Consider the following 114,175-nt stretch of genomic DNA (forward strand, 5'->3'; position numbering starts at 1 on the left):
CGGGCTCGGGCTGCTCATCCTGATGTATGTAGCCGCGAGTTTCGAGATGGTGCGGCTGAGCTTCAACGCCTCGATCAACCAGATCACGCTCAAGCGGCAGTTCGAGCAGCTGTCGCGCTTGGACCCGATGACCGGCGTGTCCAATCGTTCGGTGCTGGCCACGGACCTGCCGCAGATGCTGGCGGCCGGGATGATTGCCGTCCATACGCTCGATCTCGACCGCTTCAAGGAGGCGAACGACCGGTTCGGCCATCCCGTCGGTGACGCACTGCTGAAGCAGGTCGCCGGGCGGCTCAAGGCGCTCGCCGCGCAGGATGACCTCGTGGTCCGGATGGGTGGCGACGAGTTCGTCCTGGTGCAGCGTGCGGCGGCTGATGCGGAAGCGATGGCGCAGCGCATCGTGCAGTCGATCAGCGCGGCCTATGACATCGACGGACAAATGATCGAGCTCGGCGTCAGCGTCGGCGTTGCCGTCGCGCCGGACGACGGGCGCACGGCGGAAGCGCTGCTGTCGCGCTCAGACAAGGCGCTCTATCGGGCCAAGCAGGAACGCGGCGGCTATGTGCTGGCGCTGGATTTGCGGAGGTTAGACAAGATCATCGCGTCAAGCCAGCCGATTGAAGGCGTGGCCGCATAGACGGTACACCCTCTCCCCTTGTGGGAGAGGGTGGCTTCGCGAAGCGAAGCCGGGTGAGGGGTCTCTATCCCCACGAACGATCGCGCGAGCGGAGAGAACCTCTCATCCGGCGCTTCGCGCCACCTTCTCCCACAAGGGGAGAAGGGAAGAAGCAGCAGCGCACGTATCGTCTCCCTTGCCCACGCCAGCGATAGCAATCACCCGCGAGATGCGGTTAGATGCCGCGGACACGGTCGGGAGGAAGCAAACATGACAGACGCATCCAGCAACGAGCCGAAGGACGCAACACCGTCCGTCATCGCGCAGCATGATGCGATGCTGAATGCGCTGCCGTTTTCCGACACGCGGGATTTCGACGATGCCGCGCGCGGCTTCCTCGGCACGCTCGAGAATGCAGAGATCACCAACCCGCAAGGGCGGACGGTCTGGAGCCTGAAGCCCTACGGCTTCCTGTCGTCCGAGCAGGCGCCGCCGACCGTCAATCCGAGCCTGTGGCGGCAGTCACGGCTCAACATGCAGCATGGGCTGTTCGAGGTGGTGCCCGGCGTCTACCAGGTGCGCGGGCTCGATATCGCCAACATGACGCTGATCGAGGGCGACAGCGGCGTCATTGTCGTCGACACGCTGACCTCGATCGAGGGCGCGCGTGCCGCGCTCGATCTTTACTTCAAGCACCGCGGCCAGCGGCCGGTCGCGGCGGTCATCTTCACGCATACCCACACCGACCACTGGGGCGGCGCACGCGGCGTGCTGGAGGAGGATGCGCTGGCGACCGGGCGCGTGCCGATCATCGCGCCGAACTTGTTCATGGAACACGCCGTCTCCGAGAACATCATCGCGGGACCGGCGATGCTGCGGCGGGCGCAATATCAGTTCGGCCCGTTCCTTGCGAAGGGCGTGCGCGGGCAGGTCGACAACGGGCTCGGCAAGTCGATGGCGGCGGGCGCCGTCGCGCTGCTGCGCCCGACCGATCTGATCATGGCGACCGGCGACAGGCGCGTGATCGACGGCGTCGAATTCGAATTCCAGATGGCGCCGAACAGCGAGGCGCCGGCGGAGATGCATTTCTTCCTCCCGCGCTACAAGCTGCTGAACCTCGCCGAGAACTGCACGCACAATTTCCACAATCTGCTGCCGTTCCGCGGCGCCGACGTGCGCGATGCGCTGGCGTGGTCGAAGTACCTCAACGAGGCCTTGCGGCTCTGGGACGGCAAGGCGGAGGCGATGTGCGGCCAGCATCACTGGCCGGTGTGGGGGCGCGAGCGGATCGGCACGATGATCCGGCAGCAGCGCGATCTCTACAAGTTCGCGCATGACCAGACCATCCGCCTGATGAACCACGGCCTCACCGCCGCCGAGATCGCCGAGACGATCCAGTTGCCGAAGAGCCTGGAGGGCGCCTGGCATGGCCGCGGCTATTACGGCCATATCCGGCATAACGTGAAGGCGATCTACCAGAAATATCTCGGCTGGTACGATGCCAATCCGGTCAATCTCGATCCGCTGCCGCCGGTGGAATCCGGCAAGAAGTATGTCGAGTACATGGGTGGCGCTGAGGCCATCCTCGCGCGCGCACGCAAGGACTTCGACAAAGGCGAATTCCGCTTTGTCGCGCAGGCGCTCGGCCATCTCGTCTTCTCGGAGCCGGAGAATGAAGCGGCGCGTGCGCTGCTCGCGGATACGCTCGAGCAGCTCGGTTATGCCACCGAGAGCTCGACCTGGCGCAACGCCTATCTGTTCGGCGCGCAGGAGCTGCGTCAGGGCATGCCGAAGACCCCGCCGCGGCCGCCGATGCCCCGCGAGACGCTGGCGGCGCTACGCACCGAGCAGCTCTGGGACGTGCTCGGTATTCGGCTCAATGGCCCCAAGGCCGAGGGCAAGCACATCGTGCTGAATTGGAGCTTTTCCGATACCGGCGAGATCTTCGCGCTCAATTTGGAAAACTCTGCGCTGACCTATACCGAAGGCGTGCAGGCGGAAAATGCGGACGCGAGCTTCACGCTCGCGCGGGCAACGCTCGATGAAGTCATTGCGAAACTGACGAGCTTTCCGGAAGCGGTCGCCGCCGGCAAGATCAAGCTCGCGGGCAACCCGATGAAGCTCGCCGAGCTGATGGGTCTGATGGACGAATTCCCGCGCATGTTCGAGATCGTCGAGCCGAAGCGGGCGGTGGTCAGTTAGGGCCACCGCTCGCCTCGTTCTCGCTGGCATCGCCCTCCGCACCCTCGCTGTCATCGCCCGGCTTGGCCGGGCGATCCAGTATTCCAGAGACCGCAGTGCTTGAGCCGAGAAGCCGCGGAGTACTGGATGCCCCGGTCAAGCCGGGGCATGACAGTGTGTCGTGAGGTGAAAGCGGCCCTTACTCCGCGCTGCTGACCAGCTTGATCCGCGGCGCCTGCGCTTCGGTCAGGCTGCGATAGGCCGCGAGATAATCCAGCGCCATCCGCCGCGCCGTGAAGCGCGTCTCGAACTGCTTGCGGATCGCCGCACGATCGAGTTGCGCGAGGCGTTTGACGACGCCGGCGGCGCTGATGATGTCCTCGACCACGAAGCCGGTGAGGCTCTCGTCGATGATCTCGGGCACCGAGCCGCGGTTGAAGGCGACGACCGGCGTGCCGCAGGCCATCGCTTCGATCATCACGAGGCCGAACGGCTCCGGCCAGTCGATCGGCAGCAGGAGGCCGAGCGCGCCGCTCAGGAAGTCCGATTTCTCGTGGTCACTGATCTCGCCGATGAACTCGACCAGCGGATTGTTATGGATCATCGGCTTGATCAGCTCGTCGTAATAGTCCTGGTCGGCGCGATCGACCTTGGCCGCGATCTTCAGCGGGATGCCGCAATGCATCGCGATCTTGATGGCGCGGTCGACGCCCTTCTCGGGCGCGATGCGGCCGAGCACGGCGAGATATTCCTGCTTCGCCGCCTTCGGTGTCAGCAAGTTCTCCGGCAGGCCGTGGTGGATCGTCGTCACCCAGTTCGCCTGCGGCACCGGCCTGCGCTGCGCGTTGGAGATCGAGATGACAGGCATCTCGGAGAAGGTGTTGAAGACAGGCTGATGCTCCGGCAGGTCGAGTCGGCCGTGCAGCGTGGTCACGAACGGAGTCGGCTGCCGGTGGAACAAGGACCACGGATAGTAGTCGAGATGGAAGTGGAGGAAGTCGAACTCCTCGTCGTCACATTTTTGCCGCACGCGCTCCAGGAGCACCATATGCAGCGCGTTGGGATCGCGCACGGAACCGTCGAGACGAAGCGCCCGCGGCCAAAGTGCGTCCAGCTTCGCCGACGTCTGCGAGTCGCCGCTGGCGAACAGGGTCACATCGTGTCCAAGGGCAACCAATTCCTCCGTCAACCAGTGTACCACCCGCTCGGTGCCGCCATACAGCTTGGGTGGAACAGCCTCCGTCAACGGAGCTACCTGCGCGATGCGCATCTCGCCATCTCCTCTGTGATCATGGAAGTTAAACCCCCGCCGTGTCTCGCCACCGGCATGCCAGACGAGGGAACGTTCTCGCAATTGCGAAGTTCCTTCAACGAACGTTACTTCTTCGACACACTTCAGTCGGCCGCGATGCTGCCATCTCCTCTTCTCACATCGTCCGCATCCGCATGTCGTGATGGCCTGGCCCGGAACCGAGGCGAAGCGGTCGATGTTCAATCGGCTAATAGAAAAATCGAAATCAATACGACGGGGTCGCAGTCACATGGATCATCTTTCTGGTTACGCGCGCAGGCCATTTGCCTTTGTTCTGCGCTATCTGCGACGACGGCCGGCATCGCATCTCGTGATCCTGACCGCTGTCGTTGCAGCCGTTGCCTGTTCCGTGGGCACGCAATACGGCGTCAAATCCCTCGTCGACAGCCTGTCCGCGGGAACATCACACGGTGGCAGCGTATGGCTGGCATTCATTTTACTCATGTCGCTGATCGCGGCCGACAATTTCCTGTGGCGGATCGCGAGCTGGACCGCGAGCTTCACCTTTGTTCGTGTCACGGGCGATTTACGCCGTGACATATTTCGTCATCTGACCGGACACGCGCCGAGCTACTTCTCGGATCGCATGCCGGGCATGCTGACAAGTCGTATCACTGCGACCTCGAACGCGGTGTTCACGGTCGAGAACATGTTCGTCTGGAATGTGTTGCCGCCGTGCATCGCCACAATTGCGGCCATCGGTCTGATTGGAACCGTCAGTCCCTATATGGCACTCGGCCTGATCGTGGTCGCGGGCGGTATGGTGATAGCGATGTTCCATCTGGCTGCAGCCGGCAAGCCGCTGCATGACGACTTTGCCGACAAGGCAGCCGTCGTCGACGGCGAGATGATCGACGTCATCAGCAACATGCCGCTGGTCCGCGCCTTCTGCGGCATCGGCCATGAGCACGAGCGGTTCGACGCGACGGTGAATCGGGAACTGACCGCGCGTGGCCGTAGCCTGCGTTATTTGGAAAAGCTGCGGCTCACGCATGCCGGCGTGACAGTCGTCCTGACGGTGGCGCTGATGGCCTGGGCGATCACGCTCTGGCAGCAGGGCGAGGCGACCACCGGCGATGTCGTGCTGGTCTGCACGCTCGGCCTCTCCATTCTCAATGCGACGCGCGACCTCGCGGTGGCGCTGGTCGATGTCACGCAGCACGTCGCGCGCCTGACCGAGGCGATCGCGACCTTGCTCGTGCCGCATGAGCTGCGCGATCATCCCGAGGCTGAGCCGCTGATGAAGAGCGGCGCCGCGATCGCGTACAACAACGTCACCTTCGGCTATCCCGGCGGCGAGAAGATCTTTGAACGGTTCAGCCTGCGGCTTCAGCCCGGCCAGCGCGTCGGCCTGGTCGGTCAGTCGGGCGGAGGGAAATCGACCCTGTTCACCTTGCTGCAGCGGTTCTACGATGTCGATGAAGGCAGCGTGACGATCGATGGCCAGGATATTTCCAAGGTGACCCAGCTGAGCCTGCGTGAGGCCATCTCGGTCGTGCCGCAGGATATCTCGCTGTTCCACCGCTCCATCCGCGAGAATATCCGCTACGGCCGTCCGAACGCGACCGACGACGAGGTGCTGCGCGCAGCGATCGCGGCGCGCTGCGATTTCATCGACAGCCTGCCGGAAGGTCTCGACACCATGGTCGGCGACCGCGGTGTCAAGATGTCCGGCGGCCAGCGCCAGCGCATCGCGATCGCGCGGGCCTTCCTGAAGGACGCGCCGATCCTGCTGCTGGACGAAGCCACCGCCGCGCTCGACAGCGAATCCGAGGAGGCGATCCGCGAGGCGCTGTCGCGGCTGATGCGCGGCCGCACCGTGATCGCGATCGCGCACCGACTGGCGACGCTGCGCAATTTCGATCGCGTCCTGGTGCTGAAGAATGGCAAGATCGTCGAGGACGGCGCGCCCGACCGCCTGATGCAGGGCCACGGCCCCTACCGCGAGCTGGTGACGCAGGAGATGAGCCGGCTGGCGAAGTTCGCCGCGTAAGTCCAACAGTTGCGTTTGCGTTGGTCGCGTTCGAAAAACTGGCCGCAGGGGAGCAGCTCATGGCAGCCGAAGCCGTAACCCAGATCATCTCGGTAGCGCAGACGGAGGAGGCCGTCGCGGAGCAGGCGTTCTATATTCCGATGACGGGGCCCGCCGCGCGGCCCCGTCGGTCGCTCAAGCACGACGACACCTTCATCGTGCTGGACAGCCATGGCGACATCGGCGCCTCCGCCGGCGGGCCGGACGGCCTGTTCAACTGCGATACGCGCTATCTGGCGCGGCTGGAGCTCGTGCTCGACGATCTCCAGCCGCTGCTGCTCGGCTCGAATCTGCGCGACGACAATTCGGCCCTGACCGTCGATCTCACCAATCCCGATATCTATCGGCAGGGCCGCATCGTGCTCCAGAAGGACCTGCTGCACATCGTGCGCACGATCTTCCTGTGGCGCGGCACGGCCTATCAGCGCATCGGCGTGCAGAACCATGGCGACCGTCGCGCCAGCCCGGAGCTGACGCTGCTGTTCGACAGCGATTTTGCTGATCTGTTCGAGGTGCGCGGCGAGCGGCGCGCGCACCGCGGGACCGGCACCAGCAAGTTGCTCGGGCCGACCGACGTGCTGTTCCACTATCGCGGCCTTGACGATGCCGAGCGTACCACCGGCCTGCATTTCGACCCGCGTCCGACGCGGCTGTCGGTGAATGCCGCGACCTGGCAGCTCGACCTGGACCCGCATCAGTCGAAATCGCTGTTCGTGGCGGTGTCCTGCAATCGGCCGATCGCGGAGAAGCCCGCGCGCTTTTTCAGGGGCCTGCTCGCCCATCGCCGCGAGATGCGCCAGTCGACGACGGGCATGGCCAGCATCGAGACGTCGAACAACATCTTCAACGAGGTGCTGTGCCAGGCCATGGCCGACCTCAACATGCTGATGACGGAGACGCCGCAGGGGCGTTATCCCTATGCCGGCATTCCCTGGTACTCGACCACGTTCGGCCGCGACGGCCTGATCACCGCGCTCCAGATGCTGTGGATCGATCCGCGGGTCGCGAAGGGCGTGCTGCGGCGGCTCGCGCATTTTCAGGCAGAGACGGTCGATCCGCTGAACGATGCGGCGCCCGGAAAAATTTTGCACGAGATGCGTGGCGGCGAGATGGCTGCGCTCCGCGAGGTGCCGTTCGCGCAATATTACGGCAGCGTGGATTCGACCGCTTTGTTCGTGCTGCTCGCGGGAAGCTATTTCGAGCGCACCGGCGACGAGAAGACCCTGACCGAGCTGTGGCCGGCGATCGAGGCGGGGCTGGCCTGGATCGACGGGCCCGGCGACCCCGACAGGGACGGCTTCGTCGAATACCAGCGCGCCACCGAAAAGGGCCTCGCCAACCAGGGCTGGAAGGACTCGTATGACGCGATCTTCCATGCCGATGGCCAGCTTGCGGAAGGCAATCTCGCCCTTGCCGAGGTGCAGGGTTACGTCTTTGCCGCCAAGCGGCTCGCCGCACGTTGCGCGTTGCGGCTCGGCAAGCCGGACCTCGCCAAAAAGCTCGAGACCGAGGCCAAGGCGCTGGCCGAGCGGTTCGAAAAGGCATTCTGGTGCGAGGAGCTCGGTACCTATGCGCTCGCGCTCGACGGTAGGAAACGGCCCTGTAAGGTACGGACGTCCAATGCCGGGCAGGTGCTGTTCAGCGGGATGATCCGCGAGGACCGCGCGCGTCTTGTCGCCGCCGATTTGATGCAGCCGCATTTCTTCTCGGGCTGGGGCATCCGCACGGTCGCTGTCGGCGAGGTGCGCTACAATCCGATGTCCTATCATGACGGCTCGATCTGGCCGCACGACAATGCGCTGATCGCGCTCGGGCTCGCACGCTACGGGCTCAAGCATTCGGTGGCGCATGTCTTCAAGGGCTTGTTCGACGCGGCGACCTACATGGACCTGCGGCGGCTGCCCGAATTGTTCTGCGGCTTCCGGCGCGAGAAGCGGCGTGGCCCGACGCTCTATCCGGTCGCCTGCGCGCCGCAGGCCTGGGCCAGCGCGACGCCATTCACGCTGCTGGAGGCCGCGCTCGGCATCGAGTTCGACGTCGCGCGCGGCGAGATTCGCCTGCGCAATCCGCATCTGCCGGCGTTCCTGAACGAGGTGATCCTGCGCGATCTGCGATTGGGCAATTCCAGCGTGGATCTGCGCGTCAGTCGTCACGGCGACGACGTCGCGCTGGAGGTCTTGCGCACGCGCGGCCAGATCCAGGTCTCGATCGTGCTGGCGCGCTAGCGGCGCGCCGGGAGGAGGGTTCATGCGTACCGCCGGATGGTTGGTTCTGAGCGTGGCGATCGTCGCGGGATTGACGGTCGCCGCATCGCGTGCCGCGGAGGAACCGCCCGCGGGCCCAACGACGCCCCCCAGCGAAGCGAACGCGCCGGCGACGGTGCAGCCGCCGGCCTCCACCGTGCCGGTCACGCCGAAGGACGCCGCGCCGCCGCCGTCGGTGACCATCATCGGTGCGAGCGACGCCCATGGCGTGCTCGGCCGTGACGTGCGCAGCGCAGCCGACGAGGACATGGGCCGAATTGTCGACATCATCGTCGACCGCACCGGCCATGTGCGCGCCGCCGTGATCGATTTCGGCGGCTTCCTCGGCGTCGGCAGCCGCAAGATCGTGGTGGACTGGAACGCGATGCGGTTCGGCAAGATTGCCAACAAGAAGGACAGCATCACGCTGGAATTGACCAAGGCGCAGGTCGCAGCCGCGCCGGAATACAAGGAAGACACGCCGATGGTGGTGCTCGGCGCGTCCGGCAGCCTGCAGCCGCTGCAAGCGATTCAGTGAGGCGCGGGGAGGGATGGCCGCCGGTGCTGTTGTCGAGGAAGCCGAACCACGCAGATCGCGATAACCGCGTTGAACGGTACAACGTTGCCGCGCCGCCGCCTGCGGGCCTTCCGGCGCCGTCGCGCCAGAGCCTGCGCGGCCTCGACTGGTTCATCTTCTTCCTCGCCGACGTGCAGACCGGGTTCGGCCCCTTCATCGCGGTCTACCTCACGACGCAGAAATGGACCCAGGTCGAGATCGGCCTCGTGCTGTCGATCGGCGGCATCGTCGCGCTGATCGGGCAGATGCCGGGTGGCGCGATCATCGATGCAGCGAAGTCAGAGCGGCTGGTCGCGGCCCTTGCGATCGCGACCATCGGCTTGTGCGCGCTCGCCTACGCGGCGATGCCGATCTTCCCCGTGGTGGTGGCCGCGGCTACGCTGCATGCGGCGGCGAGCTGCGTGCTGGGGCCGGCGATCGCGGCGATCAGCCTCGGTCTCGTCGGTCCGCTTGCGATCGGCGAGCGGCTCGGCCGCAATGCGCGCTTTGCGTCCCTCGGCAACGGCGTCGCCGCCGCCGTGATGGGCACGGCCGGCTATCTGCTGTCGAGCCGCTCGGTGTTCCTCGTCACCTTCCTGCTGGCGATTCCGACCCTGATCGCGCTGTCGCGCATCCGCGAGGAGGAAGTCGACATCGCGCGCTGTCACGGCGAGATGCCGCGCGAGGCGCCGGTTCCAGGCGACACCAATATCTGGCACCTGATCCGGCAACGCCCGCTCATCGTCTTCGCGCTAAGCGTGCTGCTGCTGCAATTGGCGAACGCCGCGATGATGCCGTTGATGGCGAGCGCGGTGACGGCGCGGTCGAGCCAGTGGGCGACGGTGCTCGTCGCCTTCTGCATCGTCGTGCCGCAGGCGATTGTCGCGCTGCTGTCGCCGACGGTCGGGCGCAAGGCGCAGCTCTGGGGCCGGCGACCGCTGCTGCTGATCGGGTTCGCCGCGCTGACGATCCGGGGCCTTCTGTTTGCGACCGTGCGCGATCCCTATCTGCTGGTCGCGGTGCAGGTGTTCGACGGCATCACGGCGGCGGTATTTGCGGTGATGATCCCGCTGATCGTGGCCGACGTCGCCTTCGGCAGCGGCCATTTCAATCTGGCGCAAGGCATTGTCGGGACCGCGACCGGCATCGGGGCGTCCTTGAGCACGGCGCTTGGCGGCTATGTCAGCGACAAGTTCGGCAATGCCACCGCCTTCATCGGGCTGTCCGGCGTCGCCGCGACCGGGCTTTTGCTGATCCTCTTCGTGATGCCGGAAACCCGGCGCACCGGCATGATCGCGCCAAAGAAAATGGCCGGCTGAACGAATTCAGCCGGCCAAGTGGGTGGGGAGGAAGACAGAAATCAGGCGTCGAGATTGTGCAGGCGCTGACGGTTGCGCAGCACGATCTGGCGGGCGCCGGAAAATCCCAAAATGCCCTCGGCGTGAAGCTGCGACAGCGCGCGCGACACGGTCTCCAGCGTCAGTCCGAGATAATCGCCGATGTCACGGCGGCACATCGGCAGTGCCATCATGCCGGCTACCGCGAGGCGGCGGTCCATCTCGAGCAGGAAGGTTGCGACGCGCTCCATCGCGGTCTTGCGGCCCAGCAGCAGCATGTGGTCTTCGGCGTGGCGTAGTTCGCCGGCGGTCATGGCCCAGAGCTTGCGGGCGACCTGCACGTCGGTGCCGGCGGCCTTCTCCAGGCTCGCGCGCTTCACCAGGCGCACGGTCGTATCGATGATGGCTTCAGCGGCGAGGCGGTGGCTGGGACCGGATTCAAGGCCGAACACGTCACCGGGAAGATGGAAGGAGCCGATCTGGCGGCGGCCGTCGGAGAGCAGCTTGTAGCTGCGCACCGCGCCGGTGATGACCTGGTAGACATACTCTGCCGGCTCGTCCTCGCCGTAGATTTCCTCGTCCTTGCGGTAGGAGAACTCGGTGGCGACGAGGCCGACATGGCCGGCGATCGCGCCGAACTGATCGGAGACGGGATGGGCAGGAGCGATCTTGCCACGAACTTGCGTGTTGATCGCCTGGGTGTTGAGCGTCTCGGTCAGCATCTGCGCCATCTCCGTTGTGATGACGCTTTGGTACGAGGTATCGGGCGCTTCGAAAATTTCGCGAGATATCTTAAGGGGGTTTACCTACGTAGAACCCCGTAGGTCAGTTGCCGCGGTCGCCCCGGATGGCGTGGCGGATGGACTTGACCAGGGTTTCGTCGAGAAGCGGTTTCAAAATAACGTCCTTGACGCCTGCGGCGGCCGCCCGGGCCGAGATATTCCCATCGGGATAGCCGGTGATCAGGATCACGGGCGTGCCCTCGTCGGACTGGCGCAACCGGCCGGCCAGCTCGATGCCGTTGATGTCGGGCATCTTGTAGTCGATCACGTAGCAGTCCGCCCCCTGCGCGCCGCCGGCATTGAGCAGGGCCGTGGCATTCCTGAAGGTCCGCACGGCAAAGCCGTCGGTTTCCAGCAGGAATTGCAGGGATCCCAGCACGGCGGCATCATCGTCGACCACGTAGACGGTGGGCTTTGCCGATGACGTCATTGGAAGCCGCTGATGGTGCGAGCCGATCTCGATCATCCCATTTGGCTAGCACGGCCCGGGAGAATGATCTTGACCTGCCTCAATCCTTCAACATCCCGGCGCGCATCGCCAGCCGGACCAGCTCCGAGAGGCTATTGGCCTGCATCTTGGTCATGACGTTGGCCCGGTAGACCTCGATGGTGCGGGGGCTGATGTCGTATTCACGGGCGATCAGCTTGTTGGAGAGGCCCGCGATCAGCCCTTCCATGACCTGGCGCTCGCGCGGGCTGAGGGAGGCGACGCGGGCGGCGATGTCCTGCGAGATCGCCTCGTTCTTCGCTGCCGGCTCGGCCTGTCGGATCGCCGTCTCGATCATGGTGGTGAGGCGGTCGTCCTCGAACGGCTTCTCGAGAAAGTCGACCGCCCCTAACTTCATCGCCTCGACCGCGAGCGGCACGTCGCCATGACCGGTCATGATCAGGATCGGGAACGGGCTTTGCTGCGCCTTCATCCGCTTCAACAGCTCGATCCCGTCGATTCCGGGCATGCGCACGTCGGAGACGACGCAGCCGAAGGCGAGGCCGGGCAGGACATCGAGGAAGGCTTGCGCATCGTCAAACAGGGTGACGCCGAATCCGGAGGAATCCAGCAGGAAGTTCAGCGAGTCCCGCATCGCCTCGTCGTCATCGATGACGTAGACATGTCCCTTGGTCGTCATGGATCAATTCTCATCGGCTGCCGGGAGAGTGAAGCGGAATGTCGCGCCGCCTGATGGGTTGCTCTCGGCCCACATGCGTCCGCCGTGAGCCTCGATGATCGAGCGGCTGATGGACAGTCCCACGCCCATGCCGGTTTCCTTGGTGGTGAAGAAGGTCTGGAACAGGTTGGGAATGACGTCGCCCTGGAAGCCGGAGCCGGTGTCGGACACCTCGACCTCGATCATGTCGTCGCCGACGCGGGTGTTGGCGACGACGAGCTCGCGCTGCGGCGACTGCGCCATCGCTTCCAGCGCGTTGCGGAACAGGTTGACCAGCACCTGCTGGATCTGCACGCGGTCGGCGAGCACGAGATCGGCGTCGGGATCGAGGCTGAAGCGGAGCTGCACGTTCTGCTCGCGCGCGCCGGCAAGCCCGAGCGCGCCGGCTTCCTCGATCAGCTTGGACAGGCTCTCGACCCGCTTCTCGGACTCGCCGCGGGAGACGAAGTCGCGCAGGCGGCGGATGATCTGGCCGGCGCGCAAGGCCTGCTCCGCGGCGCGATCCATCGCACTTTCGATCTTCGGCGTGTTGGGATCGGTGCTGCCGGCCAGCAGTCGCCGCGATCCCTTCATGTAATTGCTGATCGCCGCCAGCGGCTGGTTGATCTCGTGGGCAAGCGCCGAGGCCATCTCGCCCATCGCGGTCAGCCGCGAAACGTGGACGAGCTCGGACTGCAATTCCTGGAGCCGCGCCTGGGTCTGCTGGTGCTCGGTGAGGTCGCGGACGAAGCCGGTGAAATAGGGCTCGCCGCCGGACTGCATCTCGCCGATCGACAGGTGCATCGGAAAGGTCGTGCCGTCGCGGCGCTTGCCGGTCACGATGCGGCCGATGCCGATGATGTGCGGATCGTTCGTGCTGCGATAGCGCGCGATGTAGCTGTCGTGGCGGGTGCGGTCGGGCTCCGGCATCAGGATGCTGACGTTCTGGCCGATCGCCTCCTGCTCGGACCAGCCGAACAGGCGCTCGGCGGCGGTGCTGAACAGTTGCATGATGCCGCGGCCGTCGATGACGATCATGGCGTCGGGAATGGTGTGAAGGATCGAGCGGAGGTGGGTCTCACGCGTGCGCAGGGCTTCCTCGACCTGCTTCTCCTCGTCGATATCGAGGAAGATGCCGCTGAGATGGCGCGCGACGCCGGAATCGTCCCGGATCAAGCCGGCGCGGGCCCTGATCCATTTGCCTCGGCCGGAGTTGGCGGAAATCCTGAAGGAGACGTCGAAGCCGCCGCCATGCTCGGAGACCTGCTTGATCGCGTTCTCGACGCGCGCGCGGTCGCCGGGCTCGAGGCGCGACAGGAAGAGGTCGTAGCTGGCCGGCTGGCCCCGCTCGATACCGAGCAGCATCCTCGCGGTTTCAGACCACTCCAGCTCGCGCGTCGTCAGGTCAAGATCCCAGGTGCCGACGCCGAATCCCTCGATCCGGACCCGGAAATGCTCACCGCGACTGTCGTCTGGCGGATGCGTTACGCGGGTCGGCGACAATCGATGACTCCCATCTTCGCGCGGCGGGCGTGGTGCCGCGAACATGACCGCAATTTCGCCCAAGGACCGGCCCGAGGCAAGTTCGGATGTCTGATTCCATTGGCGGATTTCCCGCAAGGCCGCGTCCGGCGATTTGATCTACCTCATCCTGCCTTGTGGCGACGAGGCTAGATTTCGCGCCAGTTCATTGCCTGTGCGGAGAATCCCCATGACATACGCGACCGTGATGGTCAGCCTGGCGCTCGATCAGCCCAACGAGGCGCGCCTTCAGGTCGCGGGCGAGCTCGCCGAGCGATTCGAGGCTGACATCGTCGGGGTTGCCGCAGGGCAGTTCGCGCCGCCGCTCTATTTCACCGATGGCACCGAGGCCCAGAGCCTGATCGATCACGAGGAAGCCTCCATCAGGAAGCGCCTCGCCGATCTGGAGGCGCAATTCCGCGCCGCCACCAGGGCGCGTGGCGGCCGCGTGGAGTGGCGCGGCGCCATGGATTTTCCGGCGCGTTTCGTGCTGGCGCAGGCACGATGTGCCGACATCATCGTCAGCGGCGGCCAGAGCCCGGCCTTCTCCGATGCCTTCGCGCTCGCGAGTCCCAAGGACCTGGTGATGCAGGCCGGGCGCCCGCTTCTCGTCGTTCCCGATGAGGTCAACTGGCTCGATCTGCGCAGCGTGCTGATGGCCTGGAAGGACACGCCGGAGGCGCGGCGCGCGGTGGCCGACGCGCTGCCGCTGCTGCGCAAGGCGAGGGACGTCACCATCGTCGAAATCCCGGAGCGCGATGACGACCGTTCGGCGGTGATGGCCGGCGTCACCGACGTTGCCGCCTGGCTCGCCCGTCACGGCGTTACCGCGACCGCACGCGTCCCGGATGCGGTGCGGAACGCAACCGCTGCCGCGCAGTTGGAGCAGGTCGCCGGCGACGTCGGGGCCGGCCTGATCGTGGCGGGCGCCTATGGTCATTCGCGCTTTCGCGAGCTGATCCTCGGCGGCGTCACCCAGTATCTGGTCACGCAATCCGCCCGTAGCGTGCTGCTCTCGCACTGACGGCCGGCCAAAAAGAAAATCGGAGGACGCGCTGTGTACAAATTTCTCGAAGAGATCGTCGACAGCTACATGACGCGCAACGTCACGACGGTGCGGCGCGACCACGACCTGCTCGCGCTCAGCGAGATGTTCGAGCGTGACGATTTCAACTCCTATCCGGTCGAGGACGACGGGCAGGTGGTCGGCATCGTCACCAAGTTCGACATCCTGAAGTGTTTCGCGTTCTCGCCGAGCCAGATGCTGCCGCGCTATCACGACCTGATGAGCCGCAGGATCGGCGACGTCATGACGCCCGAGTTCATCTATGTCAGCCCCGACACGCGACTGACGCGCGTGCTCCAGATCATGGTCGAGCACCGCATCAGGAGCATCATCGTGCTCGACGGCGCCGAGAAGCTGGTCGGAATCATCGCCCGCGAGGACGTCATCAAGGCGCTCAAGGCGACGGCGCAAGAGTGACTTCTTCCTTGTAGGGTGGGCAAAGCGAAGCGTGCCCACCATTTCCGCCGCGGTGTTGGATGGTGGGCACGGCGCAAGTGCGCCTTTGCCCACCCTACGATTCTGGACTCGCGGAGCCAACCCCTCACCCAAGCGAGTGTGCCGCACCGTCCGCGCTGCCCTCTCCCGCATCCGCCTTCGCCAAGGCTTCGGCGGACATGAGGGGAGAGGGCACTCTAACTGGCGCCTCCGCAGAAATACGGGGCAGGCCTGAAATTGCCCGCCCGATACGTAGAGCCCAAACGCCTGTCTTGATTTCAATCAATTCGCCGCGAGGTCGAATGTGGTTTCTGGCGGCGTGTTCTTTCAGAGAGAATCCGCATGAGCCAGCCCTCCATCTCCAAATCCATGACCATCGGTGAAAGCGGCCTGGCCATCGTGTTCGCAGTCACCGCCTTCCTTTGCGTGATCGCCTCGGCCAAGGCGCTCGATGCGCCGTTCGCTTTCCACGCCGCACTCAGCGCGGTGGCGAGCCTCGCTGTGGTCTTTGGTATCATCAACCGCTACTTCGATCGTCCGGCGGCGCTGCCGCCGGCGGAGATCAACGGCCGCCCCAACTACAATATGGGTCCGATCAAGTTCACCGCCGTCATGGCGATGTTCTGGGGCATTGCCGGCTTCCTCGTCGGCCTCATCATCGCCTCGCAACTGGCGTGGCCCGCACTGAACTTCGATCTGCCCTGGACCAGCTTCGGCCGTCTGCGTCCGCTGCACACCTCCGCGGTGATCTTCGCCTTCGGCGGCAACGTGCTGATCGGCACGTCGCTCTATGTCGTGCAGAAGTCCTGCCGCGTGCGCCTCGCGGGCGACCTCGCGCCCTGGTTCGTCGTGATCGGCTACAATTTCTTCATCCTGATCGCCGGCACCGGCTATCTGCTCGGTGTCACCCAGTCGAAGGAATATGCCGAGCCGGAATGGTACGCCGACCTCTGGCTCACCATCGTCTGGGTCGCCTATCTGCTGGTCTTCCTTGCCACGATCATCAAGCGCAAGGAGCCGCACATCTTCGTCGCGAACTGGTTCTATCTCGCCTTCATCGTGACGATCGCGGTCCTGCATCTCGGCAACAATCCGGCCCTTCCGGTGTCGGTGTTCGGCTCGAAATCCTACGTCGCCTGGGGCGGCATCCAGGACGCGATGTTCCAGTGGTGGTACGGCCACAACGCGGTCGGCTTCTTCCTGACCGCCGGCTTCCTCGCCATCATGTACTACTTCATCCCGAAGCGCGCGGAGCGGCCGATCTATTCCTATCGGCTGTCGATCATCCACTTCTGGGCGCTGATCTTCCTCTACATCTGGGCCGGCCCGCACCATCTGCACTACACGGCGCTGCCCGACTGGACGCAGACGCTCGGCATGACCTTCTCGATCATGCTGTGGATGCCCTCCTGGGGCGGCATGATCAACGGCCTGATGACGCTGTCGGGCGCCTGGGACAAGCTGCGCACCGATCCCGTGCTGCGCATGCTCGTCGTCTCCGTCGCCTTCTACGGCATGTCGACCTTCGAAGGCCCGATGATGTCGATCAAGGTGGTGAACTCGCTCAGCCACTACACCGACTGGACCATCGGCCACGTGCATTCCGGCGCGCTCGGCTGGGTCGGCTTCGTCTCCTTCGGCGCGCTCTACTGCCTGGTGCCGTGGGTGTGGAATCGCAAGGGCCTCTACAGCCTGAAGCTCGTCAATTGGCACTTCTGGATCGCCACCCTCGGCATCGTTCTTTACATCTCGGCGATGTGGGTGTCCGGCATCCTGCAGGGCCTGATGTGGCGCGCCTACACCTCGCTCGGCTTCCTCGAATATTCCTTCATCGAGAGCGTCGAGGCGATGCATCCCTTCTACATCATCCGCGCCGCCGGCGGCGGGCTGTTCCTGATCGGCGCGCTGATCATGGCCTACAATCTCTGGATGACCGTTCGCGTCGGCGAACAGGAAGTCCAGATGCCCGTCGCGCTTCAGCCGGCGGAATGAGGAGCCTTCCATGTCGTTCTGGACACGCCACCAAATCTTCGAAAAGAACTCGATCGTCCTGATCGTCGGCATTTTGCTGGTGATCGCGATCGGCGGTCTCGTCGAGATCACGCCGCTGTTCTACCTCAAGAGCACGATCGAGGCGGTCGATGGCGTCAGGCCCTACACGCCGTTGGAGCTCGCAGGCCGCAACGTCTATGTCCGCGAAGGCTGCTATCTCTGCCATTCGCAGATGATCCGCCCGTTGCGCGACGAGGTCGAGCGCTACGGCCACTTCTCGCTCGCCGCCGAGAGCATGTACGACCACCCGTTCCAGTGGGGCTCGAAGCGCACCGGTCCGGATCTCGCCCGCGTCGGCGCCAAATATTCCGACGACTGGCACGTCACCCATCTGACCAACCCGCGCGCGATCGTGCCGCAGTCGGTGATGCCGGGCTATCAGTTCCTGAGCCAGACCGAGGTCGACCCCGATACGATCGCCGACCACATGAAGACGCTCAAGGCCATCGGCACGCCCTACACCGACGACCAGATCGCGAACGCCGGCGCCGATCTGAAGGCCCAGGCTGATCCCGACAATGCCGGCTCCGATGCCTTCGGCAAACGCTACGCCAAGGCCGTCGTGCGCAATTTCGACGGCAAGGCCGGCACGCCGACCGAGATGGACGCGCTGATCGCGTATCTGCAGATGCTCGGCACGCTGGTCGACTTCAAGCTCTACAACGAGAAAGCCAATCTTCGCTGAGAAGGCATCACCGATGAAAGCCATCCTGACACTCGACAATCTCGCATCCGGTCTGGTGACCACGATCTGGACGCCGGTGTTCGTCGCGATCTTTCTCGCGATCATCGCCTACGCATTATGGCCCCGCAACAAGGCCGCTTTCGACGAAGCAGCGCGCCTGCCGTTGCGGGAGGAGTAAGAGATCATGACCGATCATCATGGCGACATCGATTCCGTCACCGGCAAGTCCACGACCGGGCATGAGTGGGACGGCATCAAGGAGCTCAACACGCCGCTGCCGCGCTGGTGGGTGATCTCATTCTACCTCACCATCGTCTGGGCGATCGGCTACTGGATCGTCTATCCGGCCTGGCCGCTGATCTCCAGCAATACCTCGGGCCTGTTCGGCTATTCCTCGCGTGCCGACGTCGCGGTCGAGCTCGCCAACCTCGAGAAGATCCGGGGTGACAGGATGGCGGCGCTGGGCGCGGCCTCGCTCGCCGATATCGAGAAGGATCCGGCCTTGCTGGCGCTTGCGCGGGCCAAGGGCAAGACCGTGTTCGGCGACAATTGCGCGCCATGCCACGGCTCGGGCGGTGCCGGCGCAAAAGGCTTCCCGAATCTCAACGACGACGACTGGCTGTGGGGCGGTACGCTCGACCAGATCATGCAGACCATCCAGTTCGGCGCGCGTTCCGGCCATGCCAAGGCGCATGAGGGGCAGATGCTCGCGTTCGGCAAGGACGGCGTGCTGAAGTCGGACGAGATCGTCACGGTCGCCAATTACGTGCGTTCGCTGTCGGGCCTCTCGACCCGCAAGGGCTTTGATGCCGCCAAGGGCGAGAAGATTTTTGCGGAGAATTGCGTCGCCTGCCACGGTGACGGCGGCAAGGGTAACCCGGAGATGGGCGCCCCGAACCTGACCGATAAGATCTGGCTCTACGGCTCGGATGAAGCGAGCCTGATCGAGACCATCAGCCTCGGCCGCGCCGGTGTGATGCCGGCCTGGGAAGGTCGGCTCGATCCCGCCACCATCAAGGCGATGGCGGTCTACGTCCACTCGCTGGGCGGTGGAAAATAGCCTGCTTGCGACAAGCGGGGGCGAACAAAAGTGCCCCCGCTTGAGCTGGATCAACTGACGCGCTCGCGCCGGGTCTAGGTTTAATCGCACCTTTTCGAAAAGCTTCTTGGCGATGAACAAGACCGTGAACCCGAACGACCTCACATCGAACGATGACAACGGGCCGCTCTACGTAGCCCAGAAGAAGGTGTATCCCCAGAGCGTCTCCGGTACGTTCCGCCGGATCAAATGGGGCCTGATGGCGTTCTGCCTTGGCGTCTACTACTTCCTGCCGTTCGTGCGCTGGAATCGCGGCATCGGTGCTCCTAGCCAGGCGGTGCTGATCGATCTTCCCAACAGCCGCTTCTACTTCTTCTTCATCGAGCTGTGGCCGCAGGAGGTCTACTACTTCACCGGCCTTTTGATCGTCGCCGCGGTGGCGTTGTTCCTGATGAACTCGGTCGGCGGCCGGATCTGGTGCGGCTATCTGTGCCCGCAGACGGTGTGGACCGATCTGTTCTACGCGGTCGAGCGGCTGGTCGAGGGCGACCGGCGCGAGCGGATGAAGAAGGACAAGTCGTCCGATCCGATGAAGCTGGAGCGCATCTCCGAGATCGTGCTCAAGCATTCGATCTGGCTCCTGATCGCCTGGTGGACCGGCGGCGCCTGGGTGCTCTATTTCAACGATGCGCCGACGCTGGTGAAGGAGCTCGTCACCTTCCAGGCGCCGATGATCGCCTATATCTGGATCGGCATCCTGACGGCGACGACCTATGTGCTCGCCGGCTTCATGCGCGAGCAGGTCTGCACCTATATGTGCCCGTGGCCGCGCATCCAGGCGGCGCTCACCGACGAATGGGCGCTCAACGTCACCTACCGCTACGACCGCGGCGAGAAGCGCACCTCGGTGAAGAAGGCGATTGAGCTGCGCGCGCTCGGCGAGCATGTCGGCGACTGCGTCGACTGCTATCAATGCGTCGCGGTGTGCCCGACCGGCATCGACATCCGCAACGGACCGCAGCTGGAATGCATCCAGTGCGGCCTCTGCATCGATGCCTGCGACAACGTGATGACCAAGATCGGCCGGCCGAAGCGGCTGATCGGCTACGACAACGACATCAACATCCAGCGCCGCCAGGAAGGCAAGGCGCCGGTCTACCGCATCGTCCGGGCCCGCACCGTCGCCTACAGCGCGATCATCGCGGCGGTCAGCGGCATCATGATCTACACGCTCGCGACCCGCAGCCTGCTCGACGTCAACGTGCTGCACGACCGCAATCCGGTCGCGGTCAAGCTCAGCGACGGCTCGATCCGCAATGCCTATACGGTACGGCTGCTGAACAAGAGCGGCTATGACCGCGTCATCGCGATCGACGCCAACGGTCCGGCCAACCTGACCACGCATGTCGTCGGCATCGATTCCGTGACGCCGGACAGGCCGATGATCGTGATCCCGCGCGACTCCACCAGCGAGCTGCGCCTGCTGGTCACCGCGCCGGCGGAGAGCAATCCGGAAAAGTCGGTTCCCGTTCGCTTCCACGTCACCGACATCGGGCTCGGCGAGGTCGCCACCGCCACCGACAATTTCGTCTCGCCCTAGAATCAGGAGACTGCCATGGCCACCAAGCCGCTGACCGGAACAAAGGTGTTCCTGATGCTGGTCGCCTTTTTCGGGCTCGTGATCGGCGTCAACGTCACCATGATGAAGCTCGCGATCGCGACGCTGCCCGGCACCGACGTCGACAGCCCCTATGCCGCAGGCCTCACCTATGATCGCGAGATCTCGGCGGCACAGGACCAGGCCGCGCGAAATTGGCAGGTCAATGCCCATATCGAGCGCCGCGCCGATGGAGCAGCCACGCTTCAGGTCGATGCGCGCGACGCGAAGGGCCAGCCGATGAGCGGGTTGAAATTCGGCGGACGCCTGGAGCGGCCGACCGACAAGCGCGCCGATCTCGCAGTCGAGCTGTCGGAAGCCGGCATCGGCATCTATCGCGGCAATGCCGCGTCGGTTGCGCCGGGGCAGTGGGATCTCGTGATCGAAGGCGAGGCGCGGGGGACACGCGTGTTCATGTCGCGCAACCGCGTGATCCTGAACTGAGGGACATCGTCATGCAGGTCACGCGGGATTTTTCGCATTATGTCCGGGCCGCGGGCGAGGGTATCAAGCACATCGATCTCGCGGTCGAGGGCGTTCACTGCGCGGGCTGCATGGCCAAGATCGAGCGCGGACTGTCGGCCATCCCCGACGTCACGCTGGCGCGCGTGAATCTCACCGACCGCCGCGTCGCGCTGGAATGGAAGCAGGGCACGCTCGATCCCGCCCGCTTCATCGATCGGCTCGAGGAACTCGGCTACAAGGCCTATCCCTACGAGACCGAGAGCGCGGAAGCGACGGAAGTGGCGGAATCGCGCTTCCTGCTGCGCTGCCTCGGCGTCGCCGCGTTCGCCACCATGAACGTGATGATGCTGTCGATTCCGGTCTGGTCCGGCAACGTCTCGGACATGCTGCCGGAGCAGCGCGACTTCTTCCACTGGCTCTCGGCGCTGATCGCGCTGCCGGCGGCGGCTTATGCCGGCCAGCCGTTCTTCCGCTCGGCCTGGCGCGCCCTATCGGCCAAGACCACCAACATGGACGTGCCGATCTCGATCGGGGTGTGCCTTGCACTCGGCATGTCCGTGGTCGAGACCGTCCATCACGCCGAGCACGCCTATTTCGACGCGGCGATCATGCTGCTCACGTTTCTTTTGGTCGGCCGCTTCCTCGACCAGAACATGCGGCGGCGAACCCGCGCGGTCGCCGGCAATCTCGCTGCGCTGAAGGCAGAGACGGCGGCCAAGTTCGTCGGGCCCGACGAGATCTCGCAGGTGCCGGTCGCGGCGATCCATCCCGGCGACATCGTGCTGCTGCGGCCCGGCGAGCGTTGCGCCGTCGACGGCACGGTGATCGAGGGGTGTTCCGAGATCGACCAAAGCCTGATCACCGGCGAGACGCTTTATATCACGGCGGAGCAGGGCACGGCGGTCTATGCGGGCTCCATGAACATCTCCGGCACGCTGAGGGTGCGGGTCTCGGCGGCGTCGGAGGCGACGCTGCTCGCCGAGATCACGCGGCTGCTCGACAACGCGCTGCAGGCGCGCTCGTGCTACATGCGGCTCGCCGATCGGGCCTCGCGGCTCTACGCGCCGGTGGTGCATGCGACTGCGTTGATCACCATTTTGGGCTGGGTCATTGCGGGTGCCGGCTGGCACGATGCGATCGTGACGAGCGTTGCCGTGCTGATCATCACTTGTCCCTGCGCGCTCGGGCTCGCGATCCCGACCGTGCAGACGGTGGCCTCGGGCGCGATGTTCAAAGCGGGCGTGCTCCTCAATTCCGGCGACGCCATCGAGCGGCTGGCCGAAGCCGACCACGTCATCTTCGACAAGACCGGTACGCTGACGCTGCCCGATCTCGAGGTGATGAATGCGGCCGATATTCCCGCCGACATTTTTGAACTTGCCGGCCGGCTAGCGCTGTCGAGCCACCATCCCGTTGCCGCCGCAGTCGCGCAGGCCGCTGGCGCCAGATCGCCTGTTATCGGCGCGGTCGAAGAGGCCGGGCAGGGCGTGCGTGCTGTGGTGGATGGTGTCGAGATCCGTCTTGGCCGTCCGTCCTTCTGCGGCGCCGAAGCGCTGGTCGGCAGAGCGACGCTCGATCCCGAAGCCTCGATTGTGGTTATCAGCAAAGGGATGGAAAAATTCATCCTGTCGGTGCGGCAGGGCCTGCGGCCGGACGCGCAGGCCGTGATCGCGGCGCTGAAGGCGCGCAATATCGGCATCGAGATCCTCTCCGGCGATCGCGAGCCCGCGGTGATCGCGGCGGCCCATGCGCTGGGCATCGCCGAATGGCGCGCCGGCGTCACGCCGGCCGACAAGATCGCACGGATCGAGGAACTGAAGCAGCGCGGCGCCAAAGTGCTGATGGTCGGCGACGGCATGAACGACGCGCCCTCGCTGGCCGCTGCCCACGTCTCGATGTCGCCGATCTCGGCCGCGCATCTCAGCCAGGCGACCGCAGATCTCGTCTTCCTCGGCCGGCCGCTGGCACCTAGCGTGGCCGCCATCGATTCCGCGCGCAAGGCGCTGCACCTGATGCGGCAAAATCTCTGGCTGGCGATCGGCTATAACGTCCTCGCCGTGCCGGTCGCGATCAGCGGCGTGGTGACGCCCCTGATTGCGGCGGCCGCCATGAGCGGGTCGTCGATCCTGGTGATGCTGAATTCGTTGCGGGCGCACAATGCGTCACGGGAGATCGTGTGATGGAAATCCTGGTGATCCTGGTCCCGCTGGCGCTGATGCTCGGAGGTGCGGGTCTCGTGGCCTTCCTCTGGTCGCTGCGGAGCGGCCAATATGACGATCTCGACGGCGCGGCCTGGCGCGCCATCGCCGACGACGAGCTGCCGCAGGAAGCCCCGGTCAAGCGCTAGCGCTTCAAGCTGAAGGTGAGCAGAGCCGCCGCTGCAAGGGCAATGCCGACGCCGGCGACACAGGCGGGCCAGCCGAAGCTGTCGAACAGGCGCCCGAGCACGGCCGTTCCGACCAGCCCGCCGCAGAAGTAACAGGCGAGATAGGCCCCGCTGGCGACACCGCGGTTGTCGGTTGCCGCCTGTCCGACGAAGCCGGTCGCGGCAGCCTGCGCGAAGAAGGTGCCGACACCGACCAGGACCATTCCGGTGAGGATTTCGCCGAGATGCGGCGCCAGCATCAGCGGCAGGCCCAGCCCGGCGACAACGAGCGAGCCCCAGATCGTCGGCCGCGTGCCGAGGCGCGATGCCACCTTGCCGGCCAGCAAGGTCGTGACCGCCGACGGCAGGAAGACGAAATAGACGAGGCCAAGGTCCATCATGCCGAGCGACAACGGTGGCCGGACCAGCACGAAATTGACGAACGTGAAGGTGCCGATGAAGGCGAACAGGATGCAGAAGCCGATACCGAAGGCGGCGCGCAGCCGCGGATTGCGCCAATGCGCGATCGTGGCTTCGAGGGGCGATGCCGCGGGCATCATCGCATGCATCGGCTGCACGCGCCGGATGGTGAAATAGACCAGCACCGCGCCGGCCAGGTTGAGGGCGGCGAAGACATAGAAATTCCAGGCAAGGCCAAGGCTGTCGGCGACCGCCGCCGAGACCAGCCGGCCGACGAGGTTGCTCATGACATTGCCGGTGATGTAGGCGGCAAAGGCGCCGCCGGCGTCCATGGCGCTGCATTGCTCGCCGAGATAGGCCAGTGTGAGCGCGAAGGCGGACGCCATGCACAGCCCCTGCGCGACCCGCAAGGCGGTGAAGACGGCAAGGTTTGGCGCGGACGCCAGCAGGCCGGTGGGGATCGCCAGCAGCGTCAGGCTGAGCAGGATGCCGGTCCGCCGGTTGATGTGCGGGCTGAAGAAGCCGACGACGAGGCTAGCTATCGCCATGCCGAAGGTGCTGGCATTGACGGCAAAACCCATCGCTGCGGGCGTGACGCCGTAGTGGCGCGTCAGGGAGGGCAGGATCGCCTGGGTCGCGAACAGATCGACGACGGTCAGGAATGCGGTGAGCCCGATCACGAGCGAGCGAAGCGCGAGACCCGGGGAATGCGCATCCATGGTCATCGCGCCCGGTTTGATGGGAGCGGATAGATCAGTCATGGCGTGCTCGTCCTGTTGAGGATGTGGCGCCCGGCATGCGGGCAGCATGGGGATTCCCGGACGCCACATCCGGTCACGCGTGCGCCGGGGCCGAGCGCGCGCATTACATGTGGTGGTCGTTGGAATCCCTGCGGACATCACCGACATAGAGAATGACCGTCTCCTTGCCGAGGTTCTTCCACCAGTGCGAGGTGCCGAACACTTCGGGACGGATGTCGCCGGCCTTGTGCACGATCGGATCGACGCAGTTGGAGGCGTATTCGACGATCTCGCCTTGCTGCACGAAGATCAGGGCCGGGCGATCGTCATGGCTGTGCCAGGGAACGATGCCGCCGGGTTCGATCGTCAGCCTGCGGAAGCGCAGTTCGCGGCCTTCGATATGCGCCGGCTGCTTGCCGAGGTCGATCGCGCCGAGCGTGACGTCGGTGACGCCGACCGGCTTGGTGTCGACCATCTGATGCGCATTCGGCTTGATCTTGTCGGCCGGGCACTCACCGGCGAAGACCGGCGTTGCAAATGTCAGCGCCCCGAGAACGGCGACGCCTGTCCAAACCACGCGCGACAATGTGTAATGCCTAGACATCGAAGTCTCCTGTGTTGACCGCAACCTCGCTGGTCGCCGGCTATGGCAGGGAGCATCGTCGAGAGCACGCCTACCCTGAAATGCCGGTTCGCTCTCGATGTGATAGCTCCGAGCTATGTTGATGCGCGGCGGCTATCGAACCGATTGGGCATCGGCATTTCCGCTTTCGGGATATCCGGCGTCCGATGGCGGGGCGCCCGATTGGCGGGCGTTCACGTCAATCCGGAGCAGCATCTCATGACGAAAGTGTCCAGGACCCTGATTTTCACTGCCGCCTTCGCGGTCATCGCCACGTCGGCCTTCTCGGAAGCGGCCTGGGATCTCAAGGCCGGCATGGCCTATGTCTATGGCGGTCCCGGCAAGATGTCGGCGATGGCGATGGCCCCGGCCGAGAAGAACCACGACGCCATGATGAAGCACGCCAAGAAGGTGCCCGACAACACCGTCTTCTTCATGGACAACGGCACGCTGTACTCCGCGTCCGGCCGGCTGGACCCCACGGGCAATTTCTACGTGAACTGAAACGGCCTTCGCGCAACGGCCGCCCCTTGCGGGCGGCCGGACCTGGAACCTAGTATTCGCCCTCAGAACGCCGGGAGCGGAAGATGACGTCTCTCTCACCAGCCGACGCCGAGCTGCTCAGGTCTGCTTTCCAGCGCTGCCGCGACATGGAGGGAACGCTGAACGAGCAACTCCGCGCCTACGCCGACGCCAGCCGCGAGGTCTTCCCGGCCTATGGCGAGGCGGTCGATCGCCTGGTGACGCGATTGAACGGGAACGGCGGCGGCGAGACCGCGCCACGCCCGGGCGATGCGATGCCGCCGTTCGTGCTGCCTGACGAGACGGGGCGTCTCGTCGCGCTATCCTCGCTGCTGGAGCAGGGTCCGGTCGCAGTGATGTTTTTCCGCGGACATTGGTGTCCCTATTGCCGCCTCAACATGCGGGCGGTGGCCCAGGCCGGAGCGCGTATCAGGGCGATGGGTGCGCAGATCGTCGCGATTATGCCCGAGACCCAACAATTCACGGAGCAACTCAAGGATGATGCCGATGCCCGGTTTCCGATCCTGACTGATCTCGACAACGGCTATGCTTTGTCGCTCAATCTCGCGATCTGGCTCGGCACCGAGATCCAGCAATTGCTGTCCTATCAGGACATGGCGAAGTTTCACGGCAATAACGGATGGATGCTGCCGATTCCGGCGGTGTTCGTCGTCAGTCGCGACGGGATCGTGAAGGCGCGCTTCGTCGACCCCGATTTCCGCAAGCGCATGGAGATCGACGATCTGCTTGCGGCGCTCGAAGACGCGAGCCGCGAGAACTGAGGCGGGCACTTTTCTTCCCCTCTCCCCTTTGGGAGAAGGAAGGGCGGCGATTATTCTCGCAGCTACCCCGCAACCAACCTCCAGTCCGCGCCGCGCAGCAGGCGCATCACGGCGTTGGCGACCGCCGTGCGCTGGCGGCCTGCCACGCCGTAGAGGCTGACCGTGCGGCGCGCGTCGAGCCCCGCGACTGCGGTGCGCTTCAGGCTGTCCGGTACCGGCGAGGTGTGCGGCATCATGGCGACGCCGATATCGGCCTCGACCAGTTCGATCAGGTCGCGCTCGCTCGAAATCTCGTGGCTGTGATCGACGTCGATGCCGTGTTCGCGCAGGCTCGCGGAGATGCGCCCGGAATGTTCGCAATAATTGCGGCCGAGCAATTGCTCCGCGCGCAAATCATCTGGCTCGATCGTATCGTGGCCGGCGAGGCGGTGCTCCCGGCTGACGACGAGATCGAACGTCTCGGTGAACAGCGGCCAGACGTCGAGCCGCTCCCAGGCCTCGTCGATCTCGGCGGCGATACCGAGCTCGGCTTCGCCTTTCTTCAGGAATTCCGCAACCTCGCGGCTCGAGCCACGCAGGAAGCGGAATTCGAGCCGGTTGAACTGGCGCCTGATCTCGTTGAGATGCGGAATGAGCAGCGCGAGGTCGATCGAATGCGTCAGCGCGATGCGCAGCGCACCGATCTCTCCACTCTTGAACGAGGAAGCAAGCGAGCGTGCGCCGGCGGCGGCATCATAACACTGCTTCAACAGCGGATGCATGCGCTGGCCGAGCTCGGTCAATTGGGCCGCCGGGCGCTCGCGGCGAAACAGGTCGCCGCCGAGCTCGGCCTCGAGCTGCTTGATCGCGCGCGTCAGCGAGGGCTGCGTCACGTTGCATTCCTCGGCGGCGCGCGTGAAATTCAAGAGCTGCGCCACCGCGAGGAAATAGCGGACCTGGTGCATTTCCATGGATCGGCTCCCAGCGAGATCGACCGGAAATCTAACCGATCGGGGCAGGGAATGGTATCCTGGCGGCAATAGCGGGGGCCTATGGTTTCGGAAGCCAGCCGGCATTTCCAGAAGGACCGGCAATCGCCGAAAACGGCAGGACGTAACAATGGCCTCACACCTGACGAATGATAACGATAGGCTCGATAGGAGCGAGACATGAACGGCATGCAGGACAACGGGCAACGAAAGAGTATGGACCTGCCGGGTCAGGTCGTCCTGGTGCTTCAGGGCGGCGGCGCGCTGGGCTCGTACCAGGCCGGCGTTTACCAGGCGCTGCACGAGGCCGGCATCGAGCCGGACTGGATCATCGGCACCTCGATCGGCGCCATCAATGCGAGCCTCATTGCGGGCAACGCGCCGGAGCACCGGCTGGCGCGCCTGAGGGAGTTCTGGAAGCGGATGGAGCAAACGCCGGTTTGGGACTGGCGCGCCGCGTTTCCCGGCTTCAACGAGAAGCTGGCCTATTGGTCGACCGTGACCCACGGCATTCCAGGTTTCTTCCGCCCCAATGCGCTGGCGCATGCCGGGGATTCCTATCCGCTGGGCGCCGATCACGCCGGCTTCTATTCGACCGCGCCGCTGGAGAAGACCCTGAGCGAGCTGGTCGATTTCGATCTGGCCAATCGCTGCGCGCCGCGACTGACGGTCGGTGCGGCTCATGTCGGCACGAGCGAAATGCGCTATTTCGACAGCCGGGACGGCGAACTGACGGTGAAGCATGTGATGGCTTCGGGCGCGCTGCCGCCGGCCTTCCCGGCGGTGCGCATCAACGGCGAGCTGTATTGGGACGGCGGCATCCTGTCGAACACGCCGACGGAAGCCGTATTCGATGACAATCCACGCAGGGATTCGCTGATCTTCTCCGTGCATCTGTGGAATCCCGTCGGCGCCGAGCCGACCACGATGGCGGAGGTCTTGAACCGCCATAAGGACGTGCAGTACTCCAGCCGCATCGCGAGCCAGATCGTGCGGCAGCAGCAGGCCCATCGCCTGCGCCACGTCATCAACCAGCTTGCCGCGCGGTTGCCCGAGAGCGAGCGCAACGATCCCGCGGTGAGGGAGTTGATGGGCTACGGCTGTCCGACCCGCATGCATGTGGTGCGGCTGCTGGCGCCGCAGCTCGATCGCGAAACCCATACCAAGGATATCGACTTCAGTCCGTCAGGCATTACGCGGCGCTGGCACGCGGGCTACGCCCACACGAGGTCGGTGCTGGCGCGAAAGCCGTGGATCGGCGAATTCGATCCGCTCGCCGGCGTGGTGCTGCACGAGCATATGGACGAGATTCCGATAGCGGCGGAGTAGGGCCGCGTCCGCTTTCATCGAATTGCCACAGGCCCTGCGGATTGTCGATCGTCGTCCGCTTTTGAGAGGCCTTGCAGTTGGTATCCGGGAACGATCTGGAATTGGCCCTCGATCAGGTCCGCGCTGACGCGGCGGGATCGGTTGCCGGCGTGTTCGGCCCTGACACGGTGACCTGGCAGATTGACCGGGAGGCCGTCATCTTTCTCGGCGCCGGCCGTGCGCTGTTGTTGCAGCTGGCGCATCCCTGGGTCGCTGCCGCCATCGCGGAGCATTCGCGGACCCTTGCCGATCCGATCGGTCGCTTCCATCGTACCTTCGACATCGTCTTTGCGATGGTGTTCGGCTCGCTCGACCGGGCGCAGTTGTCGTCGCGGCAATTGCATCGGCGCCACAGCATGATCGTCGGCGCGATGCCCGAGGCCGTCGGTCCGTTCGCGGCAGGCTCGCGCTACTGCGCCAACGACATTCCGTCGCTGCGCTGGGTTCATGCGACGCTGGTCGAGACCGCGGTGATGGCGCATGACCTGGTCCTGCCGCCGCTCTCGGCGGAGGAGCGCGAGCGCTACTGGAGCGAGAGCCGGATGTTCGGCGCCTTGTTCGGATTGACGGCGGACGATTTGCCCGCTGACTGGTCCGGCTTTGCGGCCTACACCGCGGCGATGGCGCAATCGGACACGCTGACCGTCAGCCCGGCGGCGCGCGAGATCGCCGCGCAGATCCTTGGTGGCGCCCGTCCGTGGCTGCGGCCACCGCGATGGTATCGCGCGCTCACCGCGAGTTTGTTGCCGGAGCGCCTGCGAGCGGGCTTCGGGTTTGAATTCGACGAGCGCGACAAGAGGGCAGCCGACAATGCGCTGAAATGGATCAGGCGCGTCTATCCGAAACTGCCGGATCGGCTGCGCTATGTCGGTCCCTATCAGGAAGCGCAGGCGCGGCTGCGGGGCGAGCCGCAGCCCGACTGGATGACCCGGTGTCTCAATCGCGCCTGGATCGGGCGGCCGCAAATGGATGTGCGCGGGAAGGGGTGAGCGTCTACGCGCGCATTTGCTCCGTCATCCTGAGGTGCGAGCGGCGCGAGCCTCGAAGGATGCACGGCCCCCGCTGCTACAGCCGGGCTGCCGCCCTTCGAGGGCCGCTGAAGGCGCGGCCACCTCAGGGTGACGGGAGATAGAGTGACGCGCGGTGGCCACATCGTCATTGCGAGCGTAGCGAAGCAATCCAGAATTCCTCCGCGGAGACGGTCTGGATTGCTTCGTCGCTTCGCTCCTCGCAATGACGGAGAGGTCGCCTCACACCGACGCTAGCTTCCGATACAGCGCGCTGTAGCTGCCGGCCGAGATGCTCCAGGAGAACGAACGTCCCATCGCGCTGCGACGCATCGAGTCGAGCTGGTCATGCGCCACGAAGGCCGAGAAGGCGCGGCGGACCCCGCCGAGGAAGGACGCCCGCGAGGGCTGCGAGAACAGAAAGCCGGTCTCGCCGTCGGTGATGGTCTCTGCCAAGCCGCCGGTCTGGTGGCCGATCGGCAGCGAGCCGAAGCGCTGGGCGTACATCTGGCTGAGCCCGCACGGTTCGAAGCGCGACGGCATCAATGTGAAATCGCTGCCTGCGAAGATGCGCCGCGCCTGGGCGTCGTTGAAGCCGATCGTAACCCCGATCGCGTCGGGGCGGCGGCGATGCGCGTCGATCAGTGCCTGCTCGAGCGCGGGCTCGCCGGAGCCGGTGACCACGATCTGCCCGCCGGCATCGATGATCTCGTCGGCGGCCGACAGCACGAGGTCGATACCCTTCTGGTGCACGAGGCGTGCGACGATCGCGAACATCGGGCCGCGCGACACCGCGAGCCCGAACTGCTTGCGCACGTAATCCGCATTGGCCTTCTTGCCGACCCAGTCACCGGCGCCGAATTGCTGGGCGAGCTGGGCGCAGGAGCGTGGGTCCCAGCTCTCGTCGATGCCGTTGAGGATGCCGGTGAGCTCGGCCGCGTCGGAGCGGACACGAAGCAGGCCTTCGAGGCCGCAGCCGAATTCCTCCGTCGTGATCTCGCGTGCATAGGTGCCGCTGACGGTGGTGAGGTGCGAAGCATAGACCAGCCCGGCCTTGAGGAAGGAGAGCTGGTCGTAAAACTCGACGCCGTCGATATGGAAGGAGCTCTCGGGGACGCCGATCCGCCGCAGCGAGTCCTTCGGGAAGAGTCCCTGGTAGGCGAGGTTGTGGATGGTCAGGATCGACGGCAGCTTGGTGCCGCGCCAGGCGAGATAGGCCGGCACGAGCGAGGCCTGCCAGTCATTGGCATGGATCAGGTCTGCTGCCCAATTCTTGTCCAGCTTGCCCATGGCCAGCTCAGCGGCTGCCGAGGCAAAGCGCGCAAAGCGGATGTCGTTGTCCGGCCAGTCGTGTCCGGACTCGTCGCCATAGGGATTGCCGGGCCGGTCGTAGAGTTGTGAGCACAACAGCACATAGACCGGCAGCCCGTCCTTGGTCGCAGCCCGCCCGAGCGAGCAGGCCGGCATCTCCGCAAACGCCGGGCAGCGGCCAACGATCTGAATATGCGTGAGTTGTTCGATGATGTCGCGGTAGCCGGGCAACATGACCCGGATATCGGCGAGAGGGCGAAGCGCCCTGGGAAGTGCAGCGGAAACGGCGCCGAGTCCGCCAACGCGGACGAAATCGTCCATCTCGGTTGTGACGAACAAGACCCTCAAGAACAGCTGCCCTCTTCCGATCCCGTTTATTTCTATGCAAGAACGGGTCCAGTTGTCCTGGAATTCCCAAGCCCGCCCGCGAGACGCGTCCGTTCGGTAAAGACTTTCCTACTCACCCGCCGCCCTCTAGGGTCGGCGCATCAACAAGAAAGAACTTCGATAGTTCCTAAGAGGCCGAGGGGGCGTAAGCAGGCATGCCGTTAGCAGATAAGCATGAGGGGACGACGACAAAGGCCTTCGCGGGCCTCAGGGTCCTGGATTTTTCGACCACCATCGCCGGTCCCCACTGCGCGCGGATGCTTGCCGACATGGGCGCCGAGGTCATCAAGATCGAGACCGACGGCGGCGAGACGATGCGCACCCGGCCGCCGCTGCGCAAGGGGTGCAGCACCGTGTTCGGCCAGCTCAACGTCGGCAAGAAAAGCGTCGTGCTCGATCTCAAGTCCGAGGAGGGCAAGGAGGCGGTGCGCCGGCTCGCCGCGACCGCCGATATCCTGGTCGAGAACTTTCGCCCCGGCGTGATGCACCGGCTGCGGCTGGACTACGACAGCCTGCGTCCGGTCAATCCAAAGCTGATCTATTGCTCGATCTCGGGCTACGGCCAGACCGGTCCCTCGTCCGAGTTGCCGGCCTACGCGCCGGTGATCCATGCGGCCTCCGGCTACGACATGGCGCATCTCGCCTACCAACCCGGCCGCAGCCGGCCGGATTATTGCGGCATCTACCATGCCGACGTCGTCACCGGCACCTACGGTTTCGGCGCGATTGCGTCGGCGCTCTATCAGCGCACGGTGACCGGGCAGGGCCAGCACATCGACGTCTCGATGCTGGAATCGATGCTGACCTTGACGGTGATCGAGCTGCAGAGCTCGCAATTCGCGGTGAAGCCACCGCCGCGCCCGATGTTCGGGCCGACCGAGACGGCCAATGGTTATGTCATGATCACGGTCGCGAGCGAGAAGACGTTTCAGTGCCTGATGGGTGTGATCGGCCGCTCCGAATGGATTTCCGATCCGCGCTTCTCCGCTTATGCCGCGCGCCGCGAGAACTGGGCTGACATGATGGACGGTGTCGAAGCCTGGTCGCGGCCGCTCACGACCGACGCGTGTCTCGTCGCGCTTGGCGCGGCCGGCGTGCCGGCCTCGGCCTATCGCACCGTGTCCGAGGCGCTGGCCGATCCGCAACTCGCGCACCGGCAGGCGCTCTCGTCCGTGGCGGACGAGGGTGGCTCGTTCCAGGTGCTCAATCTGCCGTTCCGGATGTCGGGCGCCGACACCACGCCCGCCAAATCGATGGCCGTGCTCGGCGAGCACACGGATGAATTGCGCGAGGAGATCGGCCTCGCCGACGATGCTCCAATTCCGTCAGGCAAAACGGCTGCGACAAACTGAGCGCATCGCAGCACCACTACAGCGTTTGATCTCTCGCGTGTTCCTCTTGCCGTGGCGAGCATTTATCGCCAATCTCGCCCGAGTCATTCGACGATCCGAAACATCGGACGGGATCCCGGGAGGAACCATGACGTATCTTGCTGCCGCGGCGCGCAAACACGCGCCGATTTTCCTTGTTGCGGCATTTGCTCTCCTTCCGCCGGCTGAGCAGGCGCAGGCGCAGAAGGCGGGCGGCAGCATCACCGTCGGTCAGGAGCTGGAGATTACGGGCTTCGATCCGCTCAAGGTCGGGGTCTACGACACCTCGACTTTCACCGCCGCGGCCGCGATCTTCGACACGCTCACCACGCTCGATGACAAGGGCGAGGCCGCGCCAAAGCTGGCAGTGTCCTGGACCCATTCCGACGATTACAAGAGCTGGACCTTCAAGCTGCGCCAGGGCGTGAAATTCCACGACGGCACGCCGTTCAATGCGCAGGCCTTCAAGGAGAACTTCGACCGGCAGAAGGACCCCGCCAACAAGTGCCGCTGCGCCTTCTACATCACCAACGTCAAGGAGGTGCTGGCGCCCGACGAATATACTGTCGTCTACAATCTCACCGATCCAGCCGTGAACCTGCCGGCGACGAACACCATCCAGAGCCAGAACAACGTCGTGCATTCGCCGACGGCGTGGAAGACCAAGGGCGACGACTACAATCGCAATCCCGTCGGCACCGGTCCCTACATCCTGAAATCATGGACGGCCGGCGATCGCATGGTGCTGGAGAAGAACCCGGACTACTGGGACAAGGGCCGTCCGTATCTCGACCGCATCATCCTGAAGCCGCTGCCCGACGCGCAATCGCGCTTCGCCTCGCTGCAATCGGGCGAGGCCGACATCATCTGGGACGACGAGAACGACGCCGACAACATCATGAAGGCGCAGAAGGACCCCAAGCTCACCGTGCACACCTACAAGGGCTCGGGCGCGCAGGTCTATGCCTTCAACACCAAGGTCGCGCCGTTCGACGACGTCCGGGTGCGGCAGGCGCTGGTGATGGCGATCGATCGTCCAAAGATGTCGCAGGCAATCAGCAACGGCCTGAGCCGGCCCGCGAGCAACCCTTACGGCGACGGCTCCTGGGTAAAGTGCAAGGACGACGGCGCGCTGCCGTTCGACGTGGAGAAGGCCAAGGCGCTGATCAAGGACTATGGCAAGCCCGTTGAGTTCAAGACGCTGGTGACTGCGACGCCGCGCGGCCGCATGATCGGCCAAGTGCTCCAGCAATTCTGGAAGCGCGTCGGTGCCAATATGGAGATCGAGCAGGTCGACCAGGCCACCATCCCGCCGCGCGCCTTCATGCGTCAGTTCCAGCTTATACCATGGCGCATCGTCGACCTCGCCGATCCCGATCCGCAGATGTATGCGAATTTCCGCAGCGGCAGCCCACTGGCGCTGGCCAACTTCGCCGATCCGGAGCTCGACCGGCTGCTCGACCACTCCCGCGTCACCGCCGATCCCGCCGCGCGTATCGAGGACTATTGCGCGATCAGCCGCCTGATCAACAAGGAGGCAGTCTGGTTCTGGACCTTCCAGAACACCTATTACGCGCTGTCGAGCGCCAAGCTGAAGGGCTTTCCGAAAATGTACAACGGCGTGATCGACGTCTCGACCGCCTGGCTGGAATGACCACGCGATGCTGAACTTCGTCGCGCGGCGGCTCCTTGCCATCCTGCCGGTGCTGCTCGCCGTCTCGCTGCTCACCTACCTGATCGCCTCGTTGCTGCCGGGCGACCTTGCGTATGTCATCCTCGGCGATCAGGCGACGCCGGAGAATGTCGCCGCACTTCGCCGTGACATGGGGCTCGACCAGCCGCTGTGGTGGCGTTATCTGAGCTGGCTCGGCCACGTCCTGCAAGGCGATCTCGGCCGCTCCTTCCGCACCGGGCAGACGGTGTTGCAGGCGGTGGCCGAACGCATTCCGGTCTCGCTCGAATTGATGCTGATGGCCGAATTCATCGGGCTCCTGATCGGCGTCCCGCTCGCGATCGCCTGCGCCGCGCGCGCCGGTGGCGCCTTCGACCGCTTCATGACCGGCAGCGCCTTCGCCATGCTGTCGATGCCGTCCTTTCTGATGGCGATCCTGCTGATCTATCTGTTCGCGGTCGAGCTGCGCTGGCTGCCGGCGACCGGCTATGTGCCGTTTACGGAGGAGCCGCTCAGCAATTTGCGCTTCTTCGTGCTGCCGGCGCTGACGCTGGCGCTGGCGGAATGGCCGGGCATCATGCGGGTGCTGCGCTCCGACATGATCGCGACCCTGCAGGAGGACTACATTGCTCTCGCGAAAGCAAAAGGCCTCAAGCCCGCGCGCATCCTGTTCGTGCATGCGCTCAAGCCGTCGTCGCTGACCCTGGTGACGGTCACTGGCATCAATATCGGTCGCCTGCTGGGAGGCACGCTGATCGTGGAATCGATCTTCGCGCTGCCGGGCATCGGCCGCCTGCTGGTTGGCGCGATCTACACCCGCGACCTCGTCATCCTCCAGGGCGTGGTGCTCCTGGTCGCCTCGGGTTTCGTCATCGTGAATTTCATCGTCGACATGCTCTATGCCGTGCTCGATCCGAGGATCCGCCATGGCCACGCTTGAGCTCTCCATCCAGGACGAGGTGTCCGCACCCGTCCGCCGCGGCCGCAGGCTCGGCCTGTTGTTCTGGTTCGCGAGCGCCTGGCTAGCAATTGTCCTGACGCTCGCAATCCTCGCGCCGGTGCTGCCGCTGCAGAACCCTGTAGACATGGACATGCTGGAGCGCCGTGCCGCGTTCTCCGGGGAACACTGGCTCGGCACCGACGGGCTCGGCCGCGACGAATTCGCCCGCCTGATCTTTGGCGCGCGCGTCTCGCTGACGGTGGGACTGATCGCGCCGATGATCGGCCTTGCGCTCGGCGGCGCGCTTGGTCTCCTCGCCGGCTATTTCCGCGGCCGGTTCGAGACGCTGGTGGTCGGCAGCATGGACGTGCTGCTGGCGTTTCCGCCGCTGATCTTTGCGCTCGCGGTGACCGCCTATCTCGGCCAGTCCATTCCCAATCTCACCCTGATCCTCGGTGTGCTCGGCATTCCCGCCTTCATGCGGGTGGCGCGCGCGGCCACGCTGACGCTGGCGCGGCGCGAGTTCGTGATCGCGGCCGAGGCGCTCGGCGCCAGCCATGCGCGCATCCTGCTGCGCGAGCTGCTGCCGAACGTGATCCTACCGCTGCTGGCTTTCTTCCTGCTCGGCGTCGCCGTCACCATCGTGGTCGAGGGCGCGCTGTCCTTCCTCGGTCTCGGCGTGCCGCCGCCGATGGCGAGCTGGGGCAGCATGATCGGCGAGGGGCGCGACAGCCTCGACGTCGCGCCGCGGCTGGCCTTCCTGCCGGCAACAGCGCTGTTCTTGACCGTGCTGGCCTTCAACCTGGTCGGCGACACCTTGCGGGCGCTGACCGACCCGCGTCAGGGGGCGCTGTGAGCGCGCCGCTTCTGACCATCGAGGATGTGGCAGTCGAGCTGCCGACCCCGCGCGGCAATCTGCGCGCCGTGGATCATGTCGACCTGTCGCTGGAGGCGGGCCGCACGCTCGGCATCGTCGGCGAATCCGGCTGCGGCAAGACCATGCTGTCGCGCGCAGTGCTTCAGCTCTTGCCGAAGAAGGCGAAGCTGACCGGGCGCGTGATGTTCGACGGCCAGGATCTGGTGCGGCTCGACTCCGAGCGTCTGCGGCGCCTGCGGGGGCGTGACCTCGCGGTCGTGTTCCAGGACCCCATGACCTCGCTCAATCCGGTGCTCACCATCGGCACACAGCTGATGGAGACGATCCAGGAACATCTCGAGCTCGATGCGCCGGCGGCGCGGAAGCGCAGCATCGAGCTGCTCGCCGCCGTCGGTATTCCGGCGCCGGAGCAGCGGCTCGCGCAATATCCGCATCAATGTTCCGGCGGCATGCGCCAGCGCATCGCGATTGCGATCGCGTTGTCCTGCGAGCCGAAACTGTTGATCGCGGACGAGCCGACCACGGCGCTCGATGTCACCATCCAGGCGCAGATCCTCGACCTGCTGGCGCGCGAGCAGCGCCGCCGCCACATGGCGATGATCATCATCACCCACGATCTCGGCGTCGTCGCCGGCCGTGCCGACGAGGTCGCAGTGATGTATGCGGGCAGGGTGGTCGAGCGCGCGCCGACGCAGGCGTTGTTCAAGCGCATGCACATGCCCTACACCGAGGCGCTGCTGGCGGCGATCCCGAAGCTGGACACCGCGCCGCATACGCCGTTGCCGGCCATCTCCGGCCGTCCGCCCGATCCGACCCGGCCACTGAAGGGGTGCTCCTTCGCACCACGCTGCCGTTATGCCGCAGGAAGCTGCCATGAGGCCAAGCCCGAATTGAAGAGTGCGGAGATGCCGGGACATGTCTATGCTTGCTTCCATCCGATCCAGATGACGGAGGGAATTGGCGCATGATGCAGCTGGCCGTGCGCGACGAGCCGCTCCTGAACGTCGACAATCTCGTCGTCGAATATGGTCTCGGCAACAAGACGGTGCATGCCGTTTCCGGCGTCAGCCTCCAGGTCGCGCGCGGTGAGACGCTGGGGCTGGTCGGCGAATCCGGCTGCGGCAAGTCGACGCTGGGGCGCGCGGTGCTGCAATTGCGCCGCGCCAAGTCCGGCCGCGTGCTGTTCGACGGCGAGGACCTCACCGCGATGGAGGGCGAGGCGCTGCGCAAGATGCGCCGCCGCGTGCAACTGATCTTCCAGGACCCGATCGCCTCGCTCAATCCACGCCGCCGCATCGGCGACATCGTCGCCGAGCCGCTCATCATCGCCGGCGTCAAGGATGCCGCCGAGCGCAAGCGGCGCGTTCACGAGGTGCTGTCCGCGGTCGGGCTCGACCCTGACATCGTGGCGGACCGCCTGCCGCACGAATTCTCCGGCGGCCAGTGCCAGCGCATCTGCATCGCGCGATCGCTGGTGCTCAACCCCGAATTCATCGTCTGCGACGAGCCGGTCTCGGCGCTCGACGTCTCCATCCGCGCGCAGATCCTCAATCTGCTCGAGGAGATGAAAGCACGCTTCGGCCTGACGCTGCTGTTCATCGCGCATGACCTCGCGGTGGTGAAAGCGGTCAGCGACCGCGTCGCGGTGATGTATCTCGGCCGGCTCTGCGAGGTCGGGCCGTCGGAACAATTGTTTGCAAAGCCCGCGCATCCCTACACGGACCTGCTGTTGCAGGCGATCCCGGTGCCGGATCCGGACGTGCGTCCCGTCGAGAGTGTGGCGACCGGCGAGCCGCCATCGCCGATTGCACCGCCGTCCGGCTGCCGCTTCCGCACCCGCTGCCCGCGGGCCGACCAGCGATGCAGCGCGGAGATACCGGAGTTGCGCGAAGTCGCACCCGGCCAGTTCGCGGCTTGCCACCATCCTTTGGCCTAAACTAAAGACGGTAGCGGATTTGTTTCGCCCCGCCGGTCGTGGCATGGTGGCGCGACAACGAGAAGCATGCGGGAGGACGCCGATGAAGAGTTTCAAGGTCGCCGATTTCAAGGCGCCGCTGCAGGAGTTCGACGAGGCCACGCCGCAGCCGTCGGGCACGCAGGTGCTGATCAAGGTGAAGGCCGCCGGCGTCTGCCACAGCGACCTCCACATCTGGGAAGGCGGCTACGATCTCGGCCACGGCCGCAAGCCGCTGTCGCTGAAGGACCGCGGCATCAACCTGCCGCTGACCATGGGCCATGAGACGGTCGGCGAAATCGCAGCCTTCGGCCCCGACGTGAAGCCGACCGACCAGGGCGATCTCAGGCTCGGCGATGTCGGCCTGGTCTATCCCTGGATCGGCTGCGGCAAGTGCGCCACGTGCCTGGCCGGTGACGAGAACATGTGCCTGACGCCGCGCTCGCTCGGCGTCTATTGCGACGGCGGCTATTCCGACCACATGCTGGTGCCGCATCCGCGCTATCTGCTCAACCTGAAGGGCCTCGATCCCGCGACGACCGCGCCCTATGCCTGCTCGGGCGTCACCACCTACAGCGCGCTGAAGAAGGTCGAGCAGCATTTTGACACGCCGATCGTGATGTTCGGCGCCGGCGGTCTCGGCCTGATGGCGCTGTCGCTGCTGAAGGCAATGGGCGGCAAGGGCGCGATCATGGTCGACATCGACGCCAGGAAGCGCGAGGCCGCGGAAAAGGCCGGCGCGCTCGCGACCGTCGATCCCAAGGCGCCGGACGCGCTGGAGCAGCTTGCCAAAAAGGCGGGCGGGCCGATCCGCGCCGTGATCGATCTCGTCGGTAACGCCGCGACCACGCAACTCGGCTTCGATTGCCTGACCAAGGGCGGCAAGCTCGTCATCGTCGGCCTGTTCGGCGGCGGCGCGACCTGGGCGCTGCCGCTGATCCCGATCAAGGCGGTGACGATCCAGGGCAGCTATGTCGGCAATTTGCGCGAGACGCAGGAGCTGCTCGACCTCGTGCGCGCGAAGAACGTGCCGCCGATCCCGGTGACGCGCCAGCCGCTCAACAAGGCCAATGACGCGCTGGTGCAATTGCAGCAGGGCGCGGTGGTCGGTCGCACGGTGCTGACGCCGTAGTCTCACTCTCTCCGTCGTCATTGCGAGCGAAGCGAAGGAATCCAGAAATCCCTCCGCGGACACAGTCTGGATTGCTTCGTCGCTTCGCTCCTCGCAATGACGGGCCACACCTTTCTTCACGCAGAGAACCCCCATGTCCGCAAACAACGCCTTTCACATTGCCGTGCTCGCCGGTGACGGCATCGGTCCCGAAGTCATGGCACCCGCCATCGAAGTCCTGCGCAAGATCGAGGCGAAGTCCGGCCTGAGCTTCCGTTTTACCGAGGCGCCCGCGGGCGCCAACAATTATCTCGCGACCGGCAAGTCGATGCCCGATACCACCATCAAGCTGTGCGAGGAGGCGGACGCGATCCTGCTCGGCGCCTGCGGACTGCCGTCGGTCCGCTACCCTGACAACACGGAGATCGCGCCGCAGATCGAACTGCGGTTCATCTTCGATCTCTACGCTGGCGTGCGCCCCGCGCGCCTCATTCCGGGCGTGCCGAGCCCGATCGTCGGCGCCGACCAGCGCGGCATCGATCTCGTCGTGATCCGCGAATCCACCGAAGGCCTGTTCGCCTCGATGGGCAAGGGCGTCGTCACCCATGAGGACGCGCGCGAGACCATGGTGATCACGCGCAAGACCTCCGAACGCCTGTTCGAGTTCTCGTTTCGGCTCGCCGAGCGGCGCAAGGCGCGCGGCAAGCCGGGGATGCTGACCTGCGTCGACAAGGCGAACGTGTTCAAGGCCTTTGCGTTCTTCCGCGGTATCTTCGACGAGATCGAGAAGAAGCATCCGAACGTGAAGACCGATCGTCTCTATGTCGATGCCTGCTCGGCGATGCTGGTGAAGCGTCCTTGGGATTTCGACGTGATGGTGATGGAGAACATGTTCGGCGACATCGTCTCCGACATCACCGCGAGCCTGATCGGTGGCCTCGGCATGGCGCCGTCCGCCGACATCGGCGACAAATATGCCGTGTTCCAGCCCTGCCACGGCACCGCACCCGATATCATGGGGCAGGGCAAGGCCAATCCCACCGGCATGATCCTGTCGGCGGCGATGATGCTCGATTGGCTCGCCGACAAGCACGGCGTCGAGAGCGCGGCGGAAGCCGGCGAGCAGATCGAGCGTGCGGTGGATCAGATCTACGCCGGCGGCATCAAGCCGATGGAGTTCGGCGGCAGCAATGGCACGGCCGACATCACCAAGTCGGTGCTGGCGGCTCTGTAGTTACCGCAGGCGGTCGATATCGGAGGAGCGGAAGTCAATGAGCAATCCGGTTCCCGAGCACTATCGGCACCTCCGGACCTTCGCCTTCGGCGACAATCCCGCGCTCGCGGATGAATTGGTCGAACTCGTCGTCAAGGGCGTCAAGACCGCGACTTGCAGCACGGAAGACGAACCGAACACGTCCACGCCCGGTGAGCTCTGGGTCGTGCTTGACGGACGGGGAGAACCGCGCTGCGTCATCGAATCCGTCGAGATCACCTATCGGCGCTTCAGTGAAGTCGATGCTGTCTTTGCGCACGATGAGGGCGAAGGCGATCGAAGCCTCGCCTATTGGCGCAGCGCCCATCGGACCTATTTCGGCCGGCTCGGACGATTCAGCGAGGACATGATGCTGATGTGCGAGCGCTTTCGCCTGATCGACGTGTTCGGGGATCTCCCGCCTTCGGAACCGTAACTGATGGCCGCATAGCCCTCTTATTTGAGGGCAGGAGGTCCGGCCGCATCTCAAAGCGTCTGCTTTGGATCAGCAGACGACAAATCCACTGCGGTCTCCATAGGTTCGTTAGGGGCCAGATTCGCAAGAGCGCGTACTAAGCAAGCCTGCCGACTGGCGTCGTAAGACTGATCGTCCCTGGCGGCCGGCGGACTGGATCGCGTTAGAGGTCCACTATAGGTCAATCGCGGCATGCCGACGATGCCTCGAGCACGCCCGCTTTAGCGCCCTGAACGGAGATCATCAGCGCGACCATGACGGGAGCCGCGACATTGAACGCAGCGCCCGGTCATGGCTCGTTTGCGTCTATTCGGCCGCAATCGTGTGCATGGTTCCGCTTTGGCCAGTGCTTCTGAATACGAAGCCCTCGTAGCCCTTCTCTGCGACCTCGGCGCACTTTCTGCGGTATCCGCCCACGCCCTCCGGGCCGAGATAGGGCATGAATCGACGCGGCTTGCCTTCTATGTTGGCGCCCATGTACCAGGAATTGGTGCCGGGCATGAGGGTCGAGTTCACGATTTCGGTGACGTGGGCGCCCCATGCGTCCTGCGCTTCCGGGCTCGCCTCAATCGTTGAAAGTTTGCTTCTTCGCATGTGGGCGATGCATTCGGTGATCCATTCGACATGCTGCTCTATCGAGACCGGCATGTTCGACAGCACCGAAGGGCTTTGCGGACCGGTAATCGTGAACAGGTTGGGATAACCGGCGATCGCCAGGCCAAGATAGGTCTGTGGGCCATCCGCCCATTCTTGCGCCAGCGTCCGGCCGCCGCGACCCTTGATGCCAAGGTTCTTCAGCGGACCGGTCATCGCGTCGAAGCCGGTGGCGATGACGATGATGTCGAGCGGATACTCCTTGCCGCCCGCTCGAATGCCATTCGGCGTGATCTCCTCGATAGGACCGTCGGTGCTCGCATCCACCAGCGCTACGTTCTTCTTGTTGAAGGTCTCAAAATAGTTGGTGTCCAACGGTTGGCGCTTGGTGCCGTAGGGATAGGACTTGGGCGTCAACTTCTCGGCGATCGCCGGGTCGTTGACGACCGAGCGGATCTTTCGCTTGAGGTAGTCGGCGATGACGTCGTTCGCCTCCTTGGAAAAGAACATGTCCTGATAGTTCGCCAGCCAGAAGGCGAAGCCGCCCGCATCCCACATCTTGTCGAACTGCTTCTCGCGTTCCTCGGGCGTTGTCTCGAGCACCGACTGCGGTATGAAACTCAGCTCGAAGCCGAAGAAGGAATCCTTGATGCGCTGCCGGATTCCGTCGTAATCGGCCTTGCGCGCCCTGGTAACCTCGGGATCGACACGGCCGTTGCGGGCCGGCACGCAGAAGTTCGGCGTGCGCTGAAACACGGTCAAGTGCTTGGCTTGTTGCGCAATCTCCGGAATCGCCTGCACCGCGGTCGCCCCAGTGCCGATGACGCCTACACGCTTGGCGGTGAAGTCGACACCATCGTGCGGCCACTGGCTCGTGTGGTAGCACTTGCCGTTGAAGGAGCTCAGCCCCTCGATCGATGGTACGTTCGCGGTCGACAGGGCCCCGACGGCTGGGATGACGTAGCGCGTCGTCACGGCGTCGCCCTTGTCGGTGCGTACGGTCCATAGGTCAGTGTCCTCATCGAAGAGGACTTCGACGACGCACTTGCCGAACTGGATGTCGGGCTTCAGGTCGAAGCGCTCGGCGCAGTGCTCGAGGTAGCGCAGGATCTCGTCCTGCTCCGGGTAGCGCTCGGACCAGTTCCACTCCTGCAACAGGTTCTTGTCGAAAGTGTAACAGTAGATGTAGCTGTCGGAGTCGCAGCGCGCGCCGGGATAACGATTCCAGTACCAGGTGCCGCCGACACCGTCGCCGGCCTCGAACACCGTGACGTTCAAGTCGAGCTTGTCGCGCAGCGAATGCAGCATATACATGCCGGAGAACCCGGCGCCGATGATGATCGCATCGAAGTCGGCTTTCGCGCCAGCGCGTTGCGCGGATTCAATATTTGTCATGACCTACCTCGCGTTGTGAGAACTCTCCGTGCATTCGTGTTCAATGGTTCTCCGCCTTGTGAAGGCGCCCGCCTGCGGGTGCAGAACGGAAGCTCCGCGCCATCGGAAAGCCCGCGCTCACGGTGCCCTCGCTCCATCGAGTCTGGAAAGCGGAGGCGCCGTGGCGCAGGTAGGCCGCTCGCCCGGCACTACGCCGCGGCGCGCGCCTCGCCGGTGGCGTAGGCGGCAGTCTCGAATTCCATGTAGCCGCCGAAGGAGGTCGGGTCGCCGAACGGCAGGATTTGCGTCGCCCAATACCCGCCGAACCCATTCTTGCGATCGATCCAGTAGAACGTGTTGGCGAGTCCAGCCCAACCGATAGCTCCGGCCGGTCGGCCGGTCGGCGCGTCCTCGTCGTTCACCATGAAGGTTAAGCACCAGGACTTCTTCAGGCCGGGAAAGAACTCGGCATCGTTCGACAGGGTCGGAATGATGCCGGGTAGCATCGTGACGGTCTGATGTGCCTGTAGGCCGTTCCGCACGGCGGCCTCGACCGTTTCCTTCTTGAGCACACGACCCTGCGATCCGGCCCCGTCGTTCAGCCACATGCGAATGAATTTCATGTACTCGCCGATCGAGCCATAGAGACCGTGGCCGCCCATGTGGACCTCGGGCTCAGGCGGCAGTTGCATATCCGGGAGGGGAGTCAGCGATCCGTCGGCTTCGCGTTGGTGGATCGTGGCGAGGCGCGAACGCATCGGAGGGGTCAGCGAAAAGGCGATGTCCTCCATGCCGAGTGGCGCAAAGATCCGCTCCCTCATCACCTCGCCAAGGCGCTTGCCGCGGATGCTTTCGACGACTTGGCCGGCCCAGTCGATATTGCTGCCATATTCCCATTTGTCGCCAGGATCGAACAGTAGCGGCGTGTTCAGGGATGCCTTCGAGCAGGTCACCACGCTCGGCTGGCCGCGCTCCTGTGCCAAGCGAAGGTAATTGGCGTTGAAGAAATCGTAGCCAAGGCCGGCGGTGTGCAGCATTAGCATCCGGGTCGTGATGTCGCGCGTCGGAGCTCGCAGTTTCGGATTGCCCTTGGCATCGAACCCGGTGAGCACCTCGAGCTTGCCAATGTCAGGCACGTAGTTCTTGGCGGGGGCATCCAGGTCGAGTTTGCCGTCCTCGACGCATTGCAGGACCGCCGTGCCAGTGATGGCCTTCGTGGTCGAGAAGATCGCAAACACGGTATCGGTCGTCATTGCCTGGCGTCCGCCAAGGCTGCGCTCGCCGGCCGAGCCTTCATAGATGTTGGCCGAGCGATCCGTGATCATCGCTACCACGCCGGGAACGCGGTCCTTGCCAGTCACGACCTTTTGCAGAATCCCGTCACACGCGCTTTTTAGATTGATACCCATAGGCGTTTCTCCCGTTGCCGTGTTTGATTACGTGCTTCTCGGCAGTCCGTTGGCGGTTCGCGCCGAATGACATAGACGGTTGGGCTGTACTGAAGTTGGGTACGGAGCCGATTGCCCCGATGAGGGTGCGCGAACGAAATCCCGCCGCGGCTCTGGCAACAAAAACAACTGGAGTTTTGATCATGAGGTGGCTCCAGGTCCGCATCGCAATTCGACCGAGCGCTCGGAACGTAGACCGTTTTCCTCCGATCGACCACTCCGATAATTTTTCAGAGGCTGGTCAGCGATGCTGACACTGATCCACCCAAGCCGTATTGCTCGTCAATCGGCAGGGTCAGGTCATTGCATTAGCGCATTAGCGCTGCTTGGTTCGGCGCGGCCGGACGCCGAGGCTATTTCCCCTGGAACTGCGGCTTGCGCTTTTCCATGAAGGCCTGCCGGCCCTCGCGAAAATCCGCGCTGTCCATGCAGGCGTGACTGATCGCCTTGATCGCCTCCAGGTCGCGCTGGCTCTCGTCCTTCAACACCTGCGCGATGGTGATCTTGGCGGCCTTGATCGCGAGCGGGGCGTTCTCGGAGATGGTCTGCGCGATCGTCATCGTCTCTCCCCACAACTCGTCGATCGGAAACAAGCGCTCGACGAGGCCAATGCGCAGCGCTTCGGCGGAATCGATCCGCATGCCTGTGTACATCAGAAGCCGTGCCCAGGACGGACCGACCAGCGACACCAGATGCTTCAAGCCGTCATAGCCGTAGGCGATGCCGAGTTTTGCCGCGGGAATGCCGAACTGGCTGCCATGTGCGGCGAGGCGGATGTCGGCGAGCATCGCGACCTGCATGCCGCCGCCGAGGCAAAAGCCCTCGATGCAGGCGATGGTCGGCTTGGGATAGTCGGCGAGCAGCGCGCGCTGGGCGGCGCTGCGCTTGGCATATTCCTCGGACGCCGCCGCGTTGTGGCGGGTCTTCTCGAACTGGCTGATGTCGGCGCCGGAGACGAAGGCCTTGCCGCCGGCGCCGCGCAGGATCACGACGCGCACCGTCTCGTCATCGCGCAGGCTCGTCAGCGCCTCGCCAAATCCCTCCCACATCTCCAGCGACATCGCGTTGCGCTTGTCGGGATTGTTGAAGGTGATCACGCCGACGCCGTCGACGACCTGCTTGAGGATCCTGCCGTCGGCATGGGGTGTTTCGGTCGTGCTGGAAATGTCAGGCATCGCGCGCTCGCTTGTCGTAGGCCGGGCGCAATGTGCGGCCGGGGCGCGCCCCGGGTCAACCGCGACGAGGGACGCGGCTTTGCATCCGCCTGTGCCGCGATTGCATGGCGCGAGAAGCGGTTATTCCTTGAGCATGATCTTTTCGGAAAACCGCTGCACACTTTTCCGGATCATGCTCTACTGCGTTACGTGCATGTGCGAGGTCAGCGCGTGGCTGCCGGCATTGCTGAAGAACGCCGCCTCTTCGGCGGTGGCCTCCAGCAACTGCTCGTCCTGATTATAGACGTCGTTGCGGAACTGGACGGTCTGGTCCTTGGTCATCCATGCCGTGAGGTAGATCCAGGCCACCGGCACCTTCTTCGCCATGGCGACCTCGAGGTGCTGGCCGCTCGCAATCTCCGCATCGATCGCGGCGCGGCTCCATTTCGGCTGGTTGAGCAGCCAGGCGGCGAGATCGCGCACATTGTCGACGCGCGAGCAGCCGTGGGAATCGAAGCGGTAGTCGTCGCTGAACAGATTGCGCTGGTTGGTGTCGTGCATATAGACCGAATAGGCGTTCGGCATGTCGATCTTCACCGCGCCGAGCGCGTTGAAGGTGCCGTTGTGCTGGCGCACGGTGAAGTTCGGCGTGTGCGTGCCCGACCAGTCGACCGCGTGCGGATCGATCGGATTGTCGTGGACGTCGAGCACCTCCATGTGCATGCGCGACAGATAGGTCGGATCCTTGCGCATATGCGCCGAGATCTCGGTCTTGGCGATCGAGGACGGCACTGTCCAGGTCGGATTGAGCACGACGCTGGTGATCTGGGCCGTCAGGGTCGGCGAGGGCTTCTCGGTCTTGCCGACGATCACGCGATAGCGCCGGACCACCACATCGTTCTCGACCGCTTCGGCAAAGGCGGCGGGGATGTTGACCACGACATAGCGCTGGCCGAAGCCGAAATTCATGTTCTCGAGCCGTTGGAGCGAAGCCTCCAGCTGCCGGATGCGCTTCTGCACGGAAACGTTCATCGCCGCGAGCGTGCGCGGCGTCACCGTGCCGGTCGGCGCCAGTCCATGGCGGGCCTGGAAGCGTTTTACGGCGTCGGCGAGATCCTGGTCGAAGGCGCCGCTAGTCTTGTCGGCAGCGAGATCGCCGGAGAGGATTAGTCGCTTGCGCAAGAGATCGTCATTGGCGCCCTGGACGCCGGCCGCGAACTTGGCATCCGTCGGGATCGTCGGCCAGCCGCCGCGCACGGCGAGATCGGAATAACTCAGCGCTGCATCCCTGATCCTCTGGGCGCTACCCTCGTCATAGGTTGGCTCGTGCGTCAGTGCGAGCGCCGCGGCGGAGCGGCTCTCCGCCGTCGAAGCAGGCGCGGCAGCATGGGCCGGGTTCGCCGCTGCCGGCACCGTACCGGCTGCCGTTGCCGGCCTGGGGCCCGCCTGTCCCGTGGTTTCGGTTTGCGCCAGCGCGGAAGCGCTCGCGAGCACGCCGACGGCAACGATCATCGCATGGCGTTTCGACATGTGTCCCATCTTCCCCATGAGGACGAGGCCCGGACGGGCGCTCGCATTGCCAATTCTCGCGCGCCGCGCCGCGTGCGCCGATTCGCAAAAATCGGCGGGAAGCTAGAGCCCCGGAGTTGAGGTCCCACTAAGCACGGCAGTCGAAAGCCCGCGCGTTCGAGGCGGGGCGTCTCGATTGGGTCGCGGCAGGGGCGGGATGGGTTCGCGAAATCCGCGACGAATGGCGGGCAAATTGCCGGGAAACCCGCAGCAAGAAATCCGCAAGAAAAAAGGGCGGCTTGGCCGCCCCGGAAAGAGAGCCGCGCGCACGCGCGCGGACTGGGTCTCGTTCAATCCGGCCGCGCCCCCGTGACGCGGCGGATTGAACATCTGCCGTAAAGGTCAGAGCCCGGTCGGCTCAGGCCTCGTTCGCTGCGATCGATTCCATCAGCGAGACGAGCTGACGCTGCACCGTCTGGTCCTTGATCTTGCTGTAGGCGCGCAGCAGGCGGAGGCTGAAGGCCGAATCGAGGAACAGCAGGCTCTCGACTTCGCGCGCCTTGTTGTCGCCGTCATAGAAGAAGGTCACGGGCACATCGAGGGCGGTGGCGATCTGCTGAAGCCGAGCCGCGCCGACGCGATTGACGCCCTTCTCGTATTTCTGGACCTGCTGGAAACTCACGCCCAGCTTCTCGCCGAGCTCGGCCTGCGAGATCTTCATCTCGACGCGGCGCAGACGGATACGCTTGCCAAGCTCAATGTCCGGCTTGCCGGCACTGCGCTGCTTCATTCTTTTCGCCGCTGCTTTCATACTCTCACCTTTGTTCTTCGGTTGAAAATCCCCCGAAGAGCTGGGTCAGGGGTTCGCCCATATACACGTCCTTGAATTCATGCGGATGCACGAACTCTTCCTTAAACCACGGGAATCGCGCCGGATTGAAAGCTTCGATCAGCCAGTCAATCATGTGCCGAACGCGTGGAATTCGGCCGCTACCAGCGTGGTAGGACAACCAGATATCCAGCGGCCTGTTCAGCTCGACCTCCAGTGGAATCAACTTCCCGCCAAGCGCAATGGCGTAGCTCGGGAATACGCCGATGCCGGCGCCATTCGCGACCGCCCAATAATTGGCGCTTGAGACGTTGGTCTTCATGACCAGAAGGTCACGTTCCGGAACGCCTGGGAAGAAGCTCTCGAAGGTCTCCTTGGCGGCAAGCTGGTCGGCGAATTGCAGCACCAGGCGGTGCTTGATCAATTCGAGCGCCGAGCGCGGCGTGCCGTGTTTCTCAAGGTATTTTTCCGAAGCCCAGAACATCAGGTGCATGCGGCCGAGTCGCACCAGCTTGACGTCGAGCGCCGAGGGACGCGACAGATGAATGGCGACGTCGGCCTCGTGACGGGAGACGTCGGCCGAGCGCATCGCGCAATGCAGGTCGACCAGGATCTTCGGATAGGCCTGCTGGAATTCGACCAGTCGCGGGGCGAGCCAGAACGTCCCGAGACCCTCGGTGACGGCCACGCGAACTTCGCCGGACAGGGCGTTGGCCGTCGAATCGCTGGTGCGCAGCACGTCGAAGGCTGCCGCCTCCATGCGCTCGACAGCGGAGACCACCAGTGCACCTTCATCGGTCAGATGCGTGCCGTGGACGTCGCGGGTGAACAAGGTGGTGCCGGTCTGGCGCTCGAAATCATCAATCCGGCGGCGAACGGCGTTGATCGACAGCGACAGGCGTTCAGACGCCGAGCGAAAACTGCCGCATCGAACGACTTCCAGGAATATGCGGGCCGCATCCCAATCGGAGAGGCCGCTGATGTTGATCTTTGGGCGTTCCTCCAGTGGAACGCCCCTTTCCGCCAAGGAGTGCATACAAGTCCCTTCGGGTTGCTAAACTGGCAGAATTGGGCGCAAACCACAACCACTGCGGGTTGGGGAACGGCGACTTTTGAACGCCATCGTTACCGCCTCGCGGGTGGTATCCGAGTGCTACCAAGGCTGGGAATCGAATCGAACGGACCATCGTTCGAGTGAGGGGTGTGGCGTGAGTTCCGTTGCGAGCCCTAAAATGGCTGCAGGATTGTCGGTGCTTTCCGTCACGGAAGTTCTGGCGCGCGAGCTGTCGCCGTGCGGAATGGATCGATCCTACAGCGCCGCGCGTTCGACTCCCGGCCACCACGATAATGGCGTCCCGCGCAACGGGTCGATGTTCGGCGGAACCACGGTTTCCAGGCAAAATCATACTGAAATCATGTTCGGAGGCGTCGGCGCCTCGTGTTATTCTCGGTATCCCATGGGGGCCGAGGGGATTCCCACAAACACGTCTCGCAGGCCGAACTAACGGAAAGAACGCCCGTGTCGCATTCAGACGAACAGTTGCAGTCGGTGCTGGAAACGCTTGAGGAGTGCCGCAAGGTTCTCAACGAGAGCAATAACCGCGAGTCGGCCGAGCTGCTGTCTATCGTCATCCTCGACGTGCGGATGAAGCTCAAAGGAATTGACAGTGCCGATCTCAAGGCGCTGTGCGACGAAATGCTGCGGAGCGCTGGAAGCGAACCGCAGCCCCCCTCCAAGCAGACGCAGGACCAGCCCCGGCGTCCGCTGCTCCGCGTGGTGAAGTAGCCGCGCCGCCGAGTCTCGCTTTTTGGCGAGGTTTGTGCGCGTCCCGATGCCGCATCTGTGATCGCAGACGGCATCGGGAGGAGCCTGGTTTCGTGCGCCTCTGTTGTGCGCATTCCCCGGCATCGGCTACACCAGAGCCGGTTCGGCTCCCGCCAGCGCGCATTCCCGGTGCGCGGCCAAAGAGCCTGAGATGGCTCCGACTGCATCATGCAAAATGTCTCGATCCCGGCGGCACTGATTGCCGGCCTCGTCAGCTTCCTCTCTCCCTGCGTTCTGCCCCTGGTTCCGCCCTATCTGATCTATCTCACGGGCGCCACGATCGAGCATGTCGAGAACGAGGAGCCGGCCTCGGCGTCCAAGCGCGCCATCATGATGTCGGCGCTCCTGTTCGTGCTTGGCTTCTCCACGGTGTTCGTGGCGCTCGGCGCCAGCGCTTCGCTGATCGGCGGGCTGATCCGTGCCTGGTCGGCCGAGCTGTCGATCCTTGCCGGCATCGTCATCGTCATCATGGGCCTGCACTTCCTGGGACTGACGCGGATCGGCCTGTTGATGCGCGAGGGGCGCCTGACCGCGCCCAAGCCTGTCGGCCTGTGGGGCGCCTATGTGATGGGGCTCGCCTTCGCCTTCGGCTGGACGCCGTGCATCGGCCCGATCCTTGCCGCGATCCTCTCGATCGCCGCGGCGGAGGCGACGGTGACGAAGGGGGCGGGGCTCCTTGCTGTCTATTCCGCAGGACTCGGCATTCCCTTCCTGATCGCCGCCCTGATGATCGAGCAGTTCTCGAAACTGTTCGCGCGCATGAAGGGCCAGCTCGTCAATGTCGAGCGCGCCATGGGCGTCCTGATGGTGATCACCGGCATCGGCTTCCTCACCGGCGCGGTCTCGAATGTCAGCATCTGGCTGCTGGAGACGTTTCCGGCGCTGCAGACGATCGGGTAGCTCACAGCAGACGCTTGCCGATCACGAGTCGTTCCGGCTCAGGATTGCGCGATCTTCCTCGCGGTGTTCGACTTCCGTTCGGGGAACGGATCCTGATAGAGCCAGGCCAGGTTCTCGCAGAAGCGCTCCAGGCTGGTCTCGCGAATAAGCTGATTGCGCAGTAGCGCGTGGACGCCGGCCGGATGATAGACGTGAGTGCCGAGCTCCCGGGCCTGGAGCTGGACGCGCGCAGTGCGCAGCAGTCGCGCATTCCTGTATTGATCGAGCGCATGTGCGATGTCGCCTTTCCGCTCGTCGAGCTCTTCGGCGAGCCAAATGGCGTCTTCCAGCGCCATGCAGGCGCCTTGCGCGAAATATTGCAGCATCGGATGCGCGGCATCGCCGAGGAGGACGACGTGCCCGTCGACCCAGTGATCCGTCGGATCGCGGTCGCTGGTCACCCACGCCTTCCAGTCCCGTCCGTGATGAATGATTGCCTTTGCGCGCGGATGCACGTCGCGAAAACCTGCGAGGACCTCCTCGTGGGTCACGGGCCTGGCAGCGAAAGCCTCGGCGGGATCGTTGTGGCAGGTGATCGCGAGATTGAACACCTTCCAGCCCGAAAGCGGATAGTGCACGAGATGACACTTGGCACCGGCCCATAGCGTCGCCGCGTTCCAGCGCAGATCCTCCGGCATCTGTTCGGTCGGGATGACGGAGCGATAGGTGGTGTGGCCGGCAATCCGCGGCGCGCCGTCGCCGACCATCTGCTGGCGAATGCGGGAGCGCAGCCCGTCCGCGCCGATCAGCAGGCACCCGGTGACGCGCTCGCCGGACTTGAGCAGGGCCGAGGCTTGCGCACCGTTCTGCTCGTAGCCGACGACATCGCAATCGGTCCGAAGCGCGACATTGGCGTGCGCTTCGCAGGCGCGGACGAAGATGCCGTGCAGATCGCCGCGGTGAACCACGGCGTAAGGATTGCCGAAGCGCCGGCGAAAATAGCTGGTCAGATCGATATTGGTGATCTCCTCCGCCGAGATTGCGTCCATCAGGCGGAGCCGGTCGATGAAGACGGCCATCGAGCGTGCAGCATCGCCGAGCTCGAGGCGATCGAAGGCGTGAAACGCGTTGGGGCCGAGCTGGATGCCCGCGCCGATCTCCTGGTAGCGCGACGCGCGCTCGAGGACCGTGACCTGGAAGCCCTTCCGTGCCAGCGCGATCGCGGCTGCAAGCCCGCCGATGCCGCCGCCTGCAATGATGATGGGATCCTGTCGCATGATCTCTCCTTGGTTGTTTCCTATTTTCTTGCTGTCTTGCCGCGCGGCCGGTTCGTCCTGGCCTTCGCCTCGGGCCGCTCGTCACGGATTTCTTTCGGCCGCGCCGGCGGCGGGACCTTGATCGATCCGGCTTCGACTTCCTGCTCGAGCCGGTCGATGTTCTTGTAGAGCTCCACCAGCACGCGCTTGAGCTCCGCCGCTTCCTTGGCCGACATGCTGCCGGTTGCGACCTCTTCATAATAGGCGGCGAGCGGCATCAGCCGCGCCGCCAGCTCGGCACCGTCGGGCGTCAGCACGACCTGGAGGCTGCGCTGGTCGTTCTCGGGCCGGTCGCGTGTCAACAGGCCCGCGCGGCTCATCTCGGCGACGATGCGCGACAAGGTGGAGACATCGGCCGAGGTCAGCTCGGCGATCTCTCCGAGGCGGAGCGGGCGGCCTTGCTCCGACAGCGCGGCCAGCACGCGATACATCGGAAGCGTCAACTTCTCGTGGCGGATCACGCGCGCGAAGAGGTCGCCCATGCGTACGCCCAGCCGGGCGAGCAGATAGGGTAGCGAATTCGAAAATCGATACATGGAGTTGGATCCTGGCGGGAGAGCTCCGCCGGGAATAGACGTCAACCTTCGCAGGTGCAATATTTGCATATCAATCATTTGCAAATGCAACTTTCTCATTGACAAGTGTTTGCGCCCGATGCTTTGCTTTGTCAACGCCGAAAGCACAGCCGAAGGAACGACGCCATGCAGGGAAAGATTGCGCTCGAGGAGCACTTCGCGATGGACGATACCGTCCAGGACAGCGCGGGCTTCGCTCCCGTCGATGACTGGGTCGAGCTGAAGGCGCGGTTGCTCGACATCCATGACCGCCGGCTCGCCGAGATGGACGCCCACGGCATCGAGATGATGCTGCTGTCGCTGAATGCGCCGGCCGTGCAGGCTATTCCCGACCGTCATCGCGCGACGGAGCTGTCGCGGCGCGCCAACGACTTTCTCGCCGAGCAGGTTGCAAGGCGGCCCGACCGTTTCCAGGGGCTCGCCGCGCTGCCGATGCAGGATCCGGAGGCGGCGGCTCGCGAGCTCGATCGTTGTGTCGGCGCACTTCGCTTTCGCGGCGCGCTCGTCAACGGCTTCAGCGAGCTCGCCGGCATCGATCATGCCATCTATTACGATCGCAAGGAGTTCTGGCCGTTCTGGTCGGAGGTCGAACGTCTCGACATTCCCTTCTACCTGCACCCGCGCAATCCGCTTGCGAAGGACGCGGCGATCTACGAGGGGCATCGCTGGCTGTTGGGCCCGACCTGGGCGTTCGGGCAGGAAACCGCGGTGCATGCCTTGCGCCTGATGGGCTCGGGCCTGTTCGACGCCTATCCGCGGTTACAGATCATCCTCGGTCACATGGGAGAGGGGCTGCCTTACTCGATGTGGCGTGTCGACAATCACAACAAGTGGATGCGGGCGCAGAATGCCTATCCCGCGCGGCGCAAGATCGCCGATTATTTCCGGGAGAACTTCTACATCACCACGTCGGGCAATTTCCGTACCCAGACGTTGATCGACGCGATGCTAGAGATCGGCGCCGACCGCATCCTCTTTTCCGCCGACTGGCCATTCGAGAACATCGACCACGCCGCCGACTGGTTCGACACGGCCGCGATCTCCGAAGGCGACCGCATCAAGATCGGCCGCGACAACGCGCGCGGCCTGTTCGGGCTCGGCGAGACATCAATCCAATCTGCCGCAGAGCAGAACAATTCATCAATTTCAATGGAGGAACCCCGTGAACATCTCGTCCGAAATCGACGTGCATGAGGAACTGTCCGGCGCTTCGGTCGGCCCGTTCCACAAGCTATTCGGCATTCTGATTACGCTCATCACCCTGTTCGACGGCTATGACACCTTCAATCCGGCCTATGTCATCCACTACGTGGTGCAGCCCTGGGGGCTCGCACCAAGCCAGGCGGGATTCCTGGTGAGCTCGGGTCTCGTCGGATTCCTGTTCGGCGCGGTCGGTCACGGCAGTGTGGCGGATCGCTTCGGCCGGCGCGGTACGCTGCTTGCGGGTTTGTGGATCGTCAATGTCTTCACGTTGCTGACCGCCGTGCTGGCGAGCGATTTCTGGAGCTACTGCGCGCTTCGCTTCGTCACCGGGCTCGGCCTCGGCGTGCTGCTGCCGCTCGGCACGACCTTCATCAACGAGCTCGCGCCCAAGCGTGTCAGCAATACGTTCTCGCTCTGGGGCGTCACGCTGGGCTGGTCACTCGGCGGCGTCTGCGCCGGCCTCGTCGGCGTTTTCCTGACGCCGCAACATGGATGGCAGATCCTCTATTATATCGGGGCGCTGTCGATCCCGCTGACCTTCGTGGCCCATGCCATCCTGCCCGAGAGCCCGCAATTCCTGGCCACCCGGTCGCGGATCCCCGAGCTGCGCGCGCTGCTCGCACGATTGCGGCCGGAACGGGCACCCGTCTACCAGAATGCGACGTTCGCGTCGGTCGCCCGCGGCGCGCCGCAGAGCACGATCGGCGCCTTGCTCAGCCCACGCTATCGTCGCGTCTCGCTGACCATCTGGATCACGGCGTTCCTCAGCCTGTTCGCGATCTTCGGTCTCACCGGCTGGATTCCGACGGTGATGCTGAAGCGTGGTGAGACATTTGCCGCCTCGTTCGGCTTCGGAGCCCTGATGCAGGCGATGTCCTTCATCGGCGGTCTTACGCTGGCGATGCTGGCCGACCGCAATTTTACGCTGACGCCGCGCTATCTCGCGACGTGGTGGCTGAGCGGCGGGATCGCCGTGCTGGCGCTCGTCTTCGTCAGCGGCCATGGCGTTAATCTCGCCATTGTCGCCATTGCAGGGTTCTGCATCATCGGCGCGCAGCACGTCCTCAACAACTTCACCGCTGGCTCGTACGAAACCTGCTTCCGTGCCAGCGGCGTCGGGATGGAGCTGGGCATCGGCCGGGTCGGAGCGATCCTTGGGCCCTACGTCATCGGCCTCCTGCAGCAGCTCACCGGCGGTCCTGACGCTGTCTTCTGGGCAATCGGTGGTGCGTCGATTGTCGGCGCGCTGGCGATTGGATCGCTTGGGCTGGCCGCCGCAGAGCGCTTCCCGAGGGTCGATGTTGCAGCCGCGGAGTGACGGGGCACGTTGATCCATCCACGGGGGCGGTCGACGTCGATTGGCCGTCCGCTTTCACCGACGAAACTTCGCCAGAGGAGATCCGAAATGCCGACATCCACTCGTTCCGCCGAGACCGCAGGCCTGCCCGATGCCTGGGTGCTTCTGTTCGCGCGCGTCGCGATTGCGCCGCTGTTTCTCTACAGCGGCGTCGGAAAGGTGCTGGCATTTGCCGTAACCGCAGGCAGGCTTCCGGGAGGCGCGGACGGGCTGGGCGCCGTTCTCGCCGCAGGCGCGATCGCGGTTGAGCTCGGAGGCGGCATGGCCCTGCTGCTCGGCCTGTTCTCGCGTCAGGCGGCCGCGGTCCTGTTCCCGTTCACCATCGCCGCGACGCTGATGTTTCACAATTTCTGGGCCGTGCCGGAGGCGCAGGTCGTGATGCAGACCATCAACTTCCTGAAGAACCTCGGCCTGCTCGGCGCTCTTGCTCTCATCGCCTTGTATGGACCGGGCGCGTATGCCATCCAGACCGCGATAAAGGCTGGCCCCAAAGGTGCCCCCGGACTCTCGTGATCTTCCGCTACGCTGCCGAGGAGCTCACCGCGAAGCGCGCGAGCGCCTCGCGGTCGATCTCGATGCCGAGACCAGGACCGTCGGGAACACGCACGATACCCTTCGCGTGCTCGATCGGCTCCTTCAGGATCGCCTGTCGGATCGGATGTTCGGTGCGGTCGAATTCCAGCATCGGCTCGATCGGCGCAAGCGAGGTCGGGGTGTGTGACGGCAGCACGGCGAGAAGCTGCAGCGAAGCCGCGATCGCGATCCCGGTGCCCCAGACATGCGGATTGTAGCGGATGCCGAATGCCTCGCTCATGTCGGCGATCTTCTTGCATTCGGAGAGGCCTCCTGCCGCGCAGGTGTCGGGCTGGGCGATGTCCAGCGCATGCGATGCGAACAGGTCGCGGAAGCCGAAGCGCGTGAACTCGCACTCGCCGCCGGCGATGGGAATCGTCAGCGCGGATCGCACCGCGCGATAGCCCGCGACGTCCTCCGGCGGCACCGGCTCCTCGAACCAACCGATGTCGTAGCGTTCGATCATGCGGCCGAGCCGGATCGCCGCCACTGCGTCATAGGCGTGGTTCGCATCGACCATCAGCGCGACATCGGGGCCGATCGCCTCGCGCACCGCACGCGTGACCGCGGCATCCTCGGCGATGCCGAAGCCGACCTTCAGCTTCACGGCGCGAAAACCCTCCGCGGCATAACCGGCCGCTTCTTCCGGCAGGTATTTGAGCGGATCGCCTGATTTGCGCCGGTAGAGCCCGGTCGCATAGGCCGCTATCTCCTTGCGCGCCGCGCCGCCGAGAAGCTGATGCGCGGGCACGCCGAAATGCTTGCCCTTGATGTCCCACAACGCGATGTCGATGCCGCTCAGGCCCTGGATCACGACGCCCTTCTGGCCGTGATCACGCAAGCGGGCGTAGACCGTCTGCCACAGCACGTCGGTGCGCCGCGGGTCCTCGCCGATCAGCCACGGCGCGATGCTCTGCACCACCGCCGCCGTCATCCGCGCCTGCCCGTAGCATTCGCCCCAGCCGGTCAGGCCGTCATTCGTTTCGATCTCGACCAGCATCGCCGTGCGCGTGTCGTACCAGGCGCGCGAATAGGCGAAGGGCTGCGAGAGCTTTGTTTCGAGGATGTGCGTGCGCAACTTGATGATCTTCATCGCCGATGCTCCTTCAATCCGTTCACCGCGCCTCGTCCAGCACACACGTCACCGTGCAGACGACGCCGCGCGGCAGGAAGTCGACGGTCGCCTCGCCGCCAAGCTGGTCGCGCGCGCTGCGCTCGATCAGGCGCGAGCCGAAACCGCGCTGCACCGGCTCCGTCACCGGCGGTCCGCCGATCTCGCTCCAGATCAGCCGCAGCCGGGGCTTCGGCGTGTCGGCGATGACCTCCCAGTCCAGCGTGACCCGGCCGGTCTCGTTCGACAGCGCGCCGTATTTCGCGGCGTTGGTGGCGATCTCGTGCACGATCATCGACAGCACCACGGCGAGCCGCGGCGACAGCGGCACGGCGGGGCCGGCCATGCGGATGCGATCGGGATTGCTCAGCAGGAACGGCTGGAGTACGCGCGCGATCACATCCCTCAGCTCCGAGCCCACCCATTTCTCCTGGCTCAGGAGATTATGCGCCTCGGCGAGCGCACCGAGCCGTCCCTCGAACTTGGTCCGCTCGTCCCGGCTTGAACTTCGGAAGGTCTGCACCGCGATCGCCTGCATCAAGGCCAGCGTGTTCTTGACGCGATGGTTGAGCTCGTCGATCAGCAGATTGTGCAGCATCTCGCCGCGCGCGATCGTGGTCGCCATCCGCACCGCGAAGGTCAGGCCGGTCAGCAGCAGGATGCCGCCGATCAGGCTGGTGATCGCAATGTCGCGCCAGAGCGGGGCGATCAGCGAGCTCTCGGCGACACCGGCCACGACCGTCCAGCCGGTCAGCCGCGACCTCGTAAAGGCGGAGGACAGCGCGACGCCGTCGAGCGAAACGCTGGAGAGCGTCGCCTCCGGCGTCCGGGCCATCGCATCGTTCAGCGCGCCGGAGGCCTGCTTGCCGAACGTCTCGGCCGGATTGGGCGCGCGCGCGAACACGCGACCCTTGGTGTCCAGCAGCGACACCGTCCATTGATCGTTCGGCCGCTGCTGCTCGACCAGTTTCTGGAATGTCGCGATCGGCGGGCTGAAGGAGAGCGCGTAGACGACCTCATCGTTGCGCAGCACGGGAACTTCGACGGTCACGATCGGCCGTTTCTTGGTCGAGCCGGTGAACAGGTCGGAATATTGCGGCGACTTGCTCGCAAACACCCGCTCGACGATCTCGCGATTGTTGCGGGGCGGCAGGTTGGTCGTTTCACGCGTGACGGTCGAAAACAGCTGGTGCCCGCTCCCATCCGCCACCAGCAGGACGCTGTCCTCGCCATATTGGCTGATGAACCCGGTTGCCAGCCGGCGGAAGTCGTCGAAGTCGCCGCTTTGCAGGGCGTTGCTGAGCGCCAGCACCTGCAAGCCGCCGGTCATCCGCTGCACTTCGGAATCGAGCACGAGGCGCATGCTTCGCACCGTCTCCAGCACGCGTCTTGTCGCGTCGCTGCGGTCCTGGCGGTAGTTGGAATAGGCAATACCGACCGCAAAGACGATCAGCGGCAACATCGTTCCCGTGACCAGAAGAGCGAGCCGGACCGGCAGAGTGAGCTTTGACAAACGCGGGCGTCCCGGTTCCAGCGCAGCGGCGCCGGATTATGATTTTGGGGAGACCATACGGGCGAGACTTGCACCGCGCCACGATTTTCGCGGCCGGCGGGCACGTCAGAGCGGGATTTTGCAGCGCGGTCGCGGGCGTCGCGTCAGGTCATGCCGATCGCCGTCAGCAGGAGACACATCGCATAGACAGCTGCCAGACTGAGCCCGGCGATCCGGGCCTCTTGGTGAGATCTCATCGTGAGCTCCAGGGGGAAGCGACCACCCTGGAGGGCGGCCGCGCTGGTCCAATCCCGATCAATCGATTTCCTGAACAACCGTGCGCGAGCCGGGATCCACCAGCATCACGCGTTCGCCGGAGTAGACGTAGCGATACTTCGTCAGCGACGGACCCCAGTCCGCCGGAACGGCCTCGAGCTCGACATCGCTCGGCACCGTCGCGCCGACGATGATCTTTTCCCGCGTCGTGACCGGACGGACGCGGTGCTCGGTGACGTAGGATTTGATCCTGGTCCGGTATTGCGGCTCGATCTGAACCGTTGCCGCGTGACCGGTTCCGGTGGTGGTCACCACGGTGGATTGCGCGAAAGCGCCGGTCGAAATCAGGACGGCCGCGGCGGATAGCAGGAACAGCTTCTTCATCTTGTTCTCCTCACAGGAATAAGCGCTGCACCAACATCCCACCGCGGGCACCGTTCCCTCGAGGCTAGGAACAAATTGCGACTTATTCCCGTTGGAGGATCGACCGGACTGAAATGCCCGGCAACTGGAGGAGAGAGAAAATGAAGGTGAAGATTGCGACTGCAGCCTTGATGATTGCTGCATTTTCCCTGCCGGCGTTCGCGGCCGACGAGTTCTACGTCGTGCAGGACGTCAAGACGAAGAAGTGCACGGTCGTCGACAAGAAGCCGACCGAGACATCCATGACAGTCGTCAGCCCGTCGGGCACGATCTACAAGTCGCGCACCGAGGCCGAAAGCGGCATGAAGACCGTCAAGGTCTGCACGTCCAACTGAGGAGGATGACACCAATGCCAGTTCTGATTTTGTGGGCCGTGCCCGCCGTTCTGGTGATCGGCGGTGGCATTTATCTGATCGGCCATATGCACTAGGTCTACAGCGGAAGACGGGCGGACCTGTGCGTGCAGCGCGCAGGTCCGCAAGTCTTCCGTCCCAGCGAGAGCGGGAGGCCGCCCATACGGCCTGCCGCGCGCCAGTAGTTGCAGTGCAACAGGTCGCGCAGGAATGGCCCTGCGACGAAGAGTACCTTCAGGGCACGCGAATTGGCTTCCGTCCCGCCGTAGTTTTTCATACCCTTCCCGAACGCCGGCCGTATACCGGCTGCGCTCACGCCCCGGTTACAGGGGCGGAGCATCACAGGGAGGGGAGACGATGAAGCGAAGATCATTTCTCGCTGGTGTCGGTGCGACCACTGCGGCGGCCACGATTGGCATGCCGTCGATCCTCAGGGCGCAAGCACCGATCACGCTGAACGGCGCGGTCCAGTTCAACGACGACCACGCCTTCAACCGGGCACTGATCCGGTTCGAAGAGCTGGTGAAGAAGTACTATGGCAAGCCCGTCAACTTCACCCTGCACAAGAACTCCTCGCTCGGCCTCGAGAAGCAGTATTTCGAGTACATGTCGCAGGGCAAAGCGGTCGATTACGGTATCGTCTCGCCGGCCCACATGTCGACCTTCGCCAAGGCAGCTCCGTTCATCGATGCGCCCTTCGTGTTCAAGGGCATCGATCACATGAACAAGGTCGTCGAAGCCAATATCCTGGCGCCGATCGCCGACGAAGTCGCGGCGAAAGCCGAGGTCGTTCTGATCGGTTATTCCGGCGGTGGCATCCGCAACATCTTCGCCAATAAGCCGCTCAAGAATATCGCCGATCTCAAGGGCCTCAAGGTTCGCGTGCAGGGCGCGCCGATCTGGTCGAAGACCTTTGCGGCAGTCGGCATGAGCCCGACGGTGATCGCCTATAACGAAATCTACAACGCGATCCAGAACGGTGTGATATCGGCCGGCGAAAACGAAGCCGCCGGTGTTGAGGCGATGAAGTTCTACGAAGTAGCCCCGCATCTCAATTTGACCCAGCACGCCGTGTCGATCCGGCCGATCTGCTTCTCGGTGAAGACGCTGAAGACATTGCCCAAGGATTTGCAGGACGCGATCATGAAGGCCGGCAAGGAAGCCGGCGACTATGGCCGTCAACTGGAGTCGAGCGAAGAGGTGATCAAGCTCGACACGCTTGAGAAGGCCGGCAAGCTCAAGCGCGTTCCGTTCGAGGAGCGCGACGCCATGAAGAAGCTCGCCGACCCCGTGATGGCCACCTACGCCAAGGAAATCGGCGCCGAGGGCATCTTCGAGAAGATCAACGTCGCCTGACCTCTTCATGTCTACCGACAGAGTATCGGGGCAAGCCTGACGGCTTGCCCCTTTGGTGATGATTGTCGCCTGCGGAGCTCCAATGACCGAAATACCTGTTGCGGCGAACCCGTCGCTATGGCGTCGAGCGACGGCGGCCTATGCGAAATTGCTCGAATTCTTGCTGGCGGCCTGTGTCGGCATTCTCGTCGTCCCGGTGACGCTGCAGATCATATCGCGTTACACCCCGCTCATTCCCTCCTACATCTGGACGGAGGAGATGGCGCGCTTCCTGTTCGTCTGGACCATCATGATCGGCGCCATGGTCGGCATCCGGGAGGCCCAGCACTTCGAGGTTGACGTCTGGCCTGATCTGTCGCGGCGGTCGGAGGCTCTGGTACGAATCCTCGCCCGTCTCGGCGTGCTGGCGCTGGCATTCGTGTTTGCGTGGGCCGGTCTCGAATTCACGCGGTTCGCCTGGAACAGGACGTCGGAGTTGGCTGATCTGCCGCTCTGGCTGATCCATGTCGCCTGGCCGGTGGCTGGCGTGACGTGGATCGTGTTTGCGGGCGAGCAGATTCTCGACGAAGTGCGCATTCTGGTTGGGGTAAAGCCATGAGCGGGAATGTTCTGTCCGCCGGACAGGCGGCGATGATCTTGTTCGGGGTTTTCGTCGGCCTGCTGATCGTCCGCGTGCCGGTTGCCTTCGCACTTGGCCTTGCCTGCGTGCCGATTCTTTTGATCGAGCCTCACCTCTCGATGATGACGCTCGCGCAGGAAACCTTCAACGCCTACAATTCATTCATCCTGCTGGCAGTGCCGTTCTTCCTGCTCACCGCCAACCTGATGAGCATCGGCGGCATCACCGACCGGCTGGTCGCGCTGTCGCGCTCGATGGTCGGACACTGGCCGGGATCGCTGGCGCAGATCAACGTTGTGCTCTCGGTGTTCTTCGCGGGCATTTCCGGCTCCTCGACAGCGGACGCGGCGAGCCAGTCGAAAATCTTCGTCGACGCCCAGACCAAGGAGGGCTATGACCTCTCGTTCTCCATCGCCATCACCGCGGTGTCCGCGGTGCTCGCCGTCATCATTCCACCGTCGATCCTGATGATCGTGTGGGGCGGGCTGATCTCGACCTCGATCGCCGCGATGTATCTGGCCGGCATCGTCCCAGGCCTCCTGATTGCCGGCGCCCAGATGGCGACCGTGCACGTCTACGCCGTGCGACGAGGCTATCCGACGTATCCGAAGGACAGCTGGCGGGACATGCGCTGCGCGATCTGGCGGTCGATACCGGCGCTGATGACGCCGTTCATCATCGTCGGCGGCATCCTGCTTGGATGGTTCACCGCGACCGAATCCGCCTGCGTTGCGGTGCTCTATTCCGTGGCGTTGTCGGCGTTCTTCTATCGCGAGACCGGTGCGCGCGAACTGTACAGGGCATTGCTCGACACCGGGCGCCTCGCCGGCGTCGCGCTGTTCTGCGTGGGTACCGCGAGCGCGTTCGGCTGGTTGTTGGCCTACTACAAGATTCCGCAGGAGCTTTTGGCCAATGTCTCGACCTGGGGCATGGGCACGATCACCGCGGGTTTCTTCATTGCCTTCTGCTTTCTGGTCGTCGGCTGTTTTCTCGATGCCATCCCGGCGATCGTCATCGTTGGCACCGTGCTCGAGCCGCTGGCCAGGTCCGTCGATCTGCACCCGGTGCAGTTTGCGATCATTTCGATCGTCTCGCTGGCCTTCGGACTGGTGACGCCACCGTACGGTCTGTGCCTGATGATTGCCTGTTCGATCGCCGGTGTGCGGCTGCGATACGCCTTGAAGGATACGGTGATCATGCTGATACCGATGCTGCTCGTGCTGGCAGCCGTCATCATCTGGCCCGAAGTGTCGTTGTTCCTGCCGCGCCTGATCGTGCCGGAGATGTTGAAGTGAGCGGCCCCGCGGTCCGGTCGCCGCGGGGTCCCTTCATTGGCGTTACAGATTGCTCTCGGTGATCGCGGCGTAGACCATGCTGCGCAGTTCGCGCCGGAGCGGATAGGCGCTCGACGGCAGCACCTGCGTCATGAAGATGGTGATCAGCTCCTCGGCCGGGTCGATCCAGAACGAAGTCGTGGCCGCGCCGCCCCAATTATATTCGCCCGGGCTGCCGGCGATCAGCGTCTCCGCCGGGCGCATGGTCACGGCGAAGCCGAGGCCGAAGCCGATGCCGTTATAGGTGGCTTCCGAGAACAGCGAACGCGATACCTCCGGCAGCGCGCGTCCGCCCGGAATGTGGTTGCTCGTCATCAGCGCCAGCGTCTTCGGCCCGAGCAGGCGGACGCCGCCCAGCTCGCCGCCATTGAGCAGCGCGCGGCAGAAGGTGAGATAGTCGGCGACCGTCGAGCATAGTCCGCCGCCGCCCGAGATGAACGAGGGCGGCGACAGGAACGAGCTCTTGGTCGGATCGTCCTGGAGCGTCAGGCCCTCGCGGCGCTGGCCGGCATGGAAGGTCATCCCGCCACCGGGATCGGCGGAGTAGCAGGCCGCGAAGCGGTGCGCCTTGCCGGCCGGCACGTGAAAATCGGTGTCGGTCATGCCGAGCGGATCGAGAATGCGCGCTTTCAGAAACTGCTCGAACGGCATGCCGGAAATCTTGCCGACGAGGTAGCCCAGCACGTCGGTCGCGACCGAGTAGTTCCAGGCCTCGCCCGGCGAGAACTCCAGCGGAATTTTTGCCAGCGCCTCGATCATGCTCTGCAGCGTGCCGGCTTTCTCGACCTCGCCGATCTTCTCGGAGCGATAGGCGGCATCGACGTTGGAGCGCTGCTGGAAGCCGTAGGTGAGGCCGGCGGTGTGCCGCAGCAGGTCGACGATCAGCATCGGCCGAGACGGCGGCCGGGTCAGGAAGGCCGGCGCGGTGCCGGCGACGAACACGCCGAGATCCTTCCATTCCGGAATGTATTTGGCGACGGGCTCGTCGATCGCGACGAGGCCTTGCTCGACCAGCATCATGAAGGCGACGCTGGTGAGCGGCTTGGTCATGGAATAGATGCGGTAGATAGTGTCGTCCTTGACCGGCACCTTGCGCTCGACATCGGCAAAGCCCTGCACCGAGCTGTGGGCGACCTTGCCGCGGCGGTAGACCAGCAGGTGCGTGCCCGGAAAGCGGCCGGCATCGATGTAGCGGCTCTTCAAATGCGCATCGACGCGGTCGAGCGCAGCCTTGGACATGCCGATGGATTCGGGCGAGGCGGGGGTAGGGGCGAGCATCAGTTCCTCCGGGACGTTTTGTCGGAAAGTTGATAGCGAAATGCCGGCCCCATTCCAAGCCGGTTGCGCTTAACGGGGCCCTGCCGACTGGTGTAGGCTGCACTCTGGAATGCCTCCAAGGAGCCCATCCGGGCCAACGAGAAAACTCAGGGCAAACGCACCATGACCCAGTTCAACGAGACCGAACTCACCGAAGCCGTCGTCAAGAGCTTCGACAATACGCCTGATACGCGGGCTAAATTCCTGCTCCAGGAATTGGTGAAGTCGCTGCACGATTACGTGAGCAAGACCGGTCTCACCTTCGAGGAATGGGAATACGCCATCGATTTCCTGACCCGCACCGGCCACAAATGCACCGACACAAGGCAGGAGTTCATCCTGCTCTCCGACGTGCTCGGGGTCTCCATGCTGGTCGACGCGGTCAACCATAGGGATCGCGAGGGCGCCACCCAGACCACGGTGCTCGGCCCGTTCTATGTCGGCGAGCACAAGGTCACCGCGCACGGTACCGATATCTCGCCGAACAATCAGACCGGCGAACGGATGTTCGTGCAGAGCCGCGTCACCGACCTCAAGGGCAAGCCGCTCGCGGGCGTTCCCGTCGACGTCTGGCACGCCGACGATGACGGCTTCTACGATTCACAGAAACCGAACTACGACGAGGTCGGTGCCTCGGCGCGGGCGCGTTTCATCACCGACGCCGATGGCCGCTTCTTCTTCCGCACCATCCTGCCGTGCAGCTATCCGATCCCGACCGATGGCCCGGTCGGCGAGATGATCATGCAGACCAAGCGTCATCCGATGCGCCCCGCGCATGTGCATTTCCTGGTCAATGCGAAAGGCTATGAGCCGCTGATCACCCACGTCTTCATGGACGGCGACAAATATCTCGACTCCGACGTGGTGTTCGGCGTCAAGGACGACCTCGTCGCCAAGGTCGAGCCGCGCAACGATCCGGCAATGCCCGACGGCGCCAAGGCAAGCGGGCAATGGCACCTGATGACCTACGAATTTCACCTCAAGCCCGGTGGTGGATTGGCGCCAAAACCGCTCGGGATGAAGGCCGAGCAGCCGGCGTGACGGCGCCAGGCTGGGGCCAGTTCCAGACCCATGCGCCGCAGCATTACTTGATCGGCCCGCTGACCTGCACCAGCATTCGAGTCCACCGAATGTTGCCGAAGGATGCGACGAGTGCGTCGACCTCATGACCCTTGCACCGGGCGCTGGCGCGCGGACCTGTGGCATAACTGGTCCGAAGCACAACCCCGTGTGGGCGCAGCGCGTCATGAATCAGCATCTCCGTCGGAGATGCTACTGGTCTTCAACCAAAGGCCAAACGAAGGTCGTCAGACATAGCATGGCGGAGCCGATCGCGATGCCAACTAAACGCTCCAGCCCAGGGGTAATATCTGTGATCGGAGCTGGTCCCTGAACGAGGGTGATGAGAAGCCCGAGCGTGAACTGCGTTCCGAGATAGTTGATCTCCCGTCCTGTCTGGATTTGGTAGCCAATCCATACGCCGGCGGCGAGGGTGAGCACGGTTACCAGCAATCCTGTGCCGAACAGGCCAATAGAGACAAGAGCGACCGCGCTACCAAGCAGGCATCCGAGCGCCCTGTGGGCTATCCTCTCGTAGATCGTAGCGTATCGGCGGTTCCCCACCGCGGCCGATGGGACGATCATGATGACGTACGATGTGACCGCAGTTTGTGAGAACTCCTCAATGCTGAACCACCGCCAGATGAGGGGAAGCAAGGCGACGGCCAGCGCCGCGCGTGTACAGTGCTCGAGCAACAGCCAATTCTCTCGCAGCCAGCTCTCATTCAACACATCACGCAGGCGTCCGCACCAGGGCATGTCGTAAGCATGTTGTTCCTTGCAGCTCGGCGTATCCGGGAACAGGCTTGCAACCACAAGGCATACGCACGTTCCGACCGTAATCTCCGCCACCCGCGTGGCGGCGAAATGCACGACAGAGTCTGGCGAGGCGAGCGCCTCGGTGGTTACCATCCCGGCCGTAAGGCCAAAGAACAGCCATGCGTAACTGTAGTTGGTCGCCAGCGACTGAAAGGTACCGATCCATGACACAAGGAAGAGGAAAACCATCAACAGCAAAGGGTCATTCGCTGTTCTGGGCGCCAGCAGGAGTCCCAGCAGTGCTCCACCAACAGTGCCCACGATGCGCATGAGTCCCCGCCGGAATGTCTCGGCGAGGCTGCCACGTATCACCATGTAGCCGCTGAACGCTGCCCAGGAGAGATCATCGAGGTTGAGAATGGTTGCCGCCGCGACAGCGACCAGCACCGAGATCACAAGTTTTGCTGCGTCTCTGGCGCGCGGGCCGCTAAGTTCGAGCGATTTGAACTCACGCACCAGGGCTTGCGGTATGGGTCGCAGGGCCGATATCAGGAGCGGCATCGTCAAGATTCTCCCAATCAGTAGATGACCAGGACGCGGGCGTCGACGCCCATGAAGAGTTGGTCGCTCCCAGGAGATTCGAGCAGCGTGAATCGAACTGGAATCCGTCGTTGCAGGCGAATCCAGTTCACCGTTGGAGACACGTAAGGGACTAGTGTCTCGCTTCCTTGCTGGCGACTAATGCCGTGCGCCAGACCCTGGATGCGCGCGCGATAAAGATGCCAGGGATGGCTGTCGAGCCAGATCCAGGCGAGGCCGCCGGGATGGAGGTGTCGTAGATAATATTCTTTGTAATTGGCAACGACGCGCCAGGCGTTTCCATCGACGATCGCAACCGCTGCCTGGCTCGTGGAAACCATGTCGCCAGTTTGAATGGCAAGATGCGTCACGTAACCATCAACGGGCGCCACGACTTTGGTGCGGCCCAAGCGCCATTCGGCGAGAAGACGTGCAGCGTGGGCCGATGAGACGGCAGCCTTATCCAGGCTGAGAGTCTCGTTCTCCTTCTGCAAAGCTGCTTCGGCAGCATGTTGCTGGGCCGCGCTTTGCTCCTCGGTGGTACGAGTCGTGTCGAGGGCCTGCGCGGAGATCGTACCGGACTGGGCAAGCGGCGTGTCACGGCGCAGGTTTGCCGCGGCGAGCCTCTCGGCAGCACCCGCCGCTTCCTTCTGCGCCTGCAGAACCTGCAACTGCGCCCGGTCGACCGGCAGCTGAGCCTCAGTTCGCGCCTCCTCCGCGCGCGCTTGCTCTACGGCCAATCTGAACGGAACCGGATCGATGGTAAAGAGGAGCGTTCCCCGCTTCACCCATTCGTTGTCTTTCACAAGAACCGCTGCGACCGGACCCGTAACTTCCGGCGTGATCGACAGCACATCGGACGTGACGTATGCGTCGTCCGTATAGGCGAACAGATAGCCCGACATCCACCAAGATAGAAAAGTTGCTGCAACAGCGAGGAGGAACAGCAAGGCGCGCCGGCGGTGCGAAAAAACGCGCGATTGATCGAGTTCGGGAGTCGCGGAAAGCGAAAGTGCAGCAACCGGGAGACGGGGTTCCATGTTCCCGATCACCGGCTCGGGGATGGACTTGTCTTTCAGACTGACGTTCAGATTCTGGTCCAATTTCGATCGTCCAAGTCAATCGGCGCCCCCGAGATATTTGATTTCGATAATCGCGCAGTCAAATATATAGGAAGCACGATCTCGATAGCTTTTGGCACTGACATGGAACTGCGCCACATCCGCTATTTCCTCGCGGTTGCCGAGGAGAAAAACTTCACACGCGCCGCTGCGCGCGTTGGAATCGGGCAGCCGCCGCTGAGCCAACAGATCAAGGATCTTGAGGCCGAAGTTGGGGCTGCGCTCTTCCATCGCATTCCCCAGGGTGCTGAACTGACCGAGGCAGGGCGCGCTTTTCTGGAGAACGTGCGGGTCATTCCTATGCAGGCGGAGCGCTCCATTCGCGCCGCGCAGAGGGCTGCGCGGGGTCAAATCGGTTCGCTGCGGGTGGGCTTTACCAACTCGGCACCATTTAATCCCGTTGTTACCTCGACAATCCGATCGTTTCGCCGAGCTTATCCCGATGTGGATCTGACGCTGGAGGAAGCAAGCACATCCCGCCTCCTTGCGGGCCTTCGGGAAGGAGAGCTGGACGCGGTGTTCCTGCGCCCCGATGAGGGCGAGGACGATCTACAGTTTCGGCGTCTCTCCAACGAGCCGATGCTCGTCGTATTGCCCGCAAGCCATCCGGTGGCGAAGTCGACTGAAATCGATCTGATCAGGCTGAAGGGGGATCCGCTCATTCTGACGCCGCGCGGATCGGCCTGGGTTGACACAGTCATCGCGGCCTGTCGGCGGGCGGGCTTCGAGCCGACCCTCGGGCAGTCCGCGCCGCAGATCAGCTCTGTCGTCAGCCTGGTGGCAGCTGAGCTTGGCTTTTCGCTCGTGCCGGCGTCAATGCGCCAGCTTCATGTAACCGGCGTCACCTATCGTGAGGTCAAAGGGGACGCTCCGATCGTGCGCTTGGCTCTGGCGTTCCGGCGTGGCGAGACCTCGAAGATCGTCCGCAACTTCATTGCCCAGGCGGTGGCGTGAAGCAGGAGATGAGCGAAGCAATGCGTATGTCGGCTTAAGCGGCCTCGATGGTATCGGACTGATGTCGCCTTGTCACATGCGGGCGTCGCGACCATACTCGTCCTGGTCCGTTCGCACCCCGCAAGCCGACGTCAGGGCGTAGAAACAGAGAGATAGCTGGAGCGAGAGCTCCGCGCAGCTCTCTGTTGGCGATCCTGGAGAGCCGTCAGGATGAGATATCACCACGAATGCGCGGCCTGATTGCTGGCTTGTACGAAGACTGGATATCTCTCGATGAACGGGTCGCGTGCGTATTCCCATCAAGGCCGCGGCCCGCGAGCCGATCAAACAGGCCGAATACATATCAGCGACTTCCGCAACCCACGCACAATCTCTCTTGCGAAACGCAGCCGGTCCATACATGTGGGTCACCAGCCGCAATGCTCTGACGAATGATCATGTTTCCGCTTGGCCTCCAGAAGCCGACGTCTGCGCCTCATGCCCTACCGCGCGTGCAGCAGCGCCAGTAGCACGACAACCGCGCAGGCCAGCGCCGCCGTGGTCAGCTTCCAGAACATCAGCGGGCTGCGCTCCAGGAGCGGCGTGATCCGTGTGTCGAGATAGGCCGGATTGGGCGTGCGAAGCTCGAAGACGAATTCGGACAGATCCTCGTGCCGCTTGTAGGGATCGGGATGGAGCGCGCGCCTGAGCGCGCCGTCGACCCAGGCCGGCACGTTGCGGTCGCCGTCGGCCGGGCGATATTGCAGTCTCCGCACGTCCGCCTTGCGCCGGATCCTGGCGATCTGGGTGCCATAGGGAAGCTTTCCCGTCAGCATCTGGTAACAGATCACGGCCAGCGAAAACATGTCGGAGCGCGGCGAGCCACCTTGCCCAAGAAAATACTCCGGCGCCGTGTACTGGACCGTTCCCAGGATGTCGTCGGCCTCGTCTCGCGGCGCCGCCTCCGCGACGCCCGCGACCCTGACCGATCCGAAGTCGATGATCTTCGCGGTGCCGGTCTTGTCGATCAGGATGTTGTCGGGCCTGAGGTCCTGATGCAGCATTTCCATGCGGTGGAAGGCGCGCAGCCCCGCGGCGATCTGCTCGACCAGTCTGCGGACCGTTTCCAGATCGGGGCGCGGATTGTCGGTCATCCACTGCTTCAGCGTCTGCCCTTCGACGAATTCGGTCGCGACGTAGAGGTAGCTGCGCCGTCGCGACTGCGACAGCGGTTTGAGCACATGCGGGCTGTCGATCCGTCGCGCGATCCACTCCTCCATCAGGAAGCGCTTGAGATAGGCGGCATTGTCGCGCAAATCGATCGACGGCAGCTTGAGCGCGACCGGCGCCTCGGTCTCGGCGTCGACCGCGAGATAGATATGACTGCGGCTGCTGCCGTGGATTTCGCGGACGATCCTGTAGCCATCGAAGACCGCTCGCGGCTCCGGCAACGGAGGAAGCGGCAGTTGTGACGTCTGATTGAAGATGCCGGCCGGCTCGCGCTGCGGCACCGCGTCGATGCGCAGGATCTGGACGGTGATGTTGTCGTCGCTGCCGCGCCGGTAGGCTTCCTCGACGATCGCCTTTGCCGCCCCGTCGAGCTCGGCTGCGTGCTCGCCGAGTGCGCTGGTGATGAAACGCTGGTCGACGAATTCATAGGCACCGTCGGTCGCCAGGATAAAGGTGTCGCCGGCCTCGATCTCGAAAGTCTGGTAGTCGATCTCGAGCTGCGGATTGATGCCGAGCGCGCGGCCGAGATAGGTCTGCTCCGACGACACGATGATGCGGTGATCGTCGGTCAGCTGCTCGAGCGCCTTGCCGGCGACGCGGTAGACGCGACAGTCGCCGACGTGGAAGATGTGCGCCGTGGTCGCCTTGATGACCATGGCGGTCAGGGTGCAGACATAGCCCTTGTCGCGATCATAGGCATATTGGCTCTTGCGCGTCTGCGCGTGCAGCCAGGAATTGGTCGCGTCCAGCACGCGGCGGGCGGAGGTCTTCACCGTCCAGGATTCCGACGTGCAGTAATAGTCCATCAGGAAGCTCTTGACCGCCGACTCGCTGGCGATCTGGCTCACCGTGCTGCTGGAGATGCCGTCGGCGAGAACGGCCGCGATGCCCTTCAGGCTGAGGAGCGGCTCTTCCGGAATCAGGACGCCGTGAAAATCCTGATTGACGGGCTTGCGCCCCTTGTCGGAGTGCTGGCCGACAGAGATCAGGAGTCCGCGGGTCATCGTCATCACCAGGCGAAGGGAGCCTCACCCTGGTCGGGCGAGGCTCCTCTGTCGAGACGTATCAGGCCGCAACGCGGGTCGGTGCGGCCTTGCCGGCCTGACGCTTCGGCAGGGTCATGACGTGCGTGGTGTAGAGAGTCATGCCGGTGAAGGCGAGGCCGCCGACGAGGTTGCCGAGCACGGTCGGGATCTCGTTCCAGATCAGATAGTCCAAGATCGAGAACTTTGCGCCGAGCAGCAGCCCCGACGGGAACAGGAACATGTTCACGACGGAATGCTCGAACACCATGTAGAAGAAGACCAGGATCGGCATCCACATCGCGATGACCTTGCCGGGGACCGAGGTCGAGATCATGGCGCCGACGACGCCGGTCGAGACCATCCAGTTGCAGAGCATGCCGCGCAGGAACAGCGTCGCCATGCCCGCCGCGCCGTGCGCCGCGTAGCCGAGCGTCCGGCTTTCCCCGATGATCCCGATGGCGGTGCCGACCTTGTCGGGGGCCTGCGTGAAGCCGAACGTCGTGACGAAGGCCATCATGAAGGCGACGGTGAACGCGCCGGCGAAGTTACCGACGAACACCAGGCCCCAGTTGCGCAACACGCCACCGAGCGTGACGCCCGGACGCTTGTCGATCAGGGCGAGCGGCGAGAGCACGAACACGCCGGTCAGGAGATCGAAGCCCAGGAGGTACAGCATCACGAAGCCGACCGGAAACAAGAGGGCGCCGATCAGCGGCTGGCCGGTGTTGACGTTGATCGTGACGGCGAACCATGCGGCGAGTGTGAGGATGGCGCCGGCCATGTAGGCGCGGATGATGGTATCCCGGGTGGACATGAAGATCTTGGACTCGCCCGCATCCACCATCTTGGTGACGAATTCCGAAGGCGCGAGATACGACATCAATGGTTCCTTTTGCTTCGTAAGTGAGAGCGACACGCCCTCGGGAGAGCGCGGCTGAACGTCATGGGACGTGCGGGCTGGCCTGCCGCACGCGAGCTATGGAAAGTCTGGAAGCCTTGGGAATCGCGTCACGACGACTGAGCCGGGAAGGGCCGCGAAGCAGTTGAGCTTCCGGATTGCAGCCGCCAGAGGCTGCAACAATGCGGCAAGCCGCAGTCTTCGTTGACGTCGGTGAAGAAGCAAGTTGCGTGCCGCCTGGGCCTGTTTGAAAAGACCAGCGATATCAAATGGATGTCGCACGCGTTCAACTGACTTTTGCGAACGCACGGCCTTTTGCTTGGGCGGCTGCATAAGATTTGTGCGGCGCACAAGGAATGAGCAATCCGCAAATTCCGCGTGCGCAGCGAGCCTGCGACAGTCTGGCGCGGCATCTATAACCCATTCATTTTTCGATGTTTTTCGGAGTGGCAGGCTTGGCATGAAGCTTGAATCATTCAAGCCGACGCCATTGAAGCCGTCCCGCGAGACTTCTCATCCGATTTGCCGACGCCACCAGACGGGGGTCTCCCCCGCCATGCGTTCGCATGCGCCTCCTTCAGGCGTCACGGACGGACGGGCCGCTCGCGCGCACTGACGCCATCAATTCTGCAACGATGCAAAGGACGACACTGCCTATGACCAAGCGCACCCGCCAGCCCTCGGGCCTGAGCCGCCGTCAATTGTTGAAGGCCGCCGGCAGCACCGCCGCACTTCTCGCCGCCGCAAAACTCAATTTCCCCGCCGGCGCCTTCGCGCAGGACGCAGGCCCCGAGGTCAAGGGCGCCAAGCTCGGCTTCATCGCGCTCACCGACGCAACCCCGCTGTTCGTCGCCAAGGAGAAGGGCATCTTCGCCAAATACGGCATGCCCGACGTCGAGGTGCAGAAGCAGGCCTCCTGGGGCACCACGCGCGACAATCTCGTGCTCGGCTCCGAAGGCAACGGCATCGACGGCGCGCACATCCTGACTCCAATGCCGTACCTGATCTCCTCCGGCAAGGTGACGCAGAACAACCAGCCGACGCCGATGTACATTCTGGCGCGCCTGAACCTGAACGGTCAGTGCATCTCGGTCGCCAAGGAATATGCCGACCTCAAGGTCGGAATCGACACCGCGCCCTTCAAGGCGGCGCTGGAGAAGAAGAAGGCCGGCGGCAAGGCCGTGAAGGCCGCGATGACCTTCCCGGGCGGCACGCATGATCTCTGGATCCGCTACTGGCTCGCCGCCGGCGGCATCGATCCCGACAAGGACATCGAAACCATCGTGGTCCCGCCGCCGCAGATGGTCGCCAACATGAAGGTTGGCACCATGGACTGCTTCTGCGTCTGCGAGCCCTGGAACCTGCAGCTCATCCATCAGGAGATCGGCTACACCGCGATCACCACCGGCGAGCTCTGGGACAAGCATCCCGAAAAATCGTTCGGCATGCGCGCGGCCTGGGTCGACAAATATCCGAAGGCGGCGAAGGCGCTGCTGATGGCGGTGATGGAAGCCCAGCAATGGGCCGAGAAGGTGGAGAACCGCGAGGAGGCGGCGGTGATCTGCGCCAAGCGGCAATGGATCAACTGCCCGGTCGAAGACATCACCGACCGCATGAAGGGCAAGTTCGATTACGGCACCGGCCGCGTCGTCGACAACTCGCCGCAGCAGATGCGGTTCTGGAAGGACCAAGCGTCCTATCCGTTCCAAAGCCACGACCTCTGGTTCCTCACCGAGGACATCCGCTGGGGCAAATACGAGGCCGGCGTCGACACCAAGGCGCTGATTGCCAAGGTGAACCGCGAGGACCTCTGGAAGGATGCGGCCAAGACGCTGGGCGTCGCGGCCGCCGATATCCCGGCCTCGACCTCGCGCGGCAAGGAGACCTTCTTCGACGGCAAGGTGTTCGATCCCGAAAATCCGGCTGCCTATCTGAAGTCGCTCGCGATCAAGCGCGTCGAAGTCTGATGGAGCTCGCGGCCACCGTCAGGCGGCCGCGTCGTCCTTTGAAGCCGGAGAGGGATTTTCAATGAACATGCCTGCCACGAAGATTGAGGTTGAGACCGCAACGCCTGCGGGTGCTGCCGCGCCGGTCGTCGCGATGACGCTCAAGCGTCCGCCGCGCGCCGAGACTTACGCCCGCATCGCCAGGGAGACCGCCGTGCGCGTGATTCCGCCGCTGGTCGTGATCGCGCTGCTGACGCTGGTGTGGGAGCTGGTGTGCCGCCGCGCCGGCTCGGCACTGCCGCCGCCGTCAAAGGTGTTCAAGGACACCAAGGAATTGATCTTCGATCCGTTCTTCGATCATGGCGGCATCGACAAGGGCCTGTTCTGGCATCTCTCCGCAAGCCTTCAGCGCGTCGCGCTCGGCTATTCGCTCTCTGCCATCGCCGGCATCGCGCTCGGCGTGCTGGTCGGGCAGTCGGTCTGGGCGATGCGCGGGCTTGATCCGCTGTTCCAGGTGCTGCGCACCATCCCGCCGCTGGCCTGGCTGCCGCTGTCGCTCGCGGCATTCCGCGACGGCCAGCCGTCGGCGATCTTCGTCATCTTCATCACCTCGATCTGGCCGATCATCATCAACACCGCGGTCGGTATCCGCAACATCCCGCAGGACTACCGCAACGTCGCCGCGGTGGTGCAGCTCAACCCGCTCGAGTTCTTCGGCAAGATCATGATCCCGGCGGCGGCGCCCTATATCTTCACGGGCCTGCGCATCGGTATCGGCCTGTCCTGGCTCGCCATCATAGCAGCCGAAATGCTGATCGGCGGCGTCGGCATAGGCTTCTTCATCTGGGACGCCTGGAATTCCTCGCATATCAGCGAGATCATCCTGGCGCTGTTCTATGTCGGCATCGTCGGCTTCGTGCTCGACCGCCTGATCGCGGGCGTCGGCAAGATCGTCACCCGCGGCACGGCGCAGAACTGAGGGAGAAGGGCACATGACCGCCTATCTGAAGCTCGACCATATCGACAAGGTCTTTACCCGCGGCGCCGCCACCACGGAGGTGCTGAAGGACATCAACCTGACGATCGAGAAGGGTGAATACGTCTCGATCATCGGCCATTCCGGCTGCGGCAAGTCGACCCTGCTCAACATCATCGCAGGCCTGACCGGCGCCACCACCGGCGGCGTGCTGCTCGAGAACCGCGAGGTCAACTCGCCGGGTCCCGATCGCGCCGTGGTGTTCCAGAACCACAGCCTGCTGCCGTGGCTGACCGTCTACGAGAACGTCAAGCTCGGCGTCGACAAGGTCTTTGCCAGGACCAAGTCCCGCGCCGAACGCGACGCCTGGGTCATGCACAATCTCAACCTGGTGCAGATGGCCCACGCCAGGGACAAGCGTCCCTCGGAAATCTCCGGCGGCATGAAGCAGCGCGTCGGCATCGCCCGGGCGCTGGCGATGGAGCCGAAGGTGCTGCTGCTCGACGAGCCGTTCGGCGCGCTCGACGCGCTGACCCGCGCGCATCTGCAGGACTCGGTGATGGCGCTGCATCAGAAGCTCGGCAACACCATTCTGATGATCACCCACGACGTCGACGAGGCGGTGCTGCTATCCGATCGCATCGTCATGATGACGAACGGGCCGAGCGCGCGCATCGGCGAGGTGCTGGAGGTGCCGCTCGCACGTCCCCGCAAGCGGCTCGATCTCGCGACCAATTCCACTTATTTGAAGTGCCGCCACCGCGTGCTCGAATTCCTCTACGAGCGTCATCGCTTCGTCGAGGCCGCGTAAACGAAGGTTTAACGTGGAAGATCAGCGCGCCTAAATAATCGACACCTCGCTCAATCCTTGTGCGCCGCACAAGGATTGAGCGAATCGCAAGATTTGCGAGCGAAATACACATGCCGGAACTTCGGGCAATACGAATAAGCTCCTGAATTCCCTGTATTTCCCGAACGCGCGCAATTGGCACGGAAATTGAAATGTCAATTTGCGACGCCAACGACGACGTCCCTCAACATCATCAATCAGCATCGTGAACTCGCCACCGGGGCTTGGCCTCGGCGCGCGCCTCCATGCGGAGGCAGAGCCTGCAACGACGCAGCGGTGAGCCAAGAAGGGATTATCAATGACGACGAATCCGACTCGAAATCCGACGTGGATTTCTGATTGGCGCCCCGAAGACGAGGCGTTCTGGAATGCGGGCGGCAAAGTGATCGCCCGGCGCAACCTGATCTGGTCGATCGTGGCCGAGCATATCGGCTTCTCCGTCTGGCTGATCTGGAGCATCGTCACCACCAAGCTGCCGCAGGCGGGCTTCCACTACACCACCGACCAGCTGTTCCAGCTCGTGGCGGTGCCAGGGCTGATCGGCGCATTGATGCGCTTCCCCTATACGTTCGCGGTCACGACTTTCGGCGGCCGCAACTGGACCATTTTCAGCGCGGCTGTCCTGTTCATCCCGACGCTGTCGCTCGCCTATTTCGTCAGCCAGCCCGACACCCCGTTCTGGCTGATGCTGCTGATTGCATCGACCGCGGGTCTCGGTGGCGGCAATTTCGCCTCCAGCATGACGAACATCTCCTTCTTTTTCCCTGACCGGATGAAGGGATGGGCGCTGGGGCTGAACGCGGCGGGCGGCAATATCGGCGTCTCCAGCGTGCAGCTGCTGACCCCGATCCTGATGACGCTCGCGGTCATCAACCTGTTCCAGGCGTCCCCCGTCGACGGCATCTTCCTCCAGAATGCCGGCCTGATGTGGGTGCTGCCGATCGCGATCGCGGTGTTCGGCGCGGTGTTCTTCATGAACAACCTGACCACGGCCAAGTCGTCGATCAAGAACCAGCTTGCCGTCGTCAAGCGCAAGCACACCTGGATCATGGCGTATCTCTATATCGGCACGTTCGGATCCTTCATCGGCTACTCGGCGGCGTTCCCGCTGCTGATCAAGACGCAGTTTCCGGCGATCTCGATCTCCATCGCGTTCCTCGGGCCGCTGGTCGGTTCGCTGTCGCGACCGCTCGGCGGCTTGCTCGCCGACAAGATCGGCGGCTCCATCCTCACCTTCTGGAACTTCATCGCGATGGCGGGCGCCACCGTCGGCGTGCTCTACTTCGTCGGGCACAAGGACTTCACCGGCTTCCTTGCGATGTTCCTGATCCTGTTCGTGACGACGGGCATCGGCAACGGCTCGACCTACCGCATGATCCCCTCGATCTTCCGCGAGCAGAACCTGTTCAGGGTGCGCGGCAAGGGCGATGCGGCGCGCGCGGCGGCCTTGAAGACCGCGAGCATCGAGAGCGGTGCGGCGGTCGGCTTCATCGGCGCGATCGGCGCCGTCGGCGGCTATCTGATCCCGACCGGTTTCGGCAAGTCGATCGCCATGACCGGTGGTCCGTCGCTCGCGCTCGCGATCTATCTCGCTTTCTACGCCTCCTGCCTCGGACTGACCTGGTGGTTCTACCTGCGTCGCAGCCCGCAGGGTGAGGGCGCGTCAAGCCTCGCGGAAGCGCGAGTCTGAGTTTGGCACGAATGTCGCTTCTCCCCGTACGCGGGGAGAAGACTCTCTGATGACGTTTGACCCATGAACCTTGTTCGCAACGGCGCGGACAAAGGCAGACCGAAACAGACAGGAGAACATCATGACTTCAGAACAGATCACCCTCGTCCAGCAGAGCTTTTCCAAGGTCGCGCCGATTTCAGAGGCGGTCGCGGTGCTGTTCTACGATCGCCTGTTCGAGGTGGCGCCGTCCGTGCGCGCGATGTTTCCCGAGGACATGACCGAGCAGCGCAAGAAGCTGATGGGCATGCTCGCCGCTGTCGTCAGCGGCCTGTCGAAGCTCGAGACGATTCTTCCCGCGGCCTCGGCGCTCGCCAAGCGTCATGTCGCCTATGGCGCCAGGGCCGAGCACTATCCGGTGGTCGGCGCGACCTTGCTCTGGACCCTCGAGAAGGGCCTCGGCGAGGCCTGGACACCCGAACTCGCCACGGCCTGGACCGACGCTTACGGCGTGCTGTCCGGCTACATGATTTCCGAGGCCTACGGCGCGCAGGCGCAGGCAGCCGAATAGGAGATGGATTGTGAGTGAACCGCTGGTCATCGTCGGTAACGGTATGGCGGCCGCGCGTCTGGTCGACGAGCTCGCCAAGACCTCGCTTGGCCGCTACGCGGTTGCGGTGATCGGCGAAGAGCCGCGGCTCGCTTACAACCGCGTGCTGCTCTCCTCCGTGCTGGCCGGCGAGACCGGCTCGCACGAGATCGAGCTGAGGCCGGCAGACTGGTGGCGCCATCGCGGCGTCACCGTGCGCTACGGCTATCGCGTCACCGAGATCGACACCGGCCGCCGCGAGCTGAAGATCGAAGGTGAAGAGAGCGTCGAATATTCCAAGCTCGTGCTCGCCACCGGATCGATGCCGCTGCGGCTCAACGTGCCGGGCGCCGATCTCACCGGGGTGCACACCTTTCGCGATACGCGCGACGTCGATCTGCTGCTGACGCTCGCTGCGGCGAAGAAGCGCGTCGTCGTGGTCGGCGGCGGCCTGCTCGGGCTCGAAGCGGCCTATGGCCTTGCGAAAGCCGGCGCGCCGGTGACGCTGCTGCACCTGATGGACCGGCTGATGGAGCGCCAGCTCGATTTGCCGGCGGCCGACCTGCTGAAGACGCTGGTCGAGCGCAAGGGCGTCCGCATCCTGCTCAATGCATCCACCGCCCGCATTCACGGCGAGGGCCATGTCGAAGCCGTCGAGCTTGCCGACGGCACGCGCATCGAGGCGGATGCCGTGATCTTCGCCGCCGGCATCAGGCCGAATGTGGCGCTTGCCAAAGACGCCGGCATCGCGGTCAACCGCGGCATCGTCGTCAACGACGAGATGCAGACGGCCTCGCCCGACATCTACGCGCTCGGCGAATGTGCCGAGCATCGCGGCACCTGCTACGGCCTGGTCGAGCCCGCTTACGAGCAGGCGCGCGTGCTGGCGCGGCATCTCGCCGGCCGTCCCGCCGCCTATCAGGGCAGCGTGGTCTCGACCAATCTGAAGGTCTCGGGCGTCAGCGTCTTCTCCGCCGGCGACTTCATGAGCGGGGACGGCAGCGAGAGCCTGGTGCTGTCAGACCGCAGGCGCGGCGCCTACAAGAAGCTCGTGATCGCCGACGGCCGGCTCACCGGCGCGGTGCTGATCGGCGATACCGCCGATGCGCTCTGGTATCTCGAGCTGATCCGCAATCGCGACAAGGTGGCGGCGATCCGCACCGACATGATGTTCGGCCGCGCGCTGGCGCATCCCTCCAAGGCGGCTTGATAAGGCAGCTCGATATGACGGCGATCGATCCCACGCTCCGCGCCACCAAGACGACCTGTCCTTATTGCGGCGTCGGCTGCGGCGTGCTGGCGACGCCCGACGGCAACGGTGGCGCGGCGATCGCGGGCGACCCGGATCATCCCGCCAATTTCGGCCGGCTGTGCTCGAAGGGCTCGGCGCTCGGCGAGACCGTCGGGCTGGTGAGCCGGCTGCTCTATCCGATGATCCGCTGCAAGGGCGTGCTTGAGCGTGTCGCCTGGAGCGATGCGCTCGACCACGTCGCCCATCGCATGCAGCACATCGTGGCGCGCGACGGCGCCGATGCGGTCGCGTTCTACCTCTCGGGTCAGTTGCTGACAGAGGATTATTACGTCGCCAACAAGCTGATGAAGGGTTTTGTCGGCACCGCCAATGTCGACACCAATTCGCGGCTCTGCATGTCGTCCTCGGTCGCCGGCCACCGCCGCGCCTTCGGTGCGGACACCGTGCCGGGCTGCTACGAGGACCTCGACCAGGCTGACTTGCTCGTGTTCGTCGGCTCGAATGCGGCCTGGTGCCATCCCGTGCTGTTCCAGCGCATGCTGAAGAACCGGCAGGAGCGCGGCGCGCGCATGATCGTGATCGATCCGCGCCGTACCGACACGGCCAGCGACGTCGACCTGTTCCTCGGCCTCAAGCCCGGCACCGACACCGCCTTGTTCTCCGGCCTGTTCGTCCATCTCGCTGACAATGGCGCGCTCGACCAGGATTACATCGCGCAGAACACGTCGGGCTTCGATGACGCGCTGGCGCGCGCACGCAACATCGCCGGCAGTGTCACCGCGACCGCGCTGGCGACGGGCCTGTCCGAACAGGACGTCGCGGCCTTCTTCAAGATGTTCCGCGACACCGAGCGCGTCGTCACGCTCTATTCGCAGGGCGTCAACCAGTCGGCGCAGGGCACCGACAAGGTCAACGCGATCCTGAACTGCCATCTCGCCACGGGGCGTATCGGCAAGCCGGGCGCCTCGCCGTTCTCGCTCACCGGCCAGCCGAACGCGATGGGCGGCCGCGAGGTCGGCGGCCTCGCCAACCAGCTCGCCGCGCATATGAACTTCACCCCGCCGGATATCGATCGTGTCAGGCGCTTCTGGAAGGCGCCGCGCATCGCCACCCATGAAGGGTTGAAGGCGGTGCAGCTGTTCGAGGCGATCAACCGCGGCGAGGTCAAGGCGCTGTGGGTGATGGGCACCAACCCGGCGGTGTCATTGCCGGACGCGGACGTCGTGCGGGAAGCGCTGAAGAAGCTCGAGCTGTTCGTGGTCTCCGAGAACGTGCTCTCCAACGACACGGTCGAGGCCGGCCCGCATGTGCTGTTGCCGGCGCTTGCCTGGGGCGAGAAGTCGGGCACGGTGACCAACTCCGAACGCCGCATCTCGCGCCAGCGCTCGTTCCTGCCGGCGCCGGGCGAGGCGCGGCCGGACTGGTGGATTCTGAGCGAGACCGCAAAGCGGCTCGGCTTCGGCGACAGCTTCAATTACAAATCCGCTGCCGATATTTTCCGCGAGCATGCCGCGCTCTCTGCTTTCGAGAACGACGGCAGCCGCGATTTCGACATCGGCGCGCTGACGGCACTCTCGGACGAGGCCTTCGACGCCTTGAAGCCGGTGCAGTGGCCGGCGCGCGAAGGAGAGGTGTCAGGCGAGCGCTTCTTCGCGAACGGCGGCTTCTTCACCAATGACGGCAAGGGCCGCTTCGTCGCGCCGGACGTGCCGTCACTGCGCGGCGAGACCGGACCGTCGCGTCCCCTGCGGCTCAACACCGGACGTATCCGCGACCAGTGGCACACCATGACGCGCACGGGGCTCAGCCAGCGTCTCGGCGCGCATCTGCCGGAGCCGTTCGTCGAGATCCACCCGGATGATGCCAGCAAATTCGGCATCGTGCATGACGGCTACGCCCGCATCACCACCGATTACGGCCAGTGCATCCTGAAGGTCGTCGTCAGCGACCGTCAGCAGCGCGGCACGCTGTTCGCGCCGATCCACTGGAGCGCGACGAACGCCTCGCACGGCCGCGTCGGCGCGCTCGTGCAGTCCTTCACCGACCCGTTCTCGGGCCAGCCGGAGTCGAAAGCCACGCCGGCGGCGATCTCGCCTTATGAATACGTCTTCCGCGGCTTTGCGCTGTCGCGCAAACAGCTCGATCTGCCGCCGAACCTGATGTGGACCCGTGTCACGGTTACGGGCGGCTTCGGCTATCTCTTCGCCGACAATGCGGATCTGTCGCGCTGGCCATCCTGGCTCGACGGCGTCGCCGGCGAGGACGTCGCCGACTATCGCGACTTCGGCGGCGGCGTTTATCGCGCGGCCTCGTTCGCGGGCGACCGCATCGAGACCTGCCTGTTCGTCGGCCCCGCGCATGATGCCGGCGACTGGGAGGTGGTGAAGAGCCTGTTCGTGGCCGATCACGTCACCGACGAGCAGCGCCGCATGCTGCTGTCAGGCAAATCGACGGAGGGCGCAGCCTCGACCGGCCCCATCGTCTGCGCCTGCTTCGGCGTCGGCCGCGGCACCATCTGCGACACCATCGCCGGCGGCGCGCGCACGGCGGCCGAGATCGGCGTCAAGCTCAAGGCCGGCACCAATTGCGGGTCATGTATCCCCGAGCTGAAGCGGCTGATCGCGACGACGGAAGTCGTGGCGGTGAAAGAGGCCAGGCTCGCGGGAACTGTGGGCTAGGTCCGGCTCTCTCCATCGTCATTGCGCGCGCAGCGAAGCAATCCAGAGTCTTTCAGCGGAGGGATTCTGGATTGCTTCGCTGCGCTCGCAATGACGGCGTGGAGGCAGTTTTGCGCGACAGCCACTCCGGGGATCCCCGGCGCGCCCATCTTCCCAACGCAGCCATGCCCCCGCCCCAATCGACGCGCCTTCGATTGTGCCCTATGTTGCCGCGATCCCCCTCCACATGCACAAAAACAACAATGATGTACCTGGAAACGCCGCCGCGCCTGATCGAAACCAAGATCTTCTCCGCCATGCCCGACCAATTCCGCCGCAAGGGCGTGCGGAGCGATTGGGCCGATGCCAACCGGCCGGGTGTGCCGACCGACAGCTTCATCGAAGGGCCGTCGTTCGACAAGGACGGTCACCTCTACATCGTCGACATTCCCTTCGGCAGGATCTTCCGCATCGCGCCTGATGGCGAGTGGTCGCTCGTGATCGAGTACGACGGCTGGCCGAACGGATTGAAGATCGCCGCCGATGGCCGCATCCTCGTGGCCGACTACATGCACGGCATCATGGAGCTCGACGCCGGGGCAGGGCGCATCAGGCCCATCCTGACTGCGCGCAATTCGGAATCGTTCCGTGGCTGTAACGATCTGCATCTCGCCTCCAACGGCGACATCTTGTTCACCGATCAGGGCCAGACCGGCCTGCACGACCCAAGCGGCCGTGTTTATCGCCTGACGCCGGGCGGTCGGCTCGATTGCCTGCTCGATACCGGCATCAGCCCGAACGGCCTGGTGCTCGACCCCAGCGAAACCGTGCTGTTCGTCGCCATGACGCGCGACAATGCGGTGTGGCGGTTGCCGTTCATGAAGGACGGCAGCGTATCGAAGGTCGGCCGCTTCTGCTCGCTGTTCGGCACCAGCGGTCCTGATGGCATGACCATGGATGCGGCCGGTCGCCTGTTCGTCGGCCACGCCTCGCTCGGCCACGTCTTCGTGTTCGCGCCGAACGGAGAGCTGATCGCGCGGATCAAGTCGTGCGCGGGTCCGAGCTGCACCAATGTCGCCATTGGTGGCGTCAAGAAAGATCGGCTCTATATCACGGAGTCAGGGACCGGCAGCGTGCTGGTTGCGGATATCAGCGGATTGTGAGCTTTGACATGAACACAAAACCCTTCGGCAAGACCGGCGCGAACGTCTCCGTCATCGGGCAGGGCACCTGGTATCTCGATCATGGCGACCGCAAGCGCGCGATCGCGGCGCTTCAGCGCGGGCTCGATCTCGGCATGACCCACATCGACACCGCCGAGATGTATGGCGATGCCGAGCTCGTCATCGCGGATGCAATCGCAGGCCGCCGCGATGAGGTGTTCCTCGTCTCGAAGGTGCTGCCGAGCAACGCCTCGCGCGGCGGCACCATCACGGCGTGCGAACGCTCGCTGAGGCGGCTGAAGACCGATCGCCTCGACTGCTATCTGCTGCACTGGCGCGGTTCCTATCCGCTCGAGGACACCGTCGCCGCGTTCGAGGAGTTGGTGAAGGCCGGCAAGATCAAATCCTGGGGTGTCTCCAATTTCGACGCCGACGATCTCGACGAAATTCTCGACGTCTCCGGCGAAGGCCGCATCGCGTGCAATCAAGTGCTCTATCATCTCAAGGAGCGCGCGATCGAGCATGTGGTGATCCCGTGGTGCGAGACGCATGGCGTCGCTGTCGTCGCATACTCTCCGTTCGGCCACGACGATTTTCCCGCAAGCAACAGCAAGGGAGGCGCGGTGCTGGCACGCATCGCGGAGGGGCGTCGTGTGACGCCGCGTCAGGTCGCGCTGAGCTTTCTCACCCGTGCAACTACGGTGTTCGCGATCCCGAAGGCTTCGTCCGCGGAACATGCTGCTGAAAATGCGGCGGGCGGCGATCTCGTGCTGACGAAAGACGAGATTTCTGCGCTCGATGCGGCGTTTCCGCGCGGTCCGAAGCCGCGCAGTCTGCCCATGTTGTAGTGCACAAACGCCTATTATTAATGGAGTATTGACGCGCGGGGGCGTCAGCGCATATCGGCATCCTGTTTTCGGAAGTTGTGAAAGCGGCGCATTTGTCGTTTTTTACGATCGTTCCCGAATCGTAGTTTTCCCAGGTTCCAGCCGTGACACCGCCGCCCGCCGCAGCCGCAAGGCTCGACAGTATTCCCATGCCCGTGCCGGAGAAGAAGCAGGAAGCTCGCCGCGCGCCTGCGCGCGTCGATCATCCCTTCAAGGGCATCGCGCTGGTGCTGCTGTCGACGGTATTCCTCGGCTGCTCCGACGTCACCGCAAAGTATCTGTCGACGAGCCTGCCCTCGATCGAGATCACCTGGATCCGCTTCGTCACGTTCGCGCTGATGTTCACGCCGGTGATGCTGCCGGGCTCGCCGCTGCATGCGATGCGCACCGATCGCCTCGGCCTGCAGCTGATGCGGGGCGTAGCGCTGCTCGGCTCGTCGTTGTTCTTTATCACCGGTCTCCGTTTCCTCCCCATCGCGGAAGCCTCGGCCACCGGCTTCGTCTCGCCGCTGTTCGTCACCGCGCTGTCGATCATCTTCCTGAGCGAGAAGGTCGGCATGCGCCGCTGGATCGCGACCGCGATCGGTCTCATCGGCGTGATGATCATCCTGCGTCCGGGCTCCAATGCGTTTCACGCCGCCGCGTTCTTCCCGATCATCTCGGCATTCTGCTGGGCCGCTGCGCTGATCCTGACGCGCATGATGAGCGGGCGCGAAGCCGTCCTCACCACCATGGCCTATTCGGCGCTCACGGGCGTTGCGATCCTCAGCCTGATGGTGCCGTTCGTCTGGGTGACGCCGAGCTGGACCGCGATCGGGCTCGGCATCGTGATCGGCGTCGCGTCCACCGTGGGCCAGTGGATCATCGTGCTGGCCTATCGTTACGGCGATGCCTCGGTGCTGGCGCCGTTCTCGTACACGCAGTTGCTGTGGGTCAGCATTCTGGGCTTCTTCCTGTTCGGCGAAGTGCCTGATATCTGGACCGTCACTGGCGCTGCCTTCATCGTCGCCAGCGGTCTCTACATCGCCCATCGCGAGCGCATCCGCCGCGCCCAGCTGCTGGTGCTGGAAGAGCGCTCCCCGAACCCCTGACGCAAGTTCGCGCGTCCCGCTTCGTGCTATCAACGGTTCCAACAACTCGGGAGGAGCCGGATGCGCGCTGCGATTTTCAGGAACGGTGAGATTGTCGTCGACCGGATGGCCGAGCCGAAGCCGGGCCCCGGCCAGGTGCTGGTCAGGACGCTCGCCTGCGGCATCTGCGGCTCCGACCTTCATGCGCGCCAGCATGCCCCCCGCATGGCGGAGATGGCGAAGAAGACCGGCCGCAAGCCGATGGACCTCACCCGTGACGTCGTGTTCGGCCATGAGTTCTGCTGCGAGATCGTCGATTACGGTCCCGGAACTGCGCGCAAACTCAAGCCCGGCGCCCGTGTCTGCTCGCTCCCGGCGCTGGTGACGCCGCAGGGCATCGAGGGCATCGGCTATTCCAACGACAATATCGGCGGCTACGCCGAGGCGATGCTGCTCAGCGAGCCCCTGCTGCTGGAGGTGCCCAACGGTCTCGCGCCGGAACATGCGGCGCTGACCGAGCCGCTCGCCGTCGGCGTCCACGCCGTGGCGAAAGCCAACATCCGGGGCGGCGAGGTGCCGCTCGTGATCGGCTGCGGCCCGGTCGGCCTCGCGGTGATCGCCGCGCTGAGGATCAGGGGCCTGCATCCGATCGTCGCGGCCGACTATTCGCCGGCGCGGCGTGCGCTCGCGGCAAGGCTTGGCGCCGATATCGTCGTCGATCCCAGGGTGTCGCAACCCTACGCGACCTGGGCCGAGCACGCGCAGATGTCGGAGGCCGAGAAGGCGGCGCGGCCGCCGTTGCAGGCCATGCTCCCGGCACTGAAGCCCGCAATCATCTTCGAATGCGTCGGCGTGCCGGGCCTGTTGCAGCAGGTGTTCGAGGGCGCCCCGCGCGACGCGCGCATCGTGGTGGTCGGCGTCTGCATGGAGAGCGACAGGAGCGAACCGATGCTCGGCATCATGAAGGAGCTCAACGTCCAATATGTGCTCGGCTATACGCCCGATGAGTTCGCAGCGTCACTGCGCCTGATCGCCGACGGGCAGGTGGATGCGGCGGCGATGGTCACCGCCGAGGTCGGCCTCGACGGTGTCGCCAAAGCGTTCGCTGATCTCGCCAACCCCGAGGTGCACACCAAGATCATCGTGCAGCCGTGGCGATGACGGTGCCGTAGCGCCGTAGGGTGGGCAACGTGCCCACCATTCTCACCACGAACGCGGACGCATGGTGGGCACGGCGCTACGCGCCTTTGCCCACCCTACAAGACCTCATCAATATTTCGACGGCACATACATCTCCGGCGGAATCGGGCCGCGGTGATAGTCGGGGTTGCGCACGCGCGGCGGCAGCACCACGGGCACGCGGGCGACCTCCTGGTACGGCATCTGGCTGAGCAGATGCGCGATGCAGTTGAGGCGGGCGCGCTTCTTGTCGACGGCGTCGACGATCCACCACGGCGAGTCCGGCAGATGCGTGTGCTCCAGCATCGTCTCCTTGGCCTTGGTATACGCCTCCCAGCGGCTGCGCGCCTCGACGTCCATCGGGCTCAGCTTCCACTGCTTCAGCGGATCCCTGATGCGCATGCTGAAGCGGAACTGCTGCTCGTCGTCGGTGATCGAGAACCAGTATTTGACGAGAGTGATGCCGGAGCGGATCAGCATCCGTTCGAACTCCGGCACCGTCTTGAAGAATTCCTGGTACTGTTCGTCGGTGCAGAAGCCCATCACACGCTCGACTCCGGCGCGGTTGTACCAGCTGCGGTCGAACAGCACGATCTCGCCGCCGGCCGGCAAATGCGACACGTAGCGCTGGAAATACCATTGCGTGCGCTCGCGCTCGCTCGGGGCGGGGAGCGCCGCGACGCGGCAGATGCGGGGATTGAGCCGCTGGGTGATGCGCTTGATGACGCCGCCCTTGCCGGCGGAATCGCGGCCTTCGAACAGCACCACGACCTTCTTCTTCTCGCTCTGTACCCAGTCCTGGAGCTTGACCAGTTCGCCCTGGAGGCGGAGCAATTCCCGGAAATAAAGCCTGCGATCCACCGTCGGGCGGAGCGCGTCCGTCTCGTCCAGCAGCTCGTCGAGCCTGCTGTCATCGAGCTCCATCTCCAGCTCTTCGTCGAGATCGTCGGTCATTTCCCGGATGATGCGCTCGCGTTTGGCCATTTCAGGGGTGCGGTCGGATGCGGTCATGGCTGAGGCTCTCGGGTGGGGACGGTTGTCAAATGACCATCGGTGCCCTTTGTTTCATCCATGTGACAACGTCGCCTTTTGCGACCTCGGAATGAACTGCCCGGAACCGCTCCGTCCGCCGTCATTGCGAGCGGAGCGAAGCAATCCAGTACTCCTCCGCGGAGGCAGTCTGGATTGCTTCGTCGCGAGGGCTCCTCGCAATGACAGGCTGTCACACCGGCAGCGCGATCGAATACTTCACCTGGCTGAGCGCAAAGCTCGACTCGATCGAGGCGATGCCGTCGAGCCGGGTCAGCTTGGTCTTCAGGAAGGTCTCGTAGGAGGCGAGGTCGGCCGCGACGACGCGCAGGAGATAGTCGCGGTTGCCGGTCATCAGATAGCACTCCAGCACCTCGTCCCATTTCGAGATCGCGCGGGCGAAACGATTGAGATCCTCCTCCTTCTGCCGCGCCAGCTTGATCGAGATGAAGACGCTGACATGCAGCCCCAGCGCCTTCTGGTCGACGGTCGCAATGTAGCGGCTGATGACCTCGCGCTCCTCCAGCAGCTTGACCCGGCGATGGCAGGGCGACACCGAGAGCCCGACCTTGTCGGCCAGCTCCTGCATGGTCAGCCGGCTGTCGTTCTGGAGCAAAGCGAGGATTTTCCGGTCGATGGCGTCGAGGTCTGGCATTGGGATGAAACCTGTCTGAAGTGCTGATCCATTGGTAAAGTATCCCAATATTTGGAGGTATGGCGCGAAAAATTGAGAAGTTTGGCGCCGCCCGCAGGCGTATCATCGGAAGACCTGTTTCCGGGAGCATTGCCATGCCCGTCGATTCCGCCCGTCTGGACACATTGACCGCCCTTAGCCGCAAGGCGCTGTGGCTGTCGTCCTGGACCATCCACCACGCCAACCACATCCGCGCCAACGCGGACGGGCTCAAGGTCGGCGGGCACCAAGCCTCGTCCGCCTCGCTCGCCACCATCATGTCGGCACTGTATTTTAGCGTGCTGCGGCCGGAGGATCGCGTCGCGGTAAAGCCGCATGCGAGCCCGGTGTTCCACGCCATCCAGTACCTGTTCGGCCGGCAGACGCGCGAGAAGCTGGAGAACTTTCGCGGCTTCAAGGGCGCGCAGTCCTATCCCTCGCGCACTAAGGATGTCGACGACGTCGATTTCTCCACGGGGTCGGTCGGCCTCGGCGTCGCGCAGACGCTGTTCGCCTCGCTGGTGCAGGACTACGTCAAGGCGCATGGCTGGATGAAGGATCGCCGCGAAGGGCGGATGATCGCCCTCGTTGGCGATGCCGAGATGGACGAAGGCAACATCTTCGAAGCGCTCGCCGAAGGCTGGAAGCACGGCCTGCGCAACACCTGGTGGGTGGTCGATTATAACCGCCAGTCGCTCGACGCCGTCGTGCGCGAGGGGCTCTGGGAAAAGTTCGAGACCATGTTCCGTAATTTCGGCTGGGACGTGGTGATCGTGAAATATGGCCGCCTGATGCGCGAGGCCTTTGCCGAGCCGGGCGGCGAGGCGCTTAAAGCTTGGATCGACAATTGCCCGAACGCGCTCTACGCCGCGCTGTGCTTCCAGGGCGGCGCGGCCTTCCGCAAGCATCTGCACGACGAGATCGGCGATCAGGGCCCGATCACAATACTCATCGATAAGCGCAGCGACGAGGAGCTGCTGGCGCTGATGTCGAACCTCGGCGGCCACGACATGGCGAGCATGCTGGAGGCATTCGAGTCCATCGATCACGATCGCCCGGTCTGCTTCATCGCCTACACCATCAAGGGCGTCGGCCTGCCGTTCCAGGGCCACAAGGACAACCACGCCGGCCTGATGACGGTCGCACAGATGGAGAAATATCGCGACAGCCAGAACATCCGGCCGGGCCACGAATGGGACAAGTACGAGGGCCTCGCGCAGGACGCTGCCGAGCTCGACGCCTTTCTTGCGCGCGTGCCGTTCAACCAGGACGGCCGCCGGCTGACCGCGCCTGTTATCGAGGTGCCCCAGCAACTCGCGTTCAAGCCGTCGCCGCAGATGTCGACGCAGCAGGGCTTTGGCCTCGTGCTGAACGAGATCGCGCGTGGCGACGACGAGCTGGCCAGACGCATCGTCACGACCTCGCCCGACGTCACGGTCTCGACCAATCTCGGCCCGTGGGTGAACCGGCGCGGCCTGTTCGCGCGGGGCGAGAAGGCGGACTTATTCCGCAGCGAGAAAATTCCGTCCACGTTCAACTGGGACTTCTCGCCCAAGGGCCAGCATCTCGAGCTCGGCATCGCCGAGATGAACCTGTTCATCATGCTCTCGGCACTCGGCCTGTCGCACCAGATCAATGGCGAGCGGCTCTTGCCGGTCGGCACGCTCTACGATCCCTTCATCGAGCGCGGCCTCGATGCGCTGAACTACGCCTGCTACCAGGATGCGCGCTTCATGGTGGCAGCGACGCCATCGGGCATCACGCTGGCGCCTGAAGGCGGTGCGCACCAGTCGATCGCCACGCCGTTGATCGGCATGGCGCAGGACGGGCTCGCCTCGTTCGAACCGGCCTTCGTCGACGAGCTCGCCGTGATCATGGCTTGGGGCTTCGAGCACATGCAGCGCGATCCGGGCGAGGGCGGCTCGGTCTATTTGCGGCTCTCGACGCGCAGCATCGAGCAGGCGCAGCGGATCATGACGCCGGAGCTTGCGCAGGGCATCACCGACGGCGCCTATTGGTTGCGCAAGCCGGGGCCTAATGCCGAACTCGTGATCGCCTATACCGGCGCGGTCGCGCCCGAAGCGATCGAGGCGACCGGCTTCATCGGCGAGAGCCGCCGCGACATCGGCCTGCTCGCGATCACCTCGGCGGATCGTCTGCATGCGGGTTGGACCGCTGCGCGGAAATTGCGGCGCGATCGGCGGGGTGTGCAGCATCTCAGCCACATCGAAAAGCTGCTCGCGCCGCTGCCGCGCGACTGCGGCATCGTGACCGTGATCGATGGCCATCCCTCCGCGCTCGGCTGGCTCGGCAGCGTCCGCGGTCATCGCGTCGAGGCGCTCGGCGTCGAGCAGTTCGGCCAGACCGGCACGATTGCGGACCTCTACCGCCATTACGGCATCGATGCGAACGCCATCATCGATGCGGCGGAAAGCCTCACCACCGGCGCGCCGGTGCTGCACCGGAAGATGGCGGTGTAGTCGAGGTAACTGCCCTGTCATTCCGGGGCGACGCGTAGCGTCGAGCCCGGAATCCATACTCCCGATCGTGGTTATGGATTCCGGTCCCGCGCCAAGTGGCGCGTCCCGGAATGACACCTGAGGGAGCCTTGCCTCGTTCCCGCCATCGGCTCATATATCCTCCGTCCGCCGCAACGCTGGCCCCGCATATGGCGGGTTCAATTGCCGGCGCTTTCGTGCAAGGATGCCTGCCGAAACGCCCCCACCAAGCCCCCAAGAAGAGGTTTACGATGGTCAATCGCATGCAATTCTACATCGACGGCGCCTGGGTCGATCCCGCCGTCAAGAAGTCCACCGCCGTGGTCAATCCCGCGACGGAAGAGGCGATGTACGAGGTTGCGCTGGGCTCCAAGGCCGACGTTGACAAGGCCGTCACTGCTGCCAAGCGCGCCTTTGCGACCTTCTCCCAGACCAGCCGCGAGGAGCGCGTCGCACTGCTCACGAAAGTCATCGAGGTCTACAAGGGCCGCCTCAAGGAGATCGGTGCCGCCGTCTCCGACGAGATGGGCGCGCCGCTGCCGATGGCGGAGAAGCTCCAGGCCGGCGCCGGCCTCGGCCACCTCATGACCACGCTCGACGTGCTCAAGAACTACCATTTCGAGGAGCCGGTCGGCACCGCCATGGTGCTGCGCGAGCCGGTCGGCGTGGTCGGCATGATCACGCCCTGGAACTGGCCGCTGAACCAGATCGCCTGCAAGGTCGCGCCTGCGCTTGCCGCCGGCTGCACCATGATCCTGAAGCCGTCGGAGTTCACCCCGACCTCGGCGCTGATCTTCGCGGAAATCCTCCACGAAGCCGGCGTGCCGAAGGGCGTGTTCAACCTCGTCAACGGTCTCGGCCCCGAGGTCGGCGCCGCCATGAGCGAGCATCCCGACATCGACATGATCTCGTTCACCGGCTCGACCCGTGCCGGCATTGACGTCGCCAAGCGCGCGGCTCCGACCGTGAAGCGCGTCAGCCAGGAGCTCGGCGGCAAGTCGCCGAACGTCATCCTCGAAGGCGCCGACCTCACGAAGGCGGTGACCGGCGGCGTGATGCACATGTTCAACAACTCCGGCCAGTCCTGCAACGCGCCCTCGCGCATGATCGTGCCGCTGTCGAAGATGAAGGAAGTCTCCGCGATCGCGAAGGCGGTCGCCGACAAGACCAAGGCGGGCGATCCGCGCGCCGAAGGCACCACCATCGGCCCGGTCGTCAACCGCGGCCAGTGGGACAAGATCCAGGCGCTGATCAAGAAGGGCATCGACGAGGGCGCAACGCTCGTCGCCGGCGGCCCGGGCCTGCCCGAGGGCGTCAACAAGGGCTTCTATGTCCGTCCGACCATCTTCGCCGACGTCACCCCCGAGATGACGATCGCCCGCGAAGAAATCTTTGGACCGGTGCTCACCATCATCGGCTCCAAGGACGAAGCCGACGCGGTGCAGATCGCCAACGATACGCCGTATGGCCTTGCCGGCTACGTCACGGGTGCTTCGGTCGACGACGCCAAGCGCGTCGGCCGGCAGATCCGCGCCGGCAACGTCAACCTCCAGGGCGTGCCCAACGACCGCACCGCGCCGTTCGGCGGCTACAAGCAGTCCGGCAACGGCCGCGAGTGGGGCAAGTACGGCCTCGAGGATTTCCTCGAAGTGAAGGCGGTTGCGGGCTTCAACGCGGCGTAAGTTTTTTCACCTGAACAAGCGTGACGCCGGAGCGGGAAACCGCTCCGGCGTTTTTGTTTGGGGCCCGTCATTGCGAGGGGCGGAGCGACGAAGCAATCCAGACTGTTTCCGCGGAGAGATTCTGGATTGCTTCGCTTCGCTCGCAATGACGGAGGAGAGACTTCGTAGGGTGGGCAAAGGAGTGTAAGCGACGTGCCCACCATCTCTCCGCAAATCCGTCTCGCGGATTGGTGGGCACGCTTCGCTTTGCCCGCCCTACGAGACCGTCGCTGTGGAGAGCCTATCCCCCCACCGCACCCTGCGTGTTCACATACAGCGCGTAGATCGACTGGCTCGCCGCCATGAACAGACGGTTGCGCTTGACGCCGCCGAAACAGAGATTGGCGCAGCGTTCGGGCAGCGCGATGCGGCCGATCATGACGCCGTCGGGCGCGAACACCACGACGCCGTCGAGCTCGGGATCGCCCATGCCCCAGCCGCACCAGAGATTGCCGTCGATGTCGCAGCGCATGCCGTCCGGCGTGCCCGGGCCGGCATCGATGTGGACGCGCTTGTTGGAGATCGTGGTGCCGTCGGGCGAGACGTCATAGGCGAGGATTTTTCGGTTCGGCACGCCGCGCGATTCCACGACATACAGAATCTTCTCGTCGGGCGAGAAGCACAGCCCGTTGGGACCGAGCACGCCCTCGGCGACGATGGTCGCCTTGCCCGTTGCAGGGTCGAGCCGATAGACGTTTGGCTCGATCTCGGGCTCCGCCTTGTAGCCTTCGTAATTGCCGAGCAGGCCGAAGGTCGGATCGGTGAACCAGATCGAGCCGTCGGACTTCACCACGACGTCGTTCGGCGAGTTCAGCCGCTTGCCGCCAAAGGAGTCCATCAGGACGGTGATGCTGCCGTCATATTCCGTGCGCACCACGCGGCGGCCGCCATGCTCGCAGGTGACGAGCCGGCCCTGACGATCCCTGGTGTTGCCGTTGGCGAAATTCGAGGGCTTTCGGAAAACCGAGACGGTTCCGGTCTCCTCCTCCCATTTGATGATGCGCTGGTTCGGGATGTCGCTGCACAAGAGATACCGCCCGTCACCGAACCATACCGGACCCTCGGCCCAGCGCAGGCCGGTCGCCAGCCGCTCCACCGCCGACAGCTTCAGCCAGTATTTTTCGAAGCGGGGGTCCAGTGCTTTTATCGCCGGATCGGGGTAATAGGTCGCCGGCCGCCAGCCTTGAGTGTGGGACGATGCATCGTTCATGTGCAGGTCTCTTTGTTGCGTTCCCTCTGTCCAAGTCTGCTAGCATCAGTTATCTACGGCCGCAAATCGGTCACCACAGGCGAGGGAAGACATGCCGCGTATTTTGATGACGGGAGCTTCGGGCGGAATCGGCTCGAGCCTGCGAAAGCTGCTGCCGCCGATCTATCCGGATCTCCTGCTCTCCGACATCAAGCCGCCCGCCGATCTCGGCGCGAACGAACAATTCAAGGCGGCGGATCTCGCCGATCTCGCGCAGTGCGAGGCGATCTGCGAGGGCGTCGACGGCATCATCCATTTCGGCGGCTATTCGGTGGAAGGCACCTGGGACCAAATCCTCCAGGCCAACATCATCGGCGGCTACAATTTGTTCGAGGCCGCCTACCGCAAGGGCGTCAAGCGCGTGGTGTTCGCCTCGTCCAACCACGCCGTCGGCTTCTATCCCCGCCACCACAAGATCGGGACCGACGTCACCCCGCGCCCCGACGGCCGTTATGGCGTCAGCAAGGTGTTCGGCGAGGCCGTCGGTGCGCTCTACGCCGACAAGCACGGCTTGAAGGTGACCTGCCTGCGCATCGGCAATTTCGGCGACATGCCGCTCGACCAGCGCCGGCTCTCGATCTGGCTGAAGCCTGACGACCTCGTGCAGCTCTGCCGCATCGGGCTCGAACATCCCGACATCCATTTCGAGGTCTTCTACGGCGCCTCCCTCAACGAGCGCGCCTGGTGGGACAACCACCGCGCCTACGAATTCGGCTATCGCCCCACCGGCCGCGCCGAGGATTTCCGCGAGCACGCGATGGCCGAGCAGGCCAAGCTGAAGCCGGATCCGGTCGGCGACCACTATCAGGGCGGCGCGTTCTGCAGCAACGAGTTCGACGGCGACACGAGCCGGATCATCGATTGGAATAAGCGGTAAGGTGCGCGCTCGCCAATTCCTGACAATTGCCGGGGCCGGGCCTAGCGCCCGGCTTGCGGCTCAAGACGGGCCATTGTCGTCGGTCAACGCATGTGCGCGGAGCGCCGGCGCAGATCATCCGTGACGTGCTCGGACAATTGGGGCCCGTGTGATTGCATTGCTTATCGCACGTCATTTCGCAACGCGCGCTTCCTGCTTCTTGGTCACATGCCAGAGCACCACATGGTAATGCGGCACATCCACGCCGGGGTGACCCGGGTTGAAGTAGAGGCTGACGTGATCGACTGGTCGCGCTGAGCCCGCCCCCTCCAATGACTGGTGATCGTCGATGTCCTTGTTCGGGACCATGTACACGGTCGCCACCAGACGATCCCTGCGATCGAAGCACAGGAACGGCCCCAGAGGCAAAGTGTCGGGCTTGACGAAGATGATGCCGAGGCCCGGAAAGAACTTCGGGAAGGTCACGAGATCGCTGACCCGTTCGTATCCATTTTTTTCGGCGAGCTTCCGCTGATTTGGCGGCGGACGAACGACTTCGTGCTTTCTGCGCGCCTTGCTGCTTCGGTGAGGGGTTGTCCTGGTTTGCTCAACCTCGTCGGCCGGTGGCGCGGTGGCCGGTGCGAGCGTCGGCGGCCAGAAGGGAGCAAATTGGGCGGCAGGCCTTCTCACGTCGGCGATCAAGACGAGTACCGCAACCAGGGCTGCGATCACCAGCGCGTTGCGCATCGACACCTCCCGAGGTTTGCTTGCCAAGGTTTGCTCACTTGGCCGGATTGCGTTCTCGCCAGCGCAGGAAGTCGCGGAACAATTCTTCGCGGTCTGGCGGATTGGCGGTTGGCTTTCCCTCGAGGAACCGGCCGAACGCCTTGCGAAGAGCGGCCTCGCCGCCGGACTGCTGCTGGAGCCAGCGCTCTGCCGGTCGGAATCGTCGCCATCCGGCGAGCTGCGCGGCTAGGTTCACCTCGCGCCACTTAGGGTGATGCGCGTCGCCGAGAAATTCGGGAAAGCGCGTGAACAATGTCTGGACGAATAACTCCAGCAACCGAAATCGCTCACTTCCGCTCGGCCAGTTGTAGGCGAAGAGAGCGGATTTGATCGCGATCGTGTCGACGCTTGCTTCGGCGGCGATGATATTCGGGTAGTCCTTATGGCGGAGTGTCGATGGCAGATAATCTTGTTCCAGCAGCTCTTTGAAGTAGGGGATGGGCAGGAAGTGAATACCATCGAGTTGCGAGACCTGCGCCAGGAAGCTGACCGGCTTTCCTGAGACCAACAGAGCGGCGGAGAGATCTCCTTTCCTCAGACCATCCAGCGCGGCCTCCGGTCCCAAGTTCGACTCGCTGATCTTGATGCCCAGGCGGCTCAACACTTCGCGGCCAAGCAAGGCAGCGGCGCTGCCGTCCTCGCCGAGATTGACCCTCTTTCCCGCCAGCTCCGCCAGGCTTGCGATCTCCGGCCGCGCGAGGAGATGGAACTCTTCGATATGGAGCGGGGCAATGTAGGTAAGCCTGTCAGAGATATCTCCGAAGGTCCTTGTCTCCCGGAGCCGGTCGACCAGGATAACAGGCGCGATCGCCACGTCGGCACCTGCGAGGGTGAGCACATCAAGGACGTTGCGGATACCGCCGTTTCCCACAATTGGCACGATCCGCAAAGCGACTTCGCCATGAGGGCCGGTCTCCTGGCCACTGGCCAGTGTGGTCGCAATGTCCTGAGCTATTGCGAATTCAGTGCATTGCGGCGTACCGGTTACGAATCCCATCGTAAATGGGTCCGCAGGTCGTCTCGTTTCCTTCCTGGGGGCGCTTTCCTTTCGCGGAGACGCTTTCCCGGCTTCACTCGGAGAAGCGGAAGGTTTCGTTTGTGCGAGGGACTCCTGGACCTGTCCGCCGAGCCAGGCCGCTGCAATCAATGCGATGAACAAACCGGCCCGCATCGCTCCGCAGACCCTCATTGTTCAAGCCCGCTCGGTCAGCCCTCCCTTGGGCGTGACATGCTCCGAGAAACGGCCACCCGCCGCGTCCGAAGGCTAATGCCTGGCCTTCCAACGCGCCCCGGGCAGCGGCGTTCCGTGATGGATGCCTGCAGAGCTGGGCCAGCCCCAGCCGTCGCGGCACTCGCGCCGGCTGGCAGCCTAGTCCATGCCTTCATCGGGAATGTTCAATACGGTGCCACAAGCTTTGCAATGCACCGCGTCGACATCGTGGCGCTGCAGGGCGCAAACCGGACAGGGGAAGCGTACCTTGGAGGGCGCGAGCAGTGCCTTGGCGAGATTCAGGAAAAGGGTCACGCCAAAGATCATGATGACGACGGTGATCAGGCGACCGACGGTCCCGGGCAAGGTGATGTCGCCGAAGCCGGTCGTGGTCAGCGCGGTGACCGTGAAGTAGAGCGCGTCGGCATAGTTGGTGATCTGATGATTGTGAGACTTCTGCGTCTCGTAGACGATCCCGGTCATCACGAAGATGAACACGCCGAGGTTCGCGACGGCAAAGACCACCTCCTCATTTCGCCGGAAGAAGGGGCTGTCGATCCGGAGCCGCGCCACCATTTGGTAGTCGCGCAGCAGTCGCAATGTTCGAAATGCGCGCAGGAAGCCGCCGGCCTCTCCGGCGAGCGGCGCAAGGAACGAAATGATGACGACGATGTCGGTCCAGGTCGAAAGTCGCGCCAGGTCATGCAGCGGTTGACGGCTGATGATCATCCGTGCGGCGAAATCCGCAAGGATCAGCACGCCGAACACGACATCGAGCGACTCGATGGCCCTGTTGCGAGGCAGGAACGAGGTCGCGATGATGAACAGAACCGTGACGATGTCCAGCGCGAGCAGGGCGTATCGGAATTTTATGCAGCCGAACGTGTCGCCTTCGTAAAGTTGCCGGATCCTGCCCTTCAGGGCCTCAAATGGGACGGCGACGGCGTCGAGCGGCCCGTGTCCCTTCGTACTGTTGCGATAAAATGCCATGGTCAGCGACCGCCGCGCCTATCTCGGTAGCCTACGCTTCCGAAGGATCGAGCATTTCGCCGATCTTGTTGACGGCGACATTGATCGACATGCCCAGATAGTCGCCGGGATCGCCGAACCACGAGCCAGCCAACGGCACGGCCTGGCCCGGATGCCGCGCAATGGCCACCGGAATGAGGTCGAAGCCGGCGCTCAAGCTGTTGGTTGGATCGTAATCCAGCCAGCCGGCGCCGGGCAGGAATACCTGCACCCATGCGTGGGTCGCGCCGGAGCCGGTCATGCCCACGGCGCCGCCATCGAGCGCCGCATCATAGAGATAGCCGCTGACGAAGCGAGCGGCAAAGCCGAGCCGGCGCAACGTCTCGATCATCAGCCAGGCGAAGTCCCGGCAGGTGCCCGATTTCGTTCGCAGCGTTTCGCCGGGTGACTGTGTGCCTTCGGCATCTCTGCCGCGATAGCTGAAGTCGCTGCGAAACTTGCCCAGCATTCGGCGCAGCACGTCGGCGGTCCGATCCTGATCGCCGGCAACGAAGCTCTTGGCCCACGCCGCATGGCTGCCGTCTGCATCGTCGGCGTGCGGGCGCAGGTAACCGGCAAGGTCGGTCCATTCGTCCGGGGTGTACTGCACGGGGACCTCCTCGGCCCGGGGCTCCAGCGGAAATGTCTCCAGGCCCTTGATGCCGAAATAGACGCCACGAACCCTAAACGTGAATGTCAGCTCGCTGCCGGGTTCGCTGAAGTCCATCACCGTGACGGCATTGGAGCGGGAGTCGGTGACCCAATGCACCTTTGACGGCAGGCTGGTAGCCGCGGACCAGCGAAGCAGCCGGGTCGAGGCGCCGCGCCGAGGCAGGAACATCGCCCGGTGCGTGCCGAACGTCACCGGCTTTGCATAGCGATAGGTCGTGGTGTGCATGATCTCGCCAATGATCGCCATGCATTGATCCGCTTCGCATTGCGGGGCTCGCTGAACGCCGTCCGCAAGAGAAAGAGCAGGCGCCAGCTTTCGGTTCGGCCGCTGCTGCCCATTGATCTAGATCAACGTCGTTCCCGAGATCGTCTGGCCCATCAAGCGATCACACCTTCAGACGTGGATGTGCAAACTCACCGAATGGAGCGATGGCATGGGCATCCTTTGGACGATCATCATCGGGTTTATCGTTGGAGTGGTCGCGAAGTTCATCATGCCGGGCGACAAATCCGAGCCCAGCGGGTTCATTCTGACGACGGTTCTGGGAATAGTCGGCGCGTTCGTTGCGACCTGGCTCGGCCAGGCCGTGGGATGGTATCGGTTCGGGGAGGGTGCGGGCTTCATCGGAAGTGTGGTCGGCGCGATCATCCTTCTCTTCCTGTACGGGCTTTTTGTCGGTCGTCAGGGGCGCGCATGACCGATCGAGAATGCCGCGTGGTGGCCGCAAGGAGAGAGCCACGATAAGCACGTAGGATGGGTAGAGCGAAGCGAAACCCATCGAGCTTCACGGCTGCAGGTGAACCCGAAAGAGAAAGACTGAGGCGATGGGTTTCACAAGAGCTCCACCCATCCTAAGGGGTTCATCTCACGTCCGACCAAAGCAAAGCGGAAGCGTCGATCCGCCGACTTTGAGCGGCGGGACGGCTAAGGTTTCATCACAACCAGTCGGTACTTGGGAGGCGTTGATGGTCATCCTGTATTTCGACGAGGCTGAGGTCGGTAAATTGCGGACGGCGGGCCCGTATCAGGTATCGAAGGACGAAATCATCGAATTTGCCAGGAAGTTCGACCCGCAGCCCTTTCATGTCGATGAGGAAGCTGCCGCGCGCTCGGTCTTTGCGGGGTTGACGGCATCAGGTGCTCACACCTTCGCGATCCTCATTTCATTGTTGAGCAAGACACAGCCCTTTTCGCTTCGCGTCCTGGCTGGGCTCGGGTTTGATGAACTCAGGTTGCCCGCGCCGGTGCGCCCGGGAGACGAGCTTGGTCTTGAGGTGACGATCCTGGAGAAGCGCGAAACCAAGTCGCATTCCGACAGGGGTGTCGTCCGCAACCAGATCCATCTCCGCAATCAAAAGCGTGAAATCGTGCTGCAATGCATCGGCACAGTCCTCGTCGCGCGCCGGCCGGTCGCGAGCTCCTGAGACGTCGAAGCGAGGCTCTACCGCTCGCTCTCCCCCGCAATCCTTGCCAGATAATCCGACTTGCTGAACTGCATGTGATCGACGCAAAGCTGCGCCAGTGCCCAGCTGTCGCGGCCCTTCAACAGCTCGATCATCAGCTCGTGCTGGCGCCGCGATTGCGCGAGACCATCGCGGTCGGCGAGGTTTTTGGCGCGCATCGGCAGCGTCAGGTTCATGTAGTCCTGGAGCGAGCGGACCAGATACGGATTGCCGCAGGCCGAGAACAGCGCGAGGTGGAAGGCATCGTTGGCCTCGTGGATGCCGCGCAGATCCTGCACATCGGCCCTCGCGCAATATTGCCGCTGCAGCGCGCTCAGCTTGTCGATCAGGCCTTGCGGCGCGGGCAGGGGGATCATCAGCGCGGCCTGTCGGGTCAGCATCTCGCGAACCTCGTAGATCTGCCGGACTTCTTCGGCCGAATAGAACCGCACGGTGGCGCCGACGTTCTTCTCGCGGCGGACGATGCCGCGACGCTCCGCATCCACCAGGGCCTGCCGCACGAAGTGCCGGGAGGTGCCGTAGCGCGACATCAGCGCGTCCTCGGTGAGGCGCGCGCCCGGTGGCAGGCGGCCGAAGATGATGTCCTCTTCCAGCCGCGCGACGACATCGTCCGGGTCGTCGCGCCGGACCGGCATGGCGTCTGCGGTGCGAATGTCGGACATGCCCTCAGCCTCCCGGCGCCTGGCCGGTCCGCCTTGTGGAGCAGGGAAGGGATGGATTGTCAATAATTCGTGCGGCAAGCGCCGCTAAGAGCCAGAAAGTGCGACGATATGGACCAATCTTATTGACAATCGAGGGGCAGGCTGTACCACAATGGCAACGTAAGGAGTGGCATGATGACGAGTGGTTTGCGCAAAGGGCTGACGAGCTATGGCGATGCCGGCTTCTCGCTGTTCCTGCGCAAGGCGTTCATCAAGGCCATGGGCTATTCCGACGACGCGCTGGAGCGCCCGATCGTCGGCATCACCAACACCTACAGCGACTACAATCCCTGCCACGGCAACGTCCCGCAGATCATCGAGGCGGCCAAGCGCGGCGTGATGCTGTCGGGCGCGATGCCGTTCGTGTTTCCGACCATTTCGATCGCCGAGAGCTTTGCGCATCCGACCTCGATGTATCTGCGCAACCTGATGGCGATGGACACCGAGGAGATGATCCGGGCCCAGCCGATGGATTCGGTGATCGTGATCGGCGGCTGCGACAAGACCCTCCCGGCGCAGGTCATGGCCGCGATCAGCGCCGATTTGCCGACTGTGGTCATTCCGGTCGGGCCGATGGTCGTCGGCCACCACAAAGGTGAGGTGTTAGGGGCCTGCACCGATTGCCGCCGTCTCTGGGGCAAGTATCGCGCCGGCGAAATGGACGATGCCGAGATCGAAGCGGTCAATGGCCGCCTCGCGCCGTCGGTCGGCACCTGCATGGTGATGGGCACGGCCTCGACCATGGCCTGCATGATTGAAGCCATGGGCCTCTCGCTGCCGATGAGCGCGACGATCCCGGCGCCGCATGCCGAACGTTTTCGCCTGGCCGAAGCGAGCGGCAGGGTTGCCGCCGAGATGGCCAAGACCAAGGGGCCCAAGCCGAGCGAATTGCTGACGCCGGCATCGTTCAGGAATGCGCAGGTCGTGCTCCAGGCGATCGGCGGTTCGACCAACGGCCTGATCCATTTGACGGCAATGGCGCACCGTTCGCCCCACCGCCTCGATCTCGAAGTGTTCGACCAGATCGGCCGCGAAGTGCCGGTGCTGGTCGATCTCAAGCCGTCGGGCGAGCACTACATGGAGCATTTCCACCACGCCGGCGGCGTGCCGAAATTGCTGGCGCAGCTCGGCGATCTCGTCGATCTCGACGCGAAGACCATCAGCGGCAAGACGCTGCGCGATGTCGTCGCGAATGCGGAGGACGTGCCGGGCCAGGACGCGATCCGACCGCGCGACAATCCGATCAAGAAGGAAGGCGGCCTTGCCGTTCTGCACGGCAACCTCGCGCCGCGCGGTGCCGTCATCAAGCAGTCGGCCGCGAGCCCCAAGCTGTTGCAGCACACCGGGCGCGCGGTGGTGTTCGAATCCGTCGAGGACATGACCTTGCGGGTCGACCATCCCGATCTCGACGTGAACTCCGACGACGTGCTGGTGCTGCGCAATGCCGGCCCCAAGGGCGCACCCGGCATGCCGGAGGCGGGTTATCTGCCGATCCCGAAGAAGCTCGCGCGCGGCGGCACCAAGGATATGGTGCGCATTTCAGATGCGCGCATGAGCGGCACCGCGTTCGGCACCATCGTGCTTCACATCACGCCGGAATCCGCCGTCGGCGGACCGCTCGCGCTGGTGAAGAACGGCGACATGATCCGGCTGGATGTTGCCAAGCGCAGCATCGAGCTGCTGGTCGATGCCGCCGAGCTGGAGCGTCGGCGCGCCGCATTGAAGCCGGCCGCAGCACCCGACGAGGCGCGGCGCGGCTACGCCTGGCTGTTCAACGAGACCATCATGCAGGCCGACGAGGGCTGCGACTTCGATTTCATGCAGAGGACTGGGAAGGGGTGACGAACCACCCGAACGACCGCTCAGACCGCACAAGCGGCGGGCGATAAAACAGGGGGAAACGATGATTGCACGATCCATGCGTGGGTTGGCGGCCATGGCCGCTGTACTTTTCGTCACCGGGGCCGGGGCACAGGAGGTGAAGCATTATCGCTTTGCCTACGATCAGCCGCGCAACACCGGCTATTCCATCGCGGGCGACCTCTTTGCCGACAAGCTCAAGGAATTGAGCAAGGGCACCATGATCATCGACCAGTATCCGGGCGCGCAGCTGGGTCAAGAGCCGCAATTGCTCCAGCTCGTGAAGGCCGGCGACATCGAATTCGCCATCATCTCCTCGGCCAACACCGCGACGATCTCGCCGCAGGCGGGTGTAATGTCGCTTCACTTCCTGTTCCGCGACGAGAACCATGTGATCAAGGGGCTGGCCGATCCCCGGGTGTTTGAAGCGCTCAAGACCCTGATCGACGAGACCACGCAGGGCCTGCACGTGATCGCGACGGGCTCGCAGGGCGTGCGCCACATGTACTCCAAGAAGGAGATCCACAATGTCGGCGACATCAAGGGGCTGAAGATCCGCGTCCAGGCGACCGCGACCGAGGACATGATGTTCCCGGCCTATGGCGCCCAGACCGTGCACATGCCGTTCGGCAGCGTCTACACCTCGCTGCAGACTGGCGTGGTCGAGGTCGCCGAGAACAGCATCAACGTCTATCTCGTCAACAAGCACTACGAGGTCGCCCCTGTCCTGAACATCACCGAGCACGAGGCCAACAACGCGCTGGTGTTCGTCTCCGACAAGCTCTGGCAGAGCCTGTCGGCCGAGCAGAAGGGCTGGGTGCAGTCCGCGGCCAATGAGGTCAGCACGAAAGAACCCGCGAAGGCGTTCGAGCTCGAGCGCAGCGCGGCCGAGAAGCTGAAGAAGATGGGCGTCAAGGTCGTCGACAATGTCGACAAGAAGAGCTTCACGGTGGTCGCCGATCCCTATCTCGACAAGCTCGCCAAGGATCTCGGCCCGCACGCCGAGAAGATCAAGAATTTGATCCGGTCGGTCAATTAGCCCCAATCGAAGCCGTCATGCCCGGGCAGAAGCGCGAAGCGCGCCGTCGCGCCAGATGTCCCGGGCATCCACGTTCTTTCTCCGGTGCGTCCAAGCGTGGATGGCCGGGACAAGCCCGGCCATGACGACGGCGGGTGTGGAATCGCGGAGCGGAAGTAAATGGCCATCGCCGACAAACTGCTGGTGCAACGGCAACGCCACCTCAAATGGCGCTGGCTCGACTGGCTCGAGCTTGCGCTGATGATCCTCTGCGGCGTGCTCTGCTTCGGCTTCTCGCTGTCGGTCACCGCCGACATCGTCACGCGCACCATCGGCCACCCCTGGCTGTGGCTTCAGGAAGTCACCTCGACGCTGTTCATCTATGCGATCTTCGTCGGGACCGCGGCCGCGACCCGACGCAACGATCACCTCTATCTCACGGCGATCTCCGAAGCGATGCACGGCACGGCGCGGCTGATCGTCGAGGTGATCATTCGTCTGGTCGTGCTCGGCGTCGCCTTCTGCCTGGTCTGGTACGGCTATCAGAATTATCTTCGCGGCTTCGGCAGTTTCCGCCTGCCGTCGGGCACCCCGATCGCCTCGCTCTATGCGATCATCCCGCTGTCCGGCGTGCTGATCGGCCTGTTCACCATCGAGCAGCTCGTCAACGGCTTGCGCAACGGCTTTGACCATCGCGAGCCTCCCGAAGAGGACGGAGCGCCCGTCATCACGGACGTGCAGATGAGGGCGCAGCCGTGAGCGCACCTGTTGTCCTGGCGTTGATGTCGATCTGCTTCCTGTCGTTCGGCTATCTCGGCGTGCCCGTGCCGTTCTCGCTGATGGCCGGCGTCTTCATCGGTGCGCTCCTGTCGGATGTCTCGCTGGCCGCAATCATCCAGAAGATCTTCGACGGCGTCGATTCCGAAGCGCTGCTCGCGATCCCGTTCTTCCTGCTGGTGGGCGAGCTCATGAGCTCGGCCAATGTGGTGGTACGGATCGCAAACCTGTCGGTGTCGCTGGTCGGGCACATCAGGGGCGGGCTATCGCAGGTCGTCGTTGTCTTCAGCATGTTCTTCTCGGAAATGTCGGGCTCGACCACCGCCGACGTCGCCGTGATGAGCCGTGCGCTGGGCGGCCCGATGAAGCGCGAGGGCTACGAGCCCGCCTTCATTGCGGCGATCATCGCGTCCGCCTCGACCATCGCCGCGCTGGTGCCGCCGAGCATCACGGCGGTGGTCTATGGCGCCGTCGGCAACGTCTCGATCGCCGGCCTGTTCATGGCGGGCGTCGTGCCCGGCCTGATGATCGGCTTCGGCCTGATGATCTACTGCTACTTCTTCGGCCCCTCCGGCCTGCGCAAGCCGCGCGCTCCGCTGCGGCAGGTGGTTTTCGCCGCGGGCGATGCGGCCTTGCCGCTGATGATTCCGGTCATTTTGCTCGGCGGCATCCTGACCGGCTGGTTCACGCCGACGGAAGCCGGCGTCGTCGCGGTCGTCTGGATTGTCGTCGTCGTGATCCCCGCGCTCAACCGCGGCCACATCAGGAAGATTCCTTACGATTTCTGTCTTGCCGGCCTGATCTTCTCGCTGCCGCTGATCACGATCGGCGCCGCCAACGCCTTCGGCTGGATGCTCGCTTACTTGCGCGGCGCCAGCTACATCGCCGACATGATCACCTCGATCGCCGGCAACGATCCGCATCTGATCATGCTGCTGATGGTGCTGCTCTTCACCGTGGTCGGTGACTTCATCGAGCCGGTGCCGACCATCATCATCTTCATGCCGCTGGTCAACGCGCTGACCGAGGCCGGCGACATCAACGCCGTGCACATGGGCGTGGTGCTGATCGCCACGCTCGCCTTCGGCTTGATCACGCCGCCATACGGGCTGGTGCTGCTGATGGCCTCGAAATTCGTCGGCATCAGTTTTGCCAAGGCCTTACGCGCCGCCTTGCCGATCTATGTGGTGTTCCTGGCCACGATCGCGTTTGCGATCTATTTCCCGAGCGTGGTGCTGTGGCTGCCGCAGCACGTGCTGCCGGAGTCGGTCGGATGCTTCAAGTCGCCGGCGGGGACAGGCTACATCTGTCCTAAGTGACGAGCTGCTCGACGCGCCATTGCTCGCCCTCGCGAAGATAGCGAAACGGCGTGCCGTGGCTGTTCTTGAAATAGCTGCCGCACAGCGATTTCGCCATTCCCTGCATCACCGCGTCGTGGCAGACGAACAGGATGTCGTCGTCGGGATGACGGTCGAGCCATGCGGAGACGCAAGCCAGCGACCGATCGGTCATGGCGTCCCAGTTTTCGCCGTCGGCGGGCAGGATCGAGACGAGGCCGGTCGCTGAGTTGACGCCGTGCTTGATCATGAGGTCGCGGACAGGGAGGCCCTCGAAGCTTCCGAAATCAAACTCGATGATGCCGTCGTCGATCGAGAGCGGCACCGAGATGGCGTCTGCGATGATCTCGGCCGTTCGTGCCGCGCGCACCAGCGGGCTCGCGACGATTCGGCTGATGCCGATACCGCGCAACATGTCCGCGGCCTCGTGCGCCTGCGCAAGGCCGTCCGCGTTCAGCGGGTTGTCGGTTCGTCCCTGAAACAGCCCCCGCCTATTCCAGTCGGTCGCGCCGTGGCGCAGGCCGCAGAACGAGCGTGCCGGCGCGCTCACTTGCCCTTGCTCGTGAATTTTTTCACGGCGACGCGGAAATCCTCCGTGTTCATCGCCATGATGATCTTGTGCTCCTCGGCATCGAGCTGCTGCTTCACCGGCGTGGTCGCGGCCTGGTAGACCAGCGACTTGGTGCCGGCGATCGCCGCCGGCGGATTCTGCGCCAGGCGCTCGGCGAGTTTTCGCGTGGCCGCCTTCAACTCCGCGGCGGGGACGACCTTCGCAACCAGGCCCCATTCATAGGCCTGCTGCGCGGTAAAATTGTCCTCCGACAGGAAGATCTGGAGCGCACGTCGCGATCCGACCGTACCGACGATCCCGACCGTCGAACCGCCGTCCGGCGACACCCCGATCTTGGCATAGGCCGGCGTGAACTTGGCATCCTCCGCGGCGATGCAGAGATCCGTGACGAAGGCGAGGCCCATGCCGGCGCCGGCCGCCGAGCCGTGCACGCTGGACAGCGAAATCTTCGGCATACGCCGGATGATCTCGATGAAGGCGTGATAATGCTTCAGCAGCTCGCCGACGACCGGCGTGACCGTTCCGGTTTCGGCCGCAGCGCCGATCGTCTGCAGATCGCCGCCGGCGGAGAAGGCGCGGCCTTCTCCTTCGAGCACGACGACCCTGATGTCGTCGGCGCCTTCGAGATAGGCCGCGAGCTGTTCGAGCTTCTGCGCGATCCCAAGGTTGACCGAGTTGAACGCGGCGGGGCGGTTGAGCGTGATGGTTGCGATCGGGCCGTCGATCCGCAGCAGGGCGGGATCATCGGGTTTGGAGACGGGAGCTGGCATCTGGAATATCCCCGGCATGAGGTGGTTGGTGGCGACTAAATCGCAGAAGGCGACGGGTGACAATCCCCGCATGCCGCTCTTGCGCAGGACGGAATGATGGGCTCAAATGGGGCCGCCTTCGTTTAGGAACGGACACGAGCGCCGGCTCCTCCTGGGCAAGCCAAGCCAATATCAGCGAGAGAGGAGACGACATGGGTGACGCTCGTGTCTCCGGAAATGGGCTGTTCCAATGACGGATGGTCCGGTGATCATTGTCGGTGCCGGTCATGGCGGCTATCAGGTCGCGGCATCCCTGCGCCAGGCGGGCTTTTCCGACCGCGTCTGCCTGATCAACGACGAGGCGCATCTGCCCTATCAGCGGCCGCCGCTGTCCAAGGCCTATATCAAGGGCTCGGCAGGGCCGGAGAGCCTGATGTTCCGGCCGGAGAAATTCTACCAGGATCAGAAGATTGAGCTGATCGCGGGCCGCGCGGTGTCGATCGATCGCGCCGGCCACAAGGTGCATCTCGCATCCGGCGAGACGCTGCCTTACGGCCACCTCGTGCTGGCCACGGGCGCGCGCAACCGCCTGCTTGATTTGCTGAATGCGAATTTGCCCGACGTGAAATATCTGCGCATCCTCGACGACAGCGAGGCGCTGCGAAAGATCATGCCGTCGAAGTCGCGTGTCGTGGTGATCGGCGCCGGCTTCATCGGCCTCGAATTCGCGGCCACCGCGCGGATCAAGGGCCTCGAGGTGGACGTGCTCGAACTCGCCCCGCGCGTGATGGCGCGCGCGGTGACGGCGGAGGTCTCGGAGTATTTTCAGGCGCGGCATCGCGAGGCCGGCATTCGCATTCACCTCGGTGTGCAGGCAACCTCGATCGAGGCTGAGGGCGGCAAGGTCACCGGCGTTTCCTTGAGCGACGGAAGGCATCTGCCGGCCGACCTCGTCGTGGTCGGTGTCGGCGTGCTGCCGAACATCGAGCTTGCGGCCGAGGCGGGGCTTCCTGTCGCCGCCGGCATCATCGTCGACGAATATCTCTCGACGTCCGATCCTGACATCTCCGCGATCGGCGACTGCGCGCTATTCGCCAGTCCGCGCTTTGGCGGGTCGCAGCGGCTGGAATCGGTGCAGAACGCCACCGATCACGCGCGCTGCCTCGCGGCGCGGCTGACCGGCGACCGCAAGGCCTACGACAGCCATCCCTGGTTCTGGAGCGACCAGGGCGACGACAAGCTCCAGATGGCGGGGCTGACCACCGGCTACGACCGCGTCGTGCTGCGCGGGGATCCCGCGAAGAAGGCGTTCTCGGCGTTCTGCTACAAGGGCGACAGACTGCTCGGCATCGAGTCGGTCAATCGTGCCGGCGACCACATGTTCGGCCGCCGCCTGTTCGGCCTGGAGCGCTCGATCACGCCGGAGCAGGCCGCGGATGAAGGCTTCGACCTGAAGAGCGCGCTGGCGTGAGTCTCTTCTCCCTCGCCCCGTTCTTACGGGGAGAGGGGCGGGGTGAGGGGCGCATACGGTGACAGTCGGGCTCGCGGAGACTCCCCCTCACCCGGATTGCATCTTCGATGCAATCCGACCTCTCCCCGCAAGCGGGGCGAGATGAAGAAAGCGCCGCGCTCTACAAGACCGCGGCGACTTCCGCGGCCGTCGGCATCGACGGCCCGGCGCCCATGCGCTGCACGCTGATTGAGGCGGCCGCGTTGGCGAAAGCGAGTGCGGCACGCAGGGACACGCCCTCCGCCAGTTGCGCCGCGAGTGCGCCGACGAAGCAATCGCCGGCGCCGGTGGTGTCGACCGCCTTCACCGCGCGGCCGGGCACCGCGCATTCCTCGCGGCCGGCGAGCGCGAGCACGCCCCGCTTGCCGAGCGTCACGCAGATGGTCTGGTCCTCGCGCGCCTGAAGTTGGCGCGCGACGTCGATGATTCTTGCGGCCTCGTCGCCGTCGGAGAGCTCCACGCCTGCGAGGAAGCCGAGCTCGGTCTCGTTCAGCACGAGGATGTCGACGAGCGCCAGCAGCTCGGCGGACATCTTTTGCGCGGGGGCCGGGTTGAGCAGCGTCGTGGCGCCGGCGCTACGGGCGCGCTGGAAGAAGGCGGCAATCGTCGGCAGCGGAATCTCGAACTGGCTGACGGCGACATCGCCCTTCGCCAGCGGAACGTCCGCGACATCGTCCGCGCTGACCAGCGCATTGCTGCCGGGGATGACGACGATGGTGTTGTCGGAGGCCGCCACCGTGATGATCGCGGTGCCGGTATGCGTGTCGGCGTCCCGAACTGAGCCGAGCTCGATGCCCTGCGCACCGAGGAACGTCCGCAACTCAGCGCCAAACGAATCCTTGCCAAGCCGGCCGATCAGCGTCGTCTTCGCACCGAGCCGTGACGCCGCGACGGCCTGGTTCGCGCCCTTGCCGCCGGGAAAATACAGCACCTGCCGGCCGGCGACGGTCTCGCCGACTTTGGGATGGCGATCGGCGGTCGCCACCACATCCATGTTGATGCTGCCGGCGATAAAGACGCGCCCCATGATATGCCCTTACAAAACCCTAGACCCTGACTTCGAACTCGTGCCTGACTTTGGCGATGTCCACAAGGGTCGGCAGCCCGGCCTCGTTGCCGAGCCGCTGGATCTTGAAGGTCGAGGCGGCGCGGGCAAAATCAAAATGCTCGCGCCAGCTTTTGCCGGGATGGGCGAGGTAGGAATAGACATAGGCGCCGTGGAAGACGTCGCCGGCGCCGTTGGTGTCGATCACGCGCTCGCGCGGGATCGGCATCGCCGGCATGACGTCGACCGCACCCGTTTCATTGTACCAGAGCAGGCCCTTCTCACCCATGGTGACGCCGCCGATCTTGCAGCCGCGGCTCTTGAGGTAGTCGAGCATCTTCTCGGGCGTCAGGTCCATCTGCTCACACAGGCGTTCGGCGACGATGGCGACGTCGATGAATGCGAGCAGCTCATGCGTGTTGGTGCGCAGGCCGCCGCCGTCGAGCGAGGTCAGGATGCCGGCCTCGCGACAGACCTTTGCATAGTGGATCGCGGCATCGGGTTGATGGCCGTCGATGTGCAGGGCGCGGCAGCCGCCGAGATTGAGCATCGGGAACGGATGGATGTGCTCGTCGTCGCGGCAGCGGACGATGGCGCGCTTGCCGTCCTTGGGCATGATGAAGGACAGCGAGGACTGATTGACCTTCCGCCCGTGCAGCGAGATCGCGTATTTCGCGCACATGTCCTGGAACATCCGCCCCAGCCAGTCATTGGCCGCCGTGGCGATGAGATCGGGCACGATGCCGAGCTTGGCGCAGCAGAACGCCGCCGTGACCGCGTTGCCGCCGAAGGAGACTGCGTAGTCGGTTGCCACGTGCTTTTCGTCGCCGGTCGGCATGTGGTCGGTGATGAAGACGACGTCGATATAGGTCTGACCGATAAAGAGAGCCTGCATTGGTTGTCCGTGATGCGCTGGGTGGTCCCGGCCGGCGGGCTTACTCTAACACCGGTTCCGCTCTGGGGACGCTGAAATTATTCGCAAATCTGCCGCCCGAGCGCTTGAGGTCGGCATGGGGCCGGAATACGACCATCACCGGTCCATGCCAAGCCCGGACAAACGCCGTCCTTCGAAATATGGTTCCAGGTCGATCAAAGGGGGAATGATGATCACCGGCCTCGATCACGTCGTCGCCCTGGTGAGGGATATCGGTGCGGCCAAGGCGGCGTATCAGACGCTGCTCGGGCGCGCGCCGGCCTGGCAGAACTCCGGCGAGGGCGCCGACCGCGTGCTGTTCACGCTTGCGAACATGACGATCGAGCTGATGGCGCCGAGCGGCTTTAACGTTGCGGCGGACCGGATCCGCGCGCTGCTCGACGACCGCGAGGGCGTGCTCGCCAGCCTGTGCTTTCGTGTCGCAGACATGGGCAAGATGCACCGGCGGCTGGAGCGGGTGGCCTTGAGGCCGGATCCGGTCGCCGAGGTCGAAAGCAACGACGTCGCGAGCGGCGCAATCCTGCACTGGAAACGCACGCGTGCCGCCACCGAATTGACGCGCGGCGTGCGCATGTTCTTCCTCGAACTCGCTGAGGAGCGGCCGCTGTCGGCTGCGACCGACATCGCGCCGATCGATGGGCTCGACCACGTCGTGATCACCACCGAGGATTCCGACCGGGCCGCCGCGCTCTATGGCGCGCGGCTCGGCCTTGATCTCGCACTGGACCGCTCGCACCAGGATTGGGGCCAGCTGATGTTCTTCCGCTGCGGTGATCTCATCGTCGAAGTGGTGCGCCGCCCCGTGGCGGGTGGGGATTCCCTGCATGATCGTCTCTGGGGCCTGAGCTGGCGGGTCGCCGACATCGACGCCACGCGCGCCCGCCTGATCGCCGCCGGCCTCGACGTCACCGAGGTGCGCAACGGCCGCAAGCCGGGCACGCGGATCATGACGGTGCGGAATGGCACCTGTGGGATCCAGACCGTGCTGCTGGAGCGCTCGCCGAAGCCGGCGGATTGAAGCTCCGCCCTCTCCACCCGTCATTGCGAGGAGCGAAGCGACGAAGCAATCCAGAGTCTTTCCGCAGAGGGACTCTGGATTGCTTCGCTGCGCTCGCAATGACGGCGGGCGCGTGGTACATGGCATACCGTAGCACCCAGCGAGCAACCGGTTTGGCGAAGGCAAAGCGAACTCTGAAATGGCAGCGCGACCCCGAGGGGATGCGGCTGCGCATTCTCGAGGCTGCCAAGCAGGAATTCTCCACCCACGGGCTCGCGGGCGCGCGTGTCGACCGCATCGCGGCGAAGGCCGGCGCCAACAAGCGCATGCTCTACTATCACGTCGGCAACAAGGACGAGCTCTATCTCGCGGTGCTCGAAGGCGCCTATGACAAGATCCGCAGCGAGGAGCGGGGGCTCGATCTCGAGCATCTCGATCCGCCCGAGGCGATCCGGCGGCTGATCGAGTTCACCTGGAACTACTTCCTGCGCAACCCGGAATTCCTGTCGCTGCTCCAGACCGAGAACCTCGCGCGCGCAAAGCACCTCAAGCGCTCGACCAAGGTCAAGTCGATGCATTCGCCCTTTGTCGCGATGATCCGCACCGTGGTGCTGCGCGGCGTCGACAGCGGCGACTTCCAGGTCGCGGTCGATCCGGTGCAGCTCTACATCTCCATCGCCGGGCTCTGCTTCTTCTATCTCTCCAATTCGGCCACGTTGAGCGTGATCTTCGGCCGCGATCTGCTGGCCAAGGACGCCAAGGACGAGCGGCTTTCGCACATGGTCGGCCTCGTGCTGGCCGCGCTGACGGGCCGATCGACCGCGCTGTTCGAGATCGCCAAGGCGCCGAAGTCGCACAGCGCGGTGGCGCAGACGGCGTAGCGGCCTGGTCCGCACGTTTGTGGACGGATCGTCCGCCGTTTCCTCAATCTCCGCAGTCATTGCCCGCGAAGGCGGGCAATCCAGTATTCCAGAGTCGGTTGAGATTGAACCGAGAAGCCGCGGCGTACTGGATTCCCCGCTTTCGCGGGGAATGACACCGAGGGTGAGGCGGTGTCGTGCCCCCGACGTAGCGCAGCAGCGTGTCCGGGACACGAGCGCAGGTGAGGAACCGGCACAAAACGTCACAGGGAAAGCTCTGGACAGTATTTATCCAACGAGTTAATTTCTCCCCCGAACGAAGAAGAATGCCGGGAGTGAGACGTGGCTGAGTTGAAGCCGCAAGGTGCGGTATCCAAGATGCTGAACGCGGCCTGGGTCCGGCCGTTCCTGTTCCTGGTCTTCATCGTCGTCGCCTGGGATCTTGCGATCCGCCTGTTCAAGATCCCCGCCTATCAGATCCCGGCGCCGGCCGATGTCGTCGCGGTGCTGCGCACCGAATGGCCGGAACTGCTGCGCCAGTCCTGGCCGACCACTTACGCCACCGTCTGCGGCTTCCTGCTGTCGGCGCTGTTCGGCATTCCCGTCGCCATGCTGATCGCGGGCTCGAAGACAGTGGAGAGCTACGTCTATCCGCTGCTGGTGTTCTCGCAATCCGTGCCGAAGATCGCGATCGCGCCGCTGTTCGTGGTCTGGTTTGGCTTCGGCATCATTCCCAAAGTGATTTCGGCGTTCCTGCTCGGCTTCTTCCCCGTGGTCGTTTCCGCCGTGCAGGGCTTCAAGTCCGTCGACCCTGATATGGTCGACCTCGCCCGCGCGATGCAGGGGAGCCGGTTCCGGGTTTTCCTCGCGGTGAACCTGCCGCATGCGCTGCCGGCCATCTTCTCCGGCCTCAAAGTGTCGGTGACGCTTGCCGTGGTCGGCGCCGTCGTCGGCGAGTTCGTCGGCTCCAATTCCGGCATCGGCTACGTGATGCAGCGCTCGATCGGAACCTTCGACCTGCCGACCATGTTCGCAGCGCTGGTGATCCTGGCGTTGCTCGGCGTGATCCTGTTCTGGATCGTGGACCGGATCGAGAAGCTCGTCATTCCCTGGCATGTCAGCCAGCGCGAAGACGTGATTTTCGCCTCGTAACAAGAACTAAGGCAACGAACGGCCATCAACGGCCGACGCAACAAGGGCAAGGGAGAGAAACGATGAAGCGGTGGATAGGAGCTGTCTCGGCTGCGCTGATGGTGTTCGCGGCGATGCCCGCGCAGGCAGCCGACAAGGTCGTGCTGATGCTGAACTGGTACGTCTATGGCGAGCACGCGCCGTTCTATTACGGCAAGGCCAAGGGCATCTATGCGGCCGAGGGCATCGACCTCGAGATCCAGGAAGGCCGCGGTTCGGCCGCGACCACGCAGGCCGTCGCCGCCAAGACCGCCGACTTCGGCTATGTCGATGTTCCCACCATGATGCGTGCCGCGATCAAGGGCGCGCCCGTCGTCGCGACCGGCGTGCTGCTCCAGACCAGTCCGATGTCCGCCATGGGTTTTGCCGACAAGAACATCAAGAAACCGGAAGACATCAAGGGCAAGACGGTGGCGATCACACCGGCGGACTCCATGACCCAGATCTGGCCGCTGTTCCTGAAGAAGACCGGCCTGAAGGAGAGTGATTTCCAGACGGTCGCCGGCGACGGCCAGACCAAGCTCAACGCCGTCATCAACGGCCAGGCCGATCTGCTGCTCGGTTACGTCATGGACCAGTCGATGAAGATCAAGGACGCCACCGGCAAGGACGTCTATCCGATCAAGTTCGCCGACTACGGCATCAACATGGTCTCCTCGGGCATCATCGCCAACTCCGACTATGTGAAGGCCAATGCCGACCTCGTCCGCCGCTTCATGTCGGCGACGACCAAGGCGGTCGAAGCCGCCGAGAAGGAACCGAAGGCGGCTGCACAATCGATCCTCGATGCCAACCCCAAGGGCGGCAAGATCGACACCCTGACGCAGGGCTTTGAGCTGACCATTCCGCTCTACCGGACCGCGGAGACCAAGAGCAAGCGGCCGTTCCAGGTCACCGACCAGAACATGACGGACTCCGTCAATCTGATGGTCGAATATGGCGGACTGGATGCCAAGGCCAAGGAGAATCCGAAGGCCTTCTACACCAACGATTATCTGCCGAAGAGCGGATCGTGAAGCAAGCCGCAGTCGTGAGCGAAACCGTGCAGCAGGCCGCGCATCTGAGACTGGTGAGCGACCGGGCTGCCGGCGATGCGTCGGGCATCAAACTGTCCGGCGTGTCGAAGACCTACCGGACGCGCGACGGCGACGTGCCGTCGCTGCGTCCGCTCGATTTCCACATCAACGACGGCGAGTTCTTCGTCGTGGTCGGCCCAAGCGGCTGCGGCAAGTCCACGCTGCTCAAACTGATCTCGGGGTTGCTGCCGCCGACATCAGGCGAAGTCCTGGTCGAGGGTGAGAAGGTCACGAAGCCGCACGGCAATGTCGGCATCGTGTTCCAGAACGCGCTGCTGCTGCCCTGGCGCAACATCCTCGCGAACGTGATGCTGCCGATCGACATGAAGCGGCTGCCACGACAACAATATCTCGATC

The 114,175-nt window shown here is 64.2% G+C and carries 103 protein-coding genes (2 of these 103 only partly in view); 66 read left to right on the top strand and 37 right to left on the bottom strand.

All coding sequences use genetic code 11. From position 1 onward, the window contains the following. Both ACKWRH_RS11995 and ACKWRH_RS12000 read left to right on the top strand, forming a co-directional pair. Positions 1–637, top strand: partial view of a diguanylate cyclase domain-containing protein gene (locus tag ACKWRH_RS11995; RefSeq protein ID WP_445220686.1) — the 3' portion only. Its footprint begins 521 nt before the window's first position; only the last 637 of its 1,158 coding nucleotides appear in the window; its start codon lies beyond the left edge, outside the window; it ends in the stop codon at positions 635–637. Positions 638–886: 249 nt separating this feature from the next. Beyond that, positions 887–2,818 (top strand): alkyl/aryl-sulfatase, encoded by a 1,932-nt coding sequence (locus ACKWRH_RS12000; protein WP_445220687.1) that lies wholly within the window; start codon positions 887–889, stop codon positions 2,816–2,818. Between the two features lie 178 nt (positions 2,819–2,996). Here the strand turns inward: ACKWRH_RS12000 and ACKWRH_RS12005 are convergent, their stop codons facing one another. Next, positions 2,997–4,067 carry a glycosyltransferase family 4 protein gene (locus tag ACKWRH_RS12005; RefSeq protein ID WP_445220688.1) on the bottom strand — a complete coding sequence of 357 codons (1,071 nt, stop codon included), beginning with the start codon at positions 4,065–4,067 and terminating at the stop codon, positions 2,997–2,999. 271 nt (positions 4,068–4,338) lie between these two features. Here ACKWRH_RS12005 and ACKWRH_RS12010 point away from each other — a divergent pair, with 271 nt between their 5' ends. From ACKWRH_RS12010 to ACKWRH_RS12025, 4 genes are read left to right on the top strand one after another with little or no spacing between them, the layout of a single operon-like run. Then, a complete protein-coding gene (locus ACKWRH_RS12010) occupies positions 4,339–6,102 on the top strand; it encodes an ABC transporter ATP-binding protein (protein WP_445220689.1) in 1,764 nt (587 codons plus the stop codon). A gap of 59 nt (positions 6,103–6,161) precedes the next feature. Continuing rightward, complete coding sequence (locus tag ACKWRH_RS12015) at positions 6,162–8,366, top strand: amylo-alpha-1,6-glucosidase (protein ID WP_445220690.1); 2,205 nt, start codon at positions 6,162–6,164, stop codon at positions 8,364–8,366. Positions 8,367–8,388: 22 nt separating this feature from the next. Further along, positions 8,389–8,922 carry a PRC-barrel domain-containing protein gene (locus ACKWRH_RS12020; RefSeq protein WP_445220691.1) on the top strand — a complete coding sequence of 178 codons (534 nt, stop codon included), beginning with the start codon at positions 8,389–8,391 and terminating at the stop codon, positions 8,920–8,922. Positions 8,923–8,945: 23 nt separating this feature from the next. Next, positions 8,946–10,259: an MFS transporter gene (locus ACKWRH_RS12025; RefSeq protein WP_445220692.1), complete on the top strand. Its 1,314-nt coding sequence runs from the start codon at positions 8,946–8,948 to the stop codon at positions 10,257–10,259. A gap of 41 nt (positions 10,260–10,300) precedes the next feature. Here the strand turns inward: ACKWRH_RS12025 and ACKWRH_RS12030 are convergent, their stop codons facing one another. From ACKWRH_RS12030 to fixL, 4 genes are all read right to left on the bottom strand, one after another. Next, positions 10,301–10,999 (bottom strand): helix-turn-helix domain-containing protein, encoded by a 699-nt coding sequence (locus tag ACKWRH_RS12030; protein WP_445220693.1) that lies wholly within the window; start codon positions 10,997–10,999, stop codon positions 10,301–10,303. Positions 11,000–11,102: 103 nt separating this feature from the next. Beyond that, the gene (locus tag ACKWRH_RS12035; protein WP_445220694.1) at positions 11,103–11,525 is read right to left on the bottom strand and encodes a response regulator; all 423 of its coding nucleotides are present in this window, start codon (positions 11,523–11,525) and stop codon (positions 11,103–11,105) included. Positions 11,526–11,568: 43 nt separating this feature from the next. Beyond that, entirely contained in the window at positions 11,569–12,186 is a 618-nt protein-coding gene (gene fixJ / locus ACKWRH_RS12040; protein ID WP_028150099.1) for a response regulator FixJ, read from the bottom strand. A 3-nt stretch (positions 12,187–12,189) separates the two neighbouring features. Beyond that, positions 12,190–13,707, bottom strand: a complete 1,518-nt coding sequence (gene fixL / locus ACKWRH_RS12045; RefSeq protein WP_445220695.1) for a sensor protein FixL — start codon at positions 13,705–13,707, stop codon at positions 12,190–12,192. A gap of 208 nt (positions 13,708–13,915) precedes the next feature. Here fixL and ACKWRH_RS12050 point away from each other — a divergent pair, with 208 nt between their 5' ends. From ACKWRH_RS12050 to ccoS, 10 genes are all read left to right on the top strand, one after another. Beyond that, a complete protein-coding gene (locus ACKWRH_RS12050; RefSeq protein WP_445220696.1) occupies positions 13,916–14,749 on the top strand; it encodes a universal stress protein in 834 nt (277 codons plus the stop codon). Positions 14,750–14,782: 33 nt separating this feature from the next. Next, positions 14,783–15,208, top strand: a complete 426-nt coding sequence (locus ACKWRH_RS12055) for a CBS domain-containing protein (RefSeq protein ID WP_445220697.1) — start codon at positions 14,783–14,785, stop codon at positions 15,206–15,208. 360 nt (positions 15,209–15,568) lie between these two features. Continuing rightward, the gene (ccoN, locus tag ACKWRH_RS12060) at positions 15,569–17,218 is read left to right on the top strand and encodes a cytochrome-c oxidase, cbb3-type subunit I (RefSeq protein WP_445220698.1); all 1,650 of its coding nucleotides are present in this window, start codon (positions 15,569–15,571) and stop codon (positions 17,216–17,218) included. Positions 17,219–17,228: 10 nt separating this feature from the next. Further along, on the top strand, positions 17,229–17,963 hold the full coding sequence (ccoO, locus tag ACKWRH_RS12065; RefSeq protein ID WP_445220699.1) for a cytochrome-c oxidase, cbb3-type subunit II: 735 nt from the start codon (positions 17,229–17,231) through the stop codon (positions 17,961–17,963). A gap of 13 nt (positions 17,964–17,976) precedes the next feature. Continuing rightward, the gene (locus tag ACKWRH_RS12070; RefSeq protein ID WP_014497064.1) at positions 17,977–18,141 is read left to right on the top strand and encodes a CcoQ/FixQ family Cbb3-type cytochrome c oxidase assembly chaperone; all 165 of its coding nucleotides are present in this window, start codon (positions 17,977–17,979) and stop codon (positions 18,139–18,141) included. A 6-nt stretch (positions 18,142–18,147) separates the two neighbouring features. Continuing rightward, positions 18,148–19,023, top strand: a complete 876-nt coding sequence (gene ccoP / locus ACKWRH_RS12075) for a cytochrome-c oxidase, cbb3-type subunit III (protein ID WP_445220700.1) — start codon at positions 18,148–18,150, stop codon at positions 19,021–19,023. Between the two features lie 112 nt (positions 19,024–19,135). Further along, positions 19,136–20,602 (top strand): cytochrome c oxidase accessory protein CcoG, encoded by a 1,467-nt coding sequence (gene ccoG / locus ACKWRH_RS12080; RefSeq protein WP_445220701.1) that lies wholly within the window; start codon positions 19,136–19,138, stop codon positions 20,600–20,602. 15 nt (positions 20,603–20,617) lie between these two features. After that, the gene (locus ACKWRH_RS12085; RefSeq protein ID WP_445220702.1) at positions 20,618–21,103 is read left to right on the top strand and encodes a FixH family protein; all 486 of its coding nucleotides are present in this window, start codon (positions 20,618–20,620) and stop codon (positions 21,101–21,103) included. An 11-nt stretch (positions 21,104–21,114) separates the two neighbouring features. Further along, positions 21,115–23,304 carry a cation-translocating P-type ATPase gene (locus ACKWRH_RS12090; protein ID WP_445220703.1) on the top strand — a complete coding sequence of 730 codons (2,190 nt, stop codon included), beginning with the start codon at positions 21,115–21,117 and terminating at the stop codon, positions 23,302–23,304. Beyond that, the gene (gene ccoS / locus ACKWRH_RS12095; protein WP_445220704.1) at positions 23,304–23,471 is read left to right on the top strand and encodes a cbb3-type cytochrome oxidase assembly protein CcoS; all 168 of its coding nucleotides are present in this window, start codon (positions 23,304–23,306) and stop codon (positions 23,469–23,471) included. Before ACKWRH_RS12090 ends, ccoS begins: the two co-directional genes overlap by 1 nt. On the opposite strand, the gene ACKWRH_RS12100 is transcribed toward ccoS, so the two are convergent. Continuing rightward, the gene (locus tag ACKWRH_RS12100) at positions 23,468–24,670 is read right to left on the bottom strand and encodes an MFS transporter (protein WP_445220705.1); all 1,203 of its coding nucleotides are present in this window, start codon (positions 24,668–24,670) and stop codon (positions 23,468–23,470) included. The genes ccoS and ACKWRH_RS12100 overlap by 4 nt on opposite strands. Positions 24,671–24,773: 103 nt before the next feature. Continuing rightward, complete coding sequence (locus ACKWRH_RS12105; RefSeq protein WP_445220706.1) at positions 24,774–25,253, bottom strand: cupin domain-containing protein; 480 nt, start codon at positions 25,251–25,253, stop codon at positions 24,774–24,776. Positions 25,254–25,490: 237 nt separating this feature from the next. On the opposite strand from ACKWRH_RS12105, the gene ACKWRH_RS12110 reads away from it, so the two are divergent. Further along, on the top strand, positions 25,491–25,775 hold the full coding sequence (locus tag ACKWRH_RS12110) for a hypothetical protein (protein WP_028157010.1): 285 nt from the start codon (positions 25,491–25,493) through the stop codon (positions 25,773–25,775). Between the two features lie 83 nt (positions 25,776–25,858). Continuing rightward, the gene (locus tag ACKWRH_RS12115) at positions 25,859–26,575 is read left to right on the top strand and encodes a peroxiredoxin-like family protein (protein ID WP_445220707.1); all 717 of its coding nucleotides are present in this window, start codon (positions 25,859–25,861) and stop codon (positions 26,573–26,575) included. 62 nt (positions 26,576–26,637) lie between these two features. Here ACKWRH_RS12115 and ACKWRH_RS12120 read toward each other — a convergent pair whose 3' ends face one another. Continuing rightward, positions 26,638–27,525: a LysR family transcriptional regulator gene (locus ACKWRH_RS12120; protein WP_445220708.1), complete on the bottom strand. Its 888-nt coding sequence runs from the start codon at positions 27,523–27,525 to the stop codon at positions 26,638–26,640. Between the two features lie 198 nt (positions 27,526–27,723). Between ACKWRH_RS12120 and ACKWRH_RS12125 the strand changes: the two genes are divergently transcribed. Further along, positions 27,724–28,872 (top strand): patatin-like phospholipase family protein, encoded by a 1,149-nt coding sequence (locus ACKWRH_RS12125; protein ID WP_445220709.1) that lies wholly within the window; start codon positions 27,724–27,726, stop codon positions 28,870–28,872. A gap of 77 nt (positions 28,873–28,949) precedes the next feature. Then, positions 28,950–29,900: an oxygenase MpaB family protein gene (locus tag ACKWRH_RS12130; protein WP_445222380.1), complete on the top strand. Its 951-nt coding sequence runs from the start codon at positions 28,950–28,952 to the stop codon at positions 29,898–29,900. Between the two features lie 261 nt (positions 29,901–30,161). On the opposite strand, the gene glgA is transcribed toward ACKWRH_RS12130, so the two are convergent. Continuing rightward, entirely contained in the window at positions 30,162–31,577 is a 1,416-nt protein-coding gene (gene glgA, locus ACKWRH_RS12135; protein ID WP_445220710.1) for a glycogen synthase GlgA, read from the bottom strand. A 194-nt stretch (positions 31,578–31,771) separates the two neighbouring features. On the opposite strand from glgA, the gene ACKWRH_RS12140 reads away from it, so the two are divergent. From ACKWRH_RS12140 to ACKWRH_RS12180, 9 genes are all read left to right on the top strand, one after another. Next, positions 31,772–32,968, top strand: a complete 1,197-nt coding sequence (locus ACKWRH_RS12140; protein WP_445220711.1) for a CaiB/BaiF CoA transferase family protein — start codon at positions 31,772–31,774, stop codon at positions 32,966–32,968. A gap of 127 nt (positions 32,969–33,095) precedes the next feature. Further along, positions 33,096–34,640, top strand: a complete 1,545-nt coding sequence (locus tag ACKWRH_RS12145; RefSeq protein ID WP_445220712.1) for an ABC transporter substrate-binding protein — start codon at positions 33,096–33,098, stop codon at positions 34,638–34,640. 7 nt (positions 34,641–34,647) lie between these two features. After that, complete coding sequence (locus ACKWRH_RS12150; protein ID WP_445220713.1) at positions 34,648–35,598, top strand: ABC transporter permease; 951 nt, start codon at positions 34,648–34,650, stop codon at positions 35,596–35,598. Further along, the gene (locus ACKWRH_RS12155) at positions 35,585–36,454 is read left to right on the top strand and encodes an ABC transporter permease (RefSeq protein WP_445220714.1); all 870 of its coding nucleotides are present in this window, start codon (positions 35,585–35,587) and stop codon (positions 36,452–36,454) included. The genes ACKWRH_RS12150 and ACKWRH_RS12155 overlap by 14 nt, the downstream gene beginning before the upstream one ends. Beyond that, positions 36,451–37,443 carry an ABC transporter ATP-binding protein gene (locus tag ACKWRH_RS12160; protein WP_445220715.1) on the top strand — a complete coding sequence of 331 codons (993 nt, stop codon included), beginning with the start codon at positions 36,451–36,453 and terminating at the stop codon, positions 37,441–37,443. Before ACKWRH_RS12155 ends, ACKWRH_RS12160 begins: the two co-directional genes overlap by 4 nt. Then, a complete protein-coding gene (locus tag ACKWRH_RS12165; protein ID WP_445220716.1) occupies positions 37,440–38,411 on the top strand; it encodes an ABC transporter ATP-binding protein in 972 nt (323 codons plus the stop codon). The genes ACKWRH_RS12160 and ACKWRH_RS12165 overlap by 4 nt, the downstream gene beginning before the upstream one ends. Before the next feature lie 82 nt (positions 38,412–38,493). Continuing rightward, on the top strand, positions 38,494–39,561 hold the full coding sequence (locus tag ACKWRH_RS12170) for an alcohol dehydrogenase (RefSeq protein WP_014497044.1): 1,068 nt from the start codon (positions 38,494–38,496) through the stop codon (positions 39,559–39,561). A 133-nt stretch (positions 39,562–39,694) separates the two neighbouring features. Then, positions 39,695–40,774, top strand: coding sequence for an isocitrate/isopropylmalate dehydrogenase family protein (locus ACKWRH_RS12175; protein WP_445220717.1), 1,080 nt, complete (start codon positions 39,695–39,697; stop codon positions 40,772–40,774). Positions 40,775–40,811: 37 nt separating this feature from the next. Next, positions 40,812–41,228, top strand: a complete 417-nt coding sequence (locus ACKWRH_RS12180; protein ID WP_445220718.1) for an ASCH domain-containing protein — start codon at positions 40,812–40,814, stop codon at positions 41,226–41,228. A 345-nt stretch (positions 41,229–41,573) separates the two neighbouring features. Here ACKWRH_RS12180 and ACKWRH_RS12185 read toward each other — a convergent pair whose 3' ends face one another. The 6 genes from ACKWRH_RS12185 to ACKWRH_RS12210 all read right to left on the bottom strand — a co-directional run bounded on the left by ACKWRH_RS12185 (position 41,574) and on the right by ACKWRH_RS12210 (position 49,211). Further along, a complete protein-coding gene (locus tag ACKWRH_RS12185; RefSeq protein ID WP_445220719.1) occupies positions 41,574–43,256 on the bottom strand; it encodes a flavin-containing monooxygenase in 1,683 nt (560 codons plus the stop codon). Between the two features lie 188 nt (positions 43,257–43,444). Further along, complete coding sequence (locus tag ACKWRH_RS12190; RefSeq protein WP_445220720.1) at positions 43,445–44,644, bottom strand: serine hydrolase domain-containing protein; 1,200 nt, start codon at positions 44,642–44,644, stop codon at positions 43,445–43,447. 392 nt (positions 44,645–45,036) lie between these two features. Beyond that, a complete protein-coding gene (locus ACKWRH_RS12195; protein WP_445220721.1) occupies positions 45,037–45,858 on the bottom strand; it encodes an enoyl-CoA hydratase in 822 nt (273 codons plus the stop codon). A 177-nt stretch (positions 45,859–46,035) separates the two neighbouring features. Further along, positions 46,036–47,367, bottom strand: a complete 1,332-nt coding sequence (locus ACKWRH_RS12200) for a L,D-transpeptidase family protein (RefSeq protein ID WP_445220722.1) — start codon at positions 47,365–47,367, stop codon at positions 46,036–46,038. A gap of 397 nt (positions 47,368–47,764) precedes the next feature. Then, positions 47,765–48,136: a helix-turn-helix domain-containing protein gene (locus ACKWRH_RS12205; protein WP_014497036.1), complete on the bottom strand. Its 372-nt coding sequence runs from the start codon at positions 48,134–48,136 to the stop codon at positions 47,765–47,767. Between the two features lie 25 nt (positions 48,137–48,161). Beyond that, positions 48,162–49,211 (bottom strand): LysR family transcriptional regulator, encoded by a 1,050-nt coding sequence (locus tag ACKWRH_RS12210; RefSeq protein WP_445220723.1) that lies wholly within the window; start codon positions 49,209–49,211, stop codon positions 48,162–48,164. Between the two features lie 483 nt (positions 49,212–49,694). On the opposite strand from ACKWRH_RS12210, the gene ACKWRH_RS12215 reads away from it, so the two are divergent. Then, positions 49,695–49,961 carry a hypothetical protein gene (locus ACKWRH_RS12215; protein ID WP_028152051.1) on the top strand — a complete coding sequence of 89 codons (267 nt, stop codon included), beginning with the start codon at positions 49,695–49,697 and terminating at the stop codon, positions 49,959–49,961. Between the two features lie 207 nt (positions 49,962–50,168). Then, positions 50,169–50,900: a cytochrome c biogenesis CcdA family protein gene (locus ACKWRH_RS12220; protein WP_445220724.1), complete on the top strand. Its 732-nt coding sequence runs from the start codon at positions 50,169–50,171 to the stop codon at positions 50,898–50,900. Between the two features lie 38 nt (positions 50,901–50,938). Here the strand turns inward: ACKWRH_RS12220 and ACKWRH_RS12225 are convergent, their stop codons facing one another. Further along, the gene (locus tag ACKWRH_RS12225) at positions 50,939–52,156 is read right to left on the bottom strand and encodes a 3-hydroxybenzoate 6-monooxygenase (protein WP_445220725.1); all 1,218 of its coding nucleotides are present in this window, start codon (positions 52,154–52,156) and stop codon (positions 50,939–50,941) included. 20 nt (positions 52,157–52,176) lie between these two features. Further along, positions 52,177–52,731 carry a MarR family winged helix-turn-helix transcriptional regulator gene (locus ACKWRH_RS12230; RefSeq protein ID WP_445220726.1) on the bottom strand — a complete coding sequence of 185 codons (555 nt, stop codon included), beginning with the start codon at positions 52,729–52,731 and terminating at the stop codon, positions 52,177–52,179. Positions 52,732–52,896: 165 nt separating this feature from the next. On the opposite strand from ACKWRH_RS12230, the gene ACKWRH_RS12235 reads away from it, so the two are divergent. The 3 genes from ACKWRH_RS12235 (at position 52,897) to ACKWRH_RS12245 (ending at position 55,843) form a co-directional block, all read left to right on the top strand. Then, entirely contained in the window at positions 52,897–53,964 is a 1,068-nt protein-coding gene (locus tag ACKWRH_RS12235) for an amidohydrolase family protein (protein ID WP_445220727.1), read from the top strand. Then, positions 53,933–55,291 carry an MFS transporter gene (locus ACKWRH_RS12240; protein ID WP_445220728.1) on the top strand — a complete coding sequence of 453 codons (1,359 nt, stop codon included), beginning with the start codon at positions 53,933–53,935 and terminating at the stop codon, positions 55,289–55,291. The genes ACKWRH_RS12235 and ACKWRH_RS12240 overlap by 32 nt, the downstream gene beginning before the upstream one ends. Before the next feature lie 87 nt (positions 55,292–55,378). Further along, on the top strand, positions 55,379–55,843 hold the full coding sequence (locus ACKWRH_RS12245) for a DoxX family protein (protein WP_445220729.1): 465 nt from the start codon (positions 55,379–55,381) through the stop codon (positions 55,841–55,843). Positions 55,844–55,850: 7 nt separating this feature from the next. On the opposite strand, the gene ACKWRH_RS12250 is transcribed toward ACKWRH_RS12245, so the two are convergent. From ACKWRH_RS12250 to ACKWRH_RS12260, 3 genes are all read right to left on the bottom strand, one after another. Further along, on the bottom strand, positions 55,851–56,996 hold the full coding sequence (locus ACKWRH_RS12250) for a mandelate racemase/muconate lactonizing enzyme family protein (protein ID WP_445220730.1): 1,146 nt from the start codon (positions 56,994–56,996) through the stop codon (positions 55,851–55,853). Between the two features lie 22 nt (positions 56,997–57,018). Continuing rightward, positions 57,019–58,476: a sensor histidine kinase gene (locus ACKWRH_RS12255; protein ID WP_445222381.1), complete on the bottom strand. Its 1,458-nt coding sequence runs from the start codon at positions 58,474–58,476 to the stop codon at positions 57,019–57,021. Positions 58,477–58,821: 345 nt separating this feature from the next. Further along, the gene (locus tag ACKWRH_RS12260) at positions 58,822–59,166 is read right to left on the bottom strand and encodes a DUF1236 domain-containing protein (RefSeq protein WP_445220731.1); all 345 of its coding nucleotides are present in this window, start codon (positions 59,164–59,166) and stop codon (positions 58,822–58,824) included. 140 nt (positions 59,167–59,306) lie between these two features. Here ACKWRH_RS12260 and ACKWRH_RS12265 point away from each other — a divergent pair, with 140 nt between their 5' ends. The 4 genes from ACKWRH_RS12265 to ACKWRH_RS12280 all read left to right on the top strand — a co-directional run bounded on the left by ACKWRH_RS12265 (position 59,307) and on the right by ACKWRH_RS12280 (position 62,828). Beyond that, positions 59,307–59,540 (top strand): hypothetical protein, encoded by a 234-nt coding sequence (locus ACKWRH_RS12265; protein WP_445220732.1) that lies wholly within the window; start codon positions 59,307–59,309, stop codon positions 59,538–59,540. Between the two features lie 375 nt (positions 59,541–59,915). Next, positions 59,916–60,914, top strand: a complete 999-nt coding sequence (locus ACKWRH_RS12270) for a TRAP transporter substrate-binding protein (protein ID WP_445220733.1) — start codon at positions 59,916–59,918, stop codon at positions 60,912–60,914. Between the two features lie 82 nt (positions 60,915–60,996). Beyond that, entirely contained in the window at positions 60,997–61,512 is a 516-nt protein-coding gene (locus ACKWRH_RS12275; RefSeq protein WP_445220734.1) for a TRAP transporter small permease, read from the top strand. Beyond that, the gene (locus tag ACKWRH_RS12280) at positions 61,509–62,828 is read left to right on the top strand and encodes a TRAP transporter large permease (RefSeq protein ID WP_445220735.1); all 1,320 of its coding nucleotides are present in this window, start codon (positions 61,509–61,511) and stop codon (positions 62,826–62,828) included. The genes ACKWRH_RS12275 and ACKWRH_RS12280 overlap by 4 nt, the downstream gene beginning before the upstream one ends. 42 nt (positions 62,829–62,870) lie before the next feature. Here ACKWRH_RS12280 and ACKWRH_RS12285 read toward each other — a convergent pair whose 3' ends face one another. After that, positions 62,871–64,145: a serine hydrolase domain-containing protein gene (locus ACKWRH_RS12285; RefSeq protein WP_445220736.1), complete on the bottom strand. Its 1,275-nt coding sequence runs from the start codon at positions 64,143–64,145 to the stop codon at positions 62,871–62,873. A gap of 162 nt (positions 64,146–64,307) precedes the next feature. Between ACKWRH_RS12285 and ACKWRH_RS12290 the strand changes: the two genes are divergently transcribed. Further along, the gene (locus ACKWRH_RS12290) at positions 64,308–65,225 is read left to right on the top strand and encodes an intradiol ring-cleavage dioxygenase (protein WP_445220737.1); all 918 of its coding nucleotides are present in this window, start codon (positions 64,308–64,310) and stop codon (positions 65,223–65,225) included. Between the two features lie 231 nt (positions 65,226–65,456). Here ACKWRH_RS12290 and ACKWRH_RS12295 read toward each other — a convergent pair whose 3' ends face one another. Continuing rightward, positions 65,457–66,563 (bottom strand): FUSC family protein, encoded by a 1,107-nt coding sequence (locus tag ACKWRH_RS12295; RefSeq protein ID WP_445220738.1) that lies wholly within the window; start codon positions 66,561–66,563, stop codon positions 65,457–65,459. Positions 66,564–66,580: 17 nt separating this feature from the next. Next, the gene (locus tag ACKWRH_RS12300; protein ID WP_445220739.1) at positions 66,581–67,684 is read right to left on the bottom strand and encodes an HlyD family secretion protein; all 1,104 of its coding nucleotides are present in this window, start codon (positions 67,682–67,684) and stop codon (positions 66,581–66,583) included. A 102-nt stretch (positions 67,685–67,786) separates the two neighbouring features. Between ACKWRH_RS12300 and ACKWRH_RS12305 the strand changes: the two genes are divergently transcribed. After that, positions 67,787–68,656, top strand: a complete 870-nt coding sequence (locus ACKWRH_RS12305; protein ID WP_445220740.1) for a LysR family transcriptional regulator — start codon at positions 67,787–67,789, stop codon at positions 68,654–68,656. Positions 68,657–69,138: 482 nt separating this feature from the next. Here ACKWRH_RS12305 and ACKWRH_RS12310 read toward each other — a convergent pair whose 3' ends face one another. Both ACKWRH_RS12310 and ACKWRH_RS12315 read right to left on the bottom strand, forming a co-directional pair. Further along, positions 69,139–70,875, bottom strand: a complete 1,737-nt coding sequence (locus tag ACKWRH_RS12310) for a protein kinase domain-containing protein (protein ID WP_445222382.1) — start codon at positions 70,873–70,875, stop codon at positions 69,139–69,141. A 55-nt stretch (positions 70,876–70,930) separates the two neighbouring features. Beyond that, the gene (locus ACKWRH_RS12315) at positions 70,931–71,770 is read right to left on the bottom strand and encodes a formate/nitrite transporter family protein (protein ID WP_445220741.1); all 840 of its coding nucleotides are present in this window, start codon (positions 71,768–71,770) and stop codon (positions 70,931–70,933) included. Positions 71,771–72,444: 674 nt separating this feature from the next. Between ACKWRH_RS12315 and ACKWRH_RS12320 the strand changes: the two genes are divergently transcribed. The 11 genes from ACKWRH_RS12320 (at position 72,445) to ACKWRH_RS12370 (ending at position 86,008) form a co-directional block, all read left to right on the top strand. Continuing rightward, the gene (locus ACKWRH_RS12320; protein WP_445220742.1) at positions 72,445–73,755 is read left to right on the top strand and encodes a CmpA/NrtA family ABC transporter substrate-binding protein; all 1,311 of its coding nucleotides are present in this window, start codon (positions 72,445–72,447) and stop codon (positions 73,753–73,755) included. A 61-nt stretch (positions 73,756–73,816) separates the two neighbouring features. Further along, the gene (ntrB, locus tag ACKWRH_RS12325; RefSeq protein WP_445220743.1) at positions 73,817–74,713 is read left to right on the top strand and encodes a nitrate ABC transporter permease; all 897 of its coding nucleotides are present in this window, start codon (positions 73,817–73,819) and stop codon (positions 74,711–74,713) included. Positions 74,714–74,726: 13 nt separating this feature from the next. After that, positions 74,727–75,521, top strand: a complete 795-nt coding sequence (locus ACKWRH_RS12330; protein WP_014497013.1) for an ABC transporter ATP-binding protein — start codon at positions 74,727–74,729, stop codon at positions 75,519–75,521. Between the two features lie 337 nt (positions 75,522–75,858). Next, entirely contained in the window at positions 75,859–77,250 is a 1,392-nt protein-coding gene (locus tag ACKWRH_RS12335) for an MFS transporter (RefSeq protein ID WP_247307902.1), read from the top strand. A 121-nt stretch (positions 77,251–77,371) separates the two neighbouring features. Further along, a complete protein-coding gene (locus tag ACKWRH_RS12340; protein ID WP_445220744.1) occupies positions 77,372–77,800 on the top strand; it encodes a globin family protein in 429 nt (142 codons plus the stop codon). A 10-nt stretch (positions 77,801–77,810) separates the two neighbouring features. Further along, positions 77,811–79,028, top strand: coding sequence for an NAD(P)/FAD-dependent oxidoreductase (locus tag ACKWRH_RS12345; RefSeq protein ID WP_445220745.1), 1,218 nt, complete (start codon positions 77,811–77,813; stop codon positions 79,026–79,028). Positions 79,029–79,042: 14 nt separating this feature from the next. Beyond that, positions 79,043–81,748, top strand: a complete 2,706-nt coding sequence (locus ACKWRH_RS12350) for a molybdopterin-dependent oxidoreductase (protein WP_445220746.1) — start codon at positions 79,043–79,045, stop codon at positions 81,746–81,748. 245 nt (positions 81,749–81,993) lie between these two features. Beyond that, the gene (locus ACKWRH_RS12355) at positions 81,994–82,890 is read left to right on the top strand and encodes an SMP-30/gluconolactonase/LRE family protein (protein WP_445222383.1); all 897 of its coding nucleotides are present in this window, start codon (positions 81,994–81,996) and stop codon (positions 82,888–82,890) included. 8 nt (positions 82,891–82,898) lie between these two features. Beyond that, positions 82,899–83,738 carry an aldo/keto reductase gene (locus ACKWRH_RS12360; protein WP_445220747.1) on the top strand — a complete coding sequence of 280 codons (840 nt, stop codon included), beginning with the start codon at positions 82,899–82,901 and terminating at the stop codon, positions 83,736–83,738. Positions 83,739–83,926: 188 nt separating this feature from the next. Then, entirely contained in the window at positions 83,927–84,868 is a 942-nt protein-coding gene (locus tag ACKWRH_RS12365; protein ID WP_208089336.1) for a DMT family transporter, read from the top strand. 60 nt (positions 84,869–84,928) lie between these two features. Next, positions 84,929–86,008 carry a zinc-binding dehydrogenase gene (locus ACKWRH_RS12370; RefSeq protein ID WP_445220748.1) on the top strand — a complete coding sequence of 360 codons (1,080 nt, stop codon included), beginning with the start codon at positions 84,929–84,931 and terminating at the stop codon, positions 86,006–86,008. A gap of 108 nt (positions 86,009–86,116) precedes the next feature. On the opposite strand, the gene ppk2 is transcribed toward ACKWRH_RS12370, so the two are convergent. Continuing rightward, a complete protein-coding gene (gene ppk2, locus ACKWRH_RS12375) occupies positions 86,117–87,037 on the bottom strand; it encodes a polyphosphate kinase 2 (RefSeq protein WP_445220749.1) in 921 nt (306 codons plus the stop codon). Positions 87,038–87,248: 211 nt separating this feature from the next. After that, on the bottom strand, positions 87,249–87,710 hold the full coding sequence (locus ACKWRH_RS12380; RefSeq protein WP_445220750.1) for an Lrp/AsnC family transcriptional regulator: 462 nt from the start codon (positions 87,708–87,710) through the stop codon (positions 87,249–87,251). A gap of 134 nt (positions 87,711–87,844) precedes the next feature. Between ACKWRH_RS12380 and ACKWRH_RS12385 the strand changes: the two genes are divergently transcribed. Together ACKWRH_RS12385 and ACKWRH_RS12390 are read left to right on the top strand one after the other, a co-directional pair. After that, positions 87,845–90,208 carry a transketolase gene (locus ACKWRH_RS12385; protein WP_445220751.1) on the top strand — a complete coding sequence of 788 codons (2,364 nt, stop codon included), beginning with the start codon at positions 87,845–87,847 and terminating at the stop codon, positions 90,206–90,208. A gap of 269 nt (positions 90,209–90,477) precedes the next feature. After that, complete coding sequence (locus tag ACKWRH_RS12390) at positions 90,478–91,908, top strand: aldehyde dehydrogenase family protein (RefSeq protein WP_445220752.1); 1,431 nt, start codon at positions 90,478–90,480, stop codon at positions 91,906–91,908. A 280-nt stretch (positions 91,909–92,188) separates the two neighbouring features. Here ACKWRH_RS12390 and ACKWRH_RS12395 read toward each other — a convergent pair whose 3' ends face one another. Then, positions 92,189–93,157, bottom strand: a complete 969-nt coding sequence (locus ACKWRH_RS12395; RefSeq protein WP_247307926.1) for an SMP-30/gluconolactonase/LRE family protein — start codon at positions 93,155–93,157, stop codon at positions 92,189–92,191. A gap of 91 nt (positions 93,158–93,248) precedes the next feature. Here ACKWRH_RS12395 and ACKWRH_RS12400 point away from each other — a divergent pair, with 91 nt between their 5' ends. Continuing rightward, positions 93,249–94,073 carry an NAD-dependent epimerase/dehydratase family protein gene (locus tag ACKWRH_RS12400; RefSeq protein ID WP_445220753.1) on the top strand — a complete coding sequence of 275 codons (825 nt, stop codon included), beginning with the start codon at positions 93,249–93,251 and terminating at the stop codon, positions 94,071–94,073. Positions 94,074–94,244: 171 nt separating this feature from the next. Here the strand turns inward: ACKWRH_RS12400 and ACKWRH_RS12405 are convergent, their stop codons facing one another. The 4 genes from ACKWRH_RS12405 to ACKWRH_RS12420 all read right to left on the bottom strand — a co-directional run bounded on the left by ACKWRH_RS12405 (position 94,245) and on the right by ACKWRH_RS12420 (position 97,975). Beyond that, positions 94,245–94,799, bottom strand: coding sequence for a hypothetical protein (locus tag ACKWRH_RS12405; protein WP_445220754.1), 555 nt, complete (start codon positions 94,797–94,799; stop codon positions 94,245–94,247). A gap of 34 nt (positions 94,800–94,833) precedes the next feature. After that, positions 94,834–95,835: a TAXI family TRAP transporter solute-binding subunit gene (locus tag ACKWRH_RS12410; protein ID WP_445220755.1), complete on the bottom strand. Its 1,002-nt coding sequence runs from the start codon at positions 95,833–95,835 to the stop codon at positions 94,834–94,836. A gap of 372 nt (positions 95,836–96,207) precedes the next feature. After that, the gene (locus ACKWRH_RS12415) at positions 96,208–97,038 is read right to left on the bottom strand and encodes a potassium channel family protein (protein ID WP_445220756.1); all 831 of its coding nucleotides are present in this window, start codon (positions 97,036–97,038) and stop codon (positions 96,208–96,210) included. A 31-nt stretch (positions 97,039–97,069) separates the two neighbouring features. Beyond that, positions 97,070–97,975 carry a transglutaminase family protein gene (locus tag ACKWRH_RS12420; RefSeq protein WP_445220757.1) on the bottom strand — a complete coding sequence of 302 codons (906 nt, stop codon included), beginning with the start codon at positions 97,973–97,975 and terminating at the stop codon, positions 97,070–97,072. 187 nt (positions 97,976–98,162) lie between these two features. Here ACKWRH_RS12420 and ACKWRH_RS12425 point away from each other — a divergent pair, with 187 nt between their 5' ends. Both ACKWRH_RS12425 and ACKWRH_RS12430 read left to right on the top strand, forming a co-directional pair. Beyond that, positions 98,163–98,426 carry a GlsB/YeaQ/YmgE family stress response membrane protein gene (locus tag ACKWRH_RS12425; RefSeq protein ID WP_445220758.1) on the top strand — a complete coding sequence of 88 codons (264 nt, stop codon included), beginning with the start codon at positions 98,163–98,165 and terminating at the stop codon, positions 98,424–98,426. Between the two features lie 268 nt (positions 98,427–98,694). Beyond that, positions 98,695–99,153, top strand: coding sequence for a MaoC/PaaZ C-terminal domain-containing protein (locus tag ACKWRH_RS12430; RefSeq protein ID WP_445220759.1), 459 nt, complete (start codon positions 98,695–98,697; stop codon positions 99,151–99,153). 17 nt (positions 99,154–99,170) lie between these two features. Here ACKWRH_RS12430 and ACKWRH_RS12435 read toward each other — a convergent pair whose 3' ends face one another. Continuing rightward, positions 99,171–99,854, bottom strand: a complete 684-nt coding sequence (locus ACKWRH_RS12435) for a GntR family transcriptional regulator (protein WP_445220760.1) — start codon at positions 99,852–99,854, stop codon at positions 99,171–99,173. Positions 99,855–100,028: 174 nt separating this feature from the next. On the opposite strand from ACKWRH_RS12435, the gene ACKWRH_RS12440 reads away from it, so the two are divergent. From ACKWRH_RS12440 to ACKWRH_RS12455, 4 genes are all read left to right on the top strand, one after another. Beyond that, positions 100,029–101,735, top strand: a complete 1,707-nt coding sequence (locus ACKWRH_RS12440) for an IlvD/Edd family dehydratase (protein WP_445220761.1) — start codon at positions 100,029–100,031, stop codon at positions 101,733–101,735. Positions 101,736–101,796: 61 nt separating this feature from the next. Beyond that, positions 101,797–102,792 carry a TRAP transporter substrate-binding protein gene (locus tag ACKWRH_RS12445; RefSeq protein ID WP_445220762.1) on the top strand — a complete coding sequence of 332 codons (996 nt, stop codon included), beginning with the start codon at positions 101,797–101,799 and terminating at the stop codon, positions 102,790–102,792. A 159-nt stretch (positions 102,793–102,951) separates the two neighbouring features. Further along, positions 102,952–103,530, top strand: a complete 579-nt coding sequence (locus ACKWRH_RS12450) for a TRAP transporter small permease (protein WP_445220763.1) — start codon at positions 102,952–102,954, stop codon at positions 103,528–103,530. After that, positions 103,527–104,867, top strand: coding sequence for a TRAP transporter large permease (locus ACKWRH_RS12455; RefSeq protein WP_445220764.1), 1,341 nt, complete (start codon positions 103,527–103,529; stop codon positions 104,865–104,867). Before ACKWRH_RS12450 ends, ACKWRH_RS12455 begins: the two co-directional genes overlap by 4 nt. Here ACKWRH_RS12455 and ACKWRH_RS12460 read toward each other — a convergent pair. After that, on the bottom strand, positions 104,860–105,435 hold the full coding sequence (locus tag ACKWRH_RS12460; protein ID WP_445220765.1) for a histidine phosphatase family protein: 576 nt from the start codon (positions 105,433–105,435) through the stop codon (positions 104,860–104,862). The genes ACKWRH_RS12455 and ACKWRH_RS12460 overlap by 8 nt on opposite strands. Further along, entirely contained in the window at positions 105,432–106,226 is a 795-nt protein-coding gene (locus ACKWRH_RS12465) for an enoyl-CoA hydratase/isomerase family protein (RefSeq protein ID WP_445220766.1), read from the bottom strand. Before ACKWRH_RS12465 ends, ACKWRH_RS12460 begins: the two co-directional genes overlap by 4 nt. Positions 106,227–106,455: 229 nt before the next feature. On the opposite strand from ACKWRH_RS12465, the gene ACKWRH_RS12470 reads away from it, so the two are divergent. Continuing rightward, positions 106,456–107,676: an NAD(P)/FAD-dependent oxidoreductase gene (locus tag ACKWRH_RS12470; RefSeq protein WP_445220767.1), complete on the top strand. Its 1,221-nt coding sequence runs from the start codon at positions 106,456–106,458 to the stop codon at positions 107,674–107,676. A 160-nt stretch (positions 107,677–107,836) separates the two neighbouring features. Here the strand turns inward: ACKWRH_RS12470 and rbsK are convergent, their stop codons facing one another. Then, positions 107,837–108,742 (bottom strand): ribokinase, encoded by a 906-nt coding sequence (gene rbsK / locus ACKWRH_RS12475; RefSeq protein ID WP_445220768.1) that lies wholly within the window; start codon positions 108,740–108,742, stop codon positions 107,837–107,839. A gap of 19 nt (positions 108,743–108,761) precedes the next feature. Beyond that, positions 108,762–109,655, bottom strand: coding sequence for a sugar kinase (locus tag ACKWRH_RS12480; protein WP_445220769.1), 894 nt, complete (start codon positions 109,653–109,655; stop codon positions 108,762–108,764). Positions 109,656–109,863: 208 nt separating this feature from the next. Here ACKWRH_RS12480 and ACKWRH_RS12485 point away from each other — a divergent pair, with 208 nt between their 5' ends. The 5 genes from ACKWRH_RS12485 to ACKWRH_RS12505 form a co-directional block, all read left to right on the top strand. After that, positions 109,864–110,712, top strand: coding sequence for a VOC family protein (locus ACKWRH_RS12485; protein ID WP_445222384.1), 849 nt, complete (start codon positions 109,864–109,866; stop codon positions 110,710–110,712). A 119-nt stretch (positions 110,713–110,831) separates the two neighbouring features. Beyond that, positions 110,832–111,572: a TetR family transcriptional regulator gene (locus ACKWRH_RS12490; RefSeq protein ID WP_445220770.1), complete on the top strand. Its 741-nt coding sequence runs from the start codon at positions 110,832–110,834 to the stop codon at positions 111,570–111,572. A 321-nt stretch (positions 111,573–111,893) separates the two neighbouring features. Next, a complete protein-coding gene (locus ACKWRH_RS12495) occupies positions 111,894–112,703 on the top strand; it encodes an ABC transporter permease (RefSeq protein ID WP_071915912.1) in 810 nt (269 codons plus the stop codon). 62 nt (positions 112,704–112,765) lie between these two features. Next, positions 112,766–113,758 (top strand): ABC transporter substrate-binding protein, encoded by a 993-nt coding sequence (locus ACKWRH_RS12500; RefSeq protein WP_445220771.1) that lies wholly within the window; start codon positions 112,766–112,768, stop codon positions 113,756–113,758. After that, a protein-coding gene (locus ACKWRH_RS12505; protein ID WP_028157076.1) for an ABC transporter ATP-binding protein crosses the window boundary here: on the top strand, positions 113,755–114,175 show its start. It continues 428 nt past the right edge of the window; only the first 421 of its 849 coding nucleotides appear in the window; its start codon is at positions 113,755–113,757; its stop codon lies beyond the right edge, outside the window. The genes ACKWRH_RS12500 and ACKWRH_RS12505 overlap by 4 nt, the downstream gene beginning before the upstream one ends.

The sequence above is a fragment of the Bradyrhizobium sp. Pa8 genome (assembly GCF_052588265.1).

Bases quoted from the DNA above. Each gene is read 5' to 3' on its own strand.
- ACKWRH_RS12000 (WP_445220687.1), top strand. From the start codon at position 887: ATGACAGACGCATCCAGCAACGAGCCGAAGGACGCAACACCGTCCGTC.
- ACKWRH_RS12005 (WP_445220688.1), bottom strand. From the start codon at position 4,067: ATGCGCATCGCGCAGGTAGCTCCGTTGACGGAGGCTGTTCCACCCAAG.
- ACKWRH_RS12010 (WP_445220689.1), top strand. From the start codon at position 4,339: ATGGATCATCTTTCTGGTTACGCGCGCAGGCCATTTGCCTTTGTTCTG.
- ACKWRH_RS12015 (WP_445220690.1), top strand. From the start codon at position 6,162: ATGGCAGCCGAAGCCGTAACCCAGATCATCTCGGTAGCGCAGACGGAG.
- ACKWRH_RS12020 (WP_445220691.1), top strand. From the start codon at position 8,389: ATGCGTACCGCCGGATGGTTGGTTCTGAGCGTGGCGATCGTCGCGGGA.
- ACKWRH_RS12030 (WP_445220693.1), bottom strand. From the start codon at position 10,999: ATGCTGACCGAGACGCTCAACACCCAGGCGATCAACACGCAAGTTCGT.
- ACKWRH_RS12035 (WP_445220694.1), bottom strand. From the start codon at position 11,525: ATGATCGAGATCGGCTCGCACCATCAGCGGCTTCCAATGACGTCATCG.
- fixJ (WP_028150099.1), bottom strand. From the start codon at position 12,186: ATGACGACCAAGGGACATGTCTACGTCATCGATGACGACGAGGCGATG.
- ACKWRH_RS12050 (WP_445220696.1), top strand. From the start codon at position 13,916: ATGACATACGCGACCGTGATGGTCAGCCTGGCGCTCGATCAGCCCAAC.
- ccoN (WP_445220698.1), top strand. From the start codon at position 15,569: ATGAGCCAGCCCTCCATCTCCAAATCCATGACCATCGGTGAAAGCGGC.
- ccoO (WP_445220699.1), top strand. From the start codon at position 17,229: ATGTCGTTCTGGACACGCCACCAAATCTTCGAAAAGAACTCGATCGTC.
- ACKWRH_RS12070 (WP_014497064.1), top strand. From the start codon at position 17,977: ATGAAAGCCATCCTGACACTCGACAATCTCGCATCCGGTCTGGTGACC.
- ccoP (WP_445220700.1), top strand. From the start codon at position 18,148: ATGACCGATCATCATGGCGACATCGATTCCGTCACCGGCAAGTCCACG.
- ccoG (WP_445220701.1), top strand. From the start codon at position 19,136: ATGAACAAGACCGTGAACCCGAACGACCTCACATCGAACGATGACAAC.
- ACKWRH_RS12085 (WP_445220702.1), top strand. From the start codon at position 20,618: ATGGCCACCAAGCCGCTGACCGGAACAAAGGTGTTCCTGATGCTGGTC.
- ACKWRH_RS12090 (WP_445220703.1), top strand. From the start codon at position 21,115: ATGCAGGTCACGCGGGATTTTTCGCATTATGTCCGGGCCGCGGGCGAG.
- ccoS (WP_445220704.1), top strand. From the start codon at position 23,304: ATGGAAATCCTGGTGATCCTGGTCCCGCTGGCGCTGATGCTCGGAGGT.
- ACKWRH_RS12100 (WP_445220705.1), bottom strand. From the start codon at position 24,670: ATGACTGATCTATCCGCTCCCATCAAACCGGGCGCGATGACCATGGAT.
- ACKWRH_RS12105 (WP_445220706.1), bottom strand. From the start codon at position 25,253: ATGTCTAGGCATTACACATTGTCGCGCGTGGTTTGGACAGGCGTCGCC.
- ACKWRH_RS12110 (WP_028157010.1), top strand. From the start codon at position 25,491: ATGACGAAAGTGTCCAGGACCCTGATTTTCACTGCCGCCTTCGCGGTC.
- ACKWRH_RS12115 (WP_445220707.1), top strand. From the start codon at position 25,859: ATGACGTCTCTCTCACCAGCCGACGCCGAGCTGCTCAGGTCTGCTTTC.
- ACKWRH_RS12120 (WP_445220708.1), bottom strand. From the start codon at position 27,525: ATGGAAATGCACCAGGTCCGCTATTTCCTCGCGGTGGCGCAGCTCTTG.
- ACKWRH_RS12125 (WP_445220709.1), top strand. From the start codon at position 27,724: ATGAACGGCATGCAGGACAACGGGCAACGAAAGAGTATGGACCTGCCG.
- ACKWRH_RS12140 (WP_445220711.1), top strand. From the start codon at position 31,772: ATGCCGTTAGCAGATAAGCATGAGGGGACGACGACAAAGGCCTTCGCG.
- ACKWRH_RS12145 (WP_445220712.1), top strand. From the start codon at position 33,096: ATGACGTATCTTGCTGCCGCGGCGCGCAAACACGCGCCGATTTTCCTT.
- ACKWRH_RS12150 (WP_445220713.1), top strand. From the start codon at position 34,648: ATGCTGAACTTCGTCGCGCGGCGGCTCCTTGCCATCCTGCCGGTGCTG.
- ACKWRH_RS12155 (WP_445220714.1), top strand. From the start codon at position 35,585: ATGGCCACGCTTGAGCTCTCCATCCAGGACGAGGTGTCCGCACCCGTC.
- ACKWRH_RS12165 (WP_445220716.1), top strand. From the start codon at position 37,440: ATGATGCAGCTGGCCGTGCGCGACGAGCCGCTCCTGAACGTCGACAAT.
- ACKWRH_RS12170 (WP_014497044.1), top strand. From the start codon at position 38,494: ATGAAGAGTTTCAAGGTCGCCGATTTCAAGGCGCCGCTGCAGGAGTTC.
- ACKWRH_RS12175 (WP_445220717.1), top strand. From the start codon at position 39,695: ATGTCCGCAAACAACGCCTTTCACATTGCCGTGCTCGCCGGTGACGGC.
- ACKWRH_RS12180 (WP_445220718.1), top strand. From the start codon at position 40,812: ATGAGCAATCCGGTTCCCGAGCACTATCGGCACCTCCGGACCTTCGCC.
- ACKWRH_RS12185 (WP_445220719.1), bottom strand. From the start codon at position 43,256: ATGACAAATATTGAATCCGCGCAACGCGCTGGCGCGAAAGCCGACTTC.
- ACKWRH_RS12190 (WP_445220720.1), bottom strand. From the start codon at position 44,644: ATGGGTATCAATCTAAAAAGCGCGTGTGACGGGATTCTGCAAAAGGTC.
- ACKWRH_RS12195 (WP_445220721.1), bottom strand. From the start codon at position 45,858: ATGCCTGACATTTCCAGCACGACCGAAACACCCCATGCCGACGGCAGG.
- ACKWRH_RS12200 (WP_445220722.1), bottom strand. From the start codon at position 47,367: ATGTCGAAACGCCATGCGATGATCGTTGCCGTCGGCGTGCTCGCGAGC.
- ACKWRH_RS12205 (WP_014497036.1), bottom strand. From the start codon at position 48,136: ATGAAGCAGCGCAGTGCCGGCAAGCCGGACATTGAGCTTGGCAAGCGT.
- ACKWRH_RS12210 (WP_445220723.1), bottom strand. From the start codon at position 49,211: ATGCACTCCTTGGCGGAAAGGGGCGTTCCACTGGAGGAACGCCCAAAG.
- ACKWRH_RS12220 (WP_445220724.1), top strand. From the start codon at position 50,169: ATGCAAAATGTCTCGATCCCGGCGGCACTGATTGCCGGCCTCGTCAGC.
- ACKWRH_RS12225 (WP_445220725.1), bottom strand. From the start codon at position 52,156: ATGCGACAGGATCCCATCATCATTGCAGGCGGCGGCATCGGCGGGCTT.
- ACKWRH_RS12230 (WP_445220726.1), bottom strand. From the start codon at position 52,731: ATGTATCGATTTTCGAATTCGCTACCCTATCTGCTCGCCCGGCTGGGC.
- ACKWRH_RS12235 (WP_445220727.1), top strand. From the start codon at position 52,897: ATGCAGGGAAAGATTGCGCTCGAGGAGCACTTCGCGATGGACGATACC.
- ACKWRH_RS12245 (WP_445220729.1), top strand. From the start codon at position 55,379: ATGCCGACATCCACTCGTTCCGCCGAGACCGCAGGCCTGCCCGATGCC.
- ACKWRH_RS12250 (WP_445220730.1), bottom strand. From the start codon at position 56,996: ATGAAGATCATCAAGTTGCGCACGCACATCCTCGAAACAAAGCTCTCG.
- ACKWRH_RS12255 (WP_445222381.1), bottom strand. From the start codon at position 58,476: ATGTTGCCGCTGATCGTCTTTGCGGTCGGTATTGCCTATTCCAACTAC.
- ACKWRH_RS12260 (WP_445220731.1), bottom strand. From the start codon at position 59,166: ATGAAGAAGCTGTTCCTGCTATCCGCCGCGGCCGTCCTGATTTCGACC.
- ACKWRH_RS12265 (WP_445220732.1), top strand. From the start codon at position 59,307: ATGAAGGTGAAGATTGCGACTGCAGCCTTGATGATTGCTGCATTTTCC.
- ACKWRH_RS12270 (WP_445220733.1), top strand. From the start codon at position 59,916: ATGAAGCGAAGATCATTTCTCGCTGGTGTCGGTGCGACCACTGCGGCG.
- ACKWRH_RS12275 (WP_445220734.1), top strand. From the start codon at position 60,997: ATGACCGAAATACCTGTTGCGGCGAACCCGTCGCTATGGCGTCGAGCG.
- ACKWRH_RS12280 (WP_445220735.1), top strand. From the start codon at position 61,509: ATGAGCGGGAATGTTCTGTCCGCCGGACAGGCGGCGATGATCTTGTTC.
- ACKWRH_RS12285 (WP_445220736.1), bottom strand. From the start codon at position 64,145: ATGCTCGCCCCTACCCCCGCCTCGCCCGAATCCATCGGCATGTCCAAG.
- ACKWRH_RS12290 (WP_445220737.1), top strand. From the start codon at position 64,308: ATGACCCAGTTCAACGAGACCGAACTCACCGAAGCCGTCGTCAAGAGC.
- ACKWRH_RS12295 (WP_445220738.1), bottom strand. From the start codon at position 66,563: ATGCCGCTCCTGATATCGGCCCTGCGACCCATACCGCAAGCCCTGGTG.
- ACKWRH_RS12305 (WP_445220740.1), top strand. From the start codon at position 67,787: ATGGAACTGCGCCACATCCGCTATTTCCTCGCGGTTGCCGAGGAGAAA.
- ACKWRH_RS12310 (WP_445222382.1), bottom strand. From the start codon at position 70,875: ATGACGATGACCCGCGGACTCCTGATCTCTGTCGGCCAGCACTCCGAC.
- ACKWRH_RS12315 (WP_445220741.1), bottom strand. From the start codon at position 71,770: ATGTCGTATCTCGCGCCTTCGGAATTCGTCACCAAGATGGTGGATGCG.
- ACKWRH_RS12320 (WP_445220742.1), top strand. From the start codon at position 72,445: ATGACCAAGCGCACCCGCCAGCCCTCGGGCCTGAGCCGCCGTCAATTG.
- ntrB (WP_445220743.1), top strand. From the start codon at position 73,817: ATGAACATGCCTGCCACGAAGATTGAGGTTGAGACCGCAACGCCTGCG.
- ACKWRH_RS12330 (WP_014497013.1), top strand. From the start codon at position 74,727: ATGACCGCCTATCTGAAGCTCGACCATATCGACAAGGTCTTTACCCGC.
- ACKWRH_RS12335 (WP_247307902.1), top strand. From the start codon at position 75,859: ATGACGACGAATCCGACTCGAAATCCGACGTGGATTTCTGATTGGCGC.
- ACKWRH_RS12340 (WP_445220744.1), top strand. From the start codon at position 77,372: ATGACTTCAGAACAGATCACCCTCGTCCAGCAGAGCTTTTCCAAGGTC.
- ACKWRH_RS12350 (WP_445220746.1), top strand. From the start codon at position 79,043: ATGACGGCGATCGATCCCACGCTCCGCGCCACCAAGACGACCTGTCCT.
- ACKWRH_RS12355 (WP_445222383.1), top strand. From the start codon at position 81,994: ATGTACCTGGAAACGCCGCCGCGCCTGATCGAAACCAAGATCTTCTCC.
- ACKWRH_RS12360 (WP_445220747.1), top strand. From the start codon at position 82,899: ATGAACACAAAACCCTTCGGCAAGACCGGCGCGAACGTCTCCGTCATC.
- ACKWRH_RS12365 (WP_208089336.1), top strand. From the start codon at position 83,927: ATGCCCGTGCCGGAGAAGAAGCAGGAAGCTCGCCGCGCGCCTGCGCGC.
- ACKWRH_RS12370 (WP_445220748.1), top strand. From the start codon at position 84,929: ATGCGCGCTGCGATTTTCAGGAACGGTGAGATTGTCGTCGACCGGATG.
- ppk2 (WP_445220749.1), bottom strand. From the start codon at position 87,037: ATGACCGCATCCGACCGCACCCCTGAAATGGCCAAACGCGAGCGCATC.
- ACKWRH_RS12380 (WP_445220750.1), bottom strand. From the start codon at position 87,710: ATGCCAGACCTCGACGCCATCGACCGGAAAATCCTCGCTTTGCTCCAG.
- ACKWRH_RS12385 (WP_445220751.1), top strand. From the start codon at position 87,845: ATGCCCGTCGATTCCGCCCGTCTGGACACATTGACCGCCCTTAGCCGC.
- ACKWRH_RS12390 (WP_445220752.1), top strand. From the start codon at position 90,478: ATGGTCAATCGCATGCAATTCTACATCGACGGCGCCTGGGTCGATCCC.
- ACKWRH_RS12395 (WP_247307926.1), bottom strand. From the start codon at position 93,157: ATGAACGATGCATCGTCCCACACTCAAGGCTGGCGGCCGGCGACCTAT.
- ACKWRH_RS12400 (WP_445220753.1), top strand. From the start codon at position 93,249: ATGCCGCGTATTTTGATGACGGGAGCTTCGGGCGGAATCGGCTCGAGC.
- ACKWRH_RS12405 (WP_445220754.1), bottom strand. From the start codon at position 94,799: ATGCGCAACGCGCTGGTGATCGCAGCCCTGGTTGCGGTACTCGTCTTG.
- ACKWRH_RS12410 (WP_445220755.1), bottom strand. From the start codon at position 95,835: ATGGGATTCGTAACCGGTACGCCGCAATGCACTGAATTCGCAATAGCT.
- ACKWRH_RS12415 (WP_445220756.1), bottom strand. From the start codon at position 97,038: ATGGCATTTTATCGCAACAGTACGAAGGGACACGGGCCGCTCGACGCC.
- ACKWRH_RS12420 (WP_445220757.1), bottom strand. From the start codon at position 97,975: ATGGCGATCATTGGCGAGATCATGCACACCACGACCTATCGCTATGCA.
- ACKWRH_RS12425 (WP_445220758.1), top strand. From the start codon at position 98,163: ATGGGCATCCTTTGGACGATCATCATCGGGTTTATCGTTGGAGTGGTC.
- ACKWRH_RS12430 (WP_445220759.1), top strand. From the start codon at position 98,695: ATGGTCATCCTGTATTTCGACGAGGCTGAGGTCGGTAAATTGCGGACG.
- ACKWRH_RS12435 (WP_445220760.1), bottom strand. From the start codon at position 99,854: ATGTCCGACATTCGCACCGCAGACGCCATGCCGGTCCGGCGCGACGAC.
- ACKWRH_RS12440 (WP_445220761.1), top strand. From the start codon at position 100,029: ATGACGAGTGGTTTGCGCAAAGGGCTGACGAGCTATGGCGATGCCGGC.
- ACKWRH_RS12445 (WP_445220762.1), top strand. From the start codon at position 101,797: ATGATTGCACGATCCATGCGTGGGTTGGCGGCCATGGCCGCTGTACTT.
- ACKWRH_RS12450 (WP_445220763.1), top strand. From the start codon at position 102,952: ATGGCCATCGCCGACAAACTGCTGGTGCAACGGCAACGCCACCTCAAA.
- ACKWRH_RS12465 (WP_445220766.1), bottom strand. From the start codon at position 106,226: ATGCCAGCTCCCGTCTCCAAACCCGATGATCCCGCCCTGCTGCGGATC.
- ACKWRH_RS12470 (WP_445220767.1), top strand. From the start codon at position 106,456: ATGACGGATGGTCCGGTGATCATTGTCGGTGCCGGTCATGGCGGCTAT.
- rbsK (WP_445220768.1), bottom strand. From the start codon at position 108,742: ATGGGGCGCGTCTTTATCGCCGGCAGCATCAACATGGATGTGGTGGCG.
- ACKWRH_RS12480 (WP_445220769.1), bottom strand. From the start codon at position 109,655: ATGCAGGCTCTCTTTATCGGTCAGACCTATATCGACGTCGTCTTCATC.
- ACKWRH_RS12485 (WP_445222384.1), top strand. From the start codon at position 109,864: ATGATCACCGGCCTCGATCACGTCGTCGCCCTGGTGAGGGATATCGGT.
- ACKWRH_RS12490 (WP_445220770.1), top strand. From the start codon at position 110,832: ATGGCATACCGTAGCACCCAGCGAGCAACCGGTTTGGCGAAGGCAAAG.
- ACKWRH_RS12500 (WP_445220771.1), top strand. From the start codon at position 112,766: ATGAAGCGGTGGATAGGAGCTGTCTCGGCTGCGCTGATGGTGTTCGCG.